107 protein-coding genes, 2 tRNA genes, 1 other RNA gene, 1 pseudogene and 1 other annotated feature (2 of these 112 running past the window's edge) are annotated in these 115343 nt (G+C 50.0%); of the genes and pseudogenes, 55 read left to right on the top strand and 56 right to left on the bottom strand.

Annotated features, from left to right (window positions below; translation table 11 throughout):
• The 4 genes from pdeR to osmB form a co-directional block, all read left to right on the top strand.
• On the top strand, positions 1-1947 hold the 3' portion of the coding sequence (gene pdeR, locus GFB57_RS15325) for a cyclic di-GMP phosphodiesterase (RefSeq protein ID WP_008322389.1). 45 nt of this gene lie to the left of the window's left edge; only the last 1947 of its 1992 coding nucleotides appear in the window; its start codon lies off the left edge, out of view; it ends in the stop codon at positions 1945-1947.
• Between the two features lie 182 nt (positions 1948-2129).
• Positions 2130-2312 carry a hypothetical protein gene (locus GFB57_RS15320; protein WP_003020577.1) on the top strand — a complete coding sequence of 61 codons (183 nt, stop codon included), beginning with the start codon at positions 2130-2132 and terminating at the stop codon, positions 2310-2312.
• Positions 2313-2407: 95 nt separating this feature from the next.
• Positions 2408-3160, top strand: a complete 753-nt coding sequence (locus tag GFB57_RS15315; protein ID WP_003020580.1) for a DNA-binding transcriptional regulator YciT — start codon at positions 2408-2410, stop codon at positions 3158-3160.
• 268 nt (positions 3161-3428) lie between these two features.
• Positions 3429-3647, top strand: coding sequence for an osmotically-inducible lipoprotein OsmB (gene osmB / locus GFB57_RS15310; protein WP_003020583.1), 219 nt, complete (start codon positions 3429-3431; stop codon positions 3645-3647).
• A 91-nt stretch (positions 3648-3738) separates the two neighbouring features.
• Here the strand turns inward: osmB and yciH are convergent, their stop codons facing one another.
• From yciH to pgpB, 5 genes are all read right to left on the bottom strand, one after another.
• The gene (gene yciH, locus GFB57_RS15305) at positions 3739-4065 is read right to left on the bottom strand and encodes a stress response translation initiation inhibitor YciH (RefSeq protein ID WP_003020586.1); all 327 of its coding nucleotides are present in this window, start codon (positions 4063-4065) and stop codon (positions 3739-3741) included.
• Positions 4066-4803: an orotidine-5'-phosphate decarboxylase gene (gene pyrF, locus GFB57_RS15300; RefSeq protein WP_003020589.1), complete on the bottom strand. Its 738-nt coding sequence runs from the start codon at positions 4801-4803 to the stop codon at positions 4066-4068.
• Positions 4804-4993: 190 nt separating this feature from the next.
• Positions 4994-6163 (bottom strand): lipopolysaccharide assembly protein LapB, encoded by a 1170-nt coding sequence (lapB, locus tag GFB57_RS15295; RefSeq protein WP_003020592.1) that lies wholly within the window; start codon positions 6161-6163, stop codon positions 4994-4996.
• A gap of 6 nt (positions 6164-6169) precedes the next feature.
• Positions 6170-6478, bottom strand: coding sequence for a LapA family protein (locus GFB57_RS15290; RefSeq protein WP_003020595.1), 309 nt, complete (start codon positions 6476-6478; stop codon positions 6170-6172).
• Positions 6479-6627: 149 nt separating this feature from the next.
• Positions 6628-7392 carry a phosphatidylglycerophosphatase B gene (gene pgpB, locus GFB57_RS15285; RefSeq protein WP_003020598.1) on the bottom strand — a complete coding sequence of 255 codons (765 nt, stop codon included), beginning with the start codon at positions 7390-7392 and terminating at the stop codon, positions 6628-6630.
• A 202-nt stretch (positions 7393-7594) separates the two neighbouring features.
• Here pgpB and ribA point away from each other — a divergent pair, with 202 nt between their 5' ends.
• On the top strand, positions 7595-8185 hold the full coding sequence (ribA, locus tag GFB57_RS15280) for a GTP cyclohydrolase II (RefSeq protein WP_003020601.1): 591 nt from the start codon (positions 7595-7597) through the stop codon (positions 8183-8185).
• Between the two features lie 49 nt (positions 8186-8234).
• Here the strand turns inward: ribA and acnA are convergent, their stop codons facing one another.
• From acnA to topA, 5 genes are all read right to left on the bottom strand, one after another.
• Complete coding sequence (gene acnA, locus GFB57_RS15275; protein ID WP_003020604.1) at positions 8235-10910, bottom strand: aconitate hydratase AcnA; 2676 nt, start codon at positions 10908-10910, stop codon at positions 8235-8237.
• 308 nt (positions 10911-11218) lie between these two features.
• On the bottom strand, positions 11219-11389 hold the full coding sequence (locus GFB57_RS15270) for a hypothetical protein (protein WP_008322403.1): 171 nt from the start codon (positions 11387-11389) through the stop codon (positions 11219-11221).
• Between the two features lie 2 nt (positions 11390-11391).
• On the bottom strand, positions 11392-11532 hold the full coding sequence (locus GFB57_RS15265; protein ID WP_213083937.1) for a YmiA family putative membrane protein: 141 nt from the start codon (positions 11530-11532) through the stop codon (positions 11392-11394).
• A gap of 314 nt (positions 11533-11846) precedes the next feature.
• Positions 11847-12821 carry an HTH-type transcriptional regulator CysB gene (gene cysB / locus GFB57_RS15260; RefSeq protein ID WP_003020610.1) on the bottom strand — a complete coding sequence of 325 codons (975 nt, stop codon included), beginning with the start codon at positions 12819-12821 and terminating at the stop codon, positions 11847-11849.
• Between the two features lie 208 nt (positions 12822-13029).
• Entirely contained in the window at positions 13030-15627 is a 2598-nt protein-coding gene (topA, locus tag GFB57_RS15255) for a type I DNA topoisomerase (RefSeq protein WP_003020611.1), read from the bottom strand.
• A 398-nt stretch (positions 15628-16025) separates the two neighbouring features.
• Between topA and GFB57_RS15250 the strand changes: the two genes are divergently transcribed.
• The gene (locus tag GFB57_RS15250; RefSeq protein WP_003020616.1) at positions 16026-16277 is read left to right on the top strand and encodes a YciN family protein; all 252 of its coding nucleotides are present in this window, start codon (positions 16026-16028) and stop codon (positions 16275-16277) included.
• Between the two features lie 110 nt (positions 16278-16387).
• Here GFB57_RS15250 and sohB read toward each other — a convergent pair whose 3' ends face one another.
• Entirely contained in the window at positions 16388-17434 is a 1047-nt protein-coding gene (sohB, locus tag GFB57_RS15245; RefSeq protein ID WP_032934880.1) for a protease SohB, read from the bottom strand.
• A gap of 221 nt (positions 17435-17655) precedes the next feature.
• Between sohB and GFB57_RS15240 the strand changes: the two genes are divergently transcribed.
• Both GFB57_RS15240 and cobO read left to right on the top strand, forming a co-directional pair.
• Positions 17656-18417 (top strand): YciK family oxidoreductase, encoded by a 762-nt coding sequence (locus GFB57_RS15240; RefSeq protein WP_003020620.1) that lies wholly within the window; start codon positions 17656-17658, stop codon positions 18415-18417.
• Positions 18414-19004 (top strand): cob(I)yrinic acid a,c-diamide adenosyltransferase, encoded by a 591-nt coding sequence (gene cobO, locus GFB57_RS15235; protein WP_003020622.1) that lies wholly within the window; start codon positions 18414-18416, stop codon positions 19002-19004. Before GFB57_RS15240 ends, cobO begins: the two co-directional genes overlap by 4 nt.
• An 83-nt stretch (positions 19005-19087) precedes the next feature.
• On the opposite strand, the gene rluB is transcribed toward cobO, so the two are convergent.
• Positions 19088-19963 carry a 23S rRNA pseudouridine(2605) synthase RluB gene (gene rluB / locus GFB57_RS15230; RefSeq protein ID WP_003020625.1) on the bottom strand — a complete coding sequence of 292 codons (876 nt, stop codon included), beginning with the start codon at positions 19961-19963 and terminating at the stop codon, positions 19088-19090.
• A 254-nt stretch (positions 19964-20217) separates the two neighbouring features.
• On the opposite strand from rluB, the gene GFB57_RS15225 reads away from it, so the two are divergent.
• The 10 genes from GFB57_RS15225 to GFB57_RS15180 all read left to right on the top strand — a co-directional run bounded on the left by GFB57_RS15225 (position 20218) and on the right by GFB57_RS15180 (position 28812).
• Positions 20218-21750 (top strand): tyrosine-type recombinase/integrase, encoded by a 1533-nt coding sequence (locus tag GFB57_RS15225; protein WP_213327744.1) that lies wholly within the window; start codon positions 20218-20220, stop codon positions 21748-21750.
• Between the two features lie 1184 nt (positions 21751-22934).
• Positions 22935-23309, top strand: a complete 375-nt coding sequence (locus GFB57_RS15220) for a hypothetical protein (protein ID WP_213327745.1) — start codon at positions 22935-22937, stop codon at positions 23307-23309.
• A complete protein-coding gene (locus tag GFB57_RS15215) occupies positions 23302-23766 on the top strand; it encodes a hypothetical protein (RefSeq protein ID WP_213327746.1) in 465 nt (154 codons plus the stop codon). Before GFB57_RS15220 ends, GFB57_RS15215 begins: the two co-directional genes overlap by 8 nt.
• 7 nt (positions 23767-23773) lie before the next feature.
• Positions 23774-24208: a hypothetical protein gene (locus GFB57_RS15210; protein ID WP_213327747.1), complete on the top strand. Its 435-nt coding sequence runs from the start codon at positions 23774-23776 to the stop codon at positions 24206-24208.
• Positions 24205-24411, top strand: a complete 207-nt coding sequence (locus tag GFB57_RS15205; protein WP_043876083.1) for a hypothetical protein — start codon at positions 24205-24207, stop codon at positions 24409-24411. Before GFB57_RS15210 ends, GFB57_RS15205 begins: the two co-directional genes overlap by 4 nt.
• 117 nt (positions 24412-24528) lie before the next feature.
• Positions 24529-25752 (top strand): DUF5906 domain-containing protein, encoded by a 1224-nt coding sequence (locus GFB57_RS15200; protein ID WP_290366831.1) that lies wholly within the window; start codon positions 24529-24531, stop codon positions 25750-25752.
• 385 nt (positions 25753-26137) lie between these two features.
• Positions 26138-26530 carry a hypothetical protein gene (locus GFB57_RS15195; RefSeq protein WP_213327749.1) on the top strand — a complete coding sequence of 131 codons (393 nt, stop codon included), beginning with the start codon at positions 26138-26140 and terminating at the stop codon, positions 26528-26530.
• A 145-nt stretch (positions 26531-26675) separates the two neighbouring features.
• Entirely contained in the window at positions 26676-27233 is a 558-nt protein-coding gene (locus tag GFB57_RS15190; protein ID WP_213327750.1) for a recombinase family protein, read from the top strand.
• Positions 27234-27515: 282 nt separating this feature from the next.
• Positions 27516-28352: a DUF4393 domain-containing protein gene (locus tag GFB57_RS15185; protein ID WP_290366830.1), complete on the top strand. Its 837-nt coding sequence runs from the start codon at positions 27516-27518 to the stop codon at positions 28350-28352.
• Positions 28353-28371: 19 nt separating this feature from the next.
• A complete protein-coding gene (locus tag GFB57_RS15180) occupies positions 28372-28812 on the top strand; it encodes a hypothetical protein (RefSeq protein ID WP_213327752.1) in 441 nt (146 codons plus the stop codon).
• Positions 28813-28827: 15 nt separating this feature from the next.
• On the opposite strand, the gene GFB57_RS15175 is transcribed toward GFB57_RS15180, so the two are convergent.
• The 3 genes from GFB57_RS15175 to rnm form a co-directional block, all read right to left on the bottom strand.
• A complete protein-coding gene (locus GFB57_RS15175) occupies positions 28828-30213 on the bottom strand; it encodes an HNH endonuclease signature motif containing protein (protein ID WP_290366829.1) in 1386 nt (461 codons plus the stop codon).
• 412 nt (positions 30214-30625) lie between these two features.
• Complete coding sequence (locus tag GFB57_RS15170) at positions 30626-31246, bottom strand: L-threonylcarbamoyladenylate synthase (RefSeq protein ID WP_003020628.1); 621 nt, start codon at positions 31244-31246, stop codon at positions 30626-30628.
• The gene (gene rnm / locus GFB57_RS15165; protein ID WP_003020630.1) at positions 31243-32121 is read right to left on the bottom strand and encodes an RNase AM; all 879 of its coding nucleotides are present in this window, start codon (positions 32119-32121) and stop codon (positions 31243-31245) included. Before rnm ends, GFB57_RS15170 begins: the two co-directional genes overlap by 4 nt.
• A 135-nt stretch (positions 32122-32256) precedes the next feature.
• Between rnm and trpL the strand changes: the two genes are divergently transcribed.
• The 6 genes from trpL to trpA all read left to right on the top strand — a co-directional run bounded on the left by trpL (position 32257) and on the right by trpA (position 38925).
• The gene (gene trpL, locus GFB57_RS15160) at positions 32257-32301 is read left to right on the top strand and encodes a trp operon leader peptide (protein WP_191229385.1); all 45 of its coding nucleotides are present in this window, start codon (positions 32257-32259) and stop codon (positions 32299-32301) included.
• Positions 32278-32372: a sequence feature (Trp leader region), on the top strand. It overlaps the preceding gene by 24 nt.
• A 23-nt stretch (positions 32373-32395) precedes the next feature.
• Complete coding sequence (locus GFB57_RS15155; RefSeq protein ID WP_003020636.1) at positions 32396-33958, top strand: anthranilate synthase component 1; 1563 nt, start codon at positions 32396-32398, stop codon at positions 33956-33958.
• Positions 33958-35553, top strand: coding sequence for a bifunctional anthranilate synthase glutamate amidotransferase component TrpG/anthranilate phosphoribosyltransferase TrpD (gene trpD / locus GFB57_RS15150; protein WP_003020639.1), 1596 nt, complete (start codon positions 33958-33960; stop codon positions 35551-35553). The genes GFB57_RS15155 and trpD overlap by 1 nt, the downstream gene beginning before the upstream one ends.
• Before the next feature lie 3 nt (positions 35554-35556).
• A complete protein-coding gene (gene trpCF / locus GFB57_RS15145) occupies positions 35557-36915 on the top strand; it encodes a bifunctional indole-3-glycerol-phosphate synthase TrpC/phosphoribosylanthranilate isomerase TrpF (RefSeq protein ID WP_003020643.1) in 1359 nt (452 codons plus the stop codon).
• Between the two features lie 10 nt (positions 36916-36925).
• Positions 36926-38119, top strand: a complete 1194-nt coding sequence (gene trpB, locus GFB57_RS15140; protein WP_003020645.1) for a tryptophan synthase subunit beta — start codon at positions 36926-36928, stop codon at positions 38117-38119.
• Complete coding sequence (gene trpA, locus GFB57_RS15135; protein WP_003020647.1) at positions 38119-38925, top strand: tryptophan synthase subunit alpha; 807 nt, start codon at positions 38119-38121, stop codon at positions 38923-38925. The genes trpB and trpA overlap by 1 nt, the downstream gene beginning before the upstream one ends.
• 6 nt (positions 38926-38931) lie before the next feature.
• Here the strand turns inward: trpA and GFB57_RS15130 are convergent, their stop codons facing one another.
• Entirely contained in the window at positions 38932-40416 is a 1485-nt protein-coding gene (locus GFB57_RS15130) for a GGDEF domain-containing protein (protein ID WP_003020649.1), read from the bottom strand.
• Positions 40417-40602: 186 nt separating this feature from the next.
• A complete protein-coding gene (locus tag GFB57_RS15125; RefSeq protein ID WP_003020652.1) occupies positions 40603-40878 on the bottom strand; it encodes a hypothetical protein in 276 nt (91 codons plus the stop codon).
• A 260-nt stretch (positions 40879-41138) separates the two neighbouring features.
• On the opposite strand from GFB57_RS15125, the gene GFB57_RS15120 reads away from it, so the two are divergent.
• Entirely contained in the window at positions 41139-41576 is a 438-nt protein-coding gene (locus GFB57_RS15120) for a hypothetical protein (RefSeq protein WP_230472373.1), read from the top strand.
• 72 nt (positions 41577-41648) lie between these two features.
• Here GFB57_RS15120 and GFB57_RS15115 read toward each other — a convergent pair whose 3' ends face one another.
• Both GFB57_RS15115 and ompW read right to left on the bottom strand, forming a co-directional pair.
• On the bottom strand, positions 41649-42365 hold the full coding sequence (locus GFB57_RS15115; RefSeq protein WP_003020658.1) for a YebC/PmpR family DNA-binding transcriptional regulator: 717 nt from the start codon (positions 42363-42365) through the stop codon (positions 41649-41651).
• Positions 42366-42933: 568 nt separating this feature from the next.
• Positions 42934-43587 carry an outer membrane protein OmpW gene (gene ompW, locus GFB57_RS15110; protein ID WP_003020660.1) on the bottom strand — a complete coding sequence of 218 codons (654 nt, stop codon included), beginning with the start codon at positions 43585-43587 and terminating at the stop codon, positions 42934-42936.
• Positions 43588-43870: 283 nt separating this feature from the next.
• On the opposite strand from ompW, the pseudogene GFB57_RS15105 reads away from it, so the two are divergent.
• The 4 genes and pseudogenes from GFB57_RS15105 to yciA form a co-directional block, all read left to right on the top strand.
• A pseudogene (locus tag GFB57_RS15105) lies at positions 43871-43957 on the top strand (YkgJ family cysteine cluster protein); the annotation flags it as partial.
• 28 nt (positions 43958-43985) lie between these two features.
• Positions 43986-44729 carry a YciC family protein gene (locus GFB57_RS15100; protein WP_003020663.1) on the top strand — a complete coding sequence of 248 codons (744 nt, stop codon included), beginning with the start codon at positions 43986-43988 and terminating at the stop codon, positions 44727-44729.
• 54 nt (positions 44730-44783) lie between these two features.
• A complete protein-coding gene (locus tag GFB57_RS15095; RefSeq protein ID WP_003020667.1) occupies positions 44784-45323 on the top strand; it encodes a septation protein A in 540 nt (179 codons plus the stop codon).
• Between the two features lie 165 nt (positions 45324-45488).
• Positions 45489-45890, top strand: coding sequence for an acyl-CoA thioester hydrolase YciA (gene yciA, locus GFB57_RS15090; RefSeq protein WP_003020670.1), 402 nt, complete (start codon positions 45489-45491; stop codon positions 45888-45890).
• A 64-nt stretch (positions 45891-45954) separates the two neighbouring features.
• Here yciA and tonB read toward each other — a convergent pair whose 3' ends face one another.
• Positions 45955-46683, bottom strand: a complete 729-nt coding sequence (tonB, locus tag GFB57_RS15085; RefSeq protein WP_171847520.1) for a TonB system transport protein TonB — start codon at positions 46681-46683, stop codon at positions 45955-45957.
• Positions 46684-46898: 215 nt separating this feature from the next.
• Between tonB and GFB57_RS15080 the strand changes: the two genes are divergently transcribed.
• Together GFB57_RS15080 and GFB57_RS15075 are read left to right on the top strand one after the other, a co-directional pair.
• Entirely contained in the window at positions 46899-47195 is a 297-nt protein-coding gene (locus GFB57_RS15080) for a YciI family protein (protein ID WP_003020675.1), read from the top strand.
• Positions 47196-47490: 295 nt separating this feature from the next.
• Positions 47491-49500: an acyltransferase family protein gene (locus GFB57_RS15075; RefSeq protein ID WP_003020678.1), complete on the top strand. Its 2010-nt coding sequence runs from the start codon at positions 47491-47493 to the stop codon at positions 49498-49500.
• 307 nt (positions 49501-49807) lie between these two features.
• Here the strand turns inward: GFB57_RS15075 and GFB57_RS15070 are convergent, their stop codons facing one another.
• Together GFB57_RS15070 and GFB57_RS15065 are read right to left on the bottom strand one after the other, a co-directional pair.
• Positions 49808-50422, bottom strand: coding sequence for a serine acetyltransferase (locus tag GFB57_RS15070; RefSeq protein WP_008322523.1), 615 nt, complete (start codon positions 50420-50422; stop codon positions 49808-49810).
• A gap of 236 nt (positions 50423-50658) precedes the next feature.
• A complete protein-coding gene (locus GFB57_RS15065; protein ID WP_003020684.1) occupies positions 50659-50832 on the bottom strand; it encodes a YciY family protein in 174 nt (57 codons plus the stop codon).
• Between the two features lie 142 nt (positions 50833-50974).
• Here GFB57_RS15065 and cls point away from each other — a divergent pair, with 142 nt between their 5' ends.
• Positions 50975-52435 carry a cardiolipin synthase gene (gene cls / locus GFB57_RS15060; protein WP_003020687.1) on the top strand — a complete coding sequence of 487 codons (1461 nt, stop codon included), beginning with the start codon at positions 50975-50977 and terminating at the stop codon, positions 52433-52435.
• A 34-nt stretch (positions 52436-52469) separates the two neighbouring features.
• Positions 52470-52799: an HI1450 family dsDNA-mimic protein gene (locus tag GFB57_RS15055; protein WP_003020691.1), complete on the top strand. Its 330-nt coding sequence runs from the start codon at positions 52470-52472 to the stop codon at positions 52797-52799.
• Positions 52800-52836: 37 nt separating this feature from the next.
• Here GFB57_RS15055 and GFB57_RS15050 read toward each other — a convergent pair whose 3' ends face one another.
• From GFB57_RS15050 to ychE, 7 genes are all read right to left on the bottom strand, one after another.
• Positions 52837-53673 carry an ion transporter gene (locus GFB57_RS15050; protein WP_003020693.1) on the bottom strand — a complete coding sequence of 279 codons (837 nt, stop codon included), beginning with the start codon at positions 53671-53673 and terminating at the stop codon, positions 52837-52839.
• Positions 53674-53718: 45 nt separating this feature from the next.
• A complete protein-coding gene (oppF, locus tag GFB57_RS15045; RefSeq protein WP_003020696.1) occupies positions 53719-54723 on the bottom strand; it encodes a murein tripeptide/oligopeptide ABC transporter ATP-binding protein OppF in 1005 nt (334 codons plus the stop codon).
• Entirely contained in the window at positions 54720-55733 is a 1014-nt protein-coding gene (gene oppD, locus GFB57_RS15040) for a murein tripeptide/oligopeptide ABC transporter ATP-binding protein OppD (protein ID WP_003020699.1), read from the bottom strand. The genes oppF and oppD overlap by 4 nt, the downstream gene beginning before the upstream one ends.
• An 11-nt stretch (positions 55734-55744) precedes the next feature.
• Positions 55745-56653 (bottom strand): oligopeptide ABC transporter permease OppC, encoded by a 909-nt coding sequence (gene oppC, locus GFB57_RS15035; RefSeq protein ID WP_003020701.1) that lies wholly within the window; start codon positions 56651-56653, stop codon positions 55745-55747.
• Between the two features lie 14 nt (positions 56654-56667).
• Positions 56668-57588, bottom strand: a complete 921-nt coding sequence (gene oppB, locus GFB57_RS15030) for an oligopeptide ABC transporter permease OppB (RefSeq protein ID WP_003020708.1) — start codon at positions 57586-57588, stop codon at positions 56668-56670.
• A 122-nt stretch (positions 57589-57710) separates the two neighbouring features.
• A complete protein-coding gene (gene oppA, locus GFB57_RS15025; RefSeq protein ID WP_003020712.1) occupies positions 57711-59342 on the bottom strand; it encodes an oligopeptide ABC transporter substrate-binding protein OppA in 1632 nt (543 codons plus the stop codon).
• Positions 59343-60113: 771 nt separating this feature from the next.
• Positions 60114-60761 carry an NAAT family transporter YchE gene (ychE, locus tag GFB57_RS15020; RefSeq protein WP_003020714.1) on the bottom strand — a complete coding sequence of 216 codons (648 nt, stop codon included), beginning with the start codon at positions 60759-60761 and terminating at the stop codon, positions 60114-60116.
• 487 nt (positions 60762-61248) lie between these two features.
• On the opposite strand from ychE, the gene adhE reads away from it, so the two are divergent.
• Positions 61249-63927, top strand: coding sequence for a bifunctional acetaldehyde-CoA/alcohol dehydrogenase (gene adhE, locus GFB57_RS15015; protein WP_290366828.1), 2679 nt, complete (start codon positions 61249-61251; stop codon positions 63925-63927).
• Positions 63928-64163: 236 nt separating this feature from the next.
• Here adhE and tdk read toward each other — a convergent pair whose 3' ends face one another.
• Positions 64164-64781, bottom strand: coding sequence for a thymidine kinase (gene tdk / locus GFB57_RS15010; protein WP_003020720.1), 618 nt, complete (start codon positions 64779-64781; stop codon positions 64164-64166).
• Positions 64782-65391: 610 nt separating this feature from the next.
• On the opposite strand from tdk, the gene hns reads away from it, so the two are divergent.
• Complete coding sequence (gene hns / locus GFB57_RS15005; RefSeq protein ID WP_003020723.1) at positions 65392-65805, top strand: histone-like nucleoid-structuring protein H-NS; 414 nt, start codon at positions 65392-65394, stop codon at positions 65803-65805.
• A 136-nt stretch (positions 65806-65941) separates the two neighbouring features.
• Here the strand turns inward: hns and galU are convergent, their stop codons facing one another.
• The 3 genes from galU to rssA all read right to left on the bottom strand — a co-directional run bounded on the left by galU (position 65942) and on the right by rssA (position 69070).
• Positions 65942-66850 carry a UTP--glucose-1-phosphate uridylyltransferase GalU gene (gene galU / locus GFB57_RS15000; protein WP_003020727.1) on the bottom strand — a complete coding sequence of 303 codons (909 nt, stop codon included), beginning with the start codon at positions 66848-66850 and terminating at the stop codon, positions 65942-65944.
• A gap of 204 nt (positions 66851-67054) precedes the next feature.
• Positions 67055-68068: a two-component system response regulator RssB gene (gene rssB / locus GFB57_RS14995; protein ID WP_003020729.1), complete on the bottom strand. Its 1014-nt coding sequence runs from the start codon at positions 68066-68068 to the stop codon at positions 67055-67057.
• Positions 68069-68158: 90 nt separating this feature from the next.
• Complete coding sequence (gene rssA / locus GFB57_RS14990; RefSeq protein WP_003020732.1) at positions 68159-69070, bottom strand: patatin-like phospholipase RssA; 912 nt, start codon at positions 69068-69070, stop codon at positions 68159-68161.
• A 111-nt stretch (positions 69071-69181) separates the two neighbouring features.
• Between rssA and GFB57_RS14985 the strand changes: the two genes are divergently transcribed.
• The 5 genes from GFB57_RS14985 (at position 69182) to GFB57_RS14965 (ending at position 71073) form a co-directional block, all read left to right on the top strand.
• On the top strand, positions 69182-69637 hold the full coding sequence (locus GFB57_RS14985; protein ID WP_003020734.1) for a YchJ family protein: 456 nt from the start codon (positions 69182-69184) through the stop codon (positions 69635-69637).
• Between the two features lie 55 nt (positions 69638-69692).
• Positions 69693-70535, top strand: coding sequence for a formyltetrahydrofolate deformylase (purU, locus tag GFB57_RS14980; RefSeq protein WP_003020737.1), 843 nt, complete (start codon positions 69693-69695; stop codon positions 70533-70535).
• Between the two features lie 156 nt (positions 70536-70691).
• Positions 70692-70776 (top strand) — tRNA-Tyr (locus GFB57_RS14975).
• A 36-nt stretch (positions 70777-70812) separates the two neighbouring features.
• A tRNA-Tyr gene (locus GFB57_RS14970) sits at positions 70813-70897 on the top strand.
• A gap of 44 nt (positions 70898-70941) precedes the next feature.
• Positions 70942-71073: non-coding RNA, RtT sRNA (locus GFB57_RS14965), on the top strand.
• Between the two features lie 236 nt (positions 71074-71309).
• Here GFB57_RS14965 and narI read toward each other — a convergent pair.
• The 5 genes from narI to GFB57_RS14940 form a co-directional block, all read right to left on the bottom strand.
• The gene (narI, locus tag GFB57_RS14960) at positions 71310-71987 is read right to left on the bottom strand and encodes a respiratory nitrate reductase subunit gamma (RefSeq protein WP_003020743.1); all 678 of its coding nucleotides are present in this window, start codon (positions 71985-71987) and stop codon (positions 71310-71312) included.
• Positions 71987-72697 carry a nitrate reductase molybdenum cofactor assembly chaperone gene (gene narJ / locus GFB57_RS14955; protein WP_003020745.1) on the bottom strand — a complete coding sequence of 237 codons (711 nt, stop codon included), beginning with the start codon at positions 72695-72697 and terminating at the stop codon, positions 71987-71989. The genes narI and narJ overlap by 1 nt, the downstream gene beginning before the upstream one ends.
• On the bottom strand, positions 72694-74232 hold the full coding sequence (gene narH, locus GFB57_RS14950; protein ID WP_003020747.1) for a nitrate reductase subunit beta: 1539 nt from the start codon (positions 74230-74232) through the stop codon (positions 72694-72696). Before narH ends, narJ begins: the two co-directional genes overlap by 4 nt.
• On the bottom strand, positions 74229-77972 hold the full coding sequence (locus tag GFB57_RS14945) for a nitrate reductase subunit alpha (RefSeq protein WP_003020749.1): 3744 nt from the start codon (positions 77970-77972) through the stop codon (positions 74229-74231). Before GFB57_RS14945 ends, narH begins: the two co-directional genes overlap by 4 nt.
• A gap of 514 nt (positions 77973-78486) precedes the next feature.
• A complete protein-coding gene (locus tag GFB57_RS14940; protein ID WP_003020752.1) occupies positions 78487-79878 on the bottom strand; it encodes a NarK family nitrate/nitrite MFS transporter in 1392 nt (463 codons plus the stop codon).
• Between the two features lie 340 nt (positions 79879-80218).
• Between GFB57_RS14940 and narX the strand changes: the two genes are divergently transcribed.
• Together narX and narL are read left to right on the top strand one after the other, a co-directional pair.
• On the top strand, positions 80219-82015 hold the full coding sequence (gene narX, locus GFB57_RS14935) for a nitrate/nitrite two-component system sensor histidine kinase NarX (protein WP_003020754.1): 1797 nt from the start codon (positions 80219-80221) through the stop codon (positions 82013-82015).
• Positions 82008-82658 (top strand): two-component system response regulator NarL, encoded by a 651-nt coding sequence (gene narL, locus GFB57_RS14930; RefSeq protein WP_003020756.1) that lies wholly within the window; start codon positions 82008-82010, stop codon positions 82656-82658. The genes narX and narL overlap by 8 nt, the downstream gene beginning before the upstream one ends.
• A 21-nt stretch (positions 82659-82679) precedes the next feature.
• Here the strand turns inward: narL and GFB57_RS14925 are convergent, their stop codons facing one another.
• Entirely contained in the window at positions 82680-84065 is a 1386-nt protein-coding gene (locus GFB57_RS14925) for a YchO/YchP family invasin (RefSeq protein ID WP_008322550.1), read from the bottom strand.
• Positions 84066-84240: 175 nt separating this feature from the next.
• Between GFB57_RS14925 and GFB57_RS14920 the strand changes: the two genes are divergently transcribed.
• Complete coding sequence (locus GFB57_RS14920; protein ID WP_003020761.1) at positions 84241-84594, top strand: DsrE/DsrF/TusD sulfur relay family protein; 354 nt, start codon at positions 84241-84243, stop codon at positions 84592-84594.
• Positions 84595-84856: 262 nt separating this feature from the next.
• Complete coding sequence (locus GFB57_RS14915; RefSeq protein ID WP_003020763.1) at positions 84857-85102, top strand: DUF1883 domain-containing protein; 246 nt, start codon at positions 84857-84859, stop codon at positions 85100-85102.
• 54 nt (positions 85103-85156) lie between these two features.
• On the opposite strand, the gene GFB57_RS14910 is transcribed toward GFB57_RS14915, so the two are convergent.
• Positions 85157-85852, bottom strand: coding sequence for a gamma-glutamylcyclotransferase (locus GFB57_RS14910; RefSeq protein WP_003020766.1), 696 nt, complete (start codon positions 85850-85852; stop codon positions 85157-85159).
• Between the two features lie 403 nt (positions 85853-86255).
• Here GFB57_RS14910 and chaA point away from each other — a divergent pair, with 403 nt between their 5' ends.
• Entirely contained in the window at positions 86256-87356 is a 1101-nt protein-coding gene (gene chaA / locus GFB57_RS14905) for a sodium-potassium/proton antiporter ChaA (protein WP_290366827.1), read from the top strand.
• A 98-nt stretch (positions 87357-87454) separates the two neighbouring features.
• Here chaA and kdsA read toward each other — a convergent pair whose 3' ends face one another.
• The 6 genes from kdsA to hemA are packed head-to-tail and all read right to left on the bottom strand — an operon-like array spanning position 87455 to position 92759.
• Positions 87455-88309: a 3-deoxy-8-phosphooctulonate synthase gene (gene kdsA, locus GFB57_RS14900; RefSeq protein WP_003020772.1), complete on the bottom strand. Its 855-nt coding sequence runs from the start codon at positions 88307-88309 to the stop codon at positions 87455-87457.
• 35 nt (positions 88310-88344) lie between these two features.
• On the bottom strand, positions 88345-89154 hold the full coding sequence (gene sirB1 / locus GFB57_RS14895) for an invasion regulator SirB1 (RefSeq protein ID WP_003020775.1): 810 nt from the start codon (positions 89152-89154) through the stop codon (positions 88345-88347).
• Between the two features lie 2 nt (positions 89155-89156).
• Positions 89157-89549 (bottom strand): invasion regulator SirB2, encoded by a 393-nt coding sequence (gene sirB2, locus GFB57_RS14890; protein WP_003020779.1) that lies wholly within the window; start codon positions 89547-89549, stop codon positions 89157-89159.
• Positions 89546-90379 carry a peptide chain release factor N(5)-glutamine methyltransferase gene (prmC, locus tag GFB57_RS14885; protein ID WP_003020781.1) on the bottom strand — a complete coding sequence of 278 codons (834 nt, stop codon included), beginning with the start codon at positions 90377-90379 and terminating at the stop codon, positions 89546-89548. Before prmC ends, sirB2 begins: the two co-directional genes overlap by 4 nt.
• On the bottom strand, positions 90379-91461 hold the full coding sequence (gene prfA, locus GFB57_RS14880; protein ID WP_003020786.1) for a peptide chain release factor 1: 1083 nt from the start codon (positions 91459-91461) through the stop codon (positions 90379-90381). The genes prmC and prfA overlap by 1 nt, the downstream gene beginning before the upstream one ends.
• 41 nt (positions 91462-91502) lie before the next feature.
• Positions 91503-92759, bottom strand: coding sequence for a glutamyl-tRNA reductase (gene hemA, locus GFB57_RS14875; protein WP_003020789.1), 1257 nt, complete (start codon positions 92757-92759; stop codon positions 91503-91505).
• Positions 92760-92970: 211 nt separating this feature from the next.
• Between hemA and lolB the strand changes: the two genes are divergently transcribed.
• From lolB to dauA, 4 genes are all read left to right on the top strand, one after another.
• Positions 92971-93594: a lipoprotein insertase outer membrane protein LolB gene (lolB, locus tag GFB57_RS14870; RefSeq protein ID WP_003020792.1), complete on the top strand. Its 624-nt coding sequence runs from the start codon at positions 92971-92973 to the stop codon at positions 93592-93594.
• Entirely contained in the window at positions 93591-94442 is an 852-nt protein-coding gene (gene ispE / locus GFB57_RS14865; RefSeq protein WP_003020794.1) for a 4-(cytidine 5'-diphospho)-2-C-methyl-D-erythritol kinase, read from the top strand. Before lolB ends, ispE begins: the two co-directional genes overlap by 4 nt.
• A 266-nt stretch (positions 94443-94708) precedes the next feature.
• The gene (gene prs, locus GFB57_RS14860; protein ID WP_001518537.1) at positions 94709-95656 is read left to right on the top strand and encodes a ribose-phosphate diphosphokinase; all 948 of its coding nucleotides are present in this window, start codon (positions 94709-94711) and stop codon (positions 95654-95656) included.
• 124 nt (positions 95657-95780) lie between these two features.
• On the top strand, positions 95781-97463 hold the full coding sequence (dauA, locus tag GFB57_RS14855) for a C4-dicarboxylic acid transporter DauA (protein ID WP_003020797.1): 1683 nt from the start codon (positions 95781-95783) through the stop codon (positions 97461-97463).
• 120 nt (positions 97464-97583) lie between these two features.
• Here the strand turns inward: dauA and GFB57_RS14850 are convergent, their stop codons facing one another.
• Positions 97584-99047 (bottom strand): aspartate aminotransferase family protein, encoded by a 1464-nt coding sequence (locus GFB57_RS14850; RefSeq protein ID WP_003020799.1) that lies wholly within the window; start codon positions 99045-99047, stop codon positions 97584-97586.
• 15 nt (positions 99048-99062) lie between these two features.
• Entirely contained in the window at positions 99063-100448 is a 1386-nt protein-coding gene (locus tag GFB57_RS14845; RefSeq protein ID WP_003020802.1) for a diaminobutyrate--2-oxoglutarate transaminase, read from the bottom strand.
• 608 nt (positions 100449-101056) lie between these two features.
• Here GFB57_RS14845 and lysC point away from each other — a divergent pair.
• Complete coding sequence (gene lysC / locus GFB57_RS14840; RefSeq protein ID WP_003020806.1) at positions 101057-102418, top strand: lysine-sensitive aspartokinase 3; 1362 nt, start codon at positions 101057-101059, stop codon at positions 102416-102418.
• Between the two features lie 114 nt (positions 102419-102532).
• On the opposite strand, the gene ychH is transcribed toward lysC, so the two are convergent.
• Complete coding sequence (ychH, locus tag GFB57_RS14835; RefSeq protein ID WP_003020810.1) at positions 102533-102814, bottom strand: stress-induced protein YchH; 282 nt, start codon at positions 102812-102814, stop codon at positions 102533-102535.
• A 274-nt stretch (positions 102815-103088) separates the two neighbouring features.
• On the opposite strand from ychH, the gene pth reads away from it, so the two are divergent.
• Both pth and ychF read left to right on the top strand, forming a co-directional pair.
• Positions 103089-103673 (top strand): aminoacyl-tRNA hydrolase, encoded by a 585-nt coding sequence (gene pth / locus GFB57_RS14830; RefSeq protein WP_003020814.1) that lies wholly within the window; start codon positions 103089-103091, stop codon positions 103671-103673.
• A 115-nt stretch (positions 103674-103788) separates the two neighbouring features.
• On the top strand, positions 103789-104883 hold the full coding sequence (ychF, locus tag GFB57_RS14825) for a redox-regulated ATPase YchF (protein WP_003020818.1): 1095 nt from the start codon (positions 103789-103791) through the stop codon (positions 104881-104883).
• A 172-nt stretch (positions 104884-105055) separates the two neighbouring features.
• Here the strand turns inward: ychF and GFB57_RS14820 are convergent, their stop codons facing one another.
• From GFB57_RS14820 to GFB57_RS14800, 5 genes are all read right to left on the bottom strand, one after another.
• Positions 105056-105322: a YkgJ family cysteine cluster protein gene (locus GFB57_RS14820; RefSeq protein ID WP_003020821.1), complete on the bottom strand. Its 267-nt coding sequence runs from the start codon at positions 105320-105322 to the stop codon at positions 105056-105058.
• Entirely contained in the window at positions 105319-106890 is a 1572-nt protein-coding gene (locus tag GFB57_RS14815; protein WP_003020825.1) for an ATP--cob(I)alamin adenosyltransferase, read from the bottom strand. The genes GFB57_RS14820 and GFB57_RS14815 overlap by 4 nt, the downstream gene beginning before the upstream one ends.
• A gap of 46 nt (positions 106891-106936) precedes the next feature.
• On the bottom strand, positions 106937-108034 hold the full coding sequence (locus tag GFB57_RS14810; protein WP_003020828.1) for a hypothetical protein: 1098 nt from the start codon (positions 108032-108034) through the stop codon (positions 106937-106939).
• A 38-nt stretch (positions 108035-108072) separates the two neighbouring features.
• A complete protein-coding gene (locus GFB57_RS14805; RefSeq protein WP_003020833.1) occupies positions 108073-108993 on the bottom strand; it encodes a WYL domain-containing protein in 921 nt (306 codons plus the stop codon).
• A gap of 477 nt (positions 108994-109470) precedes the next feature.
• Positions 109471-110466, bottom strand: a complete 996-nt coding sequence (locus tag GFB57_RS14800) for a LacI family DNA-binding transcriptional regulator (protein ID WP_003020837.1) — start codon at positions 110464-110466, stop codon at positions 109471-109473.
• A 173-nt stretch (positions 110467-110639) separates the two neighbouring features.
• Between GFB57_RS14800 and GFB57_RS14795 the strand changes: the two genes are divergently transcribed.
• The 3 genes from GFB57_RS14795 to GFB57_RS14785 all read left to right on the top strand — a co-directional run bounded on the left by GFB57_RS14795 (position 110640) and on the right by GFB57_RS14785 (position 114378).
• The gene (locus tag GFB57_RS14795) at positions 110640-112076 is read left to right on the top strand and encodes a glycoside hydrolase family 32 protein (protein ID WP_003020839.1); all 1437 of its coding nucleotides are present in this window, start codon (positions 110640-110642) and stop codon (positions 112074-112076) included.
• A 30-nt stretch (positions 112077-112106) separates the two neighbouring features.
• Positions 112107-113054 carry an aminoimidazole riboside kinase gene (locus GFB57_RS14790; RefSeq protein ID WP_003020841.1) on the top strand — a complete coding sequence of 316 codons (948 nt, stop codon included), beginning with the start codon at positions 112107-112109 and terminating at the stop codon, positions 113052-113054.
• Between the two features lie 64 nt (positions 113055-113118).
• Entirely contained in the window at positions 113119-114378 is a 1260-nt protein-coding gene (locus tag GFB57_RS14785; protein ID WP_008322595.1) for an MFS transporter, read from the top strand.
• 78 nt (positions 114379-114456) lie between these two features.
• On the opposite strand, the gene GFB57_RS14780 is transcribed toward GFB57_RS14785, so the two are convergent.
• Both GFB57_RS14780 and GFB57_RS14775 read right to left on the bottom strand, forming a co-directional pair.
• Entirely contained in the window at positions 114457-115008 is a 552-nt protein-coding gene (locus GFB57_RS14780; protein ID WP_003020846.1) for a LuxR C-terminal-related transcriptional regulator, read from the bottom strand.
• Positions 115009-115140: 132 nt separating this feature from the next.
• Positions 115141-115343, bottom strand: partial view of a biofilm development regulator YmgB/AriR family protein gene (locus GFB57_RS14775; RefSeq protein ID WP_003020849.1) — the 3' portion only. It continues 64 nt past the right edge of the window; the window shows 203 of its 267 coding nt (coding positions 65-267); the start codon falls outside the window, past its right edge; the stop codon is at positions 115141-115143.

Genomic DNA, 115343 nt, shown 5'->3' with positions numbered 1-115343 from the left:
ACTAATAACCCTTACTGGCGTTTGTCAGAGGATTGCAACATCCTGCATTTCTCTGTCGAAGAAACGTCAGAGGCCGATCAGACCATCGAATTATCCCCGGAACAAGCCGATCGCATTCGCGAGATGACAGTAATTACGTCAAGTTTATTAATGACGTTACCGATTGAAGATGACAACATTCCCGTGCATCTGGTCGGCCGAAAAATCAATAAGCGTGAATGGGCCGGTAGCGCATCCGCCTGGGATGACACCCCTTCCGTCGCCCGTGACCTGGCTCACGGCCTCTCTTTTGCCGAACAGGTGGTTTCTGAAGCCAATTCAGTTATTGTCATTCTTGATCGCATGGGCAACATTCAGCGGTTTAATCGACTGTGCGAAGAGTATACCGGACTCAAAGAACGTGAAGTCATTGGCCAAAGTGTATTTACATTATTTATGAGTCGACGTGAAGCTGCCGCGTCACGACGCAATATCGAGGTCTTTTTTCGCGAAGGTAACTCATATGAAGTTGAACGCTGGGTGAAGACCTGCAAAGGACAGCGTCTGTTTTTATTTCGTAATAAATTTGTGCATAACGGTAGCGGCAAGAACGAAATATTTCTGATCTGTTCCGGGACCGATATCACTGAAGAACGCCGCGCCCAGGAGCGTTTGCGGGTGTTGGCGAATACCGACTCTATCACTGGATTACCCAATCGCAACGCTATTCATGATCTGATCAGCAATGCGATTGAGAACGCGGGCGATACTCAGGTCGGGATTGTGTACCTCGATCTGGATAACTTCAAAAAGGTAAACGATGCCTACGGGCATATGTTTGGCGATCAGCTTTTGCAAAGCGTATCGCTGGCAATACTCAGTTGCCTTAGCGAAAACCAGTTACTGGCACGGTTTGGCGGCGATGAGTTTATTGTCCTTGCCACCGAAACATCCCAGGGTTCACTGGAAGCCACCGCGTCGCGTATTCTGACACGCCTGCGTCAACCTTTTCGCATCGGCCTGATTGAAATCTATACCGGATGCTCTATTGGTATTTCCCTCGCTCCACAACATGGTCAGGACTGCGAGAGCGTCATTCGTAACGCCGATACGGCCATGTACACCGCGAAAGAAGGTGGCCGCGGACAGTTTTGTGTTTTCTCTCCGGAAATGAATCAGCGGGTATTTGAATATCTGTGGCTGGATACTAATCTGCGCAAGGCGCTGGAAAACGATCAACTGGTCATCCATTATCAGCCAAAGATAACCTGGCGAGGCGAAGTGCGCAGCCTGGAGGCGCTGGTTCGCTGGCAGTCTCCGGAACGTGGCCTCATTCCACCACTGGAATTTATCTCCTACGCCGAAGAATCAGGGCTTATCGTTCCTCTGGGTCGCTGGGTTATTCTGGACGTTGTGCGTCAGATAGCAAAATGGCGCGCAAAGGGAATCAATCTGCGCGTGGCGGTAAACGTTTCTGCCCGGCAGCTCGCCGATCAGACGCTATTTACCGATCTCAAGCAGGTGCTTCATGAACTCGACTTTGAATATTGCCCCATCGATGTCGAGTTAACGGAAAGCAGTTTAATTGAAAATGAGCAACTGGCACTGTCCGTCATTCAGCAGTTTAGCCAGATGGGGGCGCAAATCCATTTGGATGATTTTGGTACCGGTTATTCGTCACTGTCTCAACTGGCCCGGTTCCCACTTGATGCAATTAAACTGGATCAAACCTTTGTCAGGGATGTACACAAACAACCTGTTTCGCAGTCGCTGGTACGTGCCATTGTTGCGGTCGCACAGGCACTCAACCTACAGGTCATCGCCGAAGGTGTTGAAAGCGCGAAAGAGGATGCGTTTTTAACCAAAAATGGCGTCAACGAGCGTCAGGGTTTTTTGTTTGCCAAGCCAATGCCAGCAGTTGCATTTGAACGTTGGTATCGACGGCACCTGAATAAAAAAACACGCTAATGCAGTGGGATCAAACGTTGAGAATAGCCATAAATGGACATTACGTAACGATCCTATCTGCATGTAATCACAGAATATATAATATTCTTCTATCGTTGAAGTTAATACTATTTTTCCCTTCTCTTTTGCCATGAAATTCTGCATCATGAAATTCAAACTCTATTGCCATTAGGATGATAACCATGTCTGATATCGACGCTCAGCGTCTGGCCGAACGCATTGATACTGTGCTGGATATCCTCGTTGCAGGTGATTACCACTCAGCTATCCATAATCTCGAAATTCTGAAGGCTGAGCTGCTAAACATGACCAAAGAAGATGCCGAATCTTTGCCCAAAAAGCACAAGGCTCCCTGGGAGATCTGATGGCATTAACCCTTTAATGTCGCTGCTGTAAGCAAACTGCACGTGAGGCAGTTTCCGTTTAATTTCCGATACGATATCGCAATAAAATTAATATTATGAATTCCCGACAACAATCTATTTTGCAGATGGTGACTGATAAAGGTCAGATGAGCGTTGCCGAACTGGCAAAAATCACCGGTGTCTCAGAAGTGACGATTCGACAGGATCTGAACACACTGGAAAAACAGAGTTATTTACGCCGAGCGCACGGTTTTGCTGTTTCATTGAACAGCGATGATGTGGAAACGCGCATGATGACTAATTTTACGCTGAAGCGTGAGCTGGCTGAATTCGCCGCATCGCTGGTAAGCCCAGGCGAGTCCGTATTCATTGAAAACGGCAGTAGCAATGCGCTCTTAGCCAGAACGCTCGCGGAGCAAAAAGATGTCACCATCATTACCGTCAGCAGCTATATAGCCCATCTGCTGAAAGAAACCCCTTGCGAAGTGATTCTTCTTGGCGGCATCTATCAGAAAAAAAGCGAAAGTATGGTTGGGCCCTTAACTCGCCAGTTTATCCAGCAGGTACACTTCAGCAAGGCCTTTATCGGCATTGATGGCTGGCAGGCTGACACCGGCTTCACCGGACGCGACATGATGCGTTCTGATGTGGTTAACGCGGTGCTGGAAAAAGGTGCAGAAGTTATTGTGCTTACTGACAGCTCAAAATTCGAAGCCATTCACCCGTACACGCTGGGTCCATTAGAGCGATTCAGCCGCGTAGTCACGGACTCCAGACTTAGCGCCAGCGTACAAATGCAGCTTGAGCACTCCGGATTAACCGTCAATATCATTGATGCCCACGCGTAACATCTTCAGCAGATGATTTGTCAGTTGGCAAATCATCTCCCCTCTGAGAGTTATCTGACAGCCCAATTAAGACTTTTTACCTGTCGTTAACAGGATTAAGTCGTAAAATTAATGTTAGCGATATAACAGGAACGAACCTCCAACTTCAGGATAGTGTTTGTAATGCCTTCGCTAAACGGTTTCACGGAAATATCTTCGTTAGCCTAAATTTAGCGCTATTCTTAAAGAACACTGGATTCCGTGAATCAATAATTCAGGAGAAAGTATTATGTTAGTAACGAGCAAAAAAATGACCGCTGCCATTCTGGCGATTACTCTGGCAATGTCGCTGAGCGCCTGCTCTAACTGGTCCAAACGCGATCGTAACACCGCAATCGGTGCTGGTGCAGGTGCAATAGGTGGTGCAGTCCTGACTGACGGCAGCACGCTGGGTACGCTGGGTGGTGCTGCAGTAGGTGGTATCATTGGCCACCAGGTGGGTAAATAATCTACGGTTGAACGGCTCGATATAATAATACGTTTACTTTTTCAGGTCTGTATTATTAAAAAGCCACGGAAAAATTCCGTGGCTTTTTTTATTAACCGCCAGCCAGTTTAACATTCATTCCTTTGGCTTCCAGCAGCGATCTAATCAGGTCGCGTTTATCACCCTGTATCTCAATCACGCCATCCTTAACTGCCCCGCCGCAACCACATTTTTTCTTCAGTTCCGCAGCTAATTTGGTCAGTTCGGCATCATCTTGATCAATACCGGTAATCAAACACACGCCCTTGCCTTTGCGGCCACTGGTCTGGCGCTGGATACGAACAATGCCATCGCCTTGTGGGCGCACAGGAGCAGCTTTTGGTTCATCAATGCGCCCGGAGTCGGTTGAGTAGACCAGGCGAGAGTTTGAGTCGTTCATTTACGCACCTCGTTTCAGTGAGGCATTAATCATCTTCAGCGTCTGAGCCGGATCTGCCGACTGCGTGACCGGACGACCAATAACCATATAATCCACACCAGCTGACTGTGCTTGTTCCGGCGTCATAATGCGACGCTGGTCGCCCGCCTCGCTGCCTTCAGGACGAATACCCGGCGTAACCAATTTAAATGCCTGGCCAAACGCCTGCTTGAATCGCACCGCTTCCTGCGCGGAGCATACAACGCCATCCAAACCACAATGCTGGGTTAAGCGCGCCAGCCTTTCAGCATGTTCTGTAGGTGACAACGTCACGCCAAGATCGGCGAGGTCGCTGGCTTCCATACTGGTCAGAACCGTTACCGCAATCAGCAGCGGTGCGTCCTTGCCAAAAGATAATAAGGCTTCACGTGCGGCGGTCATCATACGCGCCCCACCAGAAGCATGAACGTTAACCATCCACACGCCAAGCTCAGCCGCTGCCGCAACGGCATGCGCGGTAGTGTTGGGAATATCATGAAATTTCAAATCAAGAAAAACGTCAAAGCCACGCTGTTGTAGATCGCGAACCAACTGAGGTCCAAAAAGCGTGAACATCTCTTTGCCCACTTTCAAACGGCAATCACGAGGATCAATTCTGTCGACAAAAGCTAATGCTTTATCACGATTGGAATAATCGAGGGCGACAACGACAGGAGAATCAGTAACAGCACGAGAAGAAGATGAAGCAGTAAACGTCATGACCAGACCTTCTTGAGGATGGGCGCCGACAGTAGCGCGAAATGGGTAAACGGCGTGCATTCTACCTGCGGTAATAGAAAATTAACAGGCGCGATTCCATTTCTGCCAGGCGAATTTGGCCACGGCGGCTGAGGATGGCTTTGTTTCTCAACATTAGTATGTTGTAACTAAAGTAAGATTTTTTTAAAAATTACAACCCATCAAGTCCGCGAATAGGCTTAATGGTTGACCATGAGCGACAAGATGGGCAGTGCCAGTACAGTGTATATGCGGTAAATCCGCACTTCTGGCAACGATAGCGCGGCTTGCTGCGCACCTGCTCCCCGACCATATCGCGCAGAACCATCAGGCTCTCTTTCGCGCGCCCTTCTTCTGCTTCGTTAAGATGGTAATCCATTAATTTGTGGAAAACGCGCATCGTAGGATGGCGTTGTAGTTGGCGGGTAATATAAACCTGAGCGGTATCAGTCCCCTCGCGCGCTTCAAGAATATCGGCCAGCATCAGCTCGGCGGCGGCGCCAGTATTCTCTTCAACGGCCCGACGTAAAAACTCTGCCCACTCATCGGTTTTCCCCAGATGCTGGTAGCAGCTTTGCAGCATTTCCAGCGTTTCGCTGACCAGTTCTTTATCCTGAGAAATCACGCGTTGCAGACTTTCAACGGCCTTCGCGTACTCGCCTTTCACCATGTACACACGGCCCATCATGATGGAAACCCGGGCACTGTTTTTGTCTGCCGCAGCCCCTTTTTTCAACAGCGCCATGGCACGATCCATATCGTCGCTGCCCATCTGCTGTAAGGCCAGTTCGCAGTAGAAGTGGGCTATCTCAATACGCTGTTTATCTTTGCCTAGCTTCACCAGACGTTCTGCGACATCAATGGCTTTCTGCCAATCGCTGGTCGCCTGATAAATTTGCAGCAGTTGCTGTAATGCACCGACGCGAAAATCTGTTTCATCGGTAAGCTGATTGAACATGTCTTCCGCGCGGTCGTACAGACCTGCGGCCATGTAATCGCGCCCCAGCTGTTGTACGGCCAACAAACGCTGCTCGTAGGTCAGCGAAGCACTTTCCATTAACGTTTGATGGATGCGGATTGCGCGGTCGACTTCACCGCGCGAGCGAAACAGGTTTCCGAGAGTGAGATGAGCCTCAACGGTGCCCGTATCCTCTTTTAGCATATCGAGGAACAGATCCACCGCTTTGTCTTGTTGGTTGCTCAGGAGGAAGTTAACCCCGGCGACATAGTCACGGGAAAGACGGTTAGCTTCATCCTGCTTGGTTTGTTGCGCACTTCTGCGACCCATATACCACCCATAGGCAGCGGCTACAGGTAAAAGCAGAAACAACAACTCCAACATAAATAATTATTCCTTCACAACCGACGAATCGGCAGAAACCGCAACGTCGGTCGCAGGCGTAAGCTGGTTTTCCAGTCGTTTGATTTTACGTTCGGCGCGCGCAAGAGACACACGAACCTTCAGCCAGAAAAGGCCGCAAATTAACCAACCAATCGCAAAACCTGCGGCAAACAATACAGCAAGCAGCGTAGAGATACGATACTCACCCTGAGCCAGCAGGTAATTAAACGTAACCTGTTGATCGTTTTGCGCACCTAATGTCACCGAAATAACAAAAATCGCCAACACCAGTAAGAAAATGAGTAAATATTTCACATTACTTCCCGTTATGTGGTTTAAGCGAATAAATCGTGTACAACTTACCGCGTTGAGCCCTTTAAATTACCATTTTCACAACGAGTGCGAAATGGAAAAGCGCTTTCCGCTTTCTGATTTAAGGGCAAAATTTGAAAAATCAATCATAGCTAGCTTTCTTGCTCGCGTTGCGCGATTTCTTTTGCCTCCTGCACAGGCGGCGTAAGTGGTCCGCATACTCGCTGCGCGAGCCAGGTCGCCAGCGTTACCAGCAGCCATGAAATCAGCGTTGCAACGACCAAATCACGCGGCCAGTGCATGCCCAACAGCAAGCGGCTACCCATAACACTTGTCGCCCAGATAAGCAAAAACACAATCGTCAGCGTACGTCGGCGTGGCCATAACAGCCCTACTGCCAGTAAAGCCCAACTGGCAGCAAACATCGTATGTCCTGACGGAAAGGCAAAACCCGTTTCTTTTTGCCAGTGCTTACGTAGAAACGTCGGAATATCCTGTTGTTCGGCCAATTGCTCTTTAACTAAGTTGCCACGATCTTTACGTTTTAAAGTGTAGAACTCATCAACCGGGATATGGTGCGTTTTTTCCAGCCATACGACAAAGGGCCGAGGTTCCTGCACCCTGTCTTTAACCCAGGACTTCACACCCTGACCGACTAAAATTGCCGCGGCCAGGATCGCAAACAGCATTACCGCAGCTTTCAGACGAAAACGCAGACACCACAGAAACCATGCGCAGAGCACAACATGAGTGATAATCCCCCACGGCTGCGTCACCGTTTCCGTTACCCAGTACAGAGATTTTAGCCACCAAACGTTGTGTCCCGGCTGCCAGCTCCAGCCCGATACCCATACAGCAACCGGCATAATAAGTAGCAGCCCGGCCCCGACCGCAGTGCGCTTTGCAATTGACAGCATTACCTCTCCTTTCGTCGATAAGTCTCACAATCATAACTGAAAAAAGTGCATGCCGGGAAAATTGACATTTTTGTGCCATTCCAAAGGCGAATCCGTTGTCGCGATTAGGTGAACATCGTTGCCTTATGGCAAAATAGTGCAATACAGAACAAGAAGCCAACAGGCGACGGCACGACAGTGCCAGCATAATCTGGAGAATTACATGCAGCTTAAACGTGTGGCAGAAGCCAAACTGCCAACCCCCTGGGGTGATTTCCTGATGGTGGGATTTGAAGAACTGGCAACCGGACACGATCACGTCGCACTGGTTTTTGGCGATATCACTGGTCAAACGCCTGTTCTGGCGCGTGTCCACTCCGAATGTCTGACTGGCGATGCATTGTTTAGCCTGCGTTGCGATTGCGGCTTCCAGCTCGAAGCGGCTCTCACCCACATTGCTGAAGAAGGGCGCGGTATCCTGCTTTATCATCGTCAGGAAGGACGCAATATCGGCCTGCTCAATAAAATCCGCGCCTACGCGTTGCAGGACCAGGGTTATGATACCGTTGAGGCTAACCATCAGTTGGGCTTTGCGGCAGATGAGCGTGATTTCACGCTGTGTGCGGATATGTTCAAGCTGCTGGGCGTGGACGAAGTTCGTTTGCTGACCAATAACCCGAAAAAAGTGGAAATTCTGACCGAAGCGGGAATCAATATTGTTGAACGCGTGCCGCTGATTGTGGGTCGTAACCCGAACAATGAACATTACCTGGACACCAAAGCCGCCAAGATGGGGCATTTGCTGGGCAAGTAATGGTTGTTACCGCCGATAAAAAAGCCTGCTCTCGCAGGCTTTATACATTTTAATTCAACATATTACGAATCACGTAGTGCAGAATACCATCGTTTTGGTAGTAAGTTAGCTCCGTCGCGGTATCGATACGGCAGCGGCATAAAATCACCTCTTTACGTCCATCTGAGCGAACCATATTCACCGGTACTGTTGCGCCCGGCTTGATGTTTTGCAGGTCCGTAATATCGATCGCTTCCTCACCTGTTAGTCCCAGCGTTTTGCGCGTGACGCCCTGCGGAAATTCCAGCGGCAAAATCCCCATACCAATCAGGTTAGAACGGTGAATTCGCTCAAAGGACTCAGCGATAACCACGCGAATCCCCAGCAAGCGCGGGCCTTTTGCCGCCCAGTCGCGACTGGAGCCAGAGCCATACTCTTTCCCGGCAATAACCGCCAGGGGGATATTCTCCTGTTGATATTGCATAGCCGCATCATAGATAGCCACTGCCTCGGTTCCCGGCAAATGACGCGTCATCCCACCTTCCACGCCGGGTACCATCTCATTACGAATACGAATATTGGCAAAGGTACCGCGCATCATCACTTCATGATTCCCGCGTCGTGAACCATAGGAGTTAAAATCTTTACGCTCAACGCCGTGGCTTTGCAGATAACGACCTGCCGGGCTATCCGGCTTGATACTGCCGGCAGGAGAAATATGGTCGGTGGTGACGGAATCCCCAAGCATTGCGAGGATACGCGCACCATGAATGTCCTGGACCGGATCCGGCGTAGCCTGCATACCATCGAAGAACGGCGACAAGCGGATATAAGTTGAGTCAGACTGCCAACCATAGGTATCAGCCCGATCAACCTGGATAGCTTTCCATTCTGGCGTGCCTTCAAAGACTTCAGCGTACTCTTTATGGAACATGGCGGTAGAAACCTGCTCCACGGCACGGGCAATTTCCTGAGCCGTCGGCCAGATATCTTTCAGATAAACGGGATCGCCCTTTTTGTCATGGCCTAACGGATCTTTCGTCAGATTGATATTCATATTCCCTGCTAGCGCATAGGCCACCACCAGCGGCGGAGACGCCAACCAGTTGGTCTTCACGAGCGGATGGATACGCCCCTCAAAGTTTCGGTTGCCGGAAAGTACGGCGCCAACGGTGAGATCGCCTTTTTTGATGGCTGTCTCGATAGGATCGGGTAACGGACCCGAGTTACCAATACAGGTGGTACAGCCATAACCTACAAGGTTAAATCCCAGCTCATCAAGGTACGGCGTGAACCCAGCCTGCGCCAGATAATCAGACACCACCTTCGAACCTGGCGCCAGCGAGGCTTTCACCCAAGGCTGACGTTTCAGACCAAGTGTCACTGCTTTTTTCGCCAGCAGTCCCGCCGCCATTAATACGCTTGGGTTAGAGGTGTTGGTACAGGAAGTTATAGCTGCTATCACCACCGCACCGTCCGGCAGCTTATACTGCTGGCCGCTCATGGTGTAGTCCACGGGCTGACGGTCTTTCAGCGAGCTATTTACTTCGAGTTCATTGCTCGCCGAAAACGCTTTCGGAACATCAGCCAGTGCCACCCGATCCTGCGGGCGCTTCGGTCCGGCAAGGCTAGCTTCCACACTGCCCATATCCAGCTCCAGTGAACTGGTAAATACGGGTTCATCCCCTGGATTACGCCACATTCCCTGCGCTTTGGCATAGGCGCTGACCAACTCAACCTGCTCCTCACTGCGTCCACTCAGACGCATATATTCAAGAGTGATGCCATCGATCGGGAAGAAACCGCAGGTTGCGCCGTATTCCGGTGACATGTTCGCAATGGTTGCCCGATCGGCCAGCGGTAAGGTGTCGAGGCCATCACCATAGAATTCAACAAATTTACCGACCACGCCGTGCTTACGCAGCATCTGGGTAACGGTTAAAACCAGGTCGGTAGCGGTGATACCTTCCCGCAGTTTGCCCACTAGTTTAAAGCCTACGACATCCGGGATAAGCATAGAGACCGGTTGACCCAGCATTGCTGCTTCAGCCTCAATGCCTCCAACGCCCCATCCCAGCACACCGAGACCATTAATCATTGTCGTATGGGAATCGGTACCGACCAGCGTATCGGGATAAGCCACCCACTCACCGTCCTGTAACTCGCTCCAGACGGCTTTGCCAAGGTATTCAAGGTTTACCTGGTGGCAAATCCCCGTTCCCGGCGGTACAACGCTGAAGCGACTAAATGCCTGCTGTCCCCATTTCAGGAACACATAACGTTCATGGTTACGTTCCATTTCCAGGCGAACGTTTTCTTCGAAAGCATCATCATCACCAAAACGGTCCACCGTTACCGAGTGGTCAATGACAAGGTCCACTGGCGAAAGCGGATTCACTTTTGCCGTATCTCCCCCCAGACGTTTCACCGCTTCGCGCATGGCGGCAAGATCGACCACCGCCGGAACGCCGGTAAAATCCTGCATCAGAACACGAGCGGGTCGATAGGCAATTTCACGATCGGCGTGGGCGGTCTTCAGCCAATGTGCGAGAGCATGAATATCATCTTCGGTAACGGAATTACCATCCTGCCAACGAAGCAGGTTTTCCAGCAACACTTTTAGCGATTTGGGTAGTCGGGTGATATCACCCAGTGATTTAGCAGCCAGAGGTAAACTGTAGTAGCGGTAGGTTTTATCTTTAACCTGCAATGTGTCCTTACTGGCTTCTCGTAGGGTCGACGACATAGCTCCTCCTTAAATGACAGGGTTGGATCCCCTGATTTTCCTCAGGGTTAGTATTAAAGATAACACAAACAAAATGTAACGCTTTGATAACAACTCAAAATGATAAAAGTAGCGGGCGATATAAAAGCGCGAACTGAGGTCGATGGTAAGGAGGAAGGTCTAGCCGTGTAGATTAATAGGATGAATATTCAGCAGGCAATAGAGCAATGGATAATACGTTGATTAGGTTGTTGATGACGATTACATGGATAAATGATTCGATATTCAAGGGCACAAGGTAATCGTTATTATTATAAAATACGTACGAATTATTGTTTCTGTTCATCATCATCAGTTAACAGATCAATAAACGCCCGTTGTTCAGGAGAAAGGTTCCAGGATTCGGGTACCTTCTGCCCCTTCTCTGCGACGGTTTTGCTCTCTTGTTCATGGTCATGAGGCGATAGCGTTTCGGTAGAGTGCTGCTCTGGTGCGGACATACTTACCCCCACACATTCCAGGCCACGAGTGCGACAATAATCCAGAATATCGCAGAACCAAGAAATACGGCGAACCAGGCTTTACGTTTCATCACCGGATCCCTGCGTGCTGGCTGGTTTCCTGAAGGCATCGCTAACCTCATACTATCGAAATCACTTATCATTTAGGCACCAAACAATCGGTACAATTAATCATCAGATAGGAGGAATCCTAATAAAAAAGGCGAAAAAAAGCCAGTTAATTTTCAGACTCGTCCTGATAAATAAATCGATTGTTTGATCGGTTATAAATATTTGAAAGGAATTTTTGGCAAGCTGACTAATTTGAAACTACTTTAGAGAACTTTTTCCACAAGCTATATATGGTTAATTTATCCACGGTAAATTATCAATTAATTCAGTGTTTCCCGTCGGTATCGCTTTATGCTTATGGATACCGACGAGGTTACAGTCGTTATTATTTCTCAGGCAATTTAATATCTTTAAACATGGCTTCAATATCATCGTTGGAACGCAGCGCCACCGCCGTATCCACCACATCACGCGTCAGATGCGGCGCGAAACGTTGAATGAAATCATACATGTAACTGCGTAAGAAGGTGCTGCGACGAAAACCAATTTTGGTGGTGCTATGGCTGAAGATATCGTGAGCATCCACGCGTACCAGGTCAGGATCGGAAACAGGATCAACCGCCATACTGGCAATCACACCCACGCCGAGGCCCAGACGGACATAGGTTTTAATGACATCAGCATCGGTCGCGGTAAAGACAATACGTGGCTCCAGACCCGCGCGGTTAAACGCGGTGTCCAGCTCCGAGCGTCCGGTAAAACCAAACGTGTAGGTCACCAGCGGATACTGTGCCAGTTCCTCAATAGAAACCGAAGATTTTCCCGCCAACGGATGATCCGGCGTGACGACGATCGAGCGGTTCCAGTGGTAGCAAGGTAACATCACCAGGTCGTCATACAGGTGCAAAGCTTCCGTCGCGATAGCAAAATCTGCATTTCCTTTCGAAACGGCTTCGGCGATTTGCGTCGGCGATCCCTGGTGCATATGCAATGAAACGCGAGGATAGCGCTCAATAAAACCTTTAATCACGTTCGGTAAAGCGTAACGCGCCTGAGTATGCGTAGTGGCGATATATAACGAGCCTTTGTCCGGCCAGGTATGTTCGCCAGCAACAGACTTAATGGCATCCACCTTCGACAGAACTTCTCGCGCAATACGAATAACTTCCTGCCCTGCTGGCGTAACCTGCGTCAGGTGCTTACCGCTACGGGCGAAAATCTGGATGCCAAGTTCATCTTCCAGCATACGAACTTGCTTACTGATACCGGGCTGCGAGGTATAAAGCCCTTCCGCTGTTGAGGAGACATTAAGGTTGTGGTTCACCACCTCAACAATGTAGCGAAGCTGCTGTAATTTCATGTTATGCCATCCCGATTCGCGCCATCAAATCATCGTTTCAGTGCAGGCTCGCGGGCGCTGCTAATACGATTTAATAATAAAAAGTCTGTTAACTATAACCACTATATCATTTCTATGTACGCTGTATAGGTATGACAAAAAATAATATGCGAGAAACAAAAAGGGCCGCTTACGCGACCCTTTGAGGAAAAATTCAGCCGAAACGCTGTTATTTCTTCCCTTCTACCCATTTGCCGTCAACGAAGAACGCGGACCAGCCAGTCGCCTTACCGTCTTTTTCAGCGGCAACGTATTGCTGCTTGGTTTTACGGCTGAAACGAACCATGGACTTGTTACCATCCGGATCAGTTTGCGGCGCATCTGCCAGATAACGCAGTTTTTCCGGCAGGCGATCGCGGAAGCGGTACAACTCTTCCACCAACGGCGCACGAGTCTCACGTGATTTCGGGAACGTATTTGCAGCCAGGAAGATACCTGCAGCACCATCACGTAACACGAAATACGCGTCAGATTTTTCACACGGCAGTTCCGGCAACGGAACTGGGTCTTCTTTCGGCGGAGCGACCTCACCGTTACGCAGGATCTTACGGGTGTTTTTGCACTCGTCGTTAGTACACGCCATGTACTTGCCGAAACGTCCCATTTTCAGGTGCATTTCAGAACCACATTTTTCGCACTCGACGATAGGACCGTCATATCCCTTGATACGGAACTCGCCCTCTTCGATCTCGTAGCCGTCGCAGGTTGGGTTATTACCACACACATGCAATTTACGCTTAGGATCGATAAGATAACTGTCCATTGCCGTACCGCACTTCTGGCAGCGGCGTTTGGCGCGCAATGCGTTCGTTTCCGCGTCGTCGCCTTCCAGCACGTTCAATACTTCGTTTTCCGGCACCAGGTTAATGGTGGTTTTGCAACGCTCTTTCGGGGAAAGTGCGTAGCCGGAGCAACCAAGGAAAACGCCGGTACTGGCGGTACGAATACCCATTTTGCGTCCGCAGGTCGGGCAATCAATGCTGGTCAGCACCATCTGGTTCGGACGCATACCGCCTTCTTCAGGATCTTTCTCAGCTTTATCCAGTTGCTGAGTAAAATCAGTGAAGAAGTTGTCGAGTACGCCCTTCCATTCGGCTTCTTTATTCGCCACCTGGTCGAGGCTATCTTCCATCTGCGCGGTAAAATCGTAGTTCATCAGTTCACGGAAGTTTTCTTCCAGACGATCGGTGACGATTTCACCCATTTTTTCAGCGTAAAAGCGACGATTTTCAACGCGAACATAACCGCGATCCTGAATCGTAGAAATGATCGACGCATAGGTAGATGGGCGACCAATACCACGCTTTTCAAGCTCTTTAACCAGCGAAGCTTCACTGAAGCGCGCAGGCGGTTTAGTAAAGTGCTGTGCTGGCGTCAGTTCGATAAGCGTCAGCGTATCGCCTTTGTCCACCGCCGGTAAGATGCGATCTTCATCGCCTTTACGCAACGCTGGCATCACTTTCGTCCAGCCATCGAAGCGCAGAATACGACCGCGCGCCTTCAGGCGGAAATCACCCGCACCCACGGTGAGCGTGGTGGAATCATATTTAGCTGGGGTCATCTGACAGGCAACAAACTGGCGCCAGATCAGCTGATACAGTTTTTGCGCATCAGCTTCCATATCTTTCAGCGATTCCGCCTGTACGGCGACATCAGAAGGACGGATAGCTTCGTGCGCTTCCTGCGAGTTCTCTTTGCTGGCGTACTGGTTCGCGTTTTCCGGCAAATATTTTTTACCAAAATTATCGCTGATGTAATCGCGAACCATGGTCACTGCATCCTGGCTCAGGTTGGTTGAGTCAGTACGCATGTAAGTGATGTAACCCGCTTCATACAAACGCTGCGCCATCATCATGGTTTTCTTCACACCGAAGCCGAGACGCGTGCTAGCAGCCTGCTGTAGCGTGGAGGTAATGAACGGTGCGCCCGGCTTGCTGCTGGTCGGTTTATCTTCACGTTCCAATACGCTATAGCGCGCTTTTTCCAACAAGCTAACAGCGGCAAGCGTTTGTTCCCGATTTACAGGACGGAACGGCTTATCATTTTGATGCGTCACCTCAAGCGGCAACGCGTCGCCGCCCGGCGTGATCGTGTTAGCATCAATTTCCCAGAACTCTTCTGGAACAAATGCTTTGATTTCACGTTCACGCTCAACCACCAGACGCACAGCCACAGACTGTACGCGACCGGCAGACAGACCGCGTGCAATTTTTTTCCACAGCAGTGGCGACACCATATAACCCACAACACGGTCCATAAAGCGGCGCGCCTGTTGCGCATTAACACGATCGATGTTCAACTCGCCCGGTTTTTCAAACGCCTGGCGAATAGCATTTTTGGTAATTTCATTAAACACCACGCGGCTGTAGCGGGTGTCGTCGCCACCGATGACTTCCCGCAGGTGCCATGCAATGGCTTCCCCTTCGCGGTCAAGGTCAGTTGCGAGATAGATGTGGTCGGCTTTTTCAGCCAGTTGCTTCAGTTCAGAAACAACTTTCTCTTTACCAGGCAGCACTTCATAGCGCGCATCCCAGTTGTGCCACGGGTCAACACCCATACGGTTGACGAGAGCGCCACGTTCATCCTTTTTGGGCTTTTTAGCCGTTTTGGTGGAGGTTGAGTCGGCGCTCTTTTTAGTTGCTGAGCCACTGGTCGGCAAATCACGGATATGACCGACGCTGGATTTCACCACGTAGTCATTACCCAGATACTTGTTGATCGTTTTGGCTTTTGCCGGGGACTCAACGATGACAAGAGCTTTACCCATATTCACCTTTACCTAATTTGATTCTTCCAGAATGCGTCGCACGTTGATTCACCTTCCACTGGCGACGAGACATCGATATGGTCTCTGCGTCGGCGGATATCAACCCTTTAAACTGATTCGCGCTTGTAATGTAACTCTCATGTAACTGAGTTAACAGGCTTTTTTTCTCACAAACGCTCTAGCACGACGAAGTATTGGTCGAATGTCAAGCAAATCTGTTGCCAGATTGACGAAAGCGTCACACTGTACCTGATAAAATGCGTTACGCAACTTTATTAGCATGCAAAAACAAATCTCGCCAGTTGTAACACTGTCGTAAAACCTTCATTTATGTCAGGGAATATTTGCCCATAAGGCGGGCTCAGCGTAGACTAATGTCCTTGTTTAAGGAGTAAATCATGCATAAAGACACTCAACCCATCGATCGCGAAACACTGCTGATTGAAGCCAACAAAATCATTCGTGAGCATGAGGACACGCTGGCGGGGATTGTCGCCACCGGCGTTACGCAGCGAAACGGCGTGCTGGTTTTCAGCGGAGATTACTTTTTAGACGAACAAGGGCTACCAACGCCCAAAAGTACGGCGGTGTTTAATATGTTTAAACACCTGGCGCACGTACTTTCCGAAAAGTATCACTTGATCGATTAACACGAGTAATAATTTGCCGGATGGCGGCATCGGCTTATCCAGCCTATTTTGATGCATATTTGTAGGCCGGATAGGAGATATGTGAGCATTGCTATCCGGCAATGACAATTTTACATCAGTGGCTTCTGCCCCCGCTGCCACCAGCGCATCAGCAAACGATCGGCGCTCTCCGCCGCACTACCGGTAAAACGATCCATCAGCTTTTTACGCTGCAGATAGCGAACGTTCAACACTTCACGACCGTCCATCAGCCCGAGGATCACCTCATCGCTGGTATTGATCTCATCCACCAGCCCATTTGCCAGCGCCTGTTGACCAAACCAGTGTTCACCGGTGGCAACCTGCTCAATGTCCAGAGTCGGACGCATGCGCTGCACAAAATCTTTAAACAGATGATGCGTTTCGTTCAGATCTTCGCGAAATTTCTGCCGCCCTTCTTCCGTGTTTTCACCGAGTAAGGTTAACGTACGCTTATACTGTCCGGCGGTGTGCAGTTCGATATCAATATCTTTCCCTTTCAGGAAGCGGTTAAAGTTCGGGATCTGCGCCACCACGCCAATTGAGCCGACGATTGCAAACGGCGCCGAGACAATTTTATCCGCCACGCAGGCCATCATATATCCGCCGCTCGCAGCGACTTTATCCACCGTAACGGTCAGCGGGATCTGCTTATCGCGCAGACGTTGTAACTGGGACGCAGCCAGGCCATAACCATGTACCACACCACCCGGACTTTCCAGACGAACCACCACTTGATCCTGAGGTTTAACAACCGCCAGCACAGCCGTCACCTCTTCGCGTAATGCGCTGACCTCATGGGCATCCATACTGCCTTTAAAATCAAGCACCCATACACGAGGTTTATCTGATGACGTACTGTCACCCAGTTTCGCTTTTGCCTTAGCCGCTTTCGCCTCCAGCTTTTGTTTCTTTTTCTGCGCCTTATGCCAGAATTTTTGCTGATGCCCATCCAATAAGGCTAGCGACAGGTCTTCCTTCATCTCTTTATATTGATCGCTGAGGTTAATAACCCGCAATTCCCCACGCTGACGTTTGCGTTGTGTCGCGTTTACGATCAGCATCACCACCACTGCAATAGCCACCACGACAGTGACAATTTTTGCCAAAAACAGCCCATATTCAGACAACAATTCCACGAGACCCACCTTGGTTAAACAACGCGACTTCCGCTCAGTGTACAACAGGCGTGTCACCTCGTCTTGCTTCATACATCCAGTGCTGAATCAGTAAAAAGCATGACAAAGCGTTCATTTTGCGGTGTTATTGCCTTTGGCTGATTGAAAAAGTACAGGGTTTAAGGCATAAAGCCCAAAAGTTATCGCGAACGAGATATCCAGGACGTCGCCGAGGAGTAGCCGTGCATTACCAACCTAAACAAGACCTTCTACAGGGCCGCATTATTCTTATCACCGGTGCCAGCGATGGTATCGGACGCGAAGCCGCGCAGACCTATGCACGCTATGGCGCGACCGTTATCCTGCTTGGGCGTAACGAAGAAAAACTGCGTCAGGTTGCCCGCACTATCGCCGATGAAAACGGAACACAACCACAGTGGTTTACACTGGATCTACTGACCTGTACCTCTGAAGAATGTCACCAGCTTGCGCAGCGCATTGCTGCACATTTCCCGCGTCTGGATGGCGTACTGCATAACGCCGGATTACTCGGCGATATTTGTCCAATGAGTGAACAAAACCCGCAGGTCTGGCAGGATGTGATGCAGGTAAATGTAAATGCCACTTTTATGCTGACTCAGGCATTGCTGCCGTTGTTACTCAAATCCGATGCCGGATCGCTGGTCTTTACCTCTTCCAGTGTCGGTCGCCAGGGACGCGCCAATTGGGGAGCATATGCCACCTCAAAATTTGCGACCGAAGGGATGATGCAGGTTCTGGCTGATGAGTATCAAAACCGTCATCTGCGCGTAAACTGTATCAATCCTGGTGGGACGCGAACTGCCATGCGAGCCAGCGCATTCCCAACGGAAGATCCGCAAAAATTGAAAACTCCCGCCGATATTATGCCGCTCTACCTGTGGCTGATGGGCGATGACAGCCGCCGTAAAACCGGTATGACTTTTGATGCCCAGCCGGGCCGTAAACCAGGAATTGCCCAATGAGTGAAGAACGCTATCAGCAACGTCAACAGCGCGTAAAAGATCGGGTTGACGCACGCGTTGCCGCAGCGAAAGATGAGCGCGGAATTATCATCGTGTTCACCGGAAATGGTAAGGGTAAAACCACCGCCGCATTCGGTACCGCCACGCGCGCGGTGGGCCATGGTAAAAAAGTCGGCGTCGTACAATTTATTAAAGGTACGTGGCCAAACGGAGAACGTAACTTACTTGAACCCCACGGCGTAGAGTTTCAGGTTATGGCGACAGGATTTACCTGGGAAACGCAGAACCGCGAGTCTGACACCGCAGCCTGTATGGCCGTGTGGGAACACGGCAAGCGGATGCTGGCCGACGATGAACTGGATATGGTGATACTGGATGAGCTGACCTACATGGTGGCATACGACTATCTGCCGCTTGAAGAGGTCATCAATGCCCTGAACGCGCGCCCAGCCCATAAAACGGTCATTATCACCGGCCGTGGATGTCATCGCGATATTCTGGAGTTAGCAGATACAGTCAGCGAGCTGCGCCCGGTCAAGCATGCGTTTGAAGCGGGCGTGAAAGCCCAACCAGGGATCGATTATTGAGTGTAGGCCGGATAAGGCGTTTGCGCTGTATCCGGCTCCACGCTAACGCCTGATGGCGCTTTGCTTATCAGGCCTGGTTATGATTAACCGTTGTTGCTGCGACCACCCGGACGACGGCTGCTGCCAACCTGAGAGTGGCGCTTCACCGCACGACGGATCTGATTCGCCTTCATGCGACGACGATCTTTCTCGACGGCCACTTTAGAGGTCGTTTCCGGCTTCAGCTCCACCAGTTCACGCAGATAGTTGGTCTGAGCAAGATCAAGCTCTGTCCAGCCACCACGCGGCAGGCCTTTCGGCAGCGGGATATCACCGTAACGGACACGAATCAGACGGCTTACCTGTACACCTACAGCTTCCCACAGCCGGCGGACTTCACGGTTACGCCCTTCGGTCAGCGTGACGTTATACCACTGGTTGATCCCTTCACCACCGCTGAACTTGATCGTTTTAAATGCCGCCGGACCATCTTCCAGCTGCACGCCACGACTCAGATCGCGCAGTTTTGCATCATCAACCTGACCAAACACACGAACCGCATATTCACGCTCAACTTCGCGGCTTGGGTGCATCAGACGGTTAGCCAGTTCACCATCGGTGGTAAACAGCAGTAAACCGCAGGTATTCACGTCCAGACGCCCTACGGCAATCCAGCGCGCATCACGCAGTTTTGGTAAACGATCAAACACGGTCGGACGACCTTCTGGGTCGTTTCGGGTACACAGTTCGCCTTCTGGCTTGTAATAGGCCAGAACACGGCAGATTTGCTCCGCAGACTCTTTAACCGAAATCAGATGACCGTCGATACGGATTTTCAGACCCGGAGTGACTTCAACGCGATCGCCGAGCGTGGCAATTTTGCCATCAACGCTCACGCGACCCGCGGCAATAATAGATTCGATTTCACGGCGAGAACCGTGGCCAGCACGCGCCAGCACTTTTTGTAACTTTTCGCTCATAGAGCTTCCTTTAGGTGTCGCCTTCACAGGCGTCTGGTATACTTTCTAAAACAACGAGTTAGCTAAAAAATCAACTTAACTCACTGATCTGTAACTCTTTCATGGTACACAGCATGGCAAACAACGTGTCACACAAGCTGTCACACACAATGATTCGTGGGCGCACATACTACACTAACTTTAGACTAAATGATTCAACAAGTTTTGTGCGTCTGAGTCTCGGTACTGATAGCCGAAAGCAAGCAGAAGTGATCATGAATCAGATCCGTCCTTTCATTCCCCTTGTGCAGAATGGAACGATGAGCCTCGAAGAGTTCAAACGCAAAATGCAAGGCTACCGAGCCGCCACTAAGCAGGACTTTGACAACTATCTTCTACATGCACTCGAAAGGGATGTTGCCGAAGTGGAGCGTCTGCCGGAGTTAGGACAGTGGCACAGAAATATAAATCCTGATTCTCCATTATCTGTTTCTGATACGGTTGAAGCCGCACAAGGCTATTCGGAAGCTCACTTCCAACGCATGGTTAATGGTAGCGATCAGACAGCAAACGAAGTGCTTGCCAGTCTTCACATGAAGAAACTTGAACTTTCTAAGGATGATTTGCCCTTTGCGAATCAAGTAGGTGCTGCACTTGATATGAGCCGCGCGACCGTCGCGCAAGCCTATGAAGCATTCTATTCGAAAGATTTGTTGCGATATCGCCAACTCATTGCAACACTGCAAGATCAGTTAGAAGAGCAGAAACTGAAATCTTCACCACAAAGTATTGTTGAAACAAGCCAGGCTTTTTCAACGGAAGTTAAAGCAACCGCAAGCCAGGCAATCAAACTTTCCGAAGCATGGACGCAGTATGTTGAAGAAAAAGGTCAAAAATGGCGTGCAAGCATCGCTAACGAGAACCAGCGTTTCTTTGATGTGCTGATTTACGTTATTGGTGATAAACCGATTGATTGGGTTACTAAGCAAGATATTCGTGAAGCGCTGAAAGTGACCGAAAACTTACCTACTCGTACTAAGTTGCCATACAAGCGCCTATCTTTGCCTGAATGCATTGATTATGACGTACCAGAGGAAGACCTGATCAGTAGTCAGCATGTTGAAAAGCATCTCAAGATCTGGCGGTCGCTATTTAGAACTTACCTCGTTGACACCAAAGACCTATTAGAGAAATCCCCTACCGACGGAATCACATATGAAGTGAAGCCAAACCGGAGAGGCCATTTCAGCAACGCTGAGTTGAGCAAACTTAAGGCCAAGCTGTTCTCACTGGAAGATAACGATTGGCGCAAATGGTACTTCCTTACCCTCATTTATACTGGTGCTCGACGTGGCGAGGTTGCCTCCATCAGAAAGCGGGACATTCGTTTAGATGAAGAAACTTCACGCTGGTACGTATATATAGAAGATGGAAAAACAGAACATGCCCAACGTCAGATACCACTCCATACGGTTTTAGAGTCAGGTTTACTCAGCCTTGCCGAGGCTCTTAACGATGGTGATCTGATTTTCGGTGACTTACCTAACTACACCACAGCAACAGTCGAATGGGCTAAGTTGATGAATGAAACAGGTGTCCCTGATTATGATGAGTTTGGGCTAAAAAGGCGCATACATAGTCTTCGTCACACATTCGTAAGCCATTGCCTTGCATCTGGGAGCGCGTCCTTACCTTTGATGCAGTTTGTTGTCGGACACTCTCGAACTCAAAGTTTAGGTGTAACCTCCATTTATACGCACCGTCCACCGCTTAAAGATTTGTTATGTGTTGTTGACTTTCAACAATGAGGTTTAGGTTAAACATCGACAGTAAAATAAATGTAGACCTTATTTAATTATTATGGCATCAGATCTTGACAATGCGTGTGAAGATGTGCTACCCTAAACAATAATATCGCGAGCGAAGCGAGGGTGGTTTGTTATCCCGAAGGGATAGAGCTACCTTTGCGCAATAGTGATCTTTCATGTTAGTCATGAAAGAATAGAGTATACCTGTTCCTGTGTGTCACTCACTGCTCAAGTGTACTCTCTATCTCTGATCTGAACTAACCATTAACCTACCCTGATAATAATCAGTTCTTGTTACTACCTGATGTAGCTACGTAGGTATGAGTAATCCGAAGTCATGCACTGATCCAACTATCATCAACTTAACCTTTATAATAATCCCTTCCTGTTACTCACCGATAACCACCAGAGAGTCATCTCAATGAGAATATCTTCCAGAGTATGCTGGAGAATCGCCCCTATGATTACCGTCTTTATTTAACCACGTTCACCAGCAGCTACTGAACGCATTACAGCCAGTCTCCCTGACGGTTCACCCATCCTTTGAGAGAAAGCAGCGCACAACGCAGCAGACGAAGCGAGAACAGCGCCCAAGCTGGCACATCGTGCAGCCCACGGTAAGCAGTCGCCCTTCTCACTGATGCAATAACGATACCAGGGGATCGCCCTGCAACATCCAGAAGATGATTCCCAGAGCCACCAGCGGCGCTACCTGACGTTGTTGACAGCGGAAGCCTCTCACCAGTCCCCCATCAAATGCCTACGCTCTAAATGAGTGCTCCGGGCCGTTCTCTCTGACAGTTTCACTGTATTCCCGCAATCCACTTTCAACTATGCAGATCCAGACAACACAATCAACGGATCACATTTAAAAACAAAAGTCAACAAATAGTTGTTGCAATTAATTCTCATTTGTGGTATTATTAATATTAGGGAGGCAATGTTGAGGGCATACCCGGCGATCTTGTCAATCGCAGCCCGTTGAATCTACTCCCCCGCCGCTATTCCGCATAGTAGCAGCATGATCGTGCGCACCGTCGCATACTCTCCGCAGAATAAAGCCTCCAGGTTGCCGAATGTTTTTCTCCTTAGCCCAGAACCCGATCTGGGTGGTTGTGTTGGACATTTGGATCATTCCTTCCTGGGGGCTTTCCTGCATTTGAACATAAGGAAAATCAGTACAGTTGAAAAGTCAGAAATTAAAAACCATTGCCGAATGGCTCCCCCGCTTCGAGTTCCACGTTTACCGCGACAGGCTACGTCAATACGGGATGCCTACCACCCCGCAGCGAGTAGCGTTTATGTATTGGGCTGAGGAAGTGATGCAACATTGCTTCACCTTCGAGGACTTCGTAAACGAGTGGAGCAATGGCAACGACCACCGCGAAATCAACCGATGGTTGCAGAGTGCCTACATCGGCATGGAATTTTACCAGGGCAAAACGTATTACGTCACGTCTTACCTGGTCGGTGGGAAGAGTCCTTTTTATTGCCCACGTTGCAACCGCATCAACATCAAACGTTTATTAGAAATCAAGGAAAAACAGAAGCATGACTAAACTTCCAGCCGCATTAATGCGTGAAGTGAAAACCGAGTTCAAAGCCCAGCGTGACCAGTATGTATCTGAGTTCATCGAATCCCATCTGTCTGATGTGTTCAGCATCTCAGATTTTTACCCAGTGATCCTCACTACGTTACAAGCCGCCATCCTCGACGGATACACCATAGCCGACTATGACCGCCAGCCGTTCTACAACGCAGGGGAACCTGCAATTCGCATTGTGCTAAACCGCAAGCAAGGGGAAATCGAGGCAGACCGTGCCACTCTCACCGCAGAGGCAGAAGCCCAGCTAATGGCATCCCTGACAGCTCAGGCAGAAGAATGTTACGCTCAAGCCGTAGCCGAAGAGGAACGCCGTCAACGTGCAGAAGCAGCCGCACAAGCCGCAGCAGCAGCCGAGGCCCAGACATTCGCCAGCCGTCTCCGTGTCGCCCTTTCCGAGAATGCGAAGTGAGGCGGGGATGTTTGAAGAATATGCACAGAAGCGCAACCCGTCGAAGCTCTCTCAGAAAAGTGCCAGCGCCTACCGCGAAATGATGACCGCCGAGCAGGGTGGGAAAGATTTCATAACAGGCTCACCACTGACAGATCCAGTTATTGACCACGACCACAGAACGGGACATTGCCGCCTTATCCTGAACCGGGTGACGAATGCCATTGAAGGCGATTTTAATCGGATCTTATCCGGTATTGCCTATCGTGAAGATTTCACACCGCTCTTGTGGGAAGTTTATTTCGGTCATTATAGCGATCTGTACGATGAGTTATACGACGCAGCGCTCGACCGCAGGAACGGCTTTCTCAAAGAAGATGACTTCGGAATTATCTTAAAACAATTTGCGGTGTATTACGCCGTCCGCTTTGACCAACTTCACCACCTGGAGTATTACCGATGACCAAAAACCCGCAACAATCCTTAGCCTGGTTAAAGCACTATTGGAGCCACCAGCAACAGGACATGCAGAAATCAGAAATCAAGCTCGAACCACTGAACAAGCCAGAGTTATTCGACAAAGCAGTAGATAAAATCACCATTGGTCAGTTCTATCAGTGGTTACTTTCCGAAGGCTACATCTTCAAAACTAAGGATAACAAATAATGTTGAAACTCATTATTGCACGCGACGTGCTCAGCTGGATTGATGCAAATAAGGGCGAGGACAGCCGCCCAACATTCATTATTAAAACTTTACGAAATGCTATGAACGAGGGCACTGATGACAGAAAAGCAACAAATAAGACCACTGATTGACCATTTACAAGCAGAAAAGTACGCGTTTATCAGCGCTCAAGGTAAAATACTCCTCCACCACATCCCCACGAATACAAATCACTGTCTGGACATTCTCGAAAGGGAATACCATTTATCAACTGGTAGAAAGTGGCGGCGGGATTATTTAAACCTTCTTTGGGATCACATTCCATTCATCAAAGTTTACGATTTCAACCCGGCTAAGCCATACGGTATCGATCAGAATGGAACCCTGAATACGTTCAGGCGCTGGCACAGCGACAAGACACCAGCCGCAGATCTGACTCTCTGGCTTGAGTATCTGGCGAGGCTCTTCCCTGACCAGGCAGACCGCGACACAGTGAGCGCATACATGGCGCACATGTTCCAGCACCCGGAACAGCGCCCAAGCTGGCACATCGTTATTCCGAGTGATACCGGGACAGGCAAAGGTTTTTTGTTCAATCAAATCCTCTCGCCGCTCCTGATGCACCAGACAACGCTTTACTCCAACTACGGCACCCTGACGGGCGTCCACAATGATGCGATGGCCCGTACAATCCTGATCCTGTTCGATGACCCACCGCCAGCCAGACGTAACATGGCAGATCGGTTAAAAAGCATCCAGACTGAACCGATGATCGAGATTAACAGGAAGTATGAGCAGCCTCGAAAGGTAGCCACTTACACCCGGTTTTTCACGTTCAGCAACAGTGAGAGTCCGATTGAAGTGGAGGCGAATGATCGCCGCCATTACTGCACCCATTACATACGCCACCGGGCGAACAGGGAAGAAACAGCAGAGTTTATTGCCCGTCTTGTTGATTGGCTCGCCGTAGGCGGTCTGGAAGCCGTACACGCCTGGCTAATGGCTTACCCGTTGGAATCCTTCAATCCGTATCGCCCACCGTTCAGTTTGGCACTTGAGCGTATGAAACAAGCCAGCATCACGGAAGAGCAGAACGAAGCGGAGATCTTCACCGGAGAAAATCCGGCGTTTGCATTCCAGGCATTTCATGACGCTTGCCCATCATTCCCACGACCACAGGATGCGAGTCAATGGCTACGTGATAACGGGTACATGAGCGCCAGAGTGAGCACTCGCGCAGGGCTTAAATCAGTCTGGTATCAAGCGCCGCAGGACGGCAGCAGCAAGATCCCGGAGAGTGTTCTCTCCTGGTTTGTTGATAAGTATTACCCGGCCCAGTGATCAGGGCTACAGGGCTATGGTTTTAGCCCTGTATTTTGAAATCCGCGCCGCCACTGGCCTGATCAGGGCTACAAGGCTAACAGGGCTATTTATCAAGTATTCTTAGATCTTTATCAACTTCACCGTTTTCTAACGGGGAGAGGAGACAGAGTTTCCCGCAAGGCATTAGCCGCCCCATTTCAGCCGCTCGCCGTGACGTTCGTCATGGTGTAGCGATCTGCTGAACAAGTTCTCAAAACTGAAACTTAAAATCAGTCGTACAGCGAATTTGTACTCGCGCCCCATCCGGGCGGCGAGTATAGCCGCACACATGCCCGCCCAGCGAGCCCCAGCACAACACCAGGGCTTCAAAAATAATCACAATTTCTACTTAGGAGGCCATTACGTGGCACGACGCAGAAACGCAGTATACGAAGACTTTTTCCAGAACGGACGCAAAGCACAGCGGTTAGCCGAAGTTGAACGCCAGCTTGCAGGAGAAGCTATCCAGCAAGAGCACCAGCTTAAAGCAGAGGCGCGAAGCGCTGAGAGCATCGCAGACCATTTCCCTCGCATCATTCCTAATACGCCAATCATCGAATGGCTCCCAGGCTACTACATCCACCGCAGTGAGTGGGAAGCTCACCGCGACGGGGAAAAAGTTGTTGACGTAACAGAGGAACGAACCACCAGCGACCCTGAACTTATTTCCTATCAGTGGAACCACTTTGTAATCAACTCCCGTTTCCCCTGGCGATTAGAAAACTACGCCATCAAATACACGTTCTATCAGGCGTAGCGAAATAGCATACTACTTCGACACACCCCGATCTGGGCCGTTCCCCCCTCAAAACCCCTTGTAAATCGTAGCGAAATAGCTTGATCTATTTAATCGATACGACAATAATCGATACACACTATTTCGATACGGATTGGAGAACAAAATGGCTAACATCGGTTATGTGCGAGTGAGTACAGATAAACAATACACAGAGCGCCAGCTCGACGGCGTGACACTCGATAAGAAGTATGAAGAGAAAGTGAGCGGCAAGAATGCCAACCGTCCACAGCTCCAAGAGATGATCGCTTATGTTCGTGAAGATGACGTGATCCATGTTCACAGCCTCGACCGCTTAGGGCGAAACATTCGTGATGTTTTGGACATTATCGAGCAGGTGAAAGACAAGGGGGCATCCGTGCAGTTCCACAAGGAAGGAATTACAGCAGGAGCAAAAGCCAACGCCGCCAGCAACCTGATGCTAAACATCTTTGCCGCAATGTCACAAATGGAACGTGAGCAGCTCCTCGAACGTCAGGCAGAAGGATACGCAGCAGCCAAAGCAGCGGGACGCAAAGGCGCTCGCGGCAATGGCGCAGCGGTTGACCGCTTAGGGATTATGTCTGCGCTTGCCGCTGGTCAGTCTATCCGAACCATAGCGAAAGATTTCAACGTGTCCACCAGCACCGTCCAGCGTATCAAGACCGAACAAGCCACAGCCTAACAAACCGCGAAAGTAGCCAACCAATCACCAGTTCCGGGGCCACCAGCGCCCGTGACTCCTCGATGCGCTACCGTACAACCTCCACCATGCCCTTGATATTTGGGGATTGCGAGGGTAAAAACCGGGAATGCCATATCAAACCTCATTAAGCAGCTCCAGCAATAGCGCATCTTGAAAAGCAACCATACGTCTTGAAACATTGACCATACAAACAGTGCAAATGCTTCAAGACATTTGATAATATACTTTCACAAATGATTACCCATAATATAGGTATGCGTAATGTCTGATGAAAAAGCTGAAAATCCACAATCCGCACAGCCCTTGACGGTCACAGCTCAGGTTGCAAAAGATTTGATGGAACTTGCTAAAAATGATGAAAATACAGTAACAGCTTCTAAAAACTTTGGTGAATCGGCGGTCATAATTAGTAAAACAGTTAAAAATTGCCTGTTACCATTAGCTGCCGTTAATTATGGGATTGATAAAGCCAAAGCCTATTTTGAAAAGGCATTTAAGAAAGATCTCGAAGAAAAAACTCAATCTATTCCCGCAGAAAATATTGTTGAACCTAAGGCATCAATCGCTGGGCCTGCCTTGCAAGGGTTAGCATTTTGTCACGAAGAGGTTAATCTTAAAGAGATGTATCTGAACCTTATAAGTTCTTCTATGAACTCTGACACGGCAGAAGATACGCATCCTGCATTTGTTGAGATTATCAAACAACTGACCAACTTAGAAGCTCATTTGTTAAAACTATATTTGACAAACAACGCACCAAAATGTATTGGTAGAGTAGTCTATCAAAAACAAGGCACTCTTTCTTATATTGCAGGATATACACACATATTGCCAATAACCAGTAATAATAAACCATTTTATAATAAAAATATTCCATCATATATTGAGAACTGGATCAGATTAGGGCTTATTGAAGTTAAATATGATTTACACTTAGATGGTCAAGAGCAAGTCTACGATACCTTAAAAGAGAGGGACGAATACTTAAAGGATGATTTGGGATATGGCACAGATTACCCCAAAAACCTTGGCAAAGGTTTAATAAAAAGGACCCCATTTGGTGCACAATTTGCAGCGGTTGTTGGGATAACAAATTAAATATGTTGAGGGGCTTTAAATGGTCACTATCTCTAAAACATACGAGAAGATAGCCCCGAAACTTGATGACATGGTGCGCCGTGGGTTCAGCAACATTGAGTTATGGTATGGAAGCCAACACGAAATTTACGCCTACGGAGAACGGAAACTATTAGCAGAAGATTTCCGCAAGCTCTACCCTGAAAAGGTGAAGGACATTCCGCAAGATTTTCCACCAGATGCTACAGTGATCGTGGAAGATATGGTTTTGCTATACAAACCCCGTAGTGGTCAGTTCACCAAAACCGCATCAGAGACAAAACTTAAGCATCACCAGGCTTTCAATAATTGGTGCCATGTTAATGTTGGAAAGGGAAAAGGCTACACTCAGGCAGCTAAAAATACGATTAATGCATTTTACCTAATAGGGATCGTCATGATAATTGGGCTTGCTTTCTGGGCTGTGTCATACACTCTCTAAAACATAGCAGTTTAGTCAAATCACTTTCTTCGTATTTAAGAATAGTTCCCATTTTTTTCTTAATTTATCTTTATCCAGTGATAACGAATGATCACCAATAATTTTACCTTCGAACATTTGTGAATAAATACATTTGACATTAAAATGTATAGTTAAGGTATCTGGATTTATTCCAAGTTGGCCATTGTCAAACATTCGATGGCAATCTGAGGTTAGAAGAATGCCATTACTCGTATCCATGTTGCATGAAAAGCTGTAATCCTCCAGATGACAGGCTTGGAGTAAAGATTGGATTGACTGCCCCGTGACTGCACATCTACCTTTGAAGTTGGTCTCAACTCTCCTTCGGAAATTTTGCTGGTCACTGATTCTTCTTAACTGCAATGTACGCTGAACATTACTCGAAATTAATTTCAGATCAACCAACTCAGGATAGGAACTAATTTTCTCTTGTTTCTTTCTTACCGCGCCAGAATCTTTTTGATCAAGAGAAATTTTATACCCTACTGTGATAAAATCATACAAAATCCTCTCAGACTGTCCTTTTTCCTTGGCTATTTCACGCGCATCTGCTTCGTTCTTACCTCTTAAAGAGATTAAGTAAGCGAGCGTGTTAAAATATGTATACTTACCTGATTCAACTTTACTTTCGTAATATTTTGAAGATAGTTCACGGCTTTTTGCGATCTTGTACGCTTGCGTGACAGGGATAGTCCTTATCAACTGACTGTAAAGTTCGCTATTAAAATAAAATTCAGGCACTTCAATTTTGGTTATTGAATTGGTATCTAATTTTGTGATTACCTTTACAGGTGATGTTTTCCTCGTATCAGCTCTTTCTTCTTGAATAATTTTAGTATGCGTGACGCGAGAAATTAAAGCCATTCTCTCCAACTCAGCCTGAGCTTCTTTGGCTATTAACTCTTTACGCAATCTTTCTCGCTCCAAAGTCTTCTCATTCAATGGCAGGAAACTACGATTTTCATGGCTAATGGTAAACTGATTCGGTGGGATAGTTTTCTTGAAAGATCTAACCTGAATAGATTTTCTATAATTTTCGCGGGCAACTCTCCTTTCCTGCTTAAATATTGAGCGAGGTTCCTTTAGGATTCGTGCAGGCGTATCCTTAGTTCTATTCCTGATTTCGTAATTAAGTGATTTAATGATTTCTGAAATTTCTTTCTTCTTCTCATTAGACGTTACCGGATCGTTTATTTTTTCAGAGTATTCATTTTTTACCCTGATCAATTCAGGTAGAGACATTTCTTGAGCATGAAGTTTTCTTTTGGTTTGTTTTTGCTGTTCTCCAGCACTTGATGCAACAAGTTTGGTGATAGCGCTTTCAGGTTCGCTATTTTTTGCAGCATTCAACAAAGCATCAGCAAGAATACTATTCTTCATCAGCAGTTACCCTTCCTTGAAATCTACCATACAAACCGCTAACAGAGCTTCGTACATCACGCATCTCCACCACTGCCATCAGATTAATCTTAGGTTAACCAAGGTGCATACAATGCGCAACTAACAGATTTTAGACAAGACGAGCCAGTAAGTCTGTCCGTATTAATACCGAGTATTGGACCGTACCAACGAAGACATGAACGGCAGGGAAAGGTGTACATGCATGATGAGAGTCGAGATGCGGCTAATGGCTGTCACACATGGTGGTAACAACCACTAACCGAAATACATTAAATCATTGATTATAAATGACTTAATATTTATCTTGTGCGCCTTCACAGGCGTCGAACAGGAGAATCAACGGCGCCAGTCAGCGCCATTTTAAGGCCGCGTAGTATAGCGGTTCGCGCCCTTATAAGAAAGGTTTAACGTCACCGACGCCTTCACGCAACACCACCGGAGAATCGTCGGTTAAATCAATGACCGTGGTCGGCTGCTGGCCGAGATATCCGCCGTGGATAATTAAATCCACCTGTTTCTCCAGGCGGTCTTTAATTTCTTCCGGATCTGACTCGGTAAATTCGCTACCCGGCAGCATCAGTGACGTGGAGAGCATCGGCTCGCCCAGCGCTTCAAGCAGCGCCAGTGCTATCGGGTTTGAGGGTACACGCAGGCCGATGGTCTTACGTTTTTCTTGCAACAAGCGGCGCGGAACCTCTTTCGTCCCCTTCAGGATGAAGGTGTAGTTGCCCGGCGTGTTGTTTTTAATTAAACGGAAGGCCACGTTGTCGACAAACGAATAGGTCGACAGTTCAGACAGGTCACGACACATCAGCGTAAAGTTGTGCCCGTCCGGCAGGTGACGGATGCGGCAAATGCGCTCCATTGCGCCTTTATCTTCAATTTTGCAGCCCAACGCATAGCCGGAGTCGGTTGGATAGACGATCACCCCACCTTTACGCACGATTTCAACGGCCTGATTGATCAGGCGCTGCTGCGGGTTTTCGGGATGAATATAAAAAAACTGGCTCATACTTTCCTCTCTGTGATCTCGGGCTGCTCCCAAAGTTGCCAGACGCCTTCTACGCCTGCGGGCAACCAAAGTTTACGACCCAACTCAATCCATGGGCAGGGTAGATGAAAATCAGACCCTTGCGATGCCCACAATTGATGCTGACGCGCAAGCGTCGCCAGATGGGTGCGTTCATTGGGAGACTGCTGACACTGCGCTACTTCCATCGCGTCGCCGCGATGTTCAGCAAAATGTGCAACCAGTCTTTTCAGCCACTTAGCGCTAAGATCGTACCGCCCAGGATGAGCCAGAACAGCCTTACCGCCAGAATGATGAATGACATCAATAGCTTGTTCTATTGTACACCACTGTGGCGGAACGTAACCGGTTTTCCCACGGGCAAGATATTTTTTAAAGACATCCGCCATGGTTGTGGCTTTGCCACATTCCACCAGGAAACGCGCAAAATGGCCCCGCGTAACCGCCCCGCCATCAGCCAGGCGCAACGCCCCTTCCCACGCGCCGGGGATATGCGCTTTGTCGAGTCGTTCGGCAATCAGGCGCGCACGCTGCTGACGACGTTCCGTTTGTTGCGCCAGAAAATCGCACATCATGGGATGGGCGATATCAATGTTCAGACCCACTATATGGATCTCATGGTTTTCCCAGACAGTTGATATCTCGACACCAGGGATCAAATTTAACGCTAATCCCGAACGTGAAATTTCATCTCTTGCCGCTGCAATGCCCGCCGTGGTGTCATGATCGGTGATCGCCAGTGTACCGACTCGCATCTCTACCGCACGGTGTACTAAGGCTTCTGGGGTTAATCGCCCATCGGAGGCTGTAGTATGACTATGCAGGTCATAAATCACTGCGTAATTCGTGTCGCTCAAGGCGGCTCCCGTTTCAATAAATGTCGTAACACGCCCATCATAGCGGTTTCGGCAAATATACTGAAATCAGGTGTTGACTTTATCCCACCGAACTAGTTAACTAGTACGCAAGTTCACATGAAGAAGGTATCTGAAATGAAAGCAACATTTTTTCTGCACGGTTGGTGGCGCACTTCCTGATTTCGGGCAGTGTCTTACGTCTGCAATTTGCAACCAGATACCCGGCCCGCCTAATGAGCGGGCTTTTTTTTGAACAAAATTAATGAGAATAACGATGCAAACACAAAAACCGATACTCGAACTGCTTGCCTGCGATGCCGCCTACCGTGAAAATCCGACATCGCTGTTTCATCAGGTGTGTGGCGCACGTCCGGCAACGCTGCTGCTGGAATCTGCAGATATCGACAGCAAAGACGATCTGAAGAGCTTGCTGCTAGTAGACAGCGCATTGCGCATTACCGCTCTCGGTGACACTGTCACTATTCAGGCGTTATCCACAAACGGCGCGTCGCTGCTGCCCTTGCTGGATGCTGCCCTGCCCGCTGGCGTTGAGAATGAAAAACAGACGAATGGTCGTCATCTGCGATTCCCTGCCGTCAGCCCGCTGTTGGATGAAGACGCCCGTTTATGTTCTCTTTCCGTATTTGATGCTTTTCGCTTACTGCAGGGGCTGGTGAATGTTCCTGTGCAAGAACGTGAAGCGATGTTCTTCGGCGGTCTGTTTTCCTACGACCTGGTTGCCGGTTTTGAAGATTTACCTCAGCTTGAAGCGGGCAACCGTTGTCCTGACTACTGCTTCTATCTGGCAGAAACGCTGATGGTTATCGACCACCAGAAAAAAAGCACCCGAATTCAGGCCAGTGTTTTTACCCCCAATGATGCGGAGAAACAGCGTCTTAACGCCCGTCTGGCGCAGCTGAGCCAACAGCTTACCGAGCCTGCGCCGCCGCTGCCCGTTACTGAAGTCCCGCAGATGCGCTGCGAATGCAATCAGAGCGATGAAGAGTTTGGCGCCGTGGTGCGTGGGATGCAAAAAGCGATTCGCGCGGGCGAAATTTTCCAGGTGGTTCCGTCCCGCCGTTTCTCGCTGCCCTGCCCGTCACCGCTGGCAGCCTACTATGTGCTGAAGAAAAGTAACCCCAGCCCATACATGTTTTTCATGCAGGACAACGATTTTACGCTGTTTGGCGCCTCCCCGGAAAGCTCGCTGAAATACGATGCCACCAGCCGCCAGATTGAGATCTACCCGATTGCCGGCACTCGTCCGCGCGGTCGTCGTGCGGACGGTTCGCTTGACCGCGACCTTGACAGCCGTATCGAGCTGGAAATGCGTACCGACCATAAAGAGCTTTCTGAGCACCTGATGCTGGTTGACCTTGCGCGTAACGACCTGGCGCGCATCTGTACGCCTGGCAGCCGCTATGTTGCTGACCTCACCAAAGTCGATCGTTACTCCTTCGTTATGCACCTGGTTTCGCGCGTGGTCGGCGAGCTGCGTAGCGATCTGGATGTGCTGCACGCTTACCGCGCCTGTATGAATATGGGCACGTTAAGCGGAGCGCCAAAAGTTCGCGCTATGCAGCTTATCGCCGAGGCAGAAGGTCGTCGCCGTGGTAGCTACGGCGGCGCAGTAGGTTACTTCACGGCTCATGGCGATCTGGATACTTGTATTGTCATTCGCTCCGCCCTCGTGGAAGACGGTATTGCCACCGTACAAGCCGGTGCCGGAATTGTTCTGGATTCTGTACCGCAGTCTGAAGCCGATGAAACCCGTAATAAAGCGCGCGCGGTTCTGCGTGCTATCGCCACCGCGCACCACGCACAGGAGACCTTCTAATGGCTGACATTCTGCTGCTCGATAATATCGACTCTTTTACCTATAACCTGGCGGATCAGCTGCGTACTAATGGTCACAACGTGGTGATTTACCGCAACCATATTCCGGCCCAGACGTTGATTGACCGCTTAGCAACGATGAAAAATCCTGTGCTGATGCTCTCTCCAGGCCCAGGTGCGCCAAGCGAAGCAGGTTGCATGCCGGAGCTGTTAACCCGTCTGCGAGGCAAGCTGCCAATCATCGGCATTTGTCTGGGACATCAGGCCATTGTTGAGGCCTATGGTGGATATGTGGGCCAGGCTGGAGAAATCCTGCACGGCAAAGCGTCCAGCATTGAACACGACGGTCAGGCAATGTTTGCTGGTCTGGCTAATCCGCTGCCGGTGGCACGCTATCATTCGCTGGTTGGCAGCAACGTTCCGGCAGGATTAACCATTAACGCCCACTTTAACGGCATGGTGATGGCGGTGCGTCACGATACCGATCGCGTCTGCGGCTTCCAGTTCCATCCGGAATCCATTCTGACCACCCAGGGCGCGCGTTTGCTGGAACAAACGCTGGCCTGGGCGCAACAGAAGCTTGAACAAACCAATACGTTGCAACCAATTCTGGAGAAACTGTATCAGGCCCAAACGCTGTCCCAGCAGGAAAGCCACCAGCTGTTCTCTGCCGTGGTACGCGGTGAACTGAAGCCGGAACAACTGGCTGCGGCGCTGGTGAGCATGAAAATTCGTGGTGAACACCCGAATGAAATTGCCGGTGCGGCAACCGCGCTACTGGAAAACGCCGCTCCGTTCCCGCGTCCTGATTATCTGTTTGCCGATATTGTCGGTACCGGCGGCGACGGCAGCAACAGCATCAATATTTCTACCGCGAGCGCCTTTGTTGCAGCGGCTTGCGGACTGAAAGTTGCCAAACACGGCAACCGCAGCGTCTCCAGCAAGTCAGGCTCTTCGGATTTGTTAGCGGCATTTGGCATCAATCTGGATATGAACGCCGACAAATCACGTCAGGCGCTTGACGATCTCGGCGTGTGTTTTCTGTTTGCGCCGAAATACCACACCGGTTTTCGCCATGCCATGCCGGTACGCCAGCAGTTGAAAACCCGCACGCTGTTTAACGTGCTCGGCCCGTTGATTAACCCGGCACATCCGCCGCTGGCGCTGATCGGCGTTTACAGCCCGGAGCTGGTGCTGCCGATTGCCGAAACGCTGCGCGTGCTCGGATATCAGCGGGCAGCCGTAGTGCACAGTGGTGGCATGGACGAAGTTTCGCTGCATGCACCGACCATTGTGGCAGAGCTGCACGATGGGGAAATCAAGAGTTATCAACTGACGGCAGAAGATTTTGGCCTGACGCCTTACCACCAGGAACAGCTGGCTGGCGGCACGCCGGAAGAAAACCGTGACATTCTTAGTCGCTTGTTACAAGGTAAAGGTGAAGCCGCTCATGAAGCCGCTGTTGCCGCGAATGTCGCCATGTTAATGCGCTTGCACGGTGAAGAAGATTTAAAAGCCAATGCGCAAACCGTGATTAATGTACTGCGCAGCGGTGCGGCCTATGACCGTGTCACTGCACTGGCAGCAAGAGGGTAAATGATGCAAACCGTTTTAGCGAAAATTGTCGCAGACAAGGCGATTTGGGTAGAAGCCCGCAAACAGCAACAACCACTGGCAAGCTTTCAAAATGATGTTCAACCCAGCTCTCGTGATTTCTACGATGCGCTGCAAGGTGCGCGCACCGCCTTTATTCTGGAATGTAAAAAAGCATCTCCGTCAAAAGGCGTGATCCGTGATGACTTCGATCCGGCACAGATTGCGGGCGTATATAAACATTATGCTTCCGCGATTTCCGTACTGACCGATGAGAAATATTTCCAGGGCAGTTTTGATTTCCTGCCTATCGTCAGCCGCATCGCGCCGCAACCTGTTCTGTGTAAGGACTTTATTATCGATCCTTACCAGATTTACCTGGCGCGTTTCTACCAGGCGGACGCCTGTTTGTTGATGCTGTCGGTCCTCGATGATGAACAATATCGTCAACTCGCCGCCGTCGCCCACAGCCTGAAAATGGGCGTACTGACCGAAGTCAGCAACGAAGAAGAGCTGGAGCGTGCTATCGCACTGGGTGCCAAAGTCGTTGGTATCAACAACCGCGATTTACGCGACTTGTCGATTGATTTGAATCGCACCCGCCAGCTTGCGCCGCGACTGGGCCACGGTGTGACCGTCATCAGCGAGTCCGGGATCAACACCTATGGACAGGTGCGCGAACTCAGCCACTTCGCCAACGGTTTTCTGATTGGTTCCGCGCTGATGTCGCATGATGATCTGCACGCTGCCGTGCGTCGCGTACTGCTCGGCGAGAATAAAGTCTGCGGTTTAACCCGGGCTCAGGATGCCAACGCGGCGTATAAATCCGGCGCGATTTATGGCGGACTGATTTTTGTACCCACATCGCCACGCGCGGTTAGCGTTGAGCAAGCGCGAGAGGTCATGACCGGCGCGCCGCTGCAATATGTCGGGGTGTTTCGCAACACAGATATTATCGACGTACGTGAAACAACGGCTGCTCTGGGACTCACTGCCGTGCAACTGCATGGTAGCGAAGATCAAGCCTACATAGACGCGCTACGCAATGCGCTACCCGCACAAGTACAAATCTGGAAGGCGCTCAGCGTCAGCGATAAGTTGCCAGCCCGGGATTATCAGCATGTCGATAAATACGTATTCGACAACGGTCAGGGCGGCAGCGGGCAACGCTTCGACTGGTCACTTTTAGGCGGACAATCGCTGGATAACGTATTACTGGCTGGCGGACTGGGCGCAGATAACTGCGTTGACGCGGCAAAAACCGGCTGTGCCGGTCTCGATTTCAATTCTGGCGTAGAGTCACAGCCGGGCATCAAAGATGCACGTCTTCTGGCTTCGGTCTTTCAGACGCTGCGCGCATATTAAGGAAAAGGACATGACAACATTACTCAATCCGTATTTTGGTGAATTTGGCGGTATGTATGTGCCACAGATTCTGATGCCTGCCCTGCGCCAGCTGGAAGAAGCTTTTGTCAGCGCGCAAAAAGATCCTGAATTTCAGGCGCAGTTTACAGACCTGCTGAAAAACTATGCGGGTCGCCCAACCGCACTGACCAAGTGCCAGAACATTACTCAAGGCACCAACACGACGCTGTATCTCAAGCGTGAAGATTTACTGCACGGCGGCGCGCACAAAACCAACCAGGTGCTGGGCCAGGCGTTGTTGGCGAAGCGCATGGGTAAAACGGAAATTATCGCCGAAACAGGCGCGGGGCAGCACGGTGTTGCATCTGCTCTCGCCAGCGCACTACTGGGGTTGAAATGCCGTATTTACATGGGCGCGAAAGATGTTGAACGTCAGTCGCCGAACGTTTTCCGTATGCGTTTGATGGGTGCAGAAGTTATCCCCGTTCACAGCGGTTCCGCAACGCTGAAAGATGCCTGTAACGAAGCGCTGCGCGACTGGTCTGGCAGCTACGATACTGCGCACTATATGCTCGGTACAGCGGCAGGTCCGCACCCCTTCCCGACTATTGTGCGTGAGTTCCAGCGGATGATCGGTGAAGAAACCAAGGCGCAGATTCTGGAAAAAGAAGGTCGTCTGCCGGACGCCGTTATCGCCTGCGTGGGTGGCGGTTCTAACGCCATCGGTATGTTCGCCGATTTTATTAATGAAACCAGCGTCGGTTTGATTGGCGTAGAGCCAGGCGGTCACGGGATTGAGTCTGGAGAACACGGCGCGCCGTTGAAACATGGTCGTGTCGGGATTTACTTCGGCATGAAGTCCCCGATGATGCAGACCGAAGAAGGACAGATTGAAGAGTCTTACTCTATTTCCGCCGGACTCGATTTCCCGTCGGTCGGGCCACAGCATGCGTACCTGAACAGCATTGGTCGCGCCGATTATGTTTCAATAACCGATGATGAAGCACTGGAAGCCTTCAAAACGCTGTGTCTGCACGAGGGGATTATTCCGGCACTGGAGTCCTCCCATGCCCTGGCGCACGCGTTGAAAATGATGCGTGAAAATCCGGAAAAAGAGCAGTTACTGGTGGTTAATCTCTCCGGTCGCGGCGACAAAGACATTTTCACCGTACACGATATTCTGAAAGCGCGAGGGGAAATCTGATGGAACGTTACGAAAACCTGTTTGCACAGCTGAAGGACCGCAAAGAAGGTGCTTTTGTCCCCTTCGTAACCCTGGGCGATCCGTCTGTTGAGCAGTCACTGAAAATCATTGATACGCTGATTGAAGCTGGTGCCGACGCGCTTGAACTCGGCATTCCGTTCTCCGATCCGCTGGCCGATGGCCCAACCATTCAGGAAGCCACTCTGCGTGCGTTTGCCGCCGGCGTCACACCATCGCAATGCTTTGAAATGCTGGCGCTGATTCGCCAGAAGCATCCGACGATTCCCATTGGATTGCTGATGTATGCCAACCTGGTCTTCAGCAAGGGCATTGACGAGTTTTACGCCCAGTGCGAAAAAGTGGGTGTGGATTCTGTGTTGGTAGCCGATGTCCCTGTTGAGGAGTCTGCGCCATTCAGAACTGCTGCACTGCGTCACAACATCGCACCGATTTTCATCTGCCCGCCGAACGCTGATGAAGAACTGCTACGCCAGATTGCCTCTTACGGTCGTGGCTACACTTATCTGCTTTCACGTGCAGGCGTGACCGGTGCCGAAAATCGTGCGGCATTACCGCTGCATCATTTGGTTGAAAAGCTGAAACAATATGATGCTCCGCCTTCTTTACAGGGCTTCGGTATCTCTGCGCCTGAACAGGTAGCCGGAGCTATTGAAGCCGGTGCTGCCGGTGCAATTTCCGGCTCGGCAATTGTGAAAATCATTGAGAAAAATGTTGCGGCACCGGAACAGATGCTGGCTGAGCTGAAAGCGTTTGTCAGCACGATGAAAGCCGCCACCCACCAGTAAGTTAAATCAACCGCCAGAGACGTCTGGCGGTTTCAGCTTCATTCTATACATAGCGCTATCCGCATTCTGAATGGCCACATCCAGTTCACCGTTCACCTCTGCAATTCCCCACGATACTGACAATGGCACGGTATGCCCATCCACCACAAACACATGACTGGTCACCTGCCCGCTAATACGTTGCGCGATTGCTATGGCGTCAGTTGCCTGCGATCGAAACAGCAGGATCATAAATTCATCCCCGCCGGTACGAATCACAATATCGTGGCTGGTGCGGGTGTTTGACAGCATCCTGTTGGCGATAATTTGCAACGCGCGATCGCCTGCCGCGTGGCCCCAGGTATCATTGACGGCCTTAAATTTATTGCAGTCCAGTAGCACCACCGAACAGTGTGATAAATCCCGACGCTTGATAATGTCGAGTATTCGGCGGTTAAAACAGCCGGTTAGAGTATCGATATAAACCTTGAGGTCGCTTTCGTTTAGCCATGACTTTAACGAGAAGCTAATGATGATGAAAAAGAACGGCGCCAGCAGGATAACAATCCCGGCATGTGTATCGCGCGCCATAAAACGGCCTAATGAAAGCGAATAGTGCAGCGCATATTTCTCCGAAAAATTGCGCACCAAATAGCTGGATTGCCCCGCACATTTGCCGGATAAGCAGAGGCTCTCTTTGTTGGTCAGATTCACTAACTCCACGTTCAATCCGGGAAGGATTTGATTATCAAACGCCTCGGCTAACGCTTCCTGCAGCTCAGGCTTCGAATGATCATAGACCAGATAGGCAACGATTTGGTCTGATATCTCCTTACCCGACAGATCGTAGATATAGCTCACTACGCTGTAGGCTTTTTCACCGGTAATTTTATCGGTATAGAAGTTTGTTGAACTGAGAGCTTTATTTTTGACGTTTTTTTGCAACAACCGGGTATAGAAATCGGTGGGCGGATAGAAAAAATGCGTTATATCCATCGCCATTTCGGAGTCAGAAAAACTGAAATTGCGCGAGTCAGAAGCCATAAACCAATAAAAATAATCTGAATTGCTGGCGATAATGTAACGGTGCGCATCGAAGCTGCCTGGATTTAGCTCATTAACCATTCCGCGAATGAACTCCGCCGCAGTATACATACACAGCGCATTATGGCTGGGTTGCTGAGCAATAATCGTCCCCGTTGCAGAATGAACCCGCTTTGGGTCGGCGTTAATTCCCCATTCATCTTTGTTTCGCGGAACAAACTGCGCCATAACACCACACTGTTCGCCGGTTTTGATGTGGTAATAACGCTCGCCAATCGCATCGGCAATCAGTTCATTATCGTTAAAAATGTCCAACATGTGAGCTTGCAGGCGGCTAACGCCTTCACTGGCGGCAGCCATACGCTGTTCATAAATGATAAACAGAAACAACGAGGTAAAAATCAACGTAATGAGCCCGGATACCAGCAGAGCCTGCCTGTTTCTGAGCTTATCCTGCACAATCTTCACGAGTCCACCCTGATAGTTAACAGTATTGCCAAATCGGTTACCCGTTTATGTTGTTGCATAACAGCGTTGTACGTTGATAGAGGATGTTTGCCACTCCGAAGCAGGTACGTTGATGTAGCCCGCAATCGCGCGCTTAGGTTACAGATTTATACAATAAAAGCACATATTTGTTAACATAAGCGCAAACTAATCATCACCTTCGATAGGATACCCTGCCCGCCGGATGGCCTCGCGGCAGTCGTTTACGCCTGCGGCATAGCCCGCCTCAATCTCACAAACCGGACTTGCGCTGCAATAAGGTAGTGTAACCGGAGTCGCAATAAGTTTCTCCAGCGCCTCAGTTTTATCCATGTAAAGCAATAATTCACGTGCAACACTCACGGCAAACGCTGCCGTTTGATCCTCGTAGAACGGTTCCAGAAGTGTGATTTTTTGCTGTAGCAGATGGCGGGTCAACATCATCAGCAATCCCCTCAAAGTTGGTTTGCTTAAAGAGTAGCACTACATCAAAGGGGAGAAAGGCAGGATGTTTTCCCCAGAATTTTTTAAATGAAGAACGAGAGGAATTTTTCCTGGTTGCTAACCACGGGCCGGTATGCCCGGAATCTATACAGTTCAGTCGTTTTGGTTGTGCAACCATTAATGAAGTTGACTTCAAAAAGTCCTTTGCGAGACACTGAAGGAAAGCATGCCAAATATGGGTGAACTTGTTGAGACATCTGTTGATTAAATTAGTTATGTTAAGCGTTGGATTTTTAAGCGCTGGGGACATACTGGCAAATACTCCGGAACAGGTAATCACCGCTTTCCAGAGGGATTATAAATATTGGAATGACCAGTCATTTCAGAGAAATCAGAACTACAGAAAGCAAGAAGTTATGCTCCTGGCCCAGAAGGGTTGGAATGAGCTTTTGAATAAATATACAAAACCTGGTTTTCAGGGCGAGCCTATAGCTTTTGGTTCTGAGTCTAGTCATGATCCTGAGCAAGAGAACATCATATCGGTTCAGATTTCTGAAAAAGTAGCGACCGTGACGACCAGATTATCGAGGCAGTATTATTCACCTATTTATGAATATCAATTGTCCAAAGAGAATGATACCTGGTATCTATCTCAGATATTTTTAGTTGATGATGATGGAAAATATCCGAGTTTGTAATAAATAGTGCACTCATTACAACTTTATGAGTTAAAAAAATCTGCCATAATGACAGATTTCTTTAATCTATCATTAGAGATTTGCAACGTTATGATATACTTTTTGAACATCATCGTCATCTTCAAGAGCATCAACAAGCCCTGCAAAGACTTCTAAATCTTCTGGTGAAAGTTCAATTTCTGATTGAGCAATCATTTCTAATTCTGTGGTTGAGAACTCAGTAATTCCTGCTGCTTTTAGAGCTGCAATGCCTTTATGAAGATCTGTAGATTCAGTATAAATAACGATGTTTCCTTCTTCCTCGGTTACATCACGAACATCTACTTCAGCATTAAGCAGAATTTCAAAAATATGGTCAGGGTCTGTCCCTTCAAATACAATTACTCCGGTATTGTCAAACATATAGCTGACAGAACCCGCCGCTCCGATATTCCCGCCTTTTTTATTAAAAATTGAGCGGACATTAGCAATCGTACGGTTAACGTTTGAAGTCAATGTTTCAGCGATAATCAGTGAGCCACTGGGACCAAAGCCTTCATAACGCCCTTGCACGAACGTTTCATCGCTGCCGCCTTTGGCTTTATCAATGGCTTTATCAATAACGTGTTTTGGAACCTGAGCTTGTTTCGCACGTTCAATAACGAATTTTAAAGATGTATTTAATTCTGGGTCTGGTTCGCCTTGTTTAGCAGCAGCATAAATTTCTACACCGAATTTTGCATATACATTAGACGTTGCACCGTCTTTAGCTGTTTTTTTAGCAACAATATTTGCCCACTTACGTCCCACTGGAATGATCTCCTCGAAAATTCATTTACATTATTGAATGGTAAATAATCTGCCATTACATTATATCATGATGTATAAACCTTAGTCCATGAAAAATAAAATATCCAAATTTTACGATATGTTACTTTAATTTTATCAATAGTTAACATTTTGGATAAGTTATCCCCTGATTATCTGCAGGTTCTTTTTTGTACGTAATAAATGAGCCGCAGTAATAATGCATAAGAGAATAGAAACAAAAGCGATATTCCAGATAAACACACTGGCTATTAAAGTTACCGCGGTACTGCTTAAAGAGAGCGCTACAAGTCATCTTGCACTGCGCCTTATTTGATAGTGTGTTCGTTTAGTACCGGGACAAGATACTTAGCCTATATTTACTCCACCACTCCAACAAAGGGAAATGCTAAATGGGTGGAGCGGTACAACCAGCATCTCTGACTGATGTATTCAGAAGCACACGTGACTCAGTTGACTACGGCTGGTCAAAACAACAATACGCGTGGAAAAGAATGGAAAAAACTGGTCATTTGATGACCAGTTTTGCAGAGGAGTTTTGCAGAAGAACTTAAAAACGATAACCCGCAGAGAACATAAACACCCACGGATCGAGGCGTACACTGTCGCTATAACGGGCTTGCGGCAGAACAGCACCATTAGATTTGTACTTCGCAGTAGTATCGATATCCATGTACCAGACCGACATGTTAATCAGCCAGTCGCGGTTAATCAGATAGTCCATACCGACTTGCCCTGCTGCACCCCAGGAATCTTTCAGACTCAGGTCCGATAATCCTGTTTCTTTACCGTTATCGTTAAAGCCTTCATCGAAGAAGGTCGTGTAGTTCACACCAACACCTACGTACGGACGCAGTTTACTGCTGGAGTTACCGAAGTACCACTGTGCCATTAACGTCGGCGGCAAATGATGTACGGTGGCAATATCACCCGTTGCTGCAGTACCAATTTTATGGCGGAACGGCGTAGCCGCCAGTAATTCAACACCGATATTGTCGGTTGCCATGTAGGTAAATGTCAGACCCAACTGCGTGTTATTGCTGACATCAAAGCCACCTAAGCTGCCCAGCGTACCACCTGCACCTTCCGTCGGCCTGACGGTGGCTGAACCTGCACGAATAAAGAACTCTCCAGCTTCATGCGCAAATGCGTTACCAGAGAGAAGAGTTGTTAAAGCCAATGCTGCAACTGTTAATTTTTTCATGTCCGCTCCATCGTTATGGTTATAAAAGCGGAATGAATATACCTACTTTGGAGTAATAAATGATCTAACATGGATCACATTGACTTTGATAATTTAACATTTATTGATCCAGATTAAGTTAGAACTTGCATTCAAAATCCTGGTTAAATTAATTCAGATCAATTTTGATATATTTTCAATGTGCAAGTACCTCCTGCTCATTGCTGATGGGTGATTGTTATCTGCACGCGATGCGCAGATAACAAACAGCGTTCATGCACGACGCTGAAGTCATAGCCAAAAATTACCGCAGCTTTACAAAGATATGCTTTTCCATACATCGCGCGATGCTGCCACTGTAGAGTTATCCAGGGTACAATTGCCCGCAAATGAACACCTGCAAAACTCAAGGAGAGTGCATGTCTATCACGGCGAAATCCGTTTACCGTGACACGGGAAACTTTTTCCGTAATCAATTCATTACCATCTTGCTGGTATCGTTGTTGTGCGCGTTTATCACAGTGGTGTTAGGGCATGCCTTTTCCCCCACTGACGCACAAATTGCGCAACTCAGTGAAGGCGATCAGTTAACCAGCAGCGTGGGGTTGTTCGATCTGGTGCAAAACATGACCCCGGAGCAACAGCAAATTTTGCTACGCGCTTCCGCGGCGTCTACGTTTTCCGGTCTGATTGGTAATGCCATCCTCGCCGGTGGTGTCATCCTGATGATTCAGCTGATTTCAGCAGGTCATCGGGTCAGCGCATTACGTGCCATCGGCGCCAGTGCGCCAGTGTTGCCAAAGCTGTTTATTCTGATTTTTTTGACTACTCTGCTGGTGCAAATCGGTATTATGCTGGTTGTTGTTCCCGGTATTCTGCTGGCCATCCTGCTGGCACTCGCACCTGTGATGTTGGTACAGGACAAAATGGGTGTCTTTGCCGCGATGCGCAACAGTATGCGTCTGGCGTGGTCGAATATGCGACTGGTTGCGCCGGCAGTAATCGGTTGGTTGCTGGCAAAAACGCTGCTGTTGCTTTTTGCGCCAAGTTTTGCAGTACTTACGCCGAATGTAGGCGCGGTATTGGCGAATACGCTGAGCAATATGATCTCCGCGGTGTTGCTGATCTATTTGTTCCGCCTGTACATGCTGATTCGCCAATAAACCCTGAACGCATTCCGGGCTTGTACCCGGTGCTTTTGATGACGGAATCGAAGAATGAAGCAGTTTCTTGATTTTTTACCGCTGGTTGTCTTTTTTGCTTTTTATAAGCTTTACGACATCTATGCGGCGACCTCGGCGCTGATTGTCGCGACGGCTGTAGTGTTGATTTACAGCTGGGTTCGCTATCGCAAGGTCGAGAAGATGGCGTTAATCACCTTTGTCCTGGTGGCCGTATTTGGTGGCCTGACTATTTTTTTCCACAACGATGAATTCATTAAGTGGAAAGTAACGGTGATTTACGGGCTGTTTGCTGGTGCATTGCTGGTAAGCCAGTGGGTGATGAAAAAGCCGCTGATCCAGCGCATGTTAGGTAAAGAACTGACCCTGCCGCAGCCAGTGTGGTCGAAACTAAATTTAGCCTGGGCAGTCTTTTTCATCCTGTGTGGTCTGGCGAATATCTATATTGCATTTTGGCTACCGCAGAACATTTGGGTCAACTTCAAAGTGTTCGGCCTGACCGCCCTGACTTTATTCTTTACGCTGCTGAGTGGGGTCTATATTTACCGTCATCTGCCGCAAGAAGATAAATCGTAATACATGCTCGCCAGATCTGCGGATCTGGCGAATTTTTATCCCCTCGCGTTCCATAGAGCTGACAACCTGACTTACATCTGCTCTGCATGCCGCATCCCCTCTGTTCTCAACGCACAAATTCTAGTAGCATCGCGCCTGTAATCTTTCTCTATAGTCGGTTCTACAATGACAACAACGAATAACACTCCCCAGGGTGAACTTGTTTTACGCACTCTGGCCATGCCTGCCGATACCAACGCGAACGGTGATATTTTTGGCGGCTGGCTGATGTCACAAATGGATATAGGTGGCGCGATTCAGGCCAAAGAGATCGCACATGGTCGTGTGGTAACGGTGCGGGTTGAAGGAATGAGCTTTTTGCGCCCGGTCGCCGTAGGTGATGTAGTGTGCTGCTATGCGCGCTGTGTGAAGCGCGGGACAACCTCAATCAGCATCAATATTGAAGTTTGGGTGAAGAAAGTCGCTTCTGAACCTATTGGCCAGCGTTATAAGGCCACCGAAGCTCTGTTTATCTACGTTGCCGTTGATAAAGACGGGAAACCGCGTCCAATCCCCACGTTGGCCTGATAGCACACGCCAGTAATGCTATCCGGCAATCATCACTCTTGATCATTGCCGGACGGCCTGATACTTATTCGATCTGAGTTGTGCCGTTTAATTTGAAAACAATATTCACCACGAGTCCAGAACCGGGTTTACCTGCTTCATAACGCCATCTACGCATCGCGTTTTTCACTTCACGCTCAAACATATTGGCAGGCTGTGCAGACAGGATCTCCACATTTTCAACCCGACCATCCGGCGTTACGTTAAATTTGACCTTTACCCGCCCTTCAATGCGCAGCGCCTGAGCTCGCGCCGGATACTGAGGCTGATTACGGCTTAAAGCGCGTGGACCCGATGGCGCACTGACCACCGGTTTGCTGGTAGTTGCCGGCGCGGTATTGGTCATTGTGCGCGTAGGTGCCGTATTTTCCAGCGGGGAGGCCGGGCGCGGTTCTGCTGGTTTAACATCGCGTTTCGGCTGCTCTTCCACCTTTTTCACCGGTTTTGGCTTCGGTTTAGGCTTGGGCTTCGGTTTTTCAATCACCACCGGCGCCTCTTTTGGTGGCTCTGGAATCGGCTCTGGTTCCGGTTCAGGCTCGACAACGGGTTCCGGCGGCGGCTGAACGGCCTGAGGTGGTTCGAGATCGGTAGGCGCGACCATCGTGACAGAGATCGGCTGCGCTGGCGCAGGCAGTTCAATAACCTGATGTACCGAGGTATACAGCAAACCAGCCACTACGGCACCATGAATGCCTACAGACAGTAATGTTGGCCAGGGAAAGCGACGAGGTAAATCAAGGGTCATTGAAGTCATAATCGTTTCAGTAAAAAAACCAGGCCCTGATTTTAAATGCAAATAGCAATCATATTCAATAAGCCCGTGGCGGTAACTGACATTTAAAACGCGATTTTATGATAATAAACCACTTTCAGAGTATGGCCTTAACATATCAGTTATCTTTCCGTTGCAGTTGTTAGGCCTTTCCAATAACGTTATTAACGACTTTTACCGTTCAAGGAGTTCTACCCGTGCTGTATGTTATTTACGCCCAAGATATCGCAGACTCTCTCGAAAAACGTCTTTCCGTGCGCCCTGCTCATCTGGCTCGCCTGCAACTCCTTCATGACGAAGGTCGTTTGCTCACGGCGGGCCCCATGCCAGCGGTCGATAGTAACGATCCCGGTGCGGCGGGTTTTACCGGCTCGACGGTGATTGCCGAATTTGAATCTTTGGAGGCGGCACAGGCGTGGGCGGAAGCCGATCCGTATGTTGCAGCGGGCGTTTATGCTCAGGTTTCAGTAAAACCTTACAAGAAAGTATTTTGACAAAACAAAAAGCCATTTTCATTTATAAAAATACTGAGCAGTAAGCAAAATACATAGCCAGTGAGGGCGCATTTAGGTGCACATTAGTCTAAACGCCCTCACTTCTCGTCTCTTTGCATTAATTCAGCATATCAAAGCAATGATAAGTACCCTTTTAAAAGGTAGCAACGACCGTATATTAGCGTTTCATTGATTGTTTCTTACTCAACCCCAGTGTATTTTATTACCTATCGAGATTAATTTGTCACAATGCAGACAGGCTGTGTTGTCACGATATACGGGATTTTAGTCAATTATGGCTTTTGATTCGTTCCGTCCCGCCTCTCCCACGCCTAAATCATTCCGCCATGATATCAATGGCCTGCGAGCATGGGCTGTATTAGCGGTCGTATTTTATCACTTTGGCGTACCCGGATTTAGCGGTGGTTTTATCGGTGTTGATGTTTTTTTTGTTATATCAGGTTTCCTGATGACCGCCATCATCGTAAACGGCCTTGAACGTGGTAATTTTTCATTTTGGGGTTTCTATCTGGCACGTGCCAGACGAATTATTCCTGCCTTAATTGCATTATGTAGCACATTACTTTTCTTAGGTTGGTTTTGGTTGCCTACCGCTGATTATCATGTGCTGGCAATCAATGCCATAACAGCGCTTACTTTCGTTTCCAATCTAAAATTTTGGCGCGAAGCGGGTTATTTCGATATCACTTCCAGAGAAAATTGGTTGCTGCACACATGGTCTCTTTCAGTGGAGTGGCAATTTTACATTTTGCTGCCTGTTGGCTGCATTTTACTCTGGCGCTGGTTTGGCAAGCAGGGTGTTAAGTTTGCACTTATCGCCGCAGGCGTACTGTCATTAGCACTATCAATTTACGTGAGCCCTCGACTCCCAGGTAGTGCATTTTATTTACTCCCCACACGCATTTGGGAATTATTAGCTGGAGGAGCTGTATGGTGGATAACTCGTCAGCATTCTATGTCGCAGCGCCCAGCCCGAATACTAGAGTTGATGGGTTTTATTTTAATTGCCCTGTCAGTCACATTCCTGGATGCGACACGACCATGGCCGGGAAGTTATGCCGTGGTTCCTGTGCTGGGGACCATGCTGGTTCTTGCGGCTAATCGCCAGCAGTCTTTTTTTACCTCTACGGCAATTTTTCGACAGATAGGTGCCAGTTCTTACTCAATTTATTTGTGGCACTGGCCGCTGGCGGTACTGCTCAGTTATGCCGACAAACAGCACAACCCCTGGTGGATTGCTACTGGCATCGTAATGAGTGTGCTGTTGGGAAAGATCTCTTTATTGCTCGTGGAGATTCCGACACGCAAACAGCTTGCAATAACCCCTGCACGCAAACAGAGCTGGGTATTATTACTGTTGATTTTGAGCACTGGTGGAATGGCTGCAGGGGCTCGTTATCAGCAAGTCGACGGCAGAATTAACCCGGCAATTGAATTAGCGATGATCCCGAAACTTGATTACGCATCCCGATTTGAAAAATGCCTGCTCGCGCCGGGTAAAGGAAGCGAGTCTCCGATGTGCAGGTATGGCAAGGGAGAGTTAACAGCCATTGTCCTGGGAGACAGCCATGCAAGCATGCTGGTTTCAGCTGTCGCAGAGGCTGCTCCCGGTGAGGTTATTGAGATGACCTATGCGAGCTGTCCGACCGTGTTAGGCATGAAACGAAGAGAGGATATTAATAATGACTGTAAACTATTTAATGATCGAGCTATTAATTTACTAAATAATGAATATAAAAATAAACTCGTCTTTATCGCTAACAGAAGCAGCCTCGCTATCCTGGGACAAAATGAAAAGGACGATTTTTTTAATATTCCTATGGGATTTTTTGATACGCCGATTGAACACCCCAATCAGAATTTAACACAACAGTTTAGCCAGCAACTCGTAAAAACTCTGTGTTCCATAGAGAATAGTCAGAGGGTATTTCTGGTCCGCCCTATTCCTGAAATGGCAATCGATGTGCCTAATACAATGGCCAGGGCACTGATGTTTGGGAAGTCAGACAATAAAGTATCTATTTCGCTCGATGAATATTACCATCGACAAACAGCCATTTGGGCAGCACAGGATGAGGCTGCCCTGCGCTGCGGCGTCAATATTCTCAATCCGTTACCCTATCTTTGCAAGGATGGGCGGTGTTGGGGAGATGCAGCTGGACGTCCACTTTACTCAGACAGTAACCATCTGAGCGCATTTGGCAGTACTCTTTTGCTCCCCATGTTTCAACGCGCATTTAAACAAGCAGAACATACCGAGGCGACTAGCGCCCTGCAGCGTTGACGCTTGACCAAAATATGGGGTCACATCCATTCGGATACCAATATTCACCCAAGTAAAAAGCCGCTTAACATGAACTGTCCAACTTTATGGGGTCAGTCCAGATAGCGGCTTTGGTTGTTACTTTTTCTCGTCAGTGTAGCGACGAGCGTTGTCAAAAAGATTTGTACACATAATGACTTTCCTCAAAAGACAATAAACTAACAGAATAGGATAACGGGTAATACCTGACCACATTATTATGTACCACGCACTCCAAAATAGAGTTATCGTTTTGATAATAAAAAGAAAAGTATAATCAGCGAGAAATTTACGCCGCCGTTTTTTCAACAGTTCTTCCTTGCAACAAAGGCGCTTTATTCATTACGTCCGGGATACACCCGGTTTTAACAATCACACCAGGATTACCAACAACGACAGAAAAAGGCGGGATACTTTCGGTAACAAACGCCCCAGCAGCAATTTTACTCCCTTGCCCAATGATAACCCCACCGACGATGACAGCATTTGGACCAATCCAAACTTCATCTTCAATAATGGGGTAAGCTGTAATGCGGGTTCCTTGTCCCTGAATAGTATCTCGCTGACCGATGGTTACACCATGAAATAAGGTAACGTTTTTTCCAATTCTTGCACTCGGCGATATCACTATCCCCCAGCCATGAGTGATAGCCAACCCGGCACCAACCTGCGTGCTCGATGGAAAATCCATTGAACCCATATGTGCAGCACACCGATGCAATATCTTAAATGGATAGAGCATGATACGCAGCGGTGTGCGCGAAACCGCACAGTATTGGCATATACGCATCATCACAATGATACGGAATGTTCTGCTAATTACTGTGCCAATTATTAGTTTACTCCATGAGAAATAACCAAATTCACGGTGGGTATCGGCTTTAATGTTGTCGAATGCCATCATACTGTCTCGTTGTTTAATCGTTAAAATGCATCAATTCTTACTGAAATAAAACATATTTTCTTGTCAGCAGCATTTTTCTTTTCAAGTAGATACGGTACCTGAAAGATGACAATAATATAAATAATAAAATGGTTATCTCTTACCTGGACCAAAAGCGATCATGATAGTCAGGCAAGTATTTAAGAATCAGAACGAGAAAACAGACATTGGGCACCGCCAGCGGTGCCCTTTTGGGATCAGATGCTGTGGATCGCAAACAGCAACGAGTTGCGTTGATGGTTGAGAATGCACTTTCTGATAGTGTGGATACGCATATTACGACGCGATTGTCCTTCAAGCCAACGTGCTTTACGGCGGCTAGCCTGACGCAGCATCCGCCAGCGTCCCACTTCCGTTCTACTACGCTTCATGTTTACTACTCTTTCAGTCACTGAGTGACCATTATAACGCCACACCGAATGCAGACCAGCGGTTTTCCCGTGTTTTTATTTGCCAGATTAATCCTGATGCGTAAACTCTTAACAATACGCTTTCAAAAGGATTTTTAAATTTATGACAACCTTCTACACCGTGGTGAGTTGGCTGGTCATTCTGGGTTACTGGGTACTCATTGCTGGCGTAACATTACGCATTCTAATGAAACGACGCGCAGTGCCCTCCGCAATGGCCTGGCTTTTGATCATCTATATTCTGCCATTGGTAGGGATCATTGCTTATCTGTCCTTCGGTGAGCTCCACCTGGGTAAACGCCGCGCCGAACGTGCCCGGGCAATGTGGCCGTCAACGGCCAAGTGGCTGAACGATCTTAAAGCCTGTAAGCATATTTTTGCGCAGGAAAACAGCAGCGTCGCCTCCTCCTTATTTAAACTGTGCGAGCGTCGTCAAGGAATCGCCGGCGTTAAGGGTAATCAGCTGCAGCTGCTCACCAGTTCAGATGACGTGATGCAGGCGCTGATCCGCGATATTCAGCTGGCGCGCCACAACATAGAGATGGTGTTCTACATCTGGCAGCCGGGTGGTATGGCCGATCAGGTAGCCGAGTCGTTAATGGCTGCCGCGAGGCGAGGCATTCACTGTCGACTGATGCTGGACTCCGCCGGCAGCGTGGCGTTCTTCCGCAGCCCTTGGGCGGCCATGATGCGTAACGCAGGTATCGAGGTTGTAGAAGCGCTGAAGGTGAACCTGATGCGTGTATTTTTACGCCGTATGGACCTGCGTCAGCACCGCAAAATGATCATGATCGACAACTACATTGCGTATACCGGCAGCATGAACATGGTCGATCCGCGCTTCTTCAAACAAGATGCAGGCGTTGGGCAATGGGTTGATTTAATGGCAAGAATGGAAGGCCCGGTAGCCACCGCTATGGGCATCGTCTATTCTTGCGACTGGGAAATTGAGACCGGAAAGCGCATTTTGCCCCCGCCGCCGGACGTTAATATCATGCCGTTTGAGCAGGCCAGCGGGCACACCATTCACACAATTGCCTCGGGTCCTGGTTTCCCAGAAGACTTGATTCATCAGGCGCTGTTAACCGCAGCTTATTCAGCGCGCGAATATTTAATTATGACCACGCCTTACTTTGTTCCCAGCGACGATTTGCTGCATGCAATTTGTACGGCAGCGCAGCGTGGAGTCGACGTCAGTATCATTCTTCCACGTAAGAATGATTCCCTGCTGGTTGGCTGGGCAAGCCGGGCCTTTTTCACTGAGTTGCTGGCAGCTGGCGTTAAAATTTATCAGTTCGAAGGCGGCCTGCTGCACACCAAGAGCGTACTGGTCGATGGCGAGCTGAGCTTGGTCGGTACCGTTAACCTGGATATGCGCAGTCTATGGCTCAATTTTGAAATCACGCTGGTCATTGACGATGCTGGATTCGGCGGCGATCTCGCCGCCGTGCAGGATGATTATATTTCGCGTTCCCGCCTGCTTGATGCCCGTTTGTGGGTAAAACGACCACTCTGGCAGCGGATAGCAGAGCGACTGTTTTACTTCTTTAGTCCGTTGCTGTAAAACGTGCCCATCAGACAGTAAACAGGTAGTCATTATGGATATGGATTTGAACAATCGCCTGACCGAAGACGAAACGCTTGAGCAGGCTTACGACATTTTTCTCGAACTGGCTGCGGATAACCTCGATCCGGCAGATATCATTCTGTTCAATTTGCAGTTTGAAGAACGCGGCGGTGCCGAGTTATTCGATCCGGCAGAAGACTGGCAGGAGCATGTTGATTTTGACCTGAACCCTGATTTCTTTGCCGAAGTGGTGATTGGTCTGGCAGATACAGAAGACGGTGAGATTAACGATATTTTTGCGCGCGTTTTATTATGTCGCGAAAAAGATCATAAGCTCTGCCATATTCTCTGGCGCGAATAATCAAACAAAAAAGCTGCTCTCGCAGCTTTTTTTATTTTTAGCCCGGTAGTTTGCTTCCGCAACGGTTACAAAACTGCGCGCTATGTTCGTGCTGCGCCTGCTGACACTGGGGACATTTTCGTTGGTGCCCGCGATGCTGGAACGCACTGCTCATGTGCGTGGTAATCAATCCCGTCGGTATCGCAATCACCGAGTAACCAATCAGGATAAGCACGGACGCCACCATGCGCCCCAACGGAGTGTGCGGCGTAATATCGCCATAGCCGACGGTGGTTACAGTAACAATCGCCCAATACACTGACGCATTCAGCGTAGTAAATCCATATTTTGGCCCTTCAATCAGATACATCATCGCACCAAAAACCACCATCAGAATGGCGATAAAGGAATAGAACAACATCAGCTGATGTCGGGCACTTTTTAACGCATTCCAGAACACCCGTAGAGAAGGCATAAAGCGCAACAGCTTGAGAATACGCAGGACGCGCAGGACACGCATCGCCCGCCAGGCGAAAACATAACTCAGACTGATTTCAGGCCATAGCCACATCACATACAGCGGCAGAATGGTGGCAAGGTCAACTATCCCCCAGAAACTAAACACATATTTGGCGGGATTGGCCCAACAGCATAAGCGCAGAAGATATTCGAGAGTAAAGACCAGAGTAATAAAGATCTCCAGCCAGACAAAAACGCGCCATTCCTCAAATGTTAAATGGTATTGCGTCCCTACTCCGGACTCAATGAAGATAACAATAACGCTGAGCAAGGCGAATAGCGCGCACATACCTTCAAAGCGACGCCCTGAACGGGTGTTTAAATCGAATAATTTGCGAAAGAGCGCGCGGCGGACAGAAGAGACTAAACCTGGCACAGATACCTCACCAAAAAAAGGGCTGACTTTTGTCAGCCCTCGGAATTATAGCGGGTCTACTTTCAGGCAGGAAACTGCGTGTCGGAAACTTCCTTCGAGAACCGGGCGCGTTTTTGCGCATTCCGGCCCTGCAATCGGGCAGCGCGTACGGAACACGCAACCGGAAGGAGGGTTAATCGGGGACGGTAACTCGCCTTCCAGCAACTGGATAACCTTGTTCCTTTCCTGATCCGGATCGGGGATCGGCACCGCAGACATCAGCGCTTTGGTATAAGGATGCAGCGGGTTATGGTACACCTCGTCATAGGTCCCTAATTCCACCGCATGTCCGAGATACATAACCAGCACACGGTCGGAGATATGTTTAACCACCGCGAGGTCGTGGGCAATGAAGATTAACGATAATCCCATTTCTCGCTGAAGTTGTTGCAGCAGGTTAACCACCTGGGCCTGGATTGACACGTCCAGCGCCGAAACGGGTTCATCGCAGATAATCAACTTCGGTTCGAGGATCAGCGCGCGGGCAATACCAATACGCTGACACTGGCCACCTGAAAACTCATGTGGGTAGCGGTTAATCAGGTTGGGCAGTAATCCTACCTTCATCATCATCGCTTTCACACGATCGCGGACTTCCTGACCAGGAAGATTCGGATGATAAGTTCGCAGCGGTTCGGCAATGATTTCACCAATGGTCATGCGCGGGTTTAACGATGCCAGCGGATCCTGGAAAATCATCTGGATATCGCTGCGTACTTCCCGCCACTCATCGGGTTTCATGCCGAGTAAATCTTTACCCAGCCAGGCAACCTTTCCATCGGTGGCCTTCACCAGGCCGATAATCGCACGGGCAAAGGTCGATTTCCCGCAGCCTGATTCACCGACCACGCCCAGGGTTTCGCCCTCATACAGTCTCAGGGTTACGCCATCAACTGCCTTCAGGGTTTTAGATGGTTGCCAGAACCACTGTTTGCCATCTTTAATATCGAAATGGACTTTAAGGTCAGCAATCTCAAGGAGCACTTTACGTTGTTCGGTTACCGCATTCATACCAGTTCCTCCACCGGCTTAAAGCAGGCACGCAAACGGCCTGGACTAAATTCCTCCAGTGGCGGAGCACTGCTACAGATTTCCATCGCATGCGGGCAACGCGGCTGGAATGGACAGCCTTTTGGCAGACGCAGCAGGTTCGGTGGGTTGCCCGGGATCGTGAGCATCTCTTCCCCTTCTGCATCCAGACGAGGTACGGCATTCAGCAAACCAATCGAATACGGATGAACGGGCTTATAAAAGACATCCCGCGCACTGCCGTATTCCATCGTACGACCGGCGTACATCACCAGAACTTTATCGCAAATACCGGCAACAACCCCCAGATCGTGGGTGATCATGATAATCGCGGTGTTGAATTCGCTTTTCAGTTCATTCAGCAGCGTCATGATTTGCGCCTGTACCGTCACATCGAGCGCAGTGGTCGGTTCATCGGCTATCAGTAATTTGGGCCTGCACAGCAACGCCATAGCGATCATAACGCGCTGACGCATACCACCGGAGAATTCATGCGGATACATTTTCATGCGCTTACGCGCTTCCGGCATTTTCACCGCATCCAGCATTCTGACCGACTCTTCAAAAGCTTCCGCTTTGCCCATGCCTTTATGCAGCATCAGAACTTCCATCAACTGCTCCCCGACCCGCATGTACGGATTGAGAGACGTCATCGGGTCCTGGAAAATCATCGAGATTTGCTCGGCGCGCAGTTTGTTCAGTTCACGTTCCGGTAAGTTCAGAATTTCACGTCCGTTGAACGTTGCGGAGCCCCCGATACGACCATTAGCCGCCAGCAGGCCCATCAGGGCAAAGGCCGTTTGCGATTTACCTGAACCGGATTCTCCGACAATACCCAGCGTTTCTCCAGCTCGCAGAGAAAAGTTTAAATCGTTGACCGCAGTTACATCGCCGTCGGGGGTAGCGAACGTCACACGCAAATCTTTTACGTTCAGCAGTGCGTTAGCCTGTTGTTGCGCGAGCGGCGCGGTTGAGGTTTCAATTACGCTCATGGCTGCACTCCTTAACGGTCTTTCGGGTCGAGGGCATCACGCAAGCCATCGCCAATAAAGTTAAAACAGAACAAAGTGACCACCAGGAAACCTGCCGGAAACAGCAGCAGCCATGGTGAGACTTCCATTGAGTTGGCACCATCACTGAGCAGAGCGCCCCAGCTACTTAACGGCTCCTGCGTACCTAGTCCCAAAAAGCTCAGGAAGGATTCAAACAGGATCATGCTCGGCACCAGCAATGAAGCGTATACCACCACCACACCCAGCACGTTCGGCACAATATGGCGGATAACGATACGCACGGTAGACACCCCACCCACTTGCGCCGCTTCAATAAACTCTTTGCGCTTGAGGCTCAGCGTTTGTCCACGCACGATACGCGCCATATCCAGCCAGGAGACCATCCCGATAGCGACAAAAATCAGCAGGATATTTTGCCCAAAGAAGGTGACCAGCAGGATCACGAAGAACATGAACGGGAAGGAGTTGAGAATTTCCAGCAGACGCATCATCACCGAGTCGATTTTTCCGCCGAGGTAGCCCGACAGAGAACCGTACAGTGTACCGACAACCACCGCGACCAACGCCGCCGCAATGCCGACCATTAGCGAGATGCGCCCGCCAATCGCCACGCGCACCAACAGGTCGCGTCCCGACGAGTCAGTACCGAAATAGTGGCCTGATTCCGTATCCGGCGCGCTGGACATCATGCCCCAGTCAGTATCGAAGTAGGTAAACTGCGACAGCATCGGCGCGAGCGTCACGAACAGCGCAATAATAACCAGCACCACCAGGCTTGCTACCGCAGCACGGTTATGCATAAAGCGTCGACGCGCGTCCTGCCACAGGCTGCGGCCTTCGACCTCCAGCTTTTCACTGAAATTCTCCAGCGCTTCGCTGTTTTTCTTACTTAACATCATAGCGAGCTCCAGTATCAGTAACGAATTTTCGGGTCGATAACGGCATAAAGCACATCGACAATCGCGTTAAACACGATGGTCAGAGTACCCACCAGTATGGTCAGACTCAGAACCAGCGAATAGTCGCGGTTTAACGCACCGTTGACGAACAACTGACCAATGCCAGGTAAACCATAGATGGTTTCAATAACCATCGAACCAGTGATAATGCCGACAAATGCCGGTCCCATATATGACAGCACTGGCAACAGCGCAGGTTTTAACGCATGGCGGAAAATAATCCGCCGCATCGGCAGCCCTTTGGCGCGCGCGGTACGAATAAAGTTAGAGTGCAGCACTTCAATCATCGAACCGCGAGTAATACGAGCGATACTGGCGATGTAGGCCAGTGACAAGGCCACCATTGGCAGGATCATAAATTTCAACGCCCCACCGTTCCAGCCCCCGCCGGGCAGCCATTTCAAGGTTATGGCAAATATCATGACCAATAAGGGAGCGACCACGAAACTGGGGATAACTACCCCAGTCATTGCCACCCCCATCACCGTGTAATCCCAACGTGTATTTTGCTTCAGCGCGGCTATCACCCCGGCGCTAACGCCGACGAGTACCGCCAGAATAAAGGCTGCCGCACCCAGCTTCGCAGAAACCGGAAAACTCGAAGCAACGAGGTCGTTAACCGTGTAGTCTTTATATTTAAAGGATGGTCCAAAATCGCCATGCGCCAGCTGTTTCAGATAGCTGAAGTACTGCGTCGAGATAGGATCGTTAAGATGATATTTCGCTTCAATATTCGCCAGCACCTCTGGCGGTAACGCGCGTTCCCCGGTGAATGGGCTTCCGGGCGCAAGGCGCATCATAAAGAATGAAATCGTAATAAGAATAAACAGCGTCGGAATCGCTTCCAGACAGCGACGTAATATGAATTTTAACATTGCCCGTACCTTCTGGCGTGTGCCTTTATACCTCTTTAACCCCGACGTTCAGGTAAAGCGGTATTAATAGTTCGAAGAAAAAAGACACTGTGGGGCAAAAATGATTGCCCCACGTCTTGCCATTAATGCTTGATAATATACAAGTCTTTAACGTGGATATTATCCATCGGGTCTTTACCGGAGTATCCGCCAACCCATGGTTTCACCAGGCGGGCATTAACATAGTAATAAACCGGTACAATCGCAGAATCTTTATCCAGCTGCTGTTCCGCTTTCGAATACAGTTCACTGCGCTGCGCTTCATCCGTCACTTTCAGCGTATCCGCAATCAGCTTATCAAATGCCGGGCTCTTATAGTGGACGGTATTATTGGAGCTGTCGGACAGCACCATATTCAGGAAGGACGTCGGTTCGTTATAGTCCGCACACCAGCCCGCACGTGAAACATCATAGTTGCCCTGATGGCGCGTATCGAGGAACGTTTTCCATTCCTGGTTTTCCAGCTTCACATTAGCACCCAGATTTTTCTTCCAGATAGATGCCGCGGCAATAGCTAGCTTCTTATGCAGGTCTGAAGTGTTATACAGCAGGTCAAAGGTCAGCGGTTTCTCAGCGGTATATCCGGCCTCAGCCAGCAGTTTCTTCGCTTCTTCATTACGTTTTTCCTGAGACCACTTGAACCACTCTGGCTCAACCAGTTTCGCGCCATCGGTGTATGGAGGAGTAAAGCTATACGCCGGCAGGTCACCCTGGTTTTTCACTTTATTGACGATAATGTCACGATCCAACGCCAGCTTCAGGGCGGTACGAACACGAACATCGTTGAACGGTGCTTTCTGGTTGTTGATTTCGTAATAATAGGTGCACAGATACGGGTCAACGTGGACTTCGTTCGGGATCTCTTTTTTCAGTTTCTGGAATAACTCAATCGGCATGTTGTTATAGGTCATGTCGATTTCACCGCTGCGATAGCGGTTAACGTCAGTCACTTCAGAAGAAATAGGTAGGTAGGTTACCTGGTTAATAACCGTTTTGGCGTTGTCCCAATAGTTGGTATTACGCTCAAGCACAATGCGTTCGTTCACAACCCAGTCTTTCAGTTTATACGCACCGTTAGTAACGATGTTAGCGGGCTGGGTCCACTTCTCGCCGAATTTTTCAACAGCAGCTCTAGGAACTGGTGAAACGGAAGAGTGCACAAGCAGTTTGTAGAAATAAGGAACAGGTTCGCTGAGGGTGACTTCAAAAGTATGATCGTCGAGAGCTTTTACGCCGAGATCGGTGATCGGTTTTTTACCGGCGATAATATCATCAATATTGACGATGTGACCGTACTGCAAATAACTGGCGTACGGTGATGCAGTATTTGGATTAGCCAAACGTTGCCAGCTATACACGAAATCTTGCGCGGTAACAGGCGTGCCGTCAGACCACTTAGCATCTTTACGCAGATGGAATGTCCAGACTTTAAAATCTTTATTTTCCCATTTTTCAGCCACGCCAGGCGATGGTTTGCCATCGACATCACTGATTAATAAACCTTCAAACAGGTCACGGTTAATGTTGGATTCAGGTACACCTTCGATTTTGTGGGGATCGAGTGACTGCACTTCCGAACCGTTATTACGCACCAGAGTCTGCTTTTCAGCAAGCTGCACACCCGCTGGCACTACTGCCGCCGTGGCAACATTTCCAGCGACTAGCGCAGTTAAGATCCCCGCAGCTACTAAACTTTTTTTAGTGATGTTAGTCATTGTGTTGTACTCCCTCATTATTATGGCTGGTTTTTTAACCAGACTGTTAATCCTGTCAGGATCACTGTACGGCACCGGAGATTTTCTGCCGTCAGGTCGTTTTTTGTTTTACTGCTTGCTATCACCGACTTTATTTATTCTGACGGTTCGTATGACCGCCTTACGTCGATTATCTACGTGCCTCCCCTGCCGGAAACACGCTATTACCCTGTTGAGAGAAACTAACTGCAAATGATTCTCATCAACGTGAATTCTTCTGCATAATACCAGGCCGGAAAGTATCAAATGCGTTTCTTAACCGCCAATACATTTTACAAATTTGTTAACTAATTCTCTTTTATTGGAAATAAATCCCACAAAGAAAGTCTTACGAATGAAGATTTTCTATAACAAACCCATAAAAAACAATAAATTAAATCAAATCAGGTGTTAACTACCCTGTCAGGTGTCAACACCACGTCAAAATGCACATAAATTTAACAATTGGTTATTAATTAGCACATTCAACTGAAAAAAACGCTGAAATAACTAATAACATTTCGATAATCCTTCAGCAAGCCCCAGAGTATGATGTTAATTAAATAACAGCGATATCAGGCTCTCTCTGGCAGATAGATGAGTGTTACATTCATAAAATCAATGAATAAACAAATGAATAACCATCAGCATTTTTTATTATCACTATGCTGATTTTCAACTTTAGTGAGAAGTTTTACTGATAATGAAAGGAAACGGAGCCGGGACCGACTCCGTTTGTACAGAAGAGAGATATCAGGCCAGCAAACCAGGGAAAATGGATTTGATACCTGTAACAATGAATTCGATACCCAAGGCCATTAACAGTAGCCCCATAATACGCGTAATGACGTTGATGCCAGTTTGTCCCAACAGTCGTACCAGCCATGGCGCCATGCGAAACAGCCCCCAGCAGCACAGGGCAAACAGCGCAATCGCGACAAAAAAGCCAAACAGGTTAATCGCACTGTGATATCGCGTACCCCAAACAATAGTTGAGCTTATCGCCCCCGGTCCCGCCATCAACGGCAATGCCAACGGTACAACGCCGATACTCTCACGAATTGCGGTTTCTGATTTTTCCTGTTTGTTTTGTTTATCTTCCCCTAGTTTTCCGCTAATCATTGACATCGCGATAGTCACAACCAGAATGCCGCCGGCAATCCTGAACGAATCTATTGAGATACCGAAAAGTTGCAGAATACCATCACCAAGAAACAGCGAAGTCCACAGAATGATAGCGACCGACAGGTTTGCCGTAAGGTTGGTTTTGTTTCGCGCTGCAGCAGTTTGATAACTGGTCATACTGATAAAGACAGGGATGATCCCTACCGGGTTGACCAACGCAAATAACCCAATGAAAAATTTAAAATAGACAGGAAAATCAAATAGCGTTTGGATCACGGTTAGCTCCGAAGCGTTAGCCGGATAAAATGAGTCATAAAAATTGATAAATTCCGCGCTGAAGATACGCCTTTTGTCAGCATACTTCACCTTCTATCTTCGTATATCTACGTAAATACGCTACCAATACTCAGTGTTATTAATATGTATTAATTATGCTAACGTTATTAGCATTCATTACGTCAATTTATTAACACTTAACGAGAAACGCTAAAAGGGCCTGCTGAAAGGTGTCAGCTTTGCGAATTTTTGATCCAGATCACGCAATTACTACTCAGAAGTGAGTAATCTTGCTTACGCCACCTGGAGGTAACGCGTTAGAGTTAACTGGCACTAGCGTATAAGCTCTTTTAGTAAATCAAAGTAAAGTGGACGTTAATTAACCGTTTGATTTTCAAACCGTTACACAAATTTTCGTCGGTCTGTCTATACTCTCGTATCGAGCAGATGATTTACTAAAAAAGTTTAACATTATCAGGAGAGCATCATGGCTGTTACTAATGTCGCTGAACTTAACGCACTTGTAGAGCGCGTAAAAAAAGCCCAGCGTGAATATGCCAGTTTCACTCAAGAACAGGTTGACAAAATCTTCCGCGCCGCCGCTCTGGCTGCCGCAGACGCTCGAATCCCTCTCGCGAAAATGGCCGTTGCCGAATCCGGCATGGGTATTGTCGAAGATAAAGTGATCAAAAACCACTTTGCTTCTGAATACATTTACAACGCTTACAAAGATGAAAAAACCTGTGGTGTGCTGTCTGAAGACGACACTTTCGGTACCATTACCATTGCGGAACCAATTGGTATCATCTGCGGTATCGTTCCAACCACTAACCCAACTTCTACCGCTATCTTCAAATCGCTGATCAGCCTGAAGACCCGTAACGCCATCATCTTCTCTCCGCATCCGCGTGCAAAAGATGCAACTAACAAAGCAGCAGACATCGTTCTGCAAGCAGCAATCGCTGCTGGCGCACCGAAAGATCTGATCGGCTGGATCGATCAACCTTCCGTTGAACTGTCTAATGCGCTGATGCACCACCCGGACATCAACCTGATCCTTGCGACCGGTGGTCCAGGCATGGTTAAAGCGGCATACAGCTCCGGTAAACCGGCTATCGGCGTAGGCGCAGGTAACACCCCTGTTGTTATCGACGAAACCGCTGATATCAAACGTGCTGTTGCATCTGTTCTGATGTCTAAAACCTTCGATAACGGCGTAATCTGTGCTTCTGAGCAGTCTGTCGTCGTGGTTGACTCTGTATATGATGCAGTACGTGAGCGTTTTGCGACTCACGGCGGCTACATGCTGCAGGGCAAAGAGTTGAAAGCAGTCCAGGACGTTATCCTGAAAAATGGCGCGCTGAACGCAGCTATCGTTGGTCAGCCGGCATACAAGATTGCTGAACTGGCAGGCTTCTCCGTACCAGAAACCACTAAGATTCTGATCGGTGAAGTGACGGTTGTCGATGAAAGCGAACCGTTTGCTCATGAAAAACTGTCTCCGACGCTGGCAATGTACCGTGCGAAGGACTTCGAAGACGCAGTCATTAAAGCTGAAAAACTGGTTGCGATGGGCGGTATCGGTCATACCTCTTGCCTGTACACTGACCAGGACAACCAGCCAGAACGTGTTGCTTACTTCGGCCAGATGATGAAAACCGCACGTATCCTGATTAACACCCCAGCTTCTCAGGGTGGTATCGGTGACCTGTACAACTTCAAACTCGCACCTTCCCTGACTCTGGGTTGTGGTTCCTGGGGGGGTAACTCCATCTCTGAAAACGTTGGTCCTAAGCACCTGATCAACAAGAAAACCGTTGCTAAGCGAGCTGAAAACATGTTGTGGCACAAACTTCCGAAATCTATCTACTTCCGTCGTGGCTCTCTGCCAATCGCACTGGATGAAGTGATTACCGATGGTCACAAACGTGCGCTCATCGTGACCGACCGCTTCCTGTTCAACAACGGTTATGCAGACCAGATCACCTCCGTTCTGAAAGCTGCTGGCGTTGAAACCGAAGTGTTCTTTGAAGTTGAAGCTGACCCAACTCTGACCGTTGTTCGCAAAGGTGCTGAGCTGGCTAACTCCTTCAAACCAGACGTAATCATCGCGCTGGGCGGCGGTTCCCCGATGGACGCCGCGAAAATCATGTGGGTTATGTACGAGCACCCGGAAACTCACTTCGAAGAACTGGCGCTGCGCTTTATGGACATCCGTAAACGTATCTACAAGTTCCCGAAAATGGGTGTGAAAACGAAGATGGTCGCCGTCACCACCACTTCCGGTACCGGCTCTGAAGTGACTCCGTTTGCGGTTGTTACTGACGATGCAACTGGGCAGAAATACCCGCTGGCAGACTATGCGCTGACTCCGGATATGGCGATTGTTGACGCCAACCTGGTGATGGATATGCCGAAGTCCCTGTGTGCGTTCGGTGGCCTCGATGCCGTAACTCACGCTCTGGAAGCTTACGTTTCCGTACTGGCTTCTGAGTTCTCCGACGGTCAGGCTCTGCAAGCGCTGAAACTGCTGAAAGAAAACCTGCCGGCGTCCTACCATGAAGGTTCTAAGAACCCGGTAGCACGTGAGCGTGTACACAGTGCAGCAACCATCGCCGGTATCGCGTTTGCTAACGCCTTCCTGGGTGTATGTCACTCAATGGCGCACAAACTGGGTTCTCAGTTCCACATTCCTCACGGTCTGGCGAACGCCCTGCTGATCAGCAACGTTATTCGTTATAACGCGAACGACAACCCGACTAAACAGACTGCATTCAGCCAGTACGACCGTCCGCAGGCACGCCGTCGCTACGCTGAAATCGCAGACCATCTGGGTCTGAGCGCACCGGGCGACCGTACTGCCGCGAAAATCCAGAAACTGCTGGGCTGGCTGGAAGAAATCAAAGCTGAGCTGGGTATTCCTAAGTCTATCCGTGAAGCTGGCGTTCAGGAAGCTGACTTCCTGGCACACGTGGACAAACTGTCTGAAGATGCGTTTGATGACCAGTGTACTGGTGCAAACCCACGTTACCCGCTGATTGCTGAACTGAAACAGATCCTGCTGGATACATACTACGGTCGTGAGTACAGCGAAGGCCAGACCACCGCTAAGACTGAAGCAGTAGCTGCACCGAAAGCAGAAAAGAAAGCGAAGAAATCCGCTTAATTTTCTCAGATAAGTTTTAGTTTCACTATAAACGGTCCCAGTTGGGACCGTTTTTTTTCGTCTTGTGTTATGAAAATTGAGTGCTCCCCAATTTAACCATGTGAATAGAATGGCACGGTAAGAGATGTATTCAGGAAGATGTGAGAATAGCCGTCAGAAGAGAGTCTGACAGGGTAGAGATTATTGACGAATGTCCCGGCCTACCCTGTATTTATAAGCGCTCAGAAGCCTGCAGGTTAATCGTGGCTGTGTCGTTCTTGTATCGCCGTCAGAGAGCCCTCAGACTGCGCCTGTTTGTAGTGTTTACGGCATACCGACACATAGCGTTCATTCCCGCCAATAACCACCTGCTCGCCCTCGTTATAGGGCCTTCCAGACTGATCAAGACGTAAAACCATGCTGGCCTTACGCCCACAGAAACAAATGGTTTTTAATTCAACGAGCTTATCTGACCACGCAAGCAGGTATTCGCTACCGCCAAATAATTCACCACGGAAATCTGTGCGTAAGCCATAGCACAACACAGGAATATCCAGCCGATCGACAACTTCAGATAATTCATAAACCTGTTGTCGAGTCAGAAACTGCGACTCATCAACCAGTACACAGTGAATTCTTTGCTGCTCATTTTCAGCACGAATCTCTTCGTACAAAGATGAATTTTGGTTAAACAATTTTGCAGGCGACGACAGACCTATACGTGAACTTACTTTTCCAGCACCAAAACGGTCATCAATTTCCGCTGTATATACAACAGCACGCATCCCACGTTCCTGATAATTGTACGAAGATTGCAGCAATGCAGTCGACTTACCGGCATTCATTGCAGAATAGTAAAAATATAGCTGTGCCATTGACCAAAGGCCCTCACATGGGGAAATAAATATGCGCGGGATTGTATCATATTTCACGAAAGTGTCGGTGTAGCGTTGCGCCCAAAGGCGTATAAATGCGCGGGCAACCTCGCTCAGTGCCGCCTGAATTTAAGTAACAGGTAGTGAGAGAGCATACAACCATCGACCATACGGCCCGAGCTCGGACGCGTATATACACTCTCTTTCACAAATAGTGCTCATGAAATTTATCAATGTCACTTATCATCATACGGCAATAAAGAAACCCTTCCCATATTGTTATTGAATCTACCCACTCTCACCATGTATTAGCGAATTCACGTAAGCAAAACTAATACAAAAGGTTGAAATCACTGCAAAGAGATACTATTTGTACACCATAAAATGTGACCTGAATCTTGAATTTTTACTCTCAGCTGCTGAGAAGCCCCCTCGCCAATAAGCCTTTTTTATGCCCAACATCATGGGGAATTTAAGACAGGAGAATTAATTCTGTTACTAAATAAAGCGCAATTTTGAATTCCTTACATTCCTGGCTATTGCACAACTGAATTTATCGCTCTATTATTAGCTCAACAAACCACCCCAATATAAGTTTGAGATTACTACAATGAGCGAAGCACTTAAAATTCTGAACAACATCCGTACTCTTCGTGCGCAGGCAAGAGAATGCACTCTGGAAACGCTTGAAGAAATGCTGGAAAAATTAGAAGTTGTAGTTAGCGAGCGTCGCGAAGAAGAAAGCGCTGCTGCCGCTGAAGTTGAAGAACGCACTCGTAAACTGCAACAATATCGTGAAATGCTGATCGCTGACGGCATTGATCCGAACGAACTGCTGAATAGCATGGCTGCTGTTAAATCTGGCACCAAAGCTAAACGCGCTGCACGTCCGGCTAAATATAGCTATGTTGACGAAAACGGTGAAACTAAAACCTGGACTGGCCAGGGTCGTACACCGGCAGTGATCAAAAAAGCGATGGAAGAGCAAGGTAAACAACTGGACGATTTCCTGATCAAGGAATAATTCAGAAATACTTTGCTTAAAATCCCGCCATTGGCGGGATTTTTTTTACTGGTACTTCGCTCAGCCTTACCCGGATTAGGTATAAAAAAATGGCGCTGTTAATACAGCGCCGTTCTGACCAGATAATGCAAGAAGGTTACTTCTTAATACCCATCTCGTCTTCCAGCCAGGCTTTAAATTCAGCGCCGAGAGTATTATGGCGAATACCATATTCGACGAACGCCTGCATATAGCCCAGTTTATTACCACAGTCATGGCTTTTGCCCTTCATGTGATAAGCTTCAACCGTCTCTTTTTCAATCAGCATATCGATTGCATCTGTCAGCTGAATTTCATCACCCGCTCCCGGAGGCGTTTTAGCCAGCAGAGGCCAGATATCGGCACTAAGAACGTAACGACCCACAACGGCCAGATTAGAAGGCGCTACGTCAGCTTTTGGTTTTTCAACCACGCCAACCATCGGGACACTTTCGCCCGGGGATAATTCAACGCCTTTACAATCAACAACACCATAAGCCGTAACATCTTCTACCGGCTCAACCATAATCTGGCTGCTACCTGTTTCATCAAAGCGATGAATCATTTCGGCAAGGTTGTCGCGGGATAAATCAGATTCGTATTCGTCAAGAATTACGTCCGGCAGGATTACAGCAACCGGTTCATCGCCAACCACAGGGTGCGCGCACAATACTGCGTGGCCCAGACCTTTTGCCAGACCCTGACGCACCTGCATAATAGTCACATGCGGCGGGCAAATAGATTGCACTTCTTCCAGCAGCTGACGTTTTACACGTTTTTCCAGCATCGCTTCAAGTTCAAAGCTGGTATCGAAGTGGTTTTCAATAGAATTTTTAGACGAGTGAGTTACAAGTACAATTTCAGTGATGCCCGCAGCAATACATTCGTTTACGACGTACTGAATTAATGGCTTATCAACCAACGGTAGCATCTCTTTCGGGATTGCTTTCGTAGCCGGTAACATCCTGGTTCCTAATCCCGCAACTGGGATAACGGCTTTTTTGACTTTTGAATTAAGGGCAGCCATTTAAAACTCTCCTGGACTGTTCATGTATTGAACGTGTTCATCATTCTGTATCGCATCCGAGTATATCAGTACAGCGACAAACTTCTGGTCTGAAAAGGACGCGCGTCGGTATAATTAAGATAAATACGAATAAATCTGGCGCTGATAGTAGCACTCACAGCACAGGGAGGGTGAACCAATTTCATTTGCACGCCTCTCAATTGTTCATTCCGCAGACAACATCAAGCGCAAGCGCCCTCCCGCCCCCCAAATTTGGCATTGCCATGACTCACAATGTTGGCTCAACTGATTAAGATACGTATTACCTAAGGTACCCAGCGGAACGCCATTGCTGATTTGCACATGGTGGGAACCTGTATTTAATGTCGCATTCAGCCCTGCAGATACCAGAATCAGATTTTTTAATCCGCTGTGGTAATACCCCACCAGCAAGGGAAACTGCCCTGGTAAATTGGCTTGCCGCAACAAATGATTTACCTGTTTCAATAACGTACCTAACTCCGGCAACCGCTGATTTTGTTGCGTCAGTTGCTCCTGCAGTAAACCATTAAATAGCGCCCGCAATAATAATGCAGCCAAAACACCATTATCCCCTGCCCGCGTCACATCAAGGCAATAGAATGCAAGGTCATGATCCGACAGCGGCGCAATATCCAGCACCAGCCCCGGTTGGTCGGCTACTACCAATTGTCGATAGTTAATGCGACAGTGCGAAATCACTTGCGACACTGGAGGCTGTAATTCTTTTAGCAGCTTCGCGGCGGCGGCAGGATCGTCCACCATCGCATCCCAGTCGCGAAACAGCCGCTCTTCTTCTTCCACGCGTGAATTAAACATGTTGGGATAAAGACATGCAAAGACGGTTTCTCTCAAGCGATTAAGGTCTTGCACCGGCTTCAATAGGACATCATCCACCCCGAGTCGTAGCGCTTTGGCTATGTCGGACATGTTTTCCGTCGCAGAAATCACCAGTATCGGGGTCTGATCGCCACGATTGCGTAGATACTCAACCAGTTTGAGGCCGTTCATTCTTGGCATAGCCAGATCGCAAATCATCAGGTCTGGTGTGAAGTGTCCAAGTAGTTCAAGTGCTTCAAGCCCGTCGCCAGCCACCGCCGTTGTCGCTCCCAAAGAGGAAAACCACGAGTCCATGAGTGAGCGAAATACCGGCTCATCCTCAACGATAAGAATCTGTTTTCCGACCAATGGCTGCGTCATATTCTCCCCCCTGACTGGCTTTAATAAATAGTGGCATGCTATTGCCACTCACGCCTGTCAGAATTAGCTTAAGTGTTGATAAAAAATGCGTTAGACGTTGGTTTTCACCAGGGGTAGAAGTTCATCCATTTTCTTCTCGACCGCCAACTGCCCGGCAGCAATTGCTGCACTGGCGCGGTGAAAATCCAGCGTGGATATTTGTGGACAAAACGGCTGAATCAGTATGTCTGGAGGGTCACCGGCCATGCGGTTACGTTTCAGACGATTTTCCAGAACCTGAATAGACGTCGTCATGATCTCCATCGCTGTCGGTGCCGTGACCGCACGCCTGGCCGTAATGTTGCTCAATCGCTCTTTCAGACGGGCATGCCATGAAAGCTCGTCAGCATCATTACCCGATTCGGCATCGCTATTGACGTTGAAGGAGAGTAAATCTTGTTGCATGAGATGAGCATCGTGTTGCAGGTCGACCGCGATAACAATATCGGCCCCCAACGCACGAGTCAGGGATACAGGGACGGGATTCACCACCGCGCCATCGACCAGCCAGTAACCATTATGCGCCACGGGAGACATCAGACCAGGAATACTACAGGAGGCTCGGACAGCCAGATGCAAATCACCTTCGGTAAACCACAACTCCCGCCCCGTACTCAGATTAGTAGCAACTGTTGCGAAACGGCGTGTGCATTGCTCAATTGCTTCTACCGGCATGACATTACGATACTGATTGAATACCCGTTCACCGCGCAGTAAACCTCCCCTGCGCCACGAGAGATCCATCAGCCGTAAAACATCCCAATAGCTGAAAGAACATACCCACTTTTCAAGAGCAGGTAACTTATTGCAGGCGTAGGCAGCGCCAACCAGCGAACCGATGGAGCACCCTGCCACGATATCAACATCGATGCCCATATGCTTAAGGGCTTTAATAACCCCAATATGCGACCAACCTCGCGCCGCGCCGGAACCTAGCGCCAGCCCAATTTTTATTTTTCTCATTATACGTACAAACTTCCCCTGGCTTGCAGACGTAGCAACATCGCTACCGCTCAGTTAACATAGTGCCACTCTGGCGTTTTTACGCCGTTTTTATATTCCAGGGAGTACTTTGTGTCTCAGCTTTGTCCCTGTGGTAGCGCTGTCGAGTATAGCCTATGTTGCTACCGTTATGTGTCCGGCGCGCAAGTAGCACCTACGCCGTCACACCTCATGCGTTCTCGTTACTGTGCTTTTGTGATGAAAGACGCAGATTACCTTATCAGGACCTGGCATCCAGATTGTCATGCGGCCTCGTTTCGCGACGACATTATCGCAGGATTTAGTCATACAGAATGGCTCGGACTGACCGTTTTTGAACAAGAGACGGCAGACACAGAAAATACCGGCTATGTCAGTTTTGTCGCGCGGTTTTCTGAACAAGGTAAAACAGGTGCAATTATCGAGCGCTCTCGTTTTTTAAAAGAAAACGGTCAGTGGTACTATATAGACGGTACACGCCCTCAAATTGGACGAAACGATACCTGCCCTTGTGGCTCCGGTAAAAAATTTAAAAAGTGCTGCGGCTAATCAACGCCCGACAGTATCAATTTTGCAAACATTCTCAACAGGATCACCGCTGCAAATGCATTCATTACAAAGAAAAGTGCTGCGTACTATTTGCCCGGACCAAAAAGGTCTGATCGCGCGCATTACGAATATCTGTTACAAGCATGAACTGAACATCGTGCAGAACAATGAGTTTGTGGACCACCGCACCGGACGCTTTTTTATGCGCACCGAACTGGAGGGCATTTTTAACGACGTCACGCTGCTTGCCGATCTGGACAGCGCCTTACCTGAAGGCTCAATTCGTGAATTAACCCCAGCAGGCCGCCGCCGCATCGTCATTTTGGTCACTAAGGAAGCGCATTGCCTGGGCGATCTGTTAATGAAGGCCAATTATGGTGGGCTAGATGTTGAAATCGCCGCGGTGATCGGCAATCACGAGACGTTGCGTCCTCTGGTTGAACGGTTTGATATTCCGTTTGAGCTGGTCAGCCATGAAGGTTTAACACGTGACGAACATGATCAGAAAATGGCTGACGCTATCGACGCCCATCAGCCGGACTATGTCGTGCTGGCTAAATACATGCGCGTTCTGACCCCGACATTTGTTTCACGCTTCCCAAATAAAATTATCAATATTCACCATTCATTCCTGCCAGCATTCATTGGTGCTCGCCCGTACCATCAAGCTTATGAGCGCGGCGTGAAAATCATCGGCGCGACGGCCCACTACGTAAATGATAACCTTGATGAAGGCCCAATCATTATGCAGGACGTGATCCATGTTGATCACACTTACACTGCCGAAGATATGATGCGTGCGGGTCGCGACGTTGAAAAAAATGTTTTAAGCCGTGCGCTGTATCAGGTTCTGGCTCAGCGCGTCTTTGTTTACGGTAACCGAACGATTATTCTGTAATCGATTGATAAGTTAATTGGTTACCTTTACATCTTTACGTGTAAAAATCAGGCAACCAGTTCTTTTTTATCAACGGAATGCTTTACAGGGGCGCATCATTTGATATGATCCGCCCCGCTTCCAACGGAAGCAGGCCAGTAATTAGCATTACCCCGTGGTGGGGTTCCCGAGCGGCCAAAGGGAGCAGACTGTAAATCTGCCGTCATCGACTTCGAAGGTTCGAATCCTTCCCCCACCACCATTCATTCTTTTAGATTCACAAAATTAGTATACCCCTGGTGGGGTTCCCGAGCGGCCAAAGGGAGCAGACTGTAAATCTGCCGTCATCGACTTCGAAGGTTCGAATCCTTCCCCCACCACCATCACTTCATAAAGCACCAACACAAAATCAATCTGCAATGCCCCATATACTTCCTATTTGGGAAGGATGAGAAGCTTCGACCAAGGTTCGATTCGAGCGTTAGCGAGAAAGCGTTGCCGCAGGCAACGACCCGAAGGGCGAAGCGCGCAGCGCTGAGTAATCCTTCCCCCACCACCATCACTTCATAAAGCACCAACACATAATCAATCTGCAATGCCCTTTATTTGCCTGATGCGCTGTGCTTATCAGGCCTACAAACTCGACACATGCCCACAAATTGCCTGATGCACTACGCAGGCCTACGGCGTTCGCTTAAACCTGCGTAGGCTGGATAAGGCGCTTGCGCCGCCATCCGGCAAACAGGCATAAAAAAACCCCGCCGAAGCAGGGTTTTATCTTTCACAGAAATACGATTAGTGACGTGCACGAACAATCTGGTATTTGCGTGTCAGATATTCGACCGGGACGCTCCAGATGTGTACCAGACGCGAGAATGGGAACAACAGGAACAGCGTCATACCCAGCACAAGGTGCACACGGAAAATAAATGCGACGCCATCCAGATACTGAGACGCTCCGCCATGGAAGGTCACCACTGTCTGCGCCCAGTTCACCAGCTTCATCATCTCGCTGCCGTCCATATGCTGGGCGGAGAACGGAATGGTCAGCAGACCCAGCGCACACTGGATAACCAACAGAGAGAGGATCAGAATATCCGCTCCGGTGGTGGTGGCCCGCACTCGTGGGCTGAACAAACGACGTTTCAGCAGCAGTACACCGCCAATCAGACACATTACGCCACTGGCGCCACCCGCGAACATCGCCATCTTTTGTTTCACTTCAAGCGGCAGCCACGCTTCATACATCCAGTGCGGCGTTAACATACCCAAGAAGTGCCCGGCAAAAATCCCCAGGATCCCGATGTGAAACAGGTTTGACGCCAGGTTCATCCCTTTGCGATCCAGCATCTGACTGGAGGCCGCACGCCATGTATACTGCCCGTAGTCATAACGCAGCCAACTGCCGATCAGAAAGACAGAACCCGCGATGTACGGATAGATGTCAAAGAAGAACGTATTCAGGAAGTGCATTAGTGCTGTCCTCCGGTGGTGATATTCAGATACTGCGGCGCAACGGCCCCGGCAAAACGACGCTGGTGAGCGGAGATTTCCGACTCGCCACACCCCTGATCGGCGAAGAATTTTACCTGCTCTTCTTCCCAGACCGCATCCAGCGCTTGTGGAGTATCATCACGGGCTTCATCCGCAATTTTTTCAGCCACTTTATCGCTGTCGATAACGGTATTCGCCAGTTTTAACAGCAAATCGAACAGCACTGCATAACGGCTTCCACGCTGCTGCAAACGAGCGCTGAGCAAAGCCAGGATCGGCGCAATATCCTGCAAGCCACCTAGCGCTTCGCTTTTCGGCAGTTGCGCAAGATATTCCAGATACAACGGCAGATGATCGGGAAGTTCGCGGCTGTCGAGCTGCAAACCGTGCTGTTCATACTGTGCCATCAGGTCAACCATCGCCTGACCGCGATCGCGGGATTCACCGTGTACATGTTCAAACAGCAGCAGCGAGGTGGCACGGCCACGATCAAACAGTTCGCTGTAACTTGCCTGCACATCCAGCACGTCTTGCGCGATTAGATCGCGCAGGAAAACGCCCAGAGTCTGGGCATCCTCTTTATCCAGGTTCTCAGATGACGCGAGTGCATCGAAAAGTTCCTGCTGATGCTGCCACAGGGCAGCATCCGGGTACTCGAGCAAACGCGAAACAATGACGAGTTCAATCATTGGTGCGGCTCCGTTTTGCTGGTCACATCGACAGCGTCGATGCGGCGGCTGTTGAACAGATTGAATTTAGTATCAGAACCGTGGCAACCGTCACCGAAGGTAAAGCCACAACCGCTTTTCTCCGGGAACGCGTCACGCGCCAGTTCACGATGGCTGCTCGGTACCACGAAACGATCTTCGTAGTTCGCGATCGCCAGATAACGATACATTTCCTGTGCCTGCGCTTCGCTCAAGCCCACCTCTTCCAGCGCACGGGTATCGACTTTACCGTCAACGGTTTCCGTACGTTTGTAGTGACGCATTGCCAGCATACGTTTCAGCGCCAACAGCACCGGCTGAGTATCGCCTGCGGTCAGCAGGTTCGCCAGGTACTGAACCGGGATACGCAGACTGTCAACGTCCGGCAGTATACCGTTGCTGCCCAGCTCGCCCGCATCGGCGGCAGACTGAATCGGTGACAATGGCGGCACGTACCAAACCATCGGCAATGTGCGGTATTCCGGATGCAGCGGCAGCGCCAACTTCCAGTCCATCGCCATTTTATAAACCGGAGACTGCTGTGCGGCATCGATAACGCTCAGCGGAATACCATCTTTCAGCGCCTGTTCAATAACAGCCGGATCGTTCGGATCGAGGAACACGTCCAGTTGACGCTGGTACAGATCTTTCTCATGCTCGGTGCTTGCCGCGCTTTCAATCGCATCCGCGTCATACAGCAGTACGCCGAGGTAACGGATACGACCGACGCAGGTTTCGGAGCACACGGTCGGCTGACCGGCTTCAATACGTGGATAGCAGAAAATGCACTTCTCTGACTTACCGCTCTTCCAGTTGAAGTAGATTTTTTTATACGGGCAACCGGTGATGCACATACGCCAGCCGCGGCATTTGTCCTGATCGATCAGCACGATGCCATCTTCTTCACGCTTGTAGATGGCACCGCTCGGGCAAGTCGCCACGCACGCCGGGTTAAGGCAGTGCTCGCACAGACGCGGCAAATACATCATGAAGGTGTTTTCGAACTGACCGTACATCGCCTTCTGCATGTTCTCGAAATTTTTGTCTTTCGCCAGCTTCTCGAACTCACCGCCGAGGTCATCTTCCCAGTTCGGACCTTTGGTGATTTTATCCATACGCTGACCGGTGATCAGCGAGCGCGGACGGGCAATCGGCTGTGCTTTGCTGTCTGCCGGGGTGTTGTGCAGAGTCTGGTAATCGAAGTCAAACGGTTCGTAGTAGTCATCAATACCTGGCAAATGCGGGTTAGCAAAAATTTTACCCAGCAGCAGCGCTTTGTTACCCATGCGCGGCACCAGTTTACCGTTGATCTTACGGATCCAACCGCCCTTCCATTTTTCCTGGTTTTCCCAATCAGTTGGGAAGCCAGTACCCGGTTTGGTTTCAACGTTGTTAAACCAGGCATACTCCGCACCTTCACGGCTGGTCCAGACGTTTTTACAGGTTACTGAACAGGTGTGGCAACCGATGCACTTATCGAGATTCAGCACCATGCCGACTTGTGAACGAATTTTCATTTTACGCTCTCCTGTACCTGGTCATTGCCTTCGCCATCCAACCAGTCAATGTTCTTCATCTTACGAACCACCACGAACTCATCACGGTTCGAACCTACGGTGCCGTAGTAGTTAAAGCCGTAGGCCAGGTGGGCATAACCACCAATCATGTGCGTCGGTTTCGGTGTGATACGGGTCACCGAGTTATGGATCCCGCCGCGCTGCTCGGTAATCTCCGACCCCGGAATATTCACAATGCGTTCCTGGGCGTGGTACATCATGGTCATCCCGGCCGGGACACGTTGACTCACAACCGCACGGGCGGTGAGTGCCCCGTTACTGTTAAAGACTTCGATCCAGTCGTTATCCTCGATACCCAGATCTTTCGCATCCGCTTCGCTCATCCACACGATCGGACCGCCGCGGCCTAACGTCAGCATCAGCAGGTTATCGCTGTAGGTGGAGTGGATACCCCACTTCTGGTGTGGCGTCAGGAAGTTGAGCGCTTTTTCAGGGTTACCATTTGATTTCTCGCCCATCACCTCTTTCACCGAACGGGTATCAATTGGTGGGCGGTAAACCAGCAGGCTTTCACCGAAGTCTCGCATCCACTGATGATCCTGATACAGCTGCTGGCGACCAGTCAGCGTACGCCATGGGATCAGCTCGTGAACGTTGGTGTAACCAGCGTTGTAAGAAACATGTTCATCTTCCAGTCCTGACCAGGTCGGGCTGGAGATAATTTTGCGCGGCTGCGCCTGAATATCGCGGAAGCGGATTTTCTCGTCTTCTTTATTCAGCGCCAGATGCGTATGGTCACGGCCGGTAAATTCACTCAGCGCTGCCCAGGCTTTTACCGCCACCTGACCGTTGGTTTCCGGTGCCAGGGTGAGGATCATCTCAGCGGCATCAATCGCCGTATTCAGCATCGGCTGGCCTTTTGCCGGGCCTTCAGCCTTGGTGTAATTGAGCTTGCGCAGCAGATCCATTTCGCTCTGGGTGTTCCAGGCAATCCCTTTCCCGCCGTTCCCGACTTTATCCATCAGTGGGCCGATGGACGTGAAGCGTTCGTAGGTTGCCGGGTAATCACGCTCAACTGTCATGATGTGCGGCGCGGTAACGCCTGGAATCAGATCGCATTCGCCTTTCTTCCAGTCTTTAACATCCAACGGCTGCGCCAGTTCGGCGGCCGAGTCGTGCTGGATAGGCAACGTCACTACGTCGGTTTCTTTGCCAAGGTGACCCACGCAAACTTCAGAGAATTTCTTGGCGATAGCCTTGTAGATTTCCCAGTCGCTCTTCGATTCCCAGGCTGGGTCAACGGCGGCAGACAACGGGTGAATAAACGGATGCATATCCGAGGTATTCATATCGTCTTTTTCATACCAGGTGGCGGTCGGCAGCACGATGTCGGAGTACAGACAGGTGCTCGACAGACGGAAGTCCAGGGTGACGACCAGATCCAGCTTGCCGTCCAGTCCGTTATCCTGCCATTCCACTTCTTCTGGCTTCACGCCCCCCTGTTTACCCAGATCCAGCCCCTGAATACCATGTTCAGTACCCAGCAGATACTTCAGCATGTACTCGTGGCCTTTACCGGAAGAGCCGAGCAGGTTAGAACGCCAGATAAACAGGTTACGCGGATGGTTTTTACCGTTCTCTGGTTGTTCAGCCGCAAAGCGAATAGAACCTTCCTTCAGAGATTTAACGGTGTAATCCACCGGTGTCATCCCGACTTTTTCCGCCTCACGCGCAATGTACAGCGGGTTAGTACCCAATTGCGGCGCAGATGGCAACCAGCCCATACGTTCAGCGCGAACGTTAAAGTCAATCAAATGGCCACTATAGCGGGATTTGTCTGCCATCGGGGACAGCAGTTCCTGTGCCGTAACCGTCTCATAACGCCATTGGCTGGAGTGGTTATAGAAGTAGGACGTACTGTTCATGTGACGCGCCGGACGCTGCCAGTCAAGGGCAAACGCCAGCGGCTGCCAGCCGGTCTGCGGACGCAGTTTTTCCTGGCCCACGTAGTGCGCCCAGCCGCCGCCGCTCTGACCGACGCAGCCGCAGAACACCAGCATGTTAATCAGACCACGATAGTTCATATCGAGGTGGTACCAGTGGTTCAGACCCGCGCCGACAATAATCATTGAGCGGCCGTGCGTTTTATCTGCGTTATCGGCAAATTCACGGGCAATACGCACGATCTGAGCGCGCGATACGCCAGTGATTTTCTCTGCCCATGCCGGGGTATACGCTTTGATATCGTCGTAGCTGGAGGCGCAGTTTTCATCGTTCAGACCGCGTTCCAGACCGTAGTTGGCCATGGTCAGATCGTAAACGGTCGTCACCAGCGCAGTAGAGCCATCTGCTAGTTGCAGGCGTTTTACCGGCAGTTTGTGCAGCAGAACATTTTCCAGTTCAACTTTGCTAAAGTGCTCGGTACCTTCGCCGCCAAAATACGGGAAGCCGACTTCAGCGATGTCGTCCTGGCTGCCCAACAGGCTGAGCTGCAGTTCGGTTTCGTTACCGGACGTGCCGTCGCGCTGTTCAAGGTTCCATTTACCTTTTTCACCCCAGCGGAAACCAATTGAACCGTGTGGCGCAACCATTTCGCCGTCGGTATTGATGGCAACAGTTTTCCACTCTGGATTATTTTCCTGACCCAAGGAGTCAACCAGATCGGCGGCACGCAGCATACGACCCGCCGCATAATACCCGTCACGCTCTTCGAGCATCACCAGCATCGGGAAGTCGGTGTAACGACGTACGTAGTCGGTGAAGTATTGGCTCGGGTTATCAAGGTGGAACTCGCGCAGCATGACGTGGCCCATTGCCAGCGCCATTGCGGCATCGGTGCCCTGCTTCGGAGCCAGCCACAGATCGCAGAGTTTGGCGATTTCGGCGTAATCCGGGGTGATGGCGACCGTTTTAGTCCCTTTGTAGCGAACTTCGGTGAAGAAGTGCGCATCTGGGGTACGGGTCTGCGGAACGTTGGAACCCCAGGCGATGATGTAGCTGGAGTTATACCAGTCGGCAGATTCCGGAACGTCAGTCTGCTCACCCCAGGTCTGCGGAGACGCAGGCGGCAAGTCACAGTACCAATCGTAGAAGCTCAGGCAGGTGCCGCCAATCAGCGACAGATATCGTGCACCGGAGGCGTAGGAAACCATCGACATCGCAGGGATCGGCGAGAAGCCCGCCACGCGGTCAGGACCGTAGGTTTTAACGGTGTAAACGTTAGAAGCGGCAATCAGCTCATTCACTTCCTGCCAGGAAGAACGCACGAAACCACCACGACCACGCGCTTGTTTGAAGCTTTTTGCTTTATCGGCGTCTTCGATGATGGAGGCCCATGCGTCTACCGGATCGCTGTGCAGTCTTTTCGCTTCACGCCACATTTTCATCAGGCGTTTGCGCATCAGCGGGTATTTCAGACGGTTAGCGCTGTAGAGATACCAGGAATAGCTTGCACCACGAGGGCAACCACGAGGCTCGTGGTTTGGCAGGTCCGGACGGGTACGCGGATAATCGGTTTGCTGGGTTTCCCAGGTCACCAGACCATTTTTCACATAGATTTTCCAGCTGCATGAGCCAGTGCAGTTTACCCCGTGGGTTGAACGCACGATTTTGTCATGCTGCCAACGCTGGCGGTATCCGTCCTCCCAGTCCCTGTTGGTATTGAGAAGCTGGCCATGCCCATCGGCAAAGGTTTCGCCCTTCTGCTTGAAGTAGCGAAACCGGTCCAGGAATTTACTCATCGGTTTTCTCCTGTAGGAGCCTGACGGCTCTCTGATAAATCGACATTGCTTGATTGAGAGCGAAGGTAACGCTCTGAAAGGGCGTGAGAATTGATAACGATCAAGGCAGGCAGGGATGAAAAATGAGGGTTGGTTTTTACATACCCCCAAAGTGGGATATTGATATTTAACGTAATAAATTGAATTTAAAGGATTTTTAATAATTCAATTATCATGCAAATGTTAAATTCTTTATAAGTGGGTATTAAGGGGTATCCCCCCTGCTTAGCATGTTGCGTACGCCGTTCTCACAGGCTGTTGTCATGCCACAATACAAAAGTATGTTGTAACTAATTACAGACAAAAAAAAGCGCGGTCTAACACCGCGCAATGGATAATCAACTTACACTTCATCCTTCAAACTGCTTCGCGTTGGCTGCGCTCGTTCTCCCCAGTCACTTACTTCTGTTAGCTCCTGGGGATTTCTCACTTGTCGCCTTGATGCAGTTAGAATGATTTTGTGTATACCACTTTTTTACTTTTTAGAATGACGTCCGTATACCGCCCAGGTGATAACCACACAAGCGACATAGAAGATCAGAAATACTTTCATCGCACCGACCGGAGAACCGGTTAATGCCAGGGACGTGCCAAATGCTTTCGGGATAAAGAAGCCGCCGATCGCACCAATAGCAGAGATAAAGCCCAACGCTGCCGCCGTATCGGTTGCCGCCTCGCGCATCGCTTTCTCTTCTGAACCACCTTCAGCTTTCACTCTGTCCATCGTCAGTTTGCGAAAGATTACAGAGATCATCTGGAAGGTTGAACCACTCCCCAGACCAGCCGTCAGGAACAACGCCAGGAACACAGCGAAGAAGGCAATGAAGTTGCCGCCGACACCGTTTGATGGCAGCGTCAGGAACAATAAGGCACTGAAAATAGCCATCAGAATGAAGTTCACCAACGTGACGCGGGTCCCGCCCAGACGGTCAGAGATTGCGCCGCCCGCAGAACGCGCCAGCGCACCAATGAACGGCCCAAAGAAGGCGTAATGCAGGATCTGCACCTCAGGGAACTGCGTTTTTGACAGCATCGCGAAACCGGCAGAGAAACCGATAAAGGAACCGAAGGTCGCCAGATACAGCAGGCTCATAATCCACAAATGCCCGCGTTTCAGCACCGGCAATTGCTCTTTCAGCGAGGCTTTGGAGGTTGCCAGTTCGTTCATACCGAACCATGCGGCCAGCGTGAAAATAGCGAGGAACGGCACCCAAATCCATGCGGCGTTTGCCAGATACAGCTGTGTACCATCCGGTTGTTCAACCCCGTGGCTACCAAATGCGGCAAAGATTGACAATGAAACCACCAGCGGCGCGACCAGCTGCATCACGCTGACGCCCATGTTGCCCAGGCCACCGTTCAGACCCAGCGCGCCGCCCTGTTTCTGTTTTGGAAAGAAGAAGCTGATGTTTGCCATACTGGACGCAAAGTTCGCACCAGCGAAGCCGCACAGCAGGGAGATAATAATAAAGGTACTAAACGGCGTGGAGGTATCCTGCACCGCAAAACCTAACCATACGCAAGGAATGATCAGGATGCCGGTGCTAAATGCCGTCCAGCGACGTCCACCAAACAGGGGGACCATAAAGGAGTACGGAACACGCAGCAGCGCGCCGGACACCGAAGGTAATGCCGTCAGCATGAACAGCTGTTCAGTGGTGAAATCAAATCCGACTTTCGGTAAGTTCACCGCCACGGCGCTAAATAACATCCACACGCAAAATGCCAGCAGCAAGCAAGGGACGGAAATCCACAGGTTACGGCTGGCGATTCGTTGACCACGCTGCTGCCAGAAGGCGGGATCTTCCGGCCGCCATTCGGTAATTACAGCTCCAGATGCCCTTTCCGGGGCAGATGAGTGACTCATAGACACCTCTGATACTTGTTTCGATGCCTGCAACATTAGGGTTTACAGCTGGAGGTAAGTTGATATAAATCAAAGGAAAAGGTGTCATTATTCATGCCTAAAATTTATTATTACCCTTAATGAGTACATAACTTCGGTAAAAAAGATGTGGTTTTTCACGCTTCTGTCGCCCCCTACTCCCCGTCGCCCAGGATCTCTCCCTCCACTGGCAATTAAGAGGTAGCCCGTTTGAGGTATGGGTATACTCCAGTGTATCGCCGAGAATAACGCCACTGCCTGCAGCAGAATCGTCATTCAATAAGGTTTTCTGTTCGACGAAAACCCGAAGGAACAAGTCACCATGTTTAAACGTTGTCTCTCCCCGCTTACGCTGGTCAACCAGGTGGCGCTGATTGTTTTATTGTCCACAGCCATCGGCGTGGCGGGTATGGCCGTCTCCGGCTGGCTGGTTCAGGGCGTTCAGGGTAGCGCCCATGCAATCAACAAAGCGGGATCGCTGCGCATGCAGAGTTATCGCCTGCTGGCAGCCGTACCGCTGGACGCTAGCGATCAACCGCTGCTGGATGAAATGGAGCAAACGGCGTTTAGCCCGGAGTTGACGCGTGCCGCAAAACGAGACGGACAACAGGCGCAGTTAAAAGCATTACAGGATTACTGGCACACTGAACTTGCGCCGGGACTTGCGCATGCGCAAACGCCTGATGCAGTAGCGCAGGATGTGACGCGCTTTGTGGGCGGACTGGATAAATTGGTCACCGCCTTTGACCATACCACCGAATTACGCATTGAACGCGTCGTCCTGCTGCATCGCCTGATGGCCGTATTTATGGCATTGCTGCTGGTTTTCACCATTATCTGGCTGCGCGTGCGCCTGTTAGAGCCGTGGAAACAGCTGCTGTCGATGGCGCGAGCCGTCAGCCAGCGTGATTTTACCCAACGCGCGCATATCAGCGGTCGTAATGAGATGGCGGCTCTGGGCTCGGCGCTAAATAATATGTCGGAAGAACTGGCCGAAAGTTACGCTGTGCTGGAACAGCGAGTACAGGAGAAAACGGCGGGGCTGGAGCACAAAAATCAGATTCTTTCTTTTCTGTGGCAAGCTAACCGCCGCCTGCACTCTCAGGTGCCGTTGTGCGAACGCCTCTCTCCGGTACTGAATGGTTTGCAAAATTTGACCTTGCTGCATGATATTGAGCTCCGGGTTTATGACCTGGAAGATGAAGACAATCATCAGGAATTTACTTGTCAGTCAAATGCCAGCTGTGATGAGAAAGGTTGCCATCTGTGTCCTCGCGGAACGCTGCCCGCGATTGACGGCGGGATTACATTGAAATGGCGGCTGACCGATGCGCATACCCAGTATGGTATTCTACTCGCCACCTTGCCGAACGGACGCCATCTCAGCCACGATCAGCAGCAGCTGGTTGATACTCTGGTTGAGCAACTGACCGCAACGCTTGCGCTCGACAGGCATCAGGAGCGTCAACAGCAGTTGATTGTGATGGAAGAGCGTGCCACCATTGCGCGCGAACTTCATGATTCTATTGCACAATCGCTCTCTTGTATGAAGATGCAGGTTAGCTGTTTACAGATGCAGGGCGATGCGCTTTCAGATAACTGTCGCGAGTTGCTCAGCCAGATTCGTAACGAGCTAAATGCTTCATGGGCACAACTGCGAGAATTGTTAACCACCTTCCGTTTACAGCTCACGGAACCTGGATTACGACCGGCGCTGGAAGCCAGCTGTCAGGAGTACAGCGCCCGTTTTGGATTTACGGTTAAGCTGGATTATCAGCTACCGCCACGCCTGGTCCCTTCGCACCAGGCGATTCACCTGCTACAAATTGCGCGCGAAGCCCTGAGCAACGCACTTAAACACTCTCAGGCCAATGAAGTGGTCGTGACGGTGGTGCAAAATGGCAAGCAGGTCAAACTGACAGTGCAAGATAACGGCTGCGGCGTACCGGAAAACGCCGAACGCAGTAACCACTACGGCATGATAATAATGCGCGACCGCGCGCAGAGCTTGCGCGGCGATTGCCGCGTACGCCGTCGCGAGACGGGCGGTACTGAAGTTGCTGTCACTTTTATTCCCGAAACAAACTTCACAGAAGTCCAAGGAGATACCCATGAGTAATCTGGAACCGGCAACTATCCTGTTGATCGACGATCATCCGATGCTGAGAACCGGTGTAAAACAGCTTGTCAGCATGGCGCCCGATATTACCGTTGTCGGCGAAGCCAGCAATGGTGAGCAGGGTATCGAGCTGGCTGAATCCCTTGATCCCGATCTGATCCTGCTTGATCTCAACATGCCCGGCATGAACGGTCTGGAAACCCTCGATAAGCTACGTGAAAAATCACTGTCGGGCCGTATCGTTGTGTTTAGCGTATCCAATCATGAAGAAGATGTGGTTACCGCACTGAAGCGTGGTGCCGACGGTTACCTGCTGAAAGATATGGAGCCAGAAGATTTACTGAAAGCATTGCAGCAGGCTGCCGCTGGTGAAATGGTGCTGAGCGAAGCCTTAACCCCGGTTCTGGCCGCCAGCCTGCGCGCCAATCGCGCAACATCCGACCGTGATGTTACTCAACTGACACCGCGCGAACGCGATATTCTTAAACTCATCGCCCAGGGTCTGCCTAATAAGATGATCGCCCGCCGCCTCGATATCACCGAAAGCACAGTAAAAGTTCACGTGAAGCATATGCTGAAGAAAATGAAGCTCAAATCACGCGTTGAAGCCGCGGTATGGGTGCACCAGGAACGCATTTTCTGATAACGCGCTCATGCGTCATTGTTAACGAGGATCATTTTCCGAAACGGTAATAAACGGTTCGGTCAGTGATAGCGTGATCTCATTGGAAGAGACACGCTGGCCCTGCTCATCTTCTACCACCACAGACAACCGCCAGCGGTTTGTCGCACCTTCTCTGTTGTCCCACTTCGGCATAATAATCGTCCAACCCTGCGCGCTTCGGCTATTGCTGCCAGCCGTTAAGCTCAATGCCTGAGTATCACCCTGCCATGCCAGACGACGGATCCCATGCAAACTACGCACCTGCAGCTTCAACGCCACCGTCTCACCAGGCTTGAGATCCCAGGGCGGCGTGGCCAAAAATACCGACAGTGTTTTACGCTGGCGATACTCCAGCGTCGGCAGATTGTTACGTTGTGGATCGTCATAACGACTGCCGCGCAGCGATCGGCTGTTTGCCACCTCGCTTACCATCAGCTGTTTTTTTAGCGGCACGCCAAAACGGTAATTTAACGTTAATCCGAGGTTATTCTGACTGACGCCATTTTCACCCTGCTTATGCTGTGCTGTCACGGTGATCAGCGGCACCGGCGTATAGCTCAATCCCAGATTCACCGCCACAGGATTGTGGTACCCGGTTCCGGAATGAAACAGATCCACCTGGTCGCCAAAATACTGCTCCACGCTGACGCTGGTATTGAGATGTTGATAGAACGGCATGCGCATTTGCGCGGTCAGGTCGTATCCCCGGGCCATCCGTTGTTCTTGAGTTGCAAAACGACCCTGCCAGGAGGACAACGGTTGATAGTAATTAGCAGATAAACGGAGGTATTCACCCCACGCTTCTGCCCCCACGCCTCCCCGAGGCAGATTCTCATCCAGCAGGTTGTCATAAAAGGTGTTGTAACCCAGTAACCAACCGTCACGAACCCAGCGCTGCCCAATCCCCGCATTACTGACCAGGCCTCTGTCCTGTTGCGTCAGCCCCAACTGGCTCCAGGTAAGATAACGTTGATTATCCTGCCACGGTATAAACCAACTTCCCCGACTCCCGGTAAAGCTGCCTTCGTTATCCACCTGCAACCCGACGCTGGCGTTTCCCCAGGGAGAGAGCCATGATTCCAGTTGCTGATTCACCTGTTCGCTGACCCTGTCGCGCACCTGGCCAAACGCAAACTGCTTCGCCTGTTCACCGGTATCAAGCCCGTTATCGGTCATGCTGGCTTCACCAAACGCTTTGACCATTTCGGCAAAGTGCTTTTCGCCTGCCCGCGACTCCGGCGCCATACCAAGATCGGGCAAGCCATCACTATTGTTATCGAAAGGGTTTTCCGCCTGTTGAATAAATGACGATTGCGCGCTGGCAGTACCGCCTGCCAACGGCAAGAGTGCAAATACAGCGAGAGATAAATAAATATTACGGCTCAAATCGTTAGTGGTTTCTTATATCTATTAGCCACAGCGGCATACTTATCTTAAACCATAACGTCTTCAGTATTGATTTTCAGCCCTTCCTTCCTTTTTCGGCATTATCCTGGCATCTAGAAATAGGTGTAACATATGTGTCAGTTTTTAACGCTCACATGCAGCAAAAGGAGTAAAAATGCAAAAGATAGTGATCGTCGCGAACGGTGCAGCCTATGGAAGCGAATCGTTATTTAACAGTCTACGTCTGGCTATCGCCTTGCGCGAGCAGGAAGGGGATCTCGACCTGCGTTTGTTTTTAATGTCGGACGCGGTAACCGCGGGATTGCGTGGTCAAAAACCCGCGGAAGGATACAATATTCAGCAAATGCTGGAGATTCTGACGGCGCAAAATGTGCCGGTCAAACTGTGCAAAACCTGCACCGATGGCCGTGGAATCACCACGCTGCCGTTAATTGACGGAGTAGCCGTCGGCACGCTGGTTGAACTGGCTCAATGGACGCTGGCTGCAGATAAAGTGCTGACCTTCTGATACACCGCTTTCAGGCAAGCACACTGAAAGTGTCGATAATTTCCGGATTTAATCGTAGATGGGCGCGGTTTCGTTGAACGTTAGCACGCCCTTTCAATCCTTTTGAGGGATTTTGTCACTTTTGTTTAATCGTTATGCCATTTTTTGATCAAAATCAGCATCCCGTTGCTCCCCCTTTGGTGTTATGCAATGAGTGAAATGTGAACAACATCACGCAGCACTTTCGACAGAAAGTACGTTGTTTTCAAGAACGGGGTGAAAAATGGCATTAGTGAAGGCAAGTTTAAAGTTATTTGGTGGCGATACGGTGGTTGTGCGCTGTTCCGAGCGCTGTCACATCCATCTGATGAGCGAGAAAAATCACGTCAAAGACACGCAGTCCGACATCTTAAGCGTGCAGGATCGTGACAACGCATGGTTGACCGTGCCCTATACCGGCATCTGGAATGTGCTGATCGACAGCCACAGCCAGTCGCTAGAGCATTCAATAAGTTATATTGCAGCCTAAGCGTTAATTGCCCGAAAAGCGCCTGGCTTTCGGGCATTCAGTTCCCGGCTGGATTCAGGCAAACCCTGGCCGCATAACGCCTTCCGGCAGATTCTCTCCCAACAATCGTTTGACCGTGATCACCAGATCGTTAAGACAGTCATCCTGCATTCCCAACTTGACCAGCTCTTGTTCCAGCGAGAACAAATACTGGGCGTTGGTGCCTAAAGGTCCGCTCGCCGCGGCGATAAGCGGCGCAATCACCTGTGCTCGCGTGTCTGACTCAAACAGCGGATGACGCGGATCCATAATAAAGACCAGCGCGTTCACCGTCCGACCATCATCCAGCGCTAACTGGCACCAGGTGGGCAGATAGCATCCGGTGATCATTTCACGCTTCCACAGCAAAGAGAGCTCTTGTTCCAGCGACGCATTCGGTAAGCGGTAGGCTACACCGGTGGTGCGTCCGCCCTCTTTCAAGGCCAGCATACGTCCTGGCTGACCCGCCGTTCCTCGCCCCGCCGTCAGGCGCAGGCAAAAAGCACGGTGCCAGCCAACTAACGTCCCGGTACAGGACTCATCAAACTCTAAGGCCGGATTCCACATCAACGATCCATAACCGAAGATCCACACCGGCCCATCATCGGGTCGGCAAGCAAGCGTGGCCGCCAGTGAGGCTGCCCGTTGTTCTGCTGACCAGAGTAGTGATTCTTCAATAGCACCAAATGCCGTCTTACAGTCGGCATTCAATAAAAAATCACGCGTTAACACCTTACACCTCCGCCACTGCTGCTTCCCTGCGACAACTTTTTTGACGCCTTCCGGGCTTTTTTACTGCTCATTTTGAAACCAATAGCTGGACAATAGGCAATTCGCCGCTAGCTTGCAAGGCAACAAAGCGTCAACGGCACTTTATATCCTCTCGCGTTGCTAAGCTCTGCACTATCATTTGTATCAGTAGTATCAGCAATTTTTGTTGACGTTAAAATCTAATGCTTTGTTATTTAAATACTCTATAAACAAGATATGCAATTTTATCCGCTTGGATGCAAAAATTGGTCCATGCCGTAAAATTACGTAAAACTAGATCGGAAATACCGAAAGATCTGTTATTTTTTACATTCGTTAATACTTTTATAATTATAAATACCTGCAGAGATGGAGAATTAGTTCAATGACACAAGTACATGAGGCGGTAAAAACCCGCCACAAGGAGACCTCTCTCGTCTTCCCGATTTTGGCGCTGGTAGTCCTGTTCTTCTGGGGGAGCAGTCAGTCACTACCAGTGGTCATTGGTATTAATGCGCTGGCCCTTATTGGTATATTAAGCAGCGCATTCAGCGTTATCCGTCATGCGGATGTATTAGCGCATCGACTTGGTGAACCCTACGGGTCACTGATCCTCAGTCTGTCCGTCGTTATTCTCGAAGTCAGCTTAATCTCCGCATTAATGGCGACCGGTGATGCTGCACCTACGCTCATGCGCGACACGTTGTACTCAATCATTATGATCGTCACCGGCGGTCTGGTCGGTTTTTCATTACTGTTGGGTGGCCGTAAATTTGCTACTCAGTATATGAACCTGTTTGGTATTAAACAGTATTTAATTGCCCTGTTCCCACTGGCCATTATTGTCCTGGTGTTCCCAATGGCTTTACCGGGAGCGAATTTCACTACCGCCCAGGCGCTGCTGGTAGCATTAATTTCTGCAGCGATGTACGGCGTATTTTTACTGATTCAAACCAAAACGCACCAAAGCCTGTTCATTTACGAGCATGAAGATGAGGGCGACGATGACGACCCGCATCACGGCAAGCCATCAGCACATAGCAATATGTGGCACGCCGCCTGGCTTATCATTCATCTGATCGCCGTTATTGCCGTAACCAAGATGAACGCCAGCCCACTGGAGACCTTGCTGACTGAACTGAATGCCCCAGTGGCCTTTACCGGTTTCCTGGTTGCGTTACTCATCCTCTCTCCTGAAGGGCTGGGCGCGCTGAAAGCGGTTCTGAGCAATCAGGTACAGCGGGCGATGAATTTGTTCTTCGGTTCAGTATTAGCCACTATTTCACTCACCGTACCAGTGGTGACGCTAATCGCATGGGCAACCGGGAATGATTTGGTGTTTGCGCTGGGCGCGCCAGAGATGATTGTGATGGTTTCTTCACTGGTACTGTGCCATATCTCTTTCTCCACCGGACGCACCAATGTGCTTAACGGTGCGGCACATCTGGCGCTGTTTATCGCCTATCTGATGACAATATTTGCCTGATGAAAAAAGCCGGACACCGACATAACTTGTCGGGTCCGGCTTCGTATTTCCTTTCGTATACCTGATAAGCGCAAGCTCTATCAGGCACACAAAATGAATTAGTTCTCAGTATCCAGCTCGTCGAAGCTTTTCACCAGGTCATCAATCGCTTTAATCTGCGTCAGGAACTGTTCCAGTTTTGCCAGCGGCAGCGCGGATGGGCCATCGCATTTCGCATTGGCTGGATCCGGATGCGCTTCAATAAACAGACCCGCCAGACCTACCGCCATACCGGCGCGAGCCAGTTCGGTAACCTGCGCACGACGACCGCCGCTTGCTGCGCCAAACGGATCACGGCATTGCAGCGCATGGGTAACGTCAAAAATCACCGGTGAGTTGCCGGAGACTTTCTTCATCACGCTGAAGCCCAGCATGTCTACAACCAGGTTGTCATAACCAAAGTTCGCGCCACGGTCGCACAGAATAACCTTATCGTTACCACCTTCATGGAATTTATCCACGATATTGCCCATCTGGCCAGGGCTTACGAACTGCGGTTTCTTCACGTTGATAACGGCACCGGTTTTCGCCATCGCTTCCACCAGATCGGTCTGACGCGCAAGGAATGCCGGCAGCTGAATCACATCCACCACGTCAGCAACAGGCTGCGCCTGGCTGGCTTCGTGAACGTCGGTGATCACTTTTACGCCAAAAGTCTGCTTCAGTTCCTGGAAGATTTTCATCCCTTCTTCAAGGCCCGGTCCACGGTAAGAGTGGATGGAAGAACGGTTGGCTTTATCAAAGGAGGCTTTGAACACGTAAGGGATACCCAGCTTTTGAGTAACGGTTACGTAGTGCTCACAAATGCGCATCGCCAGATCGCGGGATTCCAGCACGTTCATTCCGCCAAACAGCACGAACGGCAGGTCATTTGCCACGTTGATGTCGCCAATGCTAACCACTTTTTGTTTCATAGGATCGCCTTAAACGGTAGGTAAAGTGTCATTAATCAATGCAATACAATTTGCTTGTGCGAAATAGTATTAATCTGCGCACGAATCATTTCGCTGATCGGGTCTTCCGGACACTGCTCAACGAAATAACTTAAATCGGTCAGCGCAACATGTTCACACTCGAGCTGCGCGTAGATTAATCCACGATCGCGTATTTCATACGGATCTTCAGGATTAAACTGTAATAGTGCTTCGCTGGCACGCAGCGCCAGCTCCATTTGCCGCTCTTCCATCAGCGATGATTTCAGCGTGTCGAGCAGCTTGCGGATTACTTCTGCATTATCCGCCTCATCCAGGTCTTCGTTAAACAGCTCCGCGACCGGGCTGATATTCCCCTTCAGCCACACTTCCAGCGTGTGCTCATTTAACGTTTCGCCATTGAACGGATTGATTAGCCACATTTCGCCATCGAGCGATTCAATACGCAGGATGAGTTGTGTCGGGAAAATCACCGGCACCAGCGGTAGCTCCAGTCGATTGGCAATCCACAACAAGATAGCGCCCAGAGATACAGCGCTGCCCTGACGATTTTTCAGTACCTGGTCAAGCCATAATGCATCAGAAAGACGATAGACGCCGTGGGTATCCGTAAACCCCCATTCGCCGTAAAAAAGTGCCAGCAGTTTTTCCAGTTGCTCATCCTGAGACAGGAGCTGGCTAATTTCTTCTTGCGCCAGACTAACCAGACGTTCCAGTTCGTCATACACAGTTTGTGTTGGAAAATCCAGACGGATAGACTCCGACGCCAGGATCATCCCATCACACAATGGCGCTTTATTAAATTCGAAATCAGCTAACGACCTCATGCTTACCCCAGTAACGGTATTTTTGTGGTGGCGAGTTTAATGATGATGTACAGCACCACCAGCGCCAGCGGAAATGCGACTAATCGCGCCTGCTGACTGCGCGCCCGACGATAATCGAGCGCAATAAAACCCAAAACGATGTAAATGATAACCCCAAACAGCTTTTCAGTCAGCCATGTCCCGTGCTCAGTGAATGGCAGGATGTGCGCTTTAACCATTAACGCTATGCCGCTGAGTAATAAAACGGTATCGACAACCGGCGGCACGATGCGCGTCCAGCGCGCACAGGCAAGGCGCGAGTCGGTGTAACGCCACCAAAAACGCAGCGTTAACAGACCAACTGAAAGCGCAATGCTGATGAGATGGACGTTGAGTAACACGCTGAAAGTACTCATGATGGGATGCGTCCAAGCGTAATTCGCTCGTTGCCGCCATAGTCCCGGCAGGTTTCAACCGCCTGGTAACCGGCATGAGTATAGGCGTCGCGGACTGCCTGTCCCTGCTGCCAGCCGTGCTCCAGCAACAAATAGCCGCCGGGCGTTAGCATGTGTCGAGACTCGTCAATGATATGCACGATATCCGCCATACCCTGCTCACCCGCCACCAGTGCCGATAGCGGCTCAAAACGTACATCGCCAAGCGCCAGGTGCGGGTCCTGTTCGTCGATATACGGCGGATTGCTGACAATCATGTCAAACTGCTGCCCCTGCAAAGCGCTGAACCAGTCGCTTTGCAGCACGCAAACATTGTCGATGGCCAGATGCTGTTTGTTGCGAGTTGCCAGCGCCACGGCATCGGGCATGCGGTCAACCGCGGTCACCGCGCAATCCGGACGCTCAGTTGCCAGCGCCAGCGCAATGGCGCCCGTACCGGTTCCCAAATCGAGAATACGACACGCAGAGGCAGGCAGACGAGCCAGCGCCTGCTCAACAAGACACTCAGTATCCGGGCGTGGAATAAGCGTAGCCGGAGAGACAAACAGCGGCAGCGACCAGAACTCGCGCACGCCGGTCAGATGTGCCACCGGCTCACCTCGCTGACGGCGTTCCAGTAATGTATCGAGCCGTTGACGCTGCGCCTCGGTTAACACCGTTTCGCCGAACGCCAGAATAAAGGTGCGCCCCTTACCGGTGACAAACTCGAGTAAAATCTCGGCGTCGCGGCGCGGGCTTTCGCTTGCCTGTAATTGGCTTATCGCGTCACGCAGCCAGTGCTGATAATCCATTAATCCTGCTCGGACAACGCCGCCAGTTGGTCGGCCTGGTATTCCTGGACAATCGGCTCAATCAGCATATCCAGTTTGCCTTCCATCGCTTCATCCAGACGGTAGAGTGTCAGGTTAATGCGGTGATCGGTCACACGACCCTGCGGGAAGTTATAGGTGCGGTTACGATCGCTGCGATCGCCGCTGCCCAACAGGTTACGACGTTCAGAGGCTTCCGCCTGTTGACGTCTTGCCACTTCGGCGGCACGAATTCGCGCCCCCAGCACCGACATCGCTTTGGCTTTGTTTTTATGCTGTGAACGTTCGTCCTGGCATTCCACCACGATACCGGTCGGTAAGTGGGTAATACGGATTGCGGAGTCGGTGGTGTTAACGTGCTGACCGCCCGCGCCTGATGAACGGAAGGTATCAATACGCAGATCGGCCGGGTTGATATCCGGCAGTTCGGCATCCGGCAGTTCCGGCATGACAGCGACCGTACAGGCAGAAGTATGAATACGCCCCTGCGATTCCGTCGCAGGTACGCGCTGCACGCGATGGCCGCCGGACTCAAACTTCAGTCGCCCGTAAACGCCTTCGCCGCTAATCTTGGCAATGACTTCTTTAAACCCGCCATGTTCGCCTTCGCTGGCGCTCATGATCTCTACCCGCCAGCGACGCGATTCAGCGTAACGGCTGTACATGCGGAACAGATCGCCGGCAAACAGCGCCGCTTCATCACCACCGGTTCCCGCACGCACTTCGAGGAAAGCGTTACGTTCATCATCGGGGTCTTTAGGTAACAGCAGGACTTGCAGATGCTGTTCCAGCTGCTCGCATTTCTCTTTTGCTTCGCGCAGTTCATCCTGCGCCATTTCACGCATTTCAGGATCGTCGAGCATCATCTGAGCCGTCTCGATATCTTCCTGAACCTGTTGCCAGTCCGTAAAACAGCGAGAGACATCGCTTAATTGCGCATATTCGCGCGACAGCGCACGAAAGCGATCCTGGTCTGCGATAGTACCCGCATCACCGAGCAGCGCCTGAACTTCTTCATGGCGTTCATGCAGGGCTTCCAGTTTGGCAACGATAGAAGGCTTCATAGGCGTAAATGCACCCTGTAAAAAATAAGATTGGTGTGCTGCTACTCCAGCCCGAGGCTGTCGCGCAGAATATTCAGGCGTTCACTATCCCCGTCACGGGCAGCCTGTTGAAGTGATTTGGTTGGTGCATGGATCAGGCGGTTGGTCAGTTTCCAGGCCAAATCCTGCATAATGGCTTGCGCATCACCGCCCTGTTGAAGAGCGGCCAACGCTTTAGCGGTCAGTTCATCACGGATCTGTTCTGACTGACTGCGATACTCGCGGATAGTGTCGCTTGCGCCCTGGGCGCGTAGCCAGGCCATAAACTCGCTGGCTTCCTGCTCCACAATCGTTTCGGCTTCCACCGCCGCCGCTTTGCGCTGGGCAAGGTTATGCGAAATGATGCTTTGCAGGTCATCAACGCTGTACAGATAGGCGTTAGACAATTTACCCACTTCCGGCTCGACATCGCGCGGTACGGCGATATCCACCAGCAACATAGGCTGATTGCGGCGGTTTTTAAGCGCGCGTTCCACCATTCCTTTACCGATAATCGGCAGCGGACTGGCAGTAGAACTGATAATGATATCGGCATCCTGCAAACGTGCGTCGATATCACTCAGTGAAATCACCTCGGCGCCGACTTCATCCGCCAGCACCTGCGCACGCTCGCGCGTACGGTTGGCGATGATCATCTTCTTCACTTTATGCTCGCGCAAGTGTCGCGCTACCAGTTCGATGGTTTCGCCCGCACCGACTAACAGCACGGTTACCGTTGAGAGCGATTCAAATATCTGCCGCGCCAGAGTACAGGCGGCAAACGCCACCGACACGGCGCTGGCACCGATGTCAGTTTCTGTACGTACACGTTTAGCAACAGAGAATGACTTCTGGAACATGCGCTCCAGCGCACTGGCGTTCTGGTGGCCTTTTTGCGAATCCGCAAATGCTTTTTTCACCTGCCCCAAAATTTGCGGTTCACCGAGCACCAGTGAATCCAGACCACTGGCAACGCGCATCAAATGACTGACGGCGTCGTTGTCCTGGTGCCAGTACAGGCTATTACGCAGGTCTTCTTCATTGAGGTTATGGTATTCGCACAGCCAGCGAATCAGCGCTTCTCGCAGGTTATCCTGCTCTTCCACGCTGAGGTAAATCTCTGTGCGGTTACACGTCGACAGCACTACCCCGCCCTGCACCATTGGCAGCGCTTGCAGGCTGTCCAGCGCCTGATCGAGCGTATCCGGCGAAAACGTTACGCGTTCTCGCAGCGATACAGGTGCCGTTTTATGGTTAATACCAAGCGCTAAAAGGGTCATGTGTGCGGGAATAGTACCAGCGTTGATAAGGTTAGACTGGGTGCATCATACAGGATGCGTGCGGTCAATAAAAGAGACTGCCCCCTTTTGGAGTAATAGCTTAGTGCACAAATTTAAGTGATTTAAGATAACTTGAACGTAGACGATGTCAGATGGTGGCGCTAGCATTGAGAGTTATAACTGCAACGTATCTCAAGGATTTGTCATCATTATGACCCTGCCTGATTTTCGCCTGATTCGCCTGCTGCCCCTTGCGGCCCTGGTTCTTAGTGCCTGTACCCTCAACGCGCCGAAAGGTCCCGGCAAAAGCCCCGATTCCCCGCAGTGGCGCCAGCACCAGCAGGAAGTACGCGCCCTGAACCAATATCAGACGCGCGGTGCGTTCGCTTATATCTCCGATCAACAGAAAGTGTATGCCCGCTTTTTCTGGCAGCAAACCGGTCAGGATCGCTATCGTCTGCTGCTGACCAACCCGCTGGGCAGCACGGAACTGGAACTCAACGCGCAGCCGGGCAACGTTGAACTTGTCGATAACAAAGGTAAGCACTACACCGCCGACGACGCTGAAGAGATGATCGGCAAACTGACCGGCATGCCTATCCCATTGAATAGCCTGCGCCAGTGGATCCTGGGTCTGCCGGGAGATGCCACCGATTACAAACTCGATGATCAATATCGTCTAAGTGAAGTGAACTACAGCAAAGACGGTAAAAGCTGGAAAGTGGTCTATAGCGCCTACGACAGCAAAACGCAGCCAGCGATGCCGGCAAACATGGAGCTGTCGGACGGCTCCCAGCGTATTAAGCTAAAAATGGATAACTGGATTGTGAAATGATGACTCATTGGCCCTCTCCGGCAAAACTGAATCTGTTTTTATACATCACCGGGCAACGTACGGACGGTTACCATTCGCTGCAAACGCTATTTCAGTTTCTTGATTATGGCGACACGATAGATATTGCGCTGCGTGGCGACGGCGAAATTCGCCTGTTAACCCCGGTGGAAGGCGTTGCGTACGAAGACAACCTGATCGTCCGTGCGGCACATTTGCTGATGAAGGTAGCATCTGAAAGCAATCGCCTTCCCAAAGGGAGCGGTGCGGACATCAGTATCGACAAACGCCTGCCGATGGGCGGCGGCCTCGGCGGTGGTTCATCAAATGCGGCAACCGTTCTGGTGGCGCTTAACCATCTCTGGCAGTGTGGGCTTTCGATTGATGAACTGGCGGCACTCGGTTTAACCCTGGGGGCGGATGTTCCCGTGTTCGTGCGCGGCCATGCGGCCTTTGCCGAAGGTGTTGGAGAAATTCTGACGCCGGTCGAGCCTGAAGAAAAGTGGTATCTGGTTGCTCACCCGGGAGTCAGCATTCCGACACCGGTGATTTTTAACGATCCCGACCTCCCGCGCAACACGCCAAAAAGGTCAATAAAAACGTTACTAAAATGTGAATTCGGCAATGATTGCGAGGTTATCGCAAGAAAACGTTTTCGCGAGGTTGATGCGGCGCTTTCCTGGCTGTTAGAATACGCGCCGTCGCGCCTGACTGGTACAGGGGCTTGTGTCTTTGCTGAATTTGACACTGAGTCTCGTGCTCGCCAGGTGCTTGAGCAAGCCCCGGAATGGCTCAAAGGCTTTGTGGCGAAAGGCGTCAACCTCTCCCCATTGCACAGAGCGTTACTCTAAATCCTTCTGGTTTCAGGAAGATGGCGAAATGACGAACCGCCAGGAGCATACAAAAGTATGTGACTGATGTAAGGAATTAATGCCAGCGAACATGAAACACGAAGGATAACGAGTAAGCCGGGCAAGCTGAGTTGCGGTGACAACGTCACCCTGTTCCAGACGTTGCATCGCGCTCTTTAATACACCGCATGGAGAGGATACTGCCTGGCCCGCACAGTTTTCGGCAGATTCTTTCCACCAATGGACGCATGCCTGAGGTTCTTCTCGTGCCTGATATGAAGCTTTTTGCTGGTAACGCCACCCCGGAACTAGCACAACGTATTGCCAACCGCCTGTACACTTCACTCGGCGACGCCGCTGTAGGTCGCTTTAGCGACGGCGAAGTCAGCGTACAAATTAATGAAAATGTACGCGGTGGTGATATTTTCATCATCCAGTCCACTTGTGCCCCTACTAACGACAACCTGATGGAATTGGTCGTTATGGTTGATGCGCTGCGCCGTGCTTCCGCAGGCCGTATCACCGCCGTTATTCCTTACTTCGGCTATGCACGTCAGGATCGTCGCGTACGTTCCGCTCGTGTACCGATTACCGCTAAAGTCGTCGCTGATTTCCTGTCCAGCGTTGGCGTTGACCGCGTCCTCACCGTTGACCTGCATGCTGAACAGATCCAGGGCTTCTTCGATGTACCGGTTGATAACGTATTTGGTAGCCCGATCCTGTTAGAAGACATGCTGCAGCTGAACCTGGACAACCCGATTGTGGTTTCTCCGGATATCGGTGGCGTCGTGCGTGCCCGCGCTATCGCTAAACTGCTGAACGATACCGATATGGCTATCATCGACAAACGTCGCCCGCGTGCGAACGTTTCTCAGGTGATGCACATTATTGGTGACGTTGCAGGTCGTGACTGTGTGCTGGTTGATGACATGATCGATACCGGCGGTACGCTGTGCAAAGCAGCAGAAGCACTGAAAGAACGTGGTGCAAAACGCGTATTTGCTTACGCTACTCACCCGATCTTCTCAGGTAATGCGGCAAACAACCTGCGCAACTCTGTTATTGATGAAGTCGTTGTCTGTGACACTATTCCACTGACTGACGAAATCAAAGCATTGCCAAACGTGCGTACATTGACCCTGTCGGGTATGCTGGCCGAAGCGATTCGTCGTATCAGCAACGAAGAATCCATCTCTGCTATGTTCGAGCATTAATCGAGCCCGGCTCAAAAACCCGCTGCGGCGGGTTTTTTTATCTGTAATATTTATTTGTATGACTTTTGCCTCCTTCACCTGCCATTCAGTTGACAGATGATGCGCCCATGGATGAAACATTATTGTGAACAGATTATTTTCCTCACATGTGATGCCTTTCCGCGCCCTCATCGACGCTTGTTGGAAAGAAAAATATACTGCTTCCCGCTTCACCCGCGACCTGATCGCCGGGATAACGGTTGGGATCATTGCCATTCCACTGGCGATGGCGCTGGCAATAGGCAGTGGCGTTGCTCCGCAGTACGGTCTGTATACCTCAGCCGTTGCTGGGATTGTTATCGCCCTTACCGGGGGCTCGCGCTTTAGCGTATCTGGCCCAACCGCCGCCTTCGTGGTGATTCTGTATCCGGTGTCGCAACAGTTTGGGCTGGCAGGCCTGCTGGTTGCCACGCTCATGTCCGGGATATTCCTGATCCTTTTCGGCCTCGCCCGCTTTGGTCGTTTGATCGAATATATTCCGGTCTCCGTGACGTTAGGTTTTACCTCAGGTATCGGTATCACCATCGGTACCATGCAGATTAAAGATTTTCTCGGCCTGCAAATGACCCACGTGCCAGAGCACTATTTGCAGAAGGTGGGCGCGCTATTTATGGCCTTGCCGACCATCAACGTGGGTGATGCCGCGATTGGCGTGGTGACACTGGGGATCCTGATTTTCTGGCCGCGTCTGGGTATCCGATTACCGGGCCACCTTCCCGCACTACTGGCAGGCTGTGCGGTAATGGGTATCGTGAACCTGACCGGCGGCCATGTCGCCACCATCGGATCTCAGTTCCACTATATTCTGGCTGACGGCTCGCAGGGCAATGGTATCCCACAGTTGCTGCCGCAACTGGTATTACCTTGGAATATGCCAGAGTCAAACTTTACTCTGAGCTGGAGCTCGTTACAGGCGCTGTTACCGGCAGCCTTCTCGATGGCAATGCTCGGGGCGATCGAATCTCTGCTGTGCGCCGTCGTACTCGATGGGATGACCGGCACCAAACACAAAGCTAACAGTGAACTGATTGGTCAGGGACTGGGCAACATCGTCGCACCGTTCTTTGGCGGCATCACCGCCACGGCGGCAATTGCCCGTTCTGCGGCAAACGTCCGCGCGGGTGCAACCTCGCCAATCTCAGCGGTTATCCATGCGATTCTGGTGATCCTTGCCCTGCTGGTGCTTGCACCGCTGCTTTCCTGGTTACCGCTTTCCGCCATGGCCGCCCTGCTGCTAATGGTGGCATGGAACATGAGTGAAGCGCATAAAGTGGTGGATTTGCTGCGTCATGCGCCGAAAGACGACATCATCGTCATGCTGATGTGTATGTCGCTGACGGTGCTGTTCGATATGGTTATCGCCATCAGCGTCGGTATCGTTCTTGCATCTCTACTGTTTATGCGTCGTATTGCGCGCATGACGCGTCTGGCGCCGGTTAACGTAGACGTACCGGACGATGTGCTGGTGTTGCGCGTCATTGGCCCGCTATTCTTTGCCGCGGCGGAAGGATTATTTACCGATCTCGAGTCGCGTATTGAAGGTAAACGCATCGTAGTCTTGAAGTGGGACGCGGTCCCGGTACTGGATGCCGGTGGTCTGGACGCTTTCCAGCGCTTTGTGAAAAAGCTGCCTGAAGGCTGCGAGCTGCGGGTATCTAACCTGGAATTTCAGCCGCTGCGCACCATGGCGCGCGCCGGTATTCAGCCGATTCCCGGTCGTCTGGCATTCTTCCCGAATAAAGACGCCGCTTTAGCGGATATTAAATAGCAAAAAGGCTCCCGTGAATGGGAGCCTTTTTATTGCCGGATGCGCTTCTCTTATCCGGCCTACAAAACCCAAACGTTGCGCCGACCCCGTAGGCCCGATAAACGCAGTGCCACCGGGCAATTACGCGCTTAAAATGCTCAATGCCGTTGCCTTCACGCTGGCCAGCAGGACTTTCACATCTTCCAGGCACACCGTCGGGTTCAGCAGCGTCAGCTTCAGGCAGGTGATGCCATCCGCTTCAGTCACGCCGACGTTGGCGCTACCTGAAGCCAGCAGCACGTCGCCAATACGCTGGTTCAGCAGCGCAACGAACGCCATATCGTCGCTTTCAGGACGGAAGCGGAACAGCACGCTTGCCAGCTGTGGTTCCATCACCAGTTCAAGATGCGACTGGGTTTTGACAAACTCAGCAACATCACGCGCCAGCGTTACGCCATTATCAATGATTTCGGCATACTGCTTTTTGCCCAGCGCTTCGAGGCCCATCCACAACTTCAGCGCATCGAAACGACGCGTGGTCTGCAGCGACTTCGATACCAGGTTTGGTACGCCAGCCTCTTCATCGAAATCAGAGTTCAGGTACGCCGCCTGGTAACGCATCAGCTCGTAGTGGCGCGCATCTTTTAACAGGAACGCACCGCAACTGATGGTCTGGAAGAACTGCTTGTGGAAATCCAGTGTCACGGAATCTGCCAGCTCAAGGCCGTTGAGGAAGTGACGATACTGCTCAGAAAGCAGTAACGCCCCGCCCCATGCCGCATCCACGTGCATCCAGATCTGATGTTCTGCCGCCAGCGCCGCAATATCCGCTAACGGATCGATGGCGCCCGCATCTGTCGTACCAGCCGTCGCAACAATGGCCATCACCTGCTCACCGTTGGCTTTCGCCTGGGCCAGCTTGTCTTTCAGGTCAGCCAGATCCATGCGTGAAAACGCATCGGTCTTCACCTGGGTGACGGAGCGGTAGCCCAGCCCCATTAACGCCATGTTCTTCTGCACGGAGAAGTGCGCGCTTTCAGAGCAGAACACTTTAATTTTGCTCAGATCACCGGTCAGACCATCTTGCTGAATGGAATGTCCCAAGCGAGCAAAGAAGGCGTCGCGCGCCAGCATCAGGCCCATCAGATTGCTCTGGGTGCCGCCGCTGGTGAACACGCCGGCATCGCCTGCCGCATAACCCACCTGCTCACGTAGCCATTCGATCAGTTTGATCTCAATGATCGTGGCCGACGGGCTTTGGTCCCAGGAGTCCATACTCTGGTTAGTGGCGTTGATCAGCACTTCCGCCGCCTGGCTAATCACCAGGCTTGGGCAGTGCAGGTGCGCCACGCACTGAGGATGGTGAACCAACAGGCTGTCTTTGAGAAAGTATTCAACCGCACGCTCAATAGCGGCCTGGTTGCCCAGGCCCTGAGACGTAAAATTCAGGTTGATACGTTCACGCAGTTGTTCAACGGTTTTGCCCTGATACATCTCAGGCTGCTTCAACCATTCAACGACCGCTTGCGTACTCTGCTCGATAGCGTCCTGATAGGCGGCGATGCTTTGCGCCGAGCCGGACAGAATCGGGTTTACGTCTGACATTCGATCCAACTCCGTTTAAACCGGCTTCACGCCAGCGCCCAGCAGGGCGTTTTCGAATTTATCGAGGAAAATTTCCAGCTCAGCGTTGGTGATCAGCAGAGACGGCAGCAGACGCAGCACGCAGCCGTTGCGGCCACCACGCTCCAGAATCAGCCCGTTTTCGAAGCATTTCTTCTGCAGCAACGCAGACAGCTCGCCATCAGCCGGGTAGCAACCCATATGATCCTGCGCTTCGTTCGGATTCACGATTTCCAGGCCGATCATCAGGCCCAGACCACGCACCTGGCCGATAACCGGGTAGCGTTTCTGCAGGTCAGTCAGTTTGCCTTTCAGCCACTCGCCCTGGGCGGCAACTTTATCGGCAATCTTGTCGTCTTTGAGGATCTTCAGCGTTGTCAGACCGGTCGCCATCGCCAGTTGGTTGCCGCGGAAGGTGCCAGTGTGGTGGCCCGGAGCCCACGCATCGAATTGCTTTTTAATGCCCAATACCGCCAGTGGCAGACCGCCACCAACCGCTTTGGACATCACAATGATGTCTGGCTCAATGCCAGCGTGTTCGAAGGCGAACAGCTTACCGGTACGTGCGAAACCAGCCTGAACTTCATCGATGATCAGCAGAATGCCGTGTTCCTGAGTCACTTTACGAATGCGTTGCAGCCATTCGACCGGAGCCGGATTCACGCCACCTTCGCCCTGCACCGCTTCGAGGATTACGGCAGCCGGTTTACGCACGCCGCTTTCAACGTCGTTGATCAGGTTTTCGAAGTAGTAAGTTAATGCTTTGACGCCAGCGTCGCCGCCGATACCCAGCGGGCAACGGTACTGATGTGGATACGGCATAAACTGCACTTCCGCCATCATATTGCTGACCGCTTCTTTCGGCGACAGGTTGCCGGTCACGGACAGCGCGCCGTGGGTCATCCCGTGGTAGCCGCCGGAGAAACTAATGATGCTGGAACGGCCGGTCACTTTCTTCGCCAGCTTCAGCGCCGCTTCAACAGCATCTGCACCGGACGGACCGGTGAACTGCAGGCAATATTCTTTGCCCTGGCCCGGTAATAAAGAAAGTAAATATGATGAGAATTCATCTTTTAACGGCGTGGTAAGGTCAAGCGTATGTAACGGTAAGCCGCTTGTGATGACACTTTGAATGCTCTGCAGCACTTCAGGATGGTTATGACCAAGCGCCAGGGTTCCGGCACCTGCCAGGCAATCAAGATATTGATTATTTTCTACATCAGTAATCCAGACGCCCTGCGCTTTAGCGATTGCTAATGGCAGTTTACGTGGATAGCTGCGGACATTAGATTCAAACTCAGCCTGTCTTGCTAAAAAGGTATCATTGCTCTGTGGTAATGAATTAGCACTTAAAGTATCAATACGGACTTTATCCGTCATCATATCACTCCTACAACCAGGTGTAGATTAACGCCTGATTGAATAAATGGTTATAAGGATTACCTGTAAAAAAGCGCGGCTAATATATGTTGTTTTAGCTTAGGACTCAATCATTTATTTTTTTGCATCAGAAATAACAACTTTCCCCTTAAAAATCAAAGCACAAAGACCATCCGCCATTACTAAATCCTAAAGAAATATAGCTATTTAATTAACAATGTTGTCGCTAATTGCTACGCAGACAATGTAATAAAAACCATGAGATTTTCATGTTTTTATTATTTTTTTACACGTTTTTACCATTAATAATGTAGGCACTTTCTTGTTACGACATGATTTTTCACTTATTTGCCTATAAACCGAATAAAAAAGTCGATCCCTTAATATAAATCACTTAGTATGGCGCGCTTATTTGCAGGCTTTGTAAATAAAATTAATGCGCAGCACCCGGTAACGCGTACAGGCGACACTCGTTATCGACAACAGGTATACCCTGGGTTGTCAGCAGAAATGTTCGCGGGCGGACATTTCGTAAGGTGAACTTTGTTCCCTTATGCCGAGAATGAAAATTTTCTAGCCATACTTTTATGGCGCCCTGATATGAGATTGTTATGACTCGCATTTATCCACCATCCGTCGTTGCCAAATTTGGCGGCACCAGCGTCGCTGATTTTGATGCGATGAACCGAAGCGCCAGCATTGTCCTTGCTGATCAAGATGTCCGTTTAGTCGTTTTGTCTGCTTCAGCAGGCGTGACAAACTTACTGGTCGAGCTTTCTGAAGGTCTGGAAACGCATCAACAATTAGATAAGCTTGAGACTTTACGCGCCATCCAATACAACATTATTTCCCGCCTGAAGCAGCCTTCCGTTATCAGCACGGAAATCGATAATCTTCTCAACAATATACATCGTCTTGCACAAACGGCGATGGTTTCACCGTCTGATGCGTTAAGCGATGAATTAGTCAGCCATGGCGAGCTGATGTCCTCACTACTGTTTACTGAAGTCTTACGTGAACGGCAGGCCGAGGCCGAGTGGTTTGACGCCCGCTGCGTGATGCGTACTAACGCGAACTTCGGCTGCGCCGAACCCGAGCTTGGCACACTGCACCACCAGGTGGAGACTCACCTGCGCCCTCGTCTTGAGCAAGCGATTATGGTGACTCAGGGATTTATCGGGCGTGATGCCGCAGGACACACCACAACGCTTGGACGCGGCGGTAGTGATTACACGGCTACGCTTCTCGGTGAGGCGCTTCACGCCACACGCGTTGACATCTGGACCGACGTCGCAGGGATCTACACCACCGACCCACGCATTGCGCCGCGGGCCAAACGAATCGACCATATCTCATTTTCCGAGGCCAGCGATATGGCCGCCTACGGTGCGAAGGTCCTCCACCCGGCTACGCTACTCCCGGCAATGCGTAAAAGCATTCCGGTCTTTGTTGGCTCAAGTAAGGATACTGCCGCCGGAGGTACGTTGGTGCACAACACCACCGATAATCCACCTCGCTATCGTGCGCTCGCCGTGCGTCGTAAACAGACGCTGTTGCGGTTACACAGTCTGGAGAAGCAACCTTCCTGCTCTTTCCTGGCGCAGTCCTTCGCCATTTTGGCTCGCCACGCTGTCACGGTGGATTTGGTTACAACCTCAGAGAATAGTATTGCGCTGGCGCTGGACGCCACTCATGCAACCTCAGGTGAAGACCATGTGCTGACCACCGCATTGTTTACCGCATTATCCTCCCACTGTCGTGTGGAAGTGGAAACCGGGCTGGCGTTGGTCACTTTGGTGGGGAATCAACTCACACAGGCTGCGGGAGTTTGCAAAGACGTTTTTGCCTGGCTTGAAGAGCATACGGTACGAATGATTTGCCATGGAGCATCGAACGACAACCTGTGCATCCTGTTACCGGCTGACGATGCAGACAGCGCGATTAGAGCATTACATTACCGGTTATTCGAATAATTCTTCTCTTATTCTGTCGCATCCAGTTTAAGCAATGATCATAAACAAGCAGAGCCCTGGTTTTATAACCGGGGCTCTTCATTCTGACCACCGCCCTCTCAACAGAGGGAGGATTTAGTTATGACGGTGATTGGTGTCACCACGACGGCAGCGTTTGTCATAATGACGTACCCACCAGTAACGGTCACTGATTTGTTCGTGTCCACCCACTCTGGCACCTGCTAACCAGAGAATACCGCCAACAAAAATACTGAGCACCGCACCATGTGCGAAAAACTGCGGCAGATTAAATTGCGGCAACTGGTTTAAAATTGAATAACCCACACCCACAACCATTACCACCAACCCTAAAGCCATGAGCACGTTACCGAGTAGCGAAGCGTTTTTGCGTTTCATGTGTCACCTCCGGAACTTTGGGTTGTTACAGGGAATACCCCTAATCCTTATGTGTAAAGTATAGACAACACTGCCGTTCGCAAGTGCGGGAGCGATCACAATTACAAACACTCATGCAACAAAACTTTACAAATAAGCCACTGAACATACTCATTTTCTAATAGTCCCTTTGTGCAATTATTCAGCTTTTGGCGATAAGCACGCAGTTTTTTGTCAAGCGCACCGTCAGACAGTAAACTACACGTCGTTTATCGAAACACTCAGGACAAAACACGTGGCGATTAAATTGATTGTCGGCCTGGCGAACCCCGGCGCAGAGTATGCGGCAACGCGACACAATGCAGGCGCATGGTATGTCGATCTACTGGCAGAGAGATTACGCGCCCCCCTGCGCGATGAGCCGAAATTCTTCGGTTACACCTCCCGCGTAACGCTTGAAGGTGAAGATGTCCGTCTGCTGGTACCGACCACATTTATGAATCTTAGCGGCAAGGCCGTCGGCGCGATGGCCAGTTTTTATCGTATTAACCCCGATGAAATTTTGGTCGCGCACGATGAATTAGACCTGCCTCCTGGCGTCGCCAAATTTAAGCTTGGCGGAGGTCATGGCGGACATAATGGCCTGAAAGACATCATTAGCAAATTGGGTAATAACCCCAACTTTCATCGTTTACGCGTTGGAATAGGCCATCCGGGCGATAAAAACAAAGTTGTCGGATTTGTTTTAGGCAAACCGCCTGTTTCAGAACAGAAGTTAATTGATGAAGCGATTGACGAAGCGGCACGTTGTACCGAGATTTTGTTCAAAGATGGCCTGACCAAAGCTACGAGCCGGTTACACACCTTTAAAGCGCAATAAGCAGTGATGTGCGGCATTTTTCTCGCGTGCTGTGTATAATAGGCAAAGTTATTTACATTTCTACAATCTGTTTTCCATAACAGGTTGAATATCAAAAGATTAAGGTGATTTAAACATGGGATTCAAATGCGGTATCGTCGGTTTGCCAAACGTAGGCAAATCCACCCTGTTCAACGCGCTCACAAAAGCGGGTATTGAAGCGGCAAACTTCCCGTTCTGTACTATCGAGCCGAACACGGGTGTTGTCCCGATGCCCGATCCGCGTCTGGATCAGCTGGCCGAAATCGTCAAACCACAGCGTATCCTGCCTACAACGATGGAATTCGTCGACATTGCCGGTCTGGTAAAAGGCGCGTCCAAAGGTGAAGGTCTGGGTAACCAATTCCTTACCAACATCCGTGAAACCGAAGCTATCGGCCACGTGGTGCGTTGCTTTGAAAACGACAACATCATCCACGTTAATAACAAAGTGGATCCGGCTGACGACATCGAGGTTATCAATACCGAACTGGCGCTGTCTGACCTGGATACCTGTGAGCGTGCTATCCATCGTGTGCAGAAGAAGGCCAAAGGCGGTGACAAAGACGCTAAAGCGGAACTGGCTGCGCTGGAAAAATGCCTGCCACAGCTGGAAAACGCCGGCATGCTGCGCGCGCTGAAAACGCTGACTGACGAAGACAAAGCGGCCATCAAATACCTGAGCTTCCTGACCCTGAAGCCAACCATGTATATCGCTAACGTCAACGAAGACGGTTTTGAGAACAACCCGTACCTCGACAAAGTGCGCGAAATCGCGGCTGCCGAAGGTTCTGTTGTGGTTGCCGTTTGCGCTGCCGTTGAAGCTGACATCGCAGAACTCGATGATGCTGACCGTGAAGAATTCATGGCTGAAATGGGTCTGGAAGAGCCGGGCCTGAACCGCGTTATCCGTGCTGGCTACGAATTGCTGAACCTGCAGACCTACTTCACCGCTGGTGTGAAAGAGGTCCGTGCATGGACCATTCCTGTCGGTGCCACGGCTCCGCAGGCAGCCGGTAAAATCCATACCGACTTCGAGAAAGGCTTTATCCGCGCGCAAACCATCGCGTTTGAAGACTTCATTACCTATAAAGGTGAGCAAGGCGCGAAAGAAGCTGGGAAAATGCGTGCCGAAGGTAAGGACTATATCGTCAAAGATGGCGATATCATGAACTTCCTGTTCAACGTCTAAATAAAATTTGTTGTCTTATGAGATCTCAACACATCTCATAAGAATCACAAAAACCTATAAAATCCACGCAATTGCGTGGATTTTTTATTTCGTAATGTCTCAACTCATCTCGTCACAACACCGTCAAAAATGATTACATATTGACACTGGCTCCTTCGTGAAGCAGACCGTCCTACAGTTTCTCCAGAATTAAACACGCTTCACGATTAAGCGTAATGAACTCCTGCCAGCTATATTGCTGTTGGTAGTTAAGCTGATACTGCTTCTCTACCTGGCAAATAAGCGGACGTGTTTCATAAATCGCACACAGCTTTGTCTCCATCTGATAGTGCTGACAAATGCCATCACCGCGATCTAGAAATTGCGTTTCACTGGCGCGATCGACGTGGCGGCAACAAGCGCCGCACTGGTTACAGGGAAACGCGGGCGTTAGCGTCATAGCTTACTTAACCAGCTACGCACAGAGCGGGTATTCCCTGCTTCAAACGGTAGCGTAATATTACGGCGCTCAACCTCTGCACGCAGCAACAAACCGCGCTCAATTTCACTATTCACCGCGTTAAGATGCAGCGAGAAACGCGATAACGCAGACGTATCAATAGCAAACTCTAACGCCGAAAGCTCCAGTAGATAACGATCGAGTTCAACATTCACCTGCTGATAATACTCTAGTGCTTTTTGATACTTATCTTTAAACGTATCCAGAAACGCCCAGACCTTTTTCATCAATGCGCTGTGTTCCAGGAAGTAGTTCATTACCAGCGTCAGAATACCTGTCGCCAGCGCACCGCAGAACGCGGCCAGTTCCGGACCAAAAGGAAAGACGAGCATCTTGGCTAAAGCATCATTAACCACCACTCCAGCAGCCACGGCCACACCTGCAGCCACCAGCTTGCTCACCGCTTTAGCTAGCTGCCCCGGCGTTAACCCCTCAGGGTTAAAGACCATAACTTTAAAGGCCTGTACCAAATTGTTCCACATCTCACGAATCAGGCGCACCATCATCTTCTTAGTCGTAAAGAAGATATTGAAGAGCGTCGTCGTAATGCTGGAGAGCACGCCACCGATGGCACCGTCTTTAAAGGACGTCAGGAAAGTGCTGAATTTACCCTGCACTCGCTGCCAGACTGCGCGTAATGCCTCCGCCGCATCTTGCAGGAAGTCTCCGGCATCGAATGAACGACGATGCTTCTCAAACATCACGGGAATACGCTCGCGGAACTCAAACCAGGTCTCTGCCAGAACCAGCCCCAACATCTGCCGCGTTCCCATGCGAAATGCATTGTTCATTGTGGCGGTGGCGACATTCTTCGCAAACTTGCTGCTGGTGTAATATTCCCCATTGATCGTACTGTTGTATTTTGCCCGCGCCTTTTTGTCGGCCTCTTTCATCCGTTCAAAATCGGCGGCGGCTTTATTTTCCAGCTTATTCAGTTGTTTTTGCTCTTGCTCGGAAAGCGTTGGCTGGCTGCGCAAACGGGCAATTTCCTGCGTGGTCACAGCATGCTGTTCTTGTAGCGTTTGCACGAAGGCATCCATCGTTTTCGCCTTCTTCGCCTTATTCAGCGACTCATTCGTGAAGGTCAGATTTGATGAATCATTAGCCAGATCGGCACCATCGCATTCGGCAAGGATACGCCCTGGATCGTTGTGAATTTCATGGGCGGCAATAATATGGTCGAGGTTCTTTTTATCATTAGCCGCAAATTTCTCACCGGTGTAGGTATCGGTCAACGTACCGGCCTCGTGCGCCTTTTTTCCCGCCTGGTTGGTGGCAATGTAGTTTTCGTGGCTATGGTAATGATGAGAATCATACCCTTCACGTTGCTCGTACCGTTGACGCTCGGCATCGGTAGCATACACTCCCTCGCGAGCGTTATGAATGGTATTCACATCGCCGCCGTGTTTATCCTCCAGCAAGAGAAAATCCAACCCAAAAGAGGTGGTCAGACTCTTGACCACCGTCTGATGTAACTCTTCACCCCAGTCAAACCTGGCTGTGTTCATTGTGCTCGCCCATAGCAATGCCGGGCAGATTCGCCCGGCGAGTCGATTAAATACGAGAAGAAAATGCGTCAAACTCAGAAGCAGAAGCCGCCAGTTTTTCGTCCAGAATCTCTTTGTTCAGCAGGTTCATACCATTGCTGTCGGTCTGCAGTTGGATCACCCCATCTTCGATAATGGCTTCACCGTTTTCCTGCGTCACCGGCTTGAACAGCGGCGTGGTGATCACGTCGGTCATGATGGCGGCTAATTCATAACCATGGTCGATAATCGCCATGATCTCTTCCGACTCACTAATCTCGGTAGTGATATTCTTCTCATGACGTTCAACAATGATGGCATGCATCGCTTTCAGCGGCTCAAAGTAATGCTGAATAAAGACGCTATGCATACGGGTTATTGATTCATAAATGCTATTTACATACTGCTGCACCTTCGTCAGCTGCGCTTCAGCCGCATTCATTTTTTCCACCGCCGCGGTCACTTCACGGGAGCTTTGATAAGCATTGTTAAGCGCCTTTTCGGCATGGCTATCGTAAGCCCAGCCCGCAATAGCAATCAGCGGAGCCACCACTGCACCGCCAAGCACCATCGCGCCGCCCGCCATCCCCCAACCACCTGCGGCCAGGGAACCACCACCAATCGCCGCCATTGTGGCGTTATACGCCGCCGCACCAGACAGGGCGGCGATCGGCGTACCGGTAGAAGCTGCGGCAAACGCCATCACGCCGCTGTACACGGCAAAACCAGCGGCAGCACCAGAAACCCCGGCTCCGACGACCGTCGTCAGGTATTCCGTGGCGGAAATCGCCAGGTTCTGAATTTTATTGATGTTATGCTGTGGTACCTTCAGACGAAGATCTTTATGCCCATCTTTCGCCATACGCGCCAGCAGATCGTCGGCAATCGTTTTAAACTCATTGAAATCTTTACCGATTTCCAGCTCTTTTTCACCCAGTTCGGCCAGTTTTTTCGACGTTGTTTCATTTGCCAGATCAAAGCTCTCTTTATGCTTATCAAAGCGACGCTGCGCGCGATCTAATACATCATCAGCTTCCGATTTTTTCTGATAGCCATCATAAGCTTTTTTGCCGCCAAACGCCGTTGCCGCTGCCGCGACGCCCAGAATAATGAATGGTAATGCCATAGATAATAATCTCCTGTGCAATAAGTCGTTGTTACCCGCTACGCATCACATTCCTGAACAGGAACTGAGTCGCGATCGCCAGTGATGTAGTTATGCAGTAAGTTGATGACCGTTTTTTTCAACCATTCTGGTTCCAGAATTTCTATATTCGGTAACCAGAATAGAATTAGTGGAATAATTTGATTCTCATGTGCTGCCTTACAAAGCAAAGTCACGCCATCATTCTCTTCGCGAATCAATTCTTGCTGAGGCAGTAAGTCTCGTCTTAAGAAGTAGCCAGCAATACTGTGTTTAATACGCACCCGCACCTCAAACGTCTCTTCACTCACCCAAGGATCGCGATGCTCATCAATTAATGACAGTGTGGGTGTATCGACAGCAAAATGCTCTTTCCGGATATCCAACCACCGAATTTTACTTAACGAAAAAGACTTTAGTTTCCCGTCCTCAGTCGCCTGCAGATACCAAATATTTTTCTGGTTAGCTAATTTATAAGGATGAACGGTGCGCGTTTTGTCTTTATATAAAATATGACAGACGCTGTTTTTCTGAATCGCTTTTTCTAATAAGTTAAAATACTTTCGCAAATCATTTCTGACTGAATGCTCAGGACGACCAAACTGAACTCTAACATGCTGTTCTGCAGCTCTTTTCTCTAAGCTAAGCCAAAAATCCTCATCTCTGTCAGGAAAAACCGCGTCGGCGTCCAGCAGCTTTGCCAGTGGATCATGAAGGGCATAGGCGCTACTATTCTGCGCTCGAATCGGTATCAATCGATACTCTCCGCCACCACACCCCTCAATAAAGGAGGAAAGCATATTAAGATCACGATAGACCGTTCGTTCAGTGATATTAAATTTCTTCATCAACTGATAGCGATTCACAACGCCACAAGTTTGTAGCTCTATTAGGATATCGACTAAACGTTCTGCTGAGCAACTCCTTGCTGAATCAGCCATAAGCACCTACTTTTCTGTTTTCCTGACATGAATTATATATAAAATGCTGACATATCCTGTCAGTGTATCGGCACGTTGATCATTTTTTTTAGAGAAATCGGCAATTTATTTGACCGTTAGTCGCATTGGGCAATTTTTAGGGGCAAAAAGCTCTCCTCGTCAAGAGTAACTACCAGAGATATACAGCCAAAAGACCGCCTGCATACATACTCAACAAACTGGCTAACGGCTATCTCTTCCACTAAGCCAAATTTACAATGTGTTGATACGTTAACATTAATAAATAACGGTTATTTTATTGAAACCCAAAATTTCGGCGAGCGTTTAATACACGACCCAACTTTGAGCCTTGTGCGCTAAACAGTGACTTAACAGTACCTCCACGTTTCAGCTTTGTAACATCCACCAGCAAATTAGCGATTCCCTCCACATAATGCACTCATTCCTCCGGTTGATGAAAGGAAGCGATTGGGTTAATCATATTGAGGCGCGCGGAAGCCAGGGGCTGTCTACCCGCACGGTATCGCGGTGATCGAGCCCCTGGATAAGATGCAGTGCACTCAGACGACCAATTTCATAGTGCGGTAGCTGTACTGTGGATAGCGGCGGCAAAAACAGCTCGCCGGTGCCTACCATGTTGTCATAGCCCAGTACGGCAACATCCTGCGGAATGCGCAGCCCTCGCCCCAGCAAGACCTGGTAGATAACAAAAGCCACGCGGTCGTTACCGCATACCACCGCATCAAACATCGGACGCGTGCCACTCAGGTAATGCCCGGCAATCTCCGCCGCATCAATATGGTGACTCTCGCCCGCCGGAAGATAGTGGTGGAACATGGCATCAGGGTCTACGCCCGCTTCACGACAGGCGCGCTCCATTCCCGCCCGGCGGCGATCGGTGGCCACAATCCCTTTTGGCAGGTGTATGCACAGCAGCCGACGATAGCCTGCGGCCAACAGCGCTTTCACGCCAAGATATTGCCCTTGCTCATCATCAGGAATATAGGTGGGAAAAGGACCACTGATGCTTTCGCAGTTCGCCAGCACGCAGCGATACTTATGCAGCTTTTCCGGCACCGGAACCTGACGCAGCCCCATCGCGGTGTAGATAATGCCGTCAGGGCGATGCGCCAGCAGCAGATCCACCATTTTCTCTGGCTGGTCATTGCTGAACATATTCACCACAAAGCTATTCCAACCGTGCGCCCGCGCGGTCTCTTCGATAGAGAGCGTTATCTCCACGGAAAACGGCGTGGTCATGGTGTCCAGCGCTAACACCCCGATAGTGTTAGCCGTGGTTTTCGCGCCACGAATTTTTTTCGCGGAGAGATCGGAGACATACCCCAGCGCATCTACCGCTTCCATCACCTTTTTATAGGTTTCTGGCCGCAGTCGTTCGGGCTCGTTAATCGCTCGCGATACGGTCATTAACGAGACGTTAGCCCGTTGCGCCACATCCTTTAAAGATGCCATACCCTCTCCTTTGACGGCGTTCACCCTTCCGGGTCTGAAAATGCGATCTTGATAACACCCGCAAAATGTTAACGTTAACTTTTGTGATTAACATCGATATTACCATCAATTCCGCGAGAAAACCGAGAATGTTAACGTTATCTTTTGCTCAATTCACTGACAGGGACAAGCAAATGACAGCATTACTCGCCGCGGCCAACGAGGCCCTAAGCCAGCAAAAAGATCGTATCAATCCGCGCTGGTATCCGCGCTATCACCTCGCCCCTCCGGTGGGCTGGATGAATGACCCTAACGGCCTGTCCTGGTTCGATGGTTACTACCATGCGTTCTATCAGCACTATCCGTGGCAACCGGTCTGGGGGCCAATGCACTGGGGCCATGCGCGCAGCCGCGACATGGTGAACTGGGAGCACTTGCCGATAGCACTGGCGCCAGAAGGACCAGAAGATAAAGACGGCTGTTTTTCCGGTTCAGCGGTGGTTGACGGCAATAAACTGGCCCTGATCTACACCGGGCACAAATTCGACGGCGAAGCGAGAGAGGAAAACCTGTATCAGGTACAGTGCCTGGCTACCAGCACCGACGGGATTCACTTTGAACGCCAGGGCATGATTCTGAATACCCCGCGAGGCGTACACCATTTTCGCGATCCGAAAGTCTGGCAAGAGGGAGACAGCTGGTACATGGTGGTGGGTGCCCGGGTCGATGACGTGGGCGAAGTACAGCTCTATCGCTCGCAGGATCTGCAGCACTGGCAGTTTGCCAGTACGCTCGCCCAGGCCGATGACGGCATGGGCTACATGTGGGAGTGTCCGGACCTCTTCCCACTGAACGATAAGCTCGTCTTAATGTTCTCGCCGCAGGGCATCGCCGCGGACGGATACGATTACCGTAACCTGTTCCAGAGCGGCTATATGGTCGGCGAATGGCAGGATAACCATCAGTTCCACGTTACCCAACCCTTCCTGGAGATGGACCACGGGCATGATTTTTACGCCCCTCAGTCATTTATCACTCCGGACGGTCGCCGCGTGGTGATCGGTTGGCTATCCATGTGGGAGTCGCCGATGCCAGAACAGGCCGACGGCTGGGCTGGCATGCTTACTCTTCCCCGGGAAGTGACGCTCGATGCAGATCTGCGGCTGCGCATGAACCCGGTCAAAGAACTGGAGGCATTACGCGGTCAGCTTCATGTCTGGCCGGTCAGTGACCTGAACAATCGCACCCTGATGGTAGAAGAAAAGGCGCATGCTCTCGAGGTCGAACTGAGCCTCGATATCGCCCGCAGCCATGCTGAACAGTATGGCATCGCGCTGGGTGACGGGCTGCGCGTCTTCGTCGATACCCAGGCACAGCGTCTGGTGCTTGAACGCCGCTATCCGCAACACGGCCTGTCGGGCTGCCGTAGCATACCGCTGCCCGCCAATGATGTGCTGGACCTACATCTATTTATCGATAGTTCGTCGGTAGAGGTCTTTGTTAATCACGGCGAGTACACCCTCAGCAGCCGTATTTATCCTGAACCGGACGATCGCCAACTGACCTTATTTAGCCAGAACGGACACGCCATTTTTAATAACGGGTATGCCTGGCCGCTCGCCGCCAATTAACCACCCGTCTCACTGCTTTGGGGAAAAATAATGACAATCTGGACGCTTGGAGATGCCGTGGTGGATTTGCTACCGCGCGACAATATGCAGTTTGAAGCCTGTGCGGGAGGCGCGCCCTTCAATGTGGCCATCGGCGTCGCCCGCCTCGGCCATGACAGCGGCTTTATCGGCCGTGTGGGCAATGACACTTTTGGACGCTTTCTGCATCAGACGCTGGTAACAGCGCAGGTGGATACAGGAAGTCTGGAGTTTGATGCACAACAGCACACCAGTACCGTACTGGTTTCACTAGCTCCCAACGGTGAGCGGCAGTTTGAGTTTTTGGTTAATCCGTCTGCCGATCAATTTCTCAGTCCGGCGAGCCTGCCCGACTTTGGTGCCGACATTCTGCACTTCTGCTCGCTGGCGCTGGTTGCCCCTGAGTGCCGCGCCACCCTCACCCTGGCAATAGACGCATTGCGACAGGCCGGCGGTACGCTGAGCTTTGACATCAATCTGCGTCCGCAGATGTGGAGCAACGAGACGCAGATGTTTGACCTTGTCAGCGAGTTTGCCCGGCAGAGCGACATTCTGAAGATGTCAGAGGAAGAACTGCTTTGGCTAACACAGACCGAGGATTTAAGCAGCGCCTGCGAACGCCTGGCTGATTTTCCCGCGCGCCTGAAAGTCATAACCCGCGGTGCCGACGGCGCTATCGTTTTCTGGCAGAACAACAGGCTGACTTTAAGCGGCTATCTCGTCGACAGCATCGATACCACCGGCGCCGGTGACGCTTTTATGGCCGGGCTGCTGGCGGCACTCGCCGGAGAAGGCTGGCCCACATCGACGTCAACGCTACTTCCGCTTATCGAGCAGGCCAGCGCTTGTGGTGCTCTGGCGACCACCCGGCGTGGCGCGCTAAGCGCGTTTCCCGACAGCCAACACCTGAGCAGCTTTATTCAGTCACAACCGTCGCTACGGAGAACGATTACCCCGTAATAAAGCGCACTGTTATGTCGTATCAGAAAGACCTTACAATGACCTGATCTGGATTGGAAAAATCATGAAGATAAATATGCCGTTCAGTAATGATAAATATCGATACTCATCCGGGTATCTGCTCTTTTTCTTTGCCGCCTGGTCGTTGTGGTGGTCTTTTTATGCAATATGGCTAAAAAATAAACTTGGCCTGTCCGGAACGGAGCTGGGAATGCTGTATGCCGTAAACCAGTTTTTCAGCATGCTGTTTATGCTGGGCTACGGTTTTATGCAGGATAAGCTCGGTACCCGCAAACCCCTTATCTGGATGATGGGGACTGTCATCACGCTCAGCGGTCCGTTCCTGATTTATGTTTATGAACCGCTGCTGGTCTCCAACTTCAAGCTTGGCATGGTGCTAGGCGCCATTTTCTTTGGCCTTGGCTATCTCGCCGGTTGCGGTCTGGTGGAAAGCTTCGTCGAGAAAGTGAGCCGCAAATTCAACTTTGAATTCGGCACCGCCCGCTTGTGGGGATCGCTTGGCTACGCCGCAGGGACTTTTGTTGGCGGTATCTTCTTCAGCATCAACCCACACATTAACTTCTGGTGCGTGTCGGTCATGGGGGTGTTATTCCTGGTGATTAACGTGGTGTTCAAAACCGACGCACCGGCCCCGGCATCCGCGGATACACGTTCGCCCGAGCCAGACGCGCTGACCCGAAAGGATTTTCTCACCATCTTTAAAGATTCGCAGTTCTGGTTTTTCGTTATCTTTGTCGTCGGCACCTGGTCGTTCTATAGCATCTACGATCAGCAGATGTTCCCGGTGTTTTACGCCAGCTTATTTGACGATCCCGAACTGGCACCACGCGTATACGGCTACCTCAACTCGGTACAAGTCTTTATGGAGGCCGTCGGTATGGCGTTGGTTCCGTTCCTGATTAACCGCATCGGGCCTAAATCCGCATTGCTGCTGGGTGGAACAATCATGACCTGTCGAATCCTGGGTTCAGCACTGTTCACCGATATATATATTATCTCCTTGATTAAAATGCTCCATGCGCTGGAGGTCCCACTGTTTGTTATTTCAGTGTTTAAATTCAGCGTAGCGAATTTTGATAAGCGCCTGTCGTCAACGATATATCTTATTGGCTTCAATATCGCCAGTTCCATTGGCATCATCGTGCTGTCACTGCCTGTCGGTAAGTTGTTTGATAAAGTGGGCTATCAGGAAATCTTCCTGATTATGGCGAGCATCGTGGTAATAACACTAATATTTGGCTACTTCTCGCTGAGTAAAAAGCATCATCAGCAGAAGGGTATCAATGAACTGGTGACAGAGTAGCAAAGTTTCATTAATATCGCGACAGGGCCATTAGCCCTGTCGTCCCCCCTCAACAGTAAGTACGAACTGTCGATTTACTCAGGCATGTTCCAGCCAGTTGCGGAATATTTGCGCTCGCAGTATTCCCTGAAAATCAATCAGCCCAGAACAACCAAGCTTCTTGATCAGATTCTGCCTAGCCTGGTAAATCGTTTTTAAGTGTAGATTTAACAATGCGGATATCTCAAAAATAGTTCGACCTTCTCCTAACTGCGTTAAAATATATTTATCTCTCGCGGTTAATGAGATATTTGAATCCGATTGATTCTCGTGATTACCACCAGCACGAGTAATATCAACAATAAATTGTTTGATTGAGGCAACTCCGATATCTACTGGTAGTCTGTAAAGCGAAACATCATTAAGATACTGATACAAATGACCATCAATCAGCAATACCAGACGATGCGTTTTCAGATTGTAATTTTGCTTTTTTACCGCCTCAAAGTGATTCGCGGTAAAGAATACAAGTCGCGCCTTGTCATCTTCAAAAACGATATCTGCAAGAATATTCTTTAACCCTTGCCTGATAAAAATATCATCAATCCATAACTCTGCGTTTAGAGTATGTTCCTGAACGATGTTCATCATTATGGCCTCAATGAAAAATCATAATTGATTTAGAGGGGTGCTATGTATAGTCTTAATCCAAAAAATGCTTAGCATAAGGGCTTTCAGCATATAACAAGGGTACTGTACATATTTTGTTAATATGAAGACTTATTAAACGTCGTCAGCTGTGTAGCGCAATACTATTTCCAGGGTTTTTCTGATAACATCTGCCTGGACAACGTCAACCGTTGACTCCAGAGAACCAATCAGGCTTAAAATGATGTTTTTATTATTAACATTATCACCTGCCAGAATTACATTTGTTACCGCCTGCCCCAATACCACAGACTCATCTGCTAATAGCTCACCTGCAT

Origin of the sequence: Citrobacter sp. S39 (assembly GCF_009495675.1) — a bacterium.
In the GTDB taxonomy this organism is placed as follows: Bacteria; Pseudomonadota; Gammaproteobacteria; order Enterobacterales; family Enterobacteriaceae; genus Citrobacter; species Citrobacter freundii.
The sequence above is the reverse complement of the archived record's forward strand: the minus strand, read 5'-3'. Positions and strand labels throughout refer to the sequence as shown.

Excerpts from the sequence above, each read along its gene's own strand:
- GFB57_RS15125 (WP_003020652.1), bottom strand. The coding sequence starts at position 40,878 with ATGATGTTGACCCGCCATCTGCTACAGCAAAAAATCACACTTCTGGAA.
- GFB57_RS14800 (WP_003020837.1), bottom strand. The coding sequence starts at position 110,466 with ATGGCATCTTTAAAGGATGTGGCGCAACGGGCTAACGTCTCGTTAATG.
- GFB57_RS14820 (WP_003020821.1), bottom strand. The coding sequence starts at position 105,322 with ATGACGCTAACGCCCGCGTTTCCCTGTAACCAGTGCGGCGCTTGTTGC.
- GFB57_RS15265 (WP_213083937.1), bottom strand. The coding sequence starts at position 11,532 with ATGAGGTTAGCGATGCCTTCAGGAAACCAGCCAGCACGCAGGGATCCG.
- oppD (WP_003020699.1), bottom strand. The coding sequence starts at position 55,733 with ATGAGCGTAATTGAAACCTCAACCGCGCCGCTCGCGCAACAACAGGCT.
- acnA (WP_003020604.1), bottom strand. The coding sequence starts at position 10,910 with ATGTCGTCGACCCTACGAGAAGCCAGTAAGGACACATTGCAGGTTAAA.
- rssA (WP_003020732.1), bottom strand. The coding sequence starts at position 69,070 with ATGAGAAAAATAAAAATTGGGCTGGCGCTAGGTTCCGGCGCGGCGCGA.
- GFB57_RS15075 (WP_003020678.1), top strand. The coding sequence starts at position 47,491 with ATGGCTTTTGATTCGTTCCGTCCCGCCTCTCCCACGCCTAAATCATTC.
- osmB (WP_003020583.1), top strand. The coding sequence starts at position 3,429 with ATGTTAGTAACGAGCAAAAAAATGACCGCTGCCATTCTGGCGATTACT.
- GFB57_RS14785 (WP_008322595.1), top strand. The coding sequence starts at position 113,119 with ATGAAGATAAATATGCCGTTCAGTAATGATAAATATCGATACTCATCC.
- GFB57_RS15065 (WP_003020684.1), bottom strand. The coding sequence starts at position 50,832 with ATGAAGCGTAGTAGAACGGAAGTGGGACGCTGGCGGATGCTGCGTCAG.
- oppC (WP_003020701.1), bottom strand. The coding sequence starts at position 56,653 with ATGATGTTAAGTAAGAAAAACAGCGAAGCGCTGGAGAATTTCAGTGAA.
- lapB (WP_003020592.1), bottom strand. The coding sequence starts at position 6,163 with ATGTTGGAGTTGTTGTTTCTGCTTTTACCTGTAGCCGCTGCCTATGGG.
- adhE (WP_290366828.1), top strand. The coding sequence starts at position 61,249 with ATGGCTGTTACTAATGTCGCTGAACTTAACGCACTTGTAGAGCGCGTA.
- GFB57_RS14780 (WP_003020846.1), bottom strand. The coding sequence starts at position 115,008 with ATGATGAACATCGTTCAGGAACATACTCTAAACGCAGAGTTATGGATT.
- GFB57_RS15175 (WP_290366829.1), bottom strand. The coding sequence starts at position 30,213 with ATGAAGAATAGTATTCTTGCTGATGCTTTGTTGAATGCTGCAAAAAAT.
- rssB (WP_003020729.1), bottom strand. The coding sequence starts at position 68,068 with ATGACGCAGCCATTGGTCGGAAAACAGATTCTTATCGTTGAGGATGAG.
- cysB (WP_003020610.1), bottom strand. The coding sequence starts at position 12,821 with ATGAAATTACAGCAGCTTCGCTACATTGTTGAGGTGGTGAACCACAAC.
- GFB57_RS15315 (WP_003020580.1), top strand. The coding sequence starts at position 2,408 with ATGAATTCCCGACAACAATCTATTTTGCAGATGGTGACTGATAAAGGT.
- hns (WP_003020723.1), top strand. The coding sequence starts at position 65,392 with ATGAGCGAAGCACTTAAAATTCTGAACAACATCCGTACTCTTCGTGCG.
- narI (WP_003020743.1), bottom strand. The coding sequence starts at position 71,987 with ATGCACTTCCTGAATACGTTCTTCTTTGACATCTATCCGTACATCGCG.
- GFB57_RS14805 (WP_003020833.1), bottom strand. The coding sequence starts at position 108,993 with ATGGCTGATTCAGCAAGGAGTTGCTCAGCAGAACGTTTAGTCGATATC.
- trpA (WP_003020647.1), top strand. The coding sequence starts at position 38,119 with ATGGAACGTTACGAAAACCTGTTTGCACAGCTGAAGGACCGCAAAGAA.
- GFB57_RS15210 (WP_213327747.1), top strand. The coding sequence starts at position 23,774 with ATGTTTGAAGAATATGCACAGAAGCGCAACCCGTCGAAGCTCTCTCAG.
- oppB (WP_003020708.1), bottom strand. The coding sequence starts at position 57,588 with ATGTTAAAATTCATATTACGTCGCTGTCTGGAAGCGATTCCGACGCTG.
- GFB57_RS15070 (WP_008322523.1), bottom strand. The coding sequence starts at position 50,422 with ATGATGGCATTCGACAACATTAAAGCCGATACCCACCGTGAATTTGGT.
- chaA (WP_290366827.1), top strand. The coding sequence starts at position 86,256 with ATGACACAAGTACATGAGGCGGTAAAAACCCGCCACAAGGAGACCTCT.
- GFB57_RS14915 (WP_003020763.1), top strand. The coding sequence starts at position 84,857 with ATGGCATTAGTGAAGGCAAGTTTAAAGTTATTTGGTGGCGATACGGTG.
- prfA (WP_003020786.1), bottom strand. The coding sequence starts at position 91,461 with ATGAAGCCTTCTATCGTTGCCAAACTGGAAGCCCTGCATGAACGCCAT.
- GFB57_RS15200 (WP_290366831.1), top strand. The coding sequence starts at position 24,529 with ATGACAGAAAAGCAACAAATAAGACCACTGATTGACCATTTACAAGCA.
- oppF (WP_003020696.1), bottom strand. The coding sequence starts at position 54,723 with ATGAATGCGGTAACCGAACAACGTAAAGTGCTCCTTGAGATTGCTGAC.
- kdsA (WP_003020772.1), bottom strand. The coding sequence starts at position 88,309 with ATGAAACAAAAAGTGGTTAGCATTGGCGACATCAACGTGGCAAATGAC.
- GFB57_RS15155 (WP_003020636.1), top strand. The coding sequence starts at position 32,396 with ATGCAAACACAAAAACCGATACTCGAACTGCTTGCCTGCGATGCCGCC.
- GFB57_RS15185 (WP_290366830.1), top strand. The coding sequence starts at position 27,516 with ATGTCTGATGAAAAAGCTGAAAATCCACAATCCGCACAGCCCTTGACG.
- lysC (WP_003020806.1), top strand. The coding sequence starts at position 101,057 with ATGACTCGCATTTATCCACCATCCGTCGTTGCCAAATTTGGCGGCACC.
- rluB (WP_003020625.1), bottom strand. The coding sequence starts at position 19,963 with ATGAGCGAAAAGTTACAAAAAGTGCTGGCGCGTGCTGGCCACGGTTCT.
- GFB57_RS15215 (WP_213327746.1), top strand. The coding sequence starts at position 23,302 with ATGACTAAACTTCCAGCCGCATTAATGCGTGAAGTGAAAACCGAGTTC.
- tdk (WP_003020720.1), bottom strand. The coding sequence starts at position 64,781 with ATGGCACAGCTATATTTTTACTATTCTGCAATGAATGCCGGTAAGTCG.
- GFB57_RS15205 (WP_043876083.1), top strand. The coding sequence starts at position 24,205 with ATGACCAAAAACCCGCAACAATCCTTAGCCTGGTTAAAGCACTATTGG.
- GFB57_RS14945 (WP_003020749.1), bottom strand. The coding sequence starts at position 77,972 with ATGAGTAAATTCCTGGACCGGTTTCGCTACTTCAAGCAGAAGGGCGAA.
- ispE (WP_003020794.1), top strand. The coding sequence starts at position 93,591 with ATGATGACTCATTGGCCCTCTCCGGCAAAACTGAATCTGTTTTTATAC.
- cobO (WP_003020622.1), top strand. The coding sequence starts at position 18,414 with ATGAGTGAAGAACGCTATCAGCAACGTCAACAGCGCGTAAAAGATCGG.
- narH (WP_003020747.1), bottom strand. The coding sequence starts at position 74,232 with ATGAAAATTCGTTCACAAGTCGGCATGGTGCTGAATCTCGATAAGTGC.
- galU (WP_003020727.1), bottom strand. The coding sequence starts at position 66,850 with ATGGCTGCCCTTAATTCAAAAGTCAAAAAAGCCGTTATCCCAGTTGCG.
- lolB (WP_003020792.1), top strand. The coding sequence starts at position 92,971 with ATGACCCTGCCTGATTTTCGCCTGATTCGCCTGCTGCCCCTTGCGGCC.
- GFB57_RS15225 (WP_213327744.1), top strand. The coding sequence starts at position 20,218 with ATGAATCAGATCCGTCCTTTCATTCCCCTTGTGCAGAATGGAACGATG.
- trpD (WP_003020639.1), top strand. The coding sequence starts at position 33,958 with ATGGCTGACATTCTGCTGCTCGATAATATCGACTCTTTTACCTATAAC.
- GFB57_RS15320 (WP_003020577.1), top strand. The coding sequence starts at position 2,130 with ATGTCTGATATCGACGCTCAGCGTCTGGCCGAACGCATTGATACTGTG.
- GFB57_RS15170 (WP_003020628.1), bottom strand. The coding sequence starts at position 31,246 with ATGAGCCAGTTTTTTTATATTCATCCCGAAAACCCGCAGCAGCGCCTG.
- GFB57_RS14795 (WP_003020839.1), top strand. The coding sequence starts at position 110,640 with ATGACAGCATTACTCGCCGCGGCCAACGAGGCCCTAAGCCAGCAAAAA.
- GFB57_RS15095 (WP_003020667.1), top strand. The coding sequence starts at position 44,784 with ATGAAGCAGTTTCTTGATTTTTTACCGCTGGTTGTCTTTTTTGCTTTT.
- GFB57_RS14790 (WP_003020841.1), top strand. The coding sequence starts at position 112,107 with ATGACAATCTGGACGCTTGGAGATGCCGTGGTGGATTTGCTACCGCGC.
- narJ (WP_003020745.1), bottom strand. The coding sequence starts at position 72,697 with ATGATTGAACTCGTCATTGTTTCGCGTTTGCTCGAGTACCCGGATGCT.
- GFB57_RS15270 (WP_008322403.1), bottom strand. The coding sequence starts at position 11,389 with ATGTCCGCACCAGAGCAGCACTCTACCGAAACGCTATCGCCTCATGAC.
- pgpB (WP_003020598.1), bottom strand. The coding sequence starts at position 7,392 with ATGCTGTCAATTGCAAAGCGCACTGCGGTCGGGGCCGGGCTGCTACTT.
- GFB57_RS14920 (WP_003020761.1), top strand. The coding sequence starts at position 84,241 with ATGCAAAAGATAGTGATCGTCGCGAACGGTGCAGCCTATGGAAGCGAA.
- GFB57_RS14940 (WP_003020752.1), bottom strand. The coding sequence starts at position 79,878 with ATGAGTCACTCATCTGCCCCGGAAAGGGCATCTGGAGCTGTAATTACC.
- ychF (WP_003020818.1), top strand. The coding sequence starts at position 103,789 with ATGGGATTCAAATGCGGTATCGTCGGTTTGCCAAACGTAGGCAAATCC.
- GFB57_RS15100 (WP_003020663.1), top strand. The coding sequence starts at position 43,986 with ATGTCTATCACGGCGAAATCCGTTTACCGTGACACGGGAAACTTTTTC.
- oppA (WP_003020712.1), bottom strand. The coding sequence starts at position 59,342 with ATGACTAACATCACTAAAAAAAGTTTAGTAGCTGCGGGGATCTTAACT.
- narX (WP_003020754.1), top strand. The coding sequence starts at position 80,219 with ATGTTTAAACGTTGTCTCTCCCCGCTTACGCTGGTCAACCAGGTGGCG.
- pyrF (WP_003020589.1), bottom strand. The coding sequence starts at position 4,803 with ATGACGTTTACTGCTTCATCTTCTTCTCGTGCTGTTACTGATTCTCCT.
- purU (WP_003020737.1), top strand. The coding sequence starts at position 69,693 with ATGCATTCATTACAAAGAAAAGTGCTGCGTACTATTTGCCCGGACCAA.
- GFB57_RS14810 (WP_003020828.1), bottom strand. The coding sequence starts at position 108,034 with ATGGCATTACCATTCATTATTCTGGGCGTCGCGGCAGCGGCAACGGCG.
- GFB57_RS15180 (WP_213327752.1), top strand. The coding sequence starts at position 28,372 with ATGGTCACTATCTCTAAAACATACGAGAAGATAGCCCCGAAACTTGAT.
- GFB57_RS15190 (WP_213327750.1), top strand. The coding sequence starts at position 26,676 with ATGGCTAACATCGGTTATGTGCGAGTGAGTACAGATAAACAATACACA.
- tonB (WP_171847520.1), bottom strand. The coding sequence starts at position 46,683 with ATGACTTCAATGACCCTTGATTTACCTCGTCGCTTTCCCTGGCCAACA.
- ribA (WP_003020601.1), top strand. The coding sequence starts at position 7,595 with ATGCAGCTTAAACGTGTGGCAGAAGCCAAACTGCCAACCCCCTGGGGT.
- yciA (WP_003020670.1), top strand. The coding sequence starts at position 45,489 with ATGACAACAACGAATAACACTCCCCAGGGTGAACTTGTTTTACGCACT.
- ychH (WP_003020810.1), bottom strand. The coding sequence starts at position 102,814 with ATGAAACGCAAAAACGCTTCGCTACTCGGTAACGTGCTCATGGCTTTA.
- sirB2 (WP_003020779.1), bottom strand. The coding sequence starts at position 89,549 with ATGAGTACTTTCAGCGTGTTACTCAACGTCCATCTCATCAGCATTGCG.
- GFB57_RS14850 (WP_003020799.1), bottom strand. The coding sequence starts at position 99,047 with ATGTCAGACGTAAACCCGATTCTGTCCGGCTCGGCGCAAAGCATCGCC.
- GFB57_RS14845 (WP_003020802.1), bottom strand. The coding sequence starts at position 100,448 with ATGATGACGGATAAAGTCCGTATTGATACTTTAAGTGCTAATTCATTA.
- narL (WP_003020756.1), top strand. The coding sequence starts at position 82,008 with ATGAGTAATCTGGAACCGGCAACTATCCTGTTGATCGACGATCATCCG.
- cls (WP_003020687.1), top strand. The coding sequence starts at position 50,975 with ATGACAACCTTCTACACCGTGGTGAGTTGGCTGGTCATTCTGGGTTAC.
- GFB57_RS15250 (WP_003020616.1), top strand. The coding sequence starts at position 16,026 with ATGCATAAAGACACTCAACCCATCGATCGCGAAACACTGCTGATTGAA.
- hemA (WP_003020789.1), bottom strand. The coding sequence starts at position 92,759 with ATGACCCTTTTAGCGCTTGGTATTAACCATAAAACGGCACCTGTATCG.
- trpB (WP_003020645.1), top strand. The coding sequence starts at position 36,926 with ATGACAACATTACTCAATCCGTATTTTGGTGAATTTGGCGGTATGTAT.
- ompW (WP_003020660.1), bottom strand. The coding sequence starts at position 43,587 with ATGAAAAAATTAACAGTTGCAGCATTGGCTTTAACAACTCTTCTCTCT.
- yciH (WP_003020586.1), bottom strand. The coding sequence starts at position 4,065 with ATGAACGACTCAAACTCTCGCCTGGTCTACTCAACCGACTCCGGGCGC.
- trpCF (WP_003020643.1), top strand. The coding sequence starts at position 35,557 with ATGCAAACCGTTTTAGCGAAAATTGTCGCAGACAAGGCGATTTGGGTA.
- sirB1 (WP_003020775.1), bottom strand. The coding sequence starts at position 89,154 with ATGAGGTCGTTAGCTGATTTCGAATTTAATAAAGCGCCATTGTGTGAT.
- GFB57_RS15055 (WP_003020691.1), top strand. The coding sequence starts at position 52,470 with ATGGATATGGATTTGAACAATCGCCTGACCGAAGACGAAACGCTTGAG.
- prmC (WP_003020781.1), bottom strand. The coding sequence starts at position 90,379 with ATGGATTATCAGCACTGGCTGCGTGACGCGATAAGCCAATTACAGGCA.
- topA (WP_003020611.1), bottom strand. The coding sequence starts at position 15,627 with ATGGGTAAAGCTCTTGTCATCGTTGAGTCCCCGGCAAAAGCCAAAACG.
- GFB57_RS14815 (WP_003020825.1), bottom strand. The coding sequence starts at position 106,890 with ATGAACACAGCCAGGTTTGACTGGGGTGAAGAGTTACATCAGACGGTG.